At 41.7% G+C, this 115343-nt stretch carries 100 protein-coding genes and 4 tRNA genes (2 of these 104 only partly in view); 51 read left to right on the forward strand and 53 right to left on the reverse strand.

Annotated features, from left to right (window positions below):
- From DXX92_RS04350 to DXX92_RS04365, 4 genes are all read left to right on the forward strand, one after another.
- Positions 1-1554, forward strand: partial view of a tetratricopeptide repeat-containing diguanylate cyclase gene (locus DXX92_RS04350; protein ID WP_115999327.1) — the 3' portion only. The gene continues 495 nt to the left of window position 1, outside the view; only the last 1554 of its 2049 coding nucleotides appear in the window; its start codon lies off the left edge, out of view; it ends in the stop codon at positions 1552-1554.
- The gene (locus DXX92_RS04355) at positions 1545-2858 is read left to right on the forward strand and encodes a GGDEF domain-containing protein (RefSeq protein WP_115999328.1); all 1314 of its coding nucleotides are present in this window, start codon (positions 1545-1547) and stop codon (positions 2856-2858) included. The genes DXX92_RS04350 and DXX92_RS04355 overlap by 10 nt, the downstream gene beginning before the upstream one ends.
- A 222-nt stretch (positions 2859-3080) precedes the next feature.
- Positions 3081-5384 (forward strand): DNA topoisomerase IV subunit A, encoded by a 2304-nt coding sequence (gene parC / locus DXX92_RS04360; protein ID WP_115999329.1) that lies wholly within the window; start codon positions 3081-3083, stop codon positions 5382-5384.
- A gap of 204 nt (positions 5385-5588) precedes the next feature.
- Complete coding sequence (locus DXX92_RS04365) at positions 5589-7049, forward strand: MFS transporter (protein WP_115999330.1); 1461 nt, start codon at positions 5589-5591, stop codon at positions 7047-7049.
- 95 nt (positions 7050-7144) lie between these two features.
- Here DXX92_RS04365 and DXX92_RS04370 read toward each other — a convergent pair whose 3' ends face one another.
- The 3 genes from DXX92_RS04370 to DXX92_RS04380 form a co-directional block, all read right to left on the reverse strand.
- The gene (locus tag DXX92_RS04370; protein WP_245961395.1) at positions 7145-8281 is read right to left on the reverse strand and encodes an alkaline phosphatase D family protein; all 1137 of its coding nucleotides are present in this window, start codon (positions 8279-8281) and stop codon (positions 7145-7147) included.
- Positions 8282-8491: 210 nt separating this feature from the next.
- Positions 8492-10831 (reverse strand): TonB-dependent receptor domain-containing protein, encoded by a 2340-nt coding sequence (locus tag DXX92_RS04375; protein ID WP_115999331.1) that lies wholly within the window; start codon positions 10829-10831, stop codon positions 8492-8494.
- Positions 10832-11138: 307 nt separating this feature from the next.
- Positions 11139-12161 carry a LacI family DNA-binding transcriptional regulator gene (locus DXX92_RS04380; protein ID WP_115999332.1) on the reverse strand — a complete coding sequence of 341 codons (1023 nt, stop codon included), beginning with the start codon at positions 12159-12161 and terminating at the stop codon, positions 11139-11141.
- Positions 12162-12700: 539 nt separating this feature from the next.
- Here DXX92_RS04380 and DXX92_RS04385 point away from each other — a divergent pair.
- Complete coding sequence (locus tag DXX92_RS04385) at positions 12701-15277, forward strand: EAL domain-containing protein (RefSeq protein ID WP_181901688.1); 2577 nt, start codon at positions 12701-12703, stop codon at positions 15275-15277.
- Between the two features lie 63 nt (positions 15278-15340).
- Here the strand turns inward: DXX92_RS04385 and DXX92_RS04390 are convergent, their stop codons facing one another.
- Entirely contained in the window at positions 15341-16240 is a 900-nt protein-coding gene (locus DXX92_RS04390) for a helix-turn-helix transcriptional regulator (RefSeq protein ID WP_115999334.1), read from the reverse strand.
- Between the two features lie 233 nt (positions 16241-16473).
- On the opposite strand from DXX92_RS04390, the gene DXX92_RS04395 reads away from it, so the two are divergent.
- The 4 genes from DXX92_RS04395 to DXX92_RS04410 all read left to right on the forward strand — a co-directional run bounded on the left by DXX92_RS04395 (position 16474) and on the right by DXX92_RS04410 (position 19270).
- Positions 16474-17457 (forward strand): alpha/beta hydrolase, encoded by a 984-nt coding sequence (locus DXX92_RS04395; RefSeq protein ID WP_115999335.1) that lies wholly within the window; start codon positions 16474-16476, stop codon positions 17455-17457.
- A gap of 399 nt (positions 17458-17856) precedes the next feature.
- Entirely contained in the window at positions 17857-18471 is a 615-nt protein-coding gene (locus DXX92_RS04400; protein ID WP_220347623.1) for a nuclear transport factor 2 family protein, read from the forward strand.
- A gap of 208 nt (positions 18472-18679) precedes the next feature.
- Positions 18680-18919 carry a hypothetical protein gene (locus DXX92_RS19090; protein WP_115999336.1) on the forward strand — a complete coding sequence of 80 codons (240 nt, stop codon included), beginning with the start codon at positions 18680-18682 and terminating at the stop codon, positions 18917-18919.
- Between the two features lie 111 nt (positions 18920-19030).
- On the forward strand, positions 19031-19270 hold the full coding sequence (locus DXX92_RS04410) for a hypothetical protein (protein ID WP_115999337.1): 240 nt from the start codon (positions 19031-19033) through the stop codon (positions 19268-19270).
- 129 nt (positions 19271-19399) lie between these two features.
- On the opposite strand, the gene DXX92_RS04415 is transcribed toward DXX92_RS04410, so the two are convergent.
- The 9 genes from DXX92_RS04415 to DXX92_RS04450 all read right to left on the reverse strand — a co-directional run bounded on the left by DXX92_RS04415 (position 19400) and on the right by DXX92_RS04450 (position 28313).
- Positions 19400-20125 (reverse strand): YebC/PmpR family DNA-binding transcriptional regulator, encoded by a 726-nt coding sequence (locus DXX92_RS04415; protein ID WP_115999338.1) that lies wholly within the window; start codon positions 20123-20125, stop codon positions 19400-19402.
- Positions 20126-20363: 238 nt separating this feature from the next.
- Complete coding sequence (locus tag DXX92_RS19305; protein ID WP_281269067.1) at positions 20364-20489, reverse strand: hypothetical protein; 126 nt, start codon at positions 20487-20489, stop codon at positions 20364-20366.
- A gap of 75 nt (positions 20490-20564) precedes the next feature.
- Positions 20565-21155 (reverse strand): hypothetical protein, encoded by a 591-nt coding sequence (locus tag DXX92_RS04420; protein ID WP_115999339.1) that lies wholly within the window; start codon positions 21153-21155, stop codon positions 20565-20567.
- Positions 21156-21446: 291 nt separating this feature from the next.
- On the reverse strand, positions 21447-22319 hold the full coding sequence (locus tag DXX92_RS04425; protein WP_116002293.1) for a LysR family transcriptional regulator: 873 nt from the start codon (positions 22317-22319) through the stop codon (positions 21447-21449).
- 478 nt (positions 22320-22797) lie between these two features.
- The gene (locus DXX92_RS04430) at positions 22798-23058 is read right to left on the reverse strand and encodes a hypothetical protein (RefSeq protein ID WP_115999340.1); all 261 of its coding nucleotides are present in this window, start codon (positions 23056-23058) and stop codon (positions 22798-22800) included.
- Positions 23059-23241: 183 nt separating this feature from the next.
- Entirely contained in the window at positions 23242-25377 is a 2136-nt protein-coding gene (locus DXX92_RS04435) for a sensor domain-containing protein (protein WP_115999341.1), read from the reverse strand.
- 5 nt (positions 25378-25382) lie between these two features.
- Positions 25383-25874: a Rab family GTPase gene (locus DXX92_RS04440; RefSeq protein ID WP_115999342.1), complete on the reverse strand. Its 492-nt coding sequence runs from the start codon at positions 25872-25874 to the stop codon at positions 25383-25385.
- 7 nt (positions 25875-25881) lie between these two features.
- Positions 25882-27645 (reverse strand): OmpA family protein, encoded by a 1764-nt coding sequence (locus DXX92_RS04445; protein ID WP_115999343.1) that lies wholly within the window; start codon positions 27643-27645, stop codon positions 25882-25884.
- 26 nt (positions 27646-27671) lie between these two features.
- A complete protein-coding gene (locus tag DXX92_RS04450) occupies positions 27672-28313 on the reverse strand; it encodes a hypothetical protein (protein WP_115999344.1) in 642 nt (213 codons plus the stop codon).
- Positions 28314-28932: 619 nt separating this feature from the next.
- Between DXX92_RS04450 and DXX92_RS04455 the strand changes: the two genes are divergently transcribed.
- Positions 28933-33582 carry a hypothetical protein gene (locus DXX92_RS04455; protein ID WP_115999345.1) on the forward strand — a complete coding sequence of 1550 codons (4650 nt, stop codon included), beginning with the start codon at positions 28933-28935 and terminating at the stop codon, positions 33580-33582.
- Positions 33583-33757: 175 nt separating this feature from the next.
- On the opposite strand, the gene DXX92_RS04460 is transcribed toward DXX92_RS04455, so the two are convergent.
- Together DXX92_RS04460 and DXX92_RS04465 are read right to left on the reverse strand one after the other, a co-directional pair.
- A complete protein-coding gene (locus DXX92_RS04460) occupies positions 33758-35152 on the reverse strand; it encodes an MATE family efflux transporter (protein WP_245961396.1) in 1395 nt (464 codons plus the stop codon).
- A 141-nt stretch (positions 35153-35293) separates the two neighbouring features.
- Positions 35294-36283, reverse strand: coding sequence for a zinc-dependent alcohol dehydrogenase family protein (locus DXX92_RS04465; RefSeq protein WP_116002295.1), 990 nt, complete (start codon positions 36281-36283; stop codon positions 35294-35296).
- Positions 36284-36479: 196 nt separating this feature from the next.
- On the opposite strand from DXX92_RS04465, the gene DXX92_RS04470 reads away from it, so the two are divergent.
- Positions 36480-37388: a LysR family transcriptional regulator gene (locus DXX92_RS04470; RefSeq protein ID WP_115999346.1), complete on the forward strand. Its 909-nt coding sequence runs from the start codon at positions 36480-36482 to the stop codon at positions 37386-37388.
- Between the two features lie 84 nt (positions 37389-37472).
- On the opposite strand, the gene DXX92_RS04475 is transcribed toward DXX92_RS04470, so the two are convergent.
- Entirely contained in the window at positions 37473-38237 is a 765-nt protein-coding gene (locus tag DXX92_RS04475) for a helix-turn-helix transcriptional regulator (RefSeq protein WP_115999347.1), read from the reverse strand.
- Between the two features lie 509 nt (positions 38238-38746).
- Between DXX92_RS04475 and DXX92_RS04480 the strand changes: the two genes are divergently transcribed.
- The 3 genes from DXX92_RS04480 to DXX92_RS04490 all read left to right on the forward strand — a co-directional run bounded on the left by DXX92_RS04480 (position 38747) and on the right by DXX92_RS04490 (position 41266).
- Positions 38747-39655 carry a 2OG-Fe(II) oxygenase gene (locus DXX92_RS04480; protein ID WP_181901797.1) on the forward strand — a complete coding sequence of 303 codons (909 nt, stop codon included), beginning with the start codon at positions 38747-38749 and terminating at the stop codon, positions 39653-39655.
- Positions 39656-39893: 238 nt separating this feature from the next.
- Positions 39894-40403 carry an acyloxyacyl hydrolase gene (locus DXX92_RS04485; protein ID WP_115999349.1) on the forward strand — a complete coding sequence of 170 codons (510 nt, stop codon included), beginning with the start codon at positions 39894-39896 and terminating at the stop codon, positions 40401-40403.
- 320 nt (positions 40404-40723) lie between these two features.
- Positions 40724-41266, forward strand: a complete 543-nt coding sequence (locus DXX92_RS04490) for a nuclear transport factor 2 family protein (RefSeq protein ID WP_115999350.1) — start codon at positions 40724-40726, stop codon at positions 41264-41266.
- Between the two features lie 157 nt (positions 41267-41423).
- On the opposite strand, the gene DXX92_RS04495 is transcribed toward DXX92_RS04490, so the two are convergent.
- The 5 genes from DXX92_RS04495 to DXX92_RS04515 form a co-directional block, all read right to left on the reverse strand.
- Positions 41424-42269 (reverse strand): enoyl-CoA hydratase/isomerase family protein, encoded by an 846-nt coding sequence (locus DXX92_RS04495; RefSeq protein ID WP_115999351.1) that lies wholly within the window; start codon positions 42267-42269, stop codon positions 41424-41426.
- 200 nt (positions 42270-42469) lie between these two features.
- On the reverse strand, positions 42470-42784 hold the full coding sequence (locus DXX92_RS04500) for a DUF3325 domain-containing protein (RefSeq protein ID WP_115999352.1): 315 nt from the start codon (positions 42782-42784) through the stop codon (positions 42470-42472).
- A gap of 3 nt (positions 42785-42787) precedes the next feature.
- A complete protein-coding gene (locus DXX92_RS04505; RefSeq protein WP_115999353.1) occupies positions 42788-44464 on the reverse strand; it encodes a PepSY-associated TM helix domain-containing protein in 1677 nt (558 codons plus the stop codon).
- Position 44465: 1 nt separating this feature from the next.
- Complete coding sequence (locus DXX92_RS04510) at positions 44466-44945, reverse strand: hypothetical protein (RefSeq protein ID WP_115999354.1); 480 nt, start codon at positions 44943-44945, stop codon at positions 44466-44468.
- A 71-nt stretch (positions 44946-45016) separates the two neighbouring features.
- Positions 45017-47428, reverse strand: a complete 2412-nt coding sequence (locus DXX92_RS04515) for a TonB-dependent receptor (RefSeq protein ID WP_115999355.1) — start codon at positions 47426-47428, stop codon at positions 45017-45019.
- A gap of 459 nt (positions 47429-47887) precedes the next feature.
- Here DXX92_RS04515 and DXX92_RS04520 point away from each other — a divergent pair, with 459 nt between their 5' ends.
- Positions 47888-48805, forward strand: a complete 918-nt coding sequence (locus DXX92_RS04520; protein ID WP_116002296.1) for a LysR substrate-binding domain-containing protein — start codon at positions 47888-47890, stop codon at positions 48803-48805.
- Between the two features lie 94 nt (positions 48806-48899).
- Here the strand turns inward: DXX92_RS04520 and DXX92_RS04525 are convergent, their stop codons facing one another.
- Positions 48900-50468: an ATP-binding cassette domain-containing protein gene (locus DXX92_RS04525; RefSeq protein WP_115999356.1), complete on the reverse strand. Its 1569-nt coding sequence runs from the start codon at positions 50466-50468 to the stop codon at positions 48900-48902.
- Positions 50469-51001: 533 nt separating this feature from the next.
- On the reverse strand, positions 51002-51883 hold the full coding sequence (locus DXX92_RS04530) for a LysR family transcriptional regulator (protein ID WP_116002297.1): 882 nt from the start codon (positions 51881-51883) through the stop codon (positions 51002-51004).
- 125 nt (positions 51884-52008) lie between these two features.
- Here DXX92_RS04530 and DXX92_RS04535 point away from each other — a divergent pair, with 125 nt between their 5' ends.
- Together DXX92_RS04535 and DXX92_RS04540 are read left to right on the forward strand one after the other, a co-directional pair.
- Complete coding sequence (locus DXX92_RS04535; RefSeq protein WP_115999357.1) at positions 52009-52599, forward strand: LysE family translocator; 591 nt, start codon at positions 52009-52011, stop codon at positions 52597-52599.
- A gap of 28 nt (positions 52600-52627) precedes the next feature.
- On the forward strand, positions 52628-52960 hold the full coding sequence (locus tag DXX92_RS04540) for a tyrosine-type recombinase/integrase (protein ID WP_115999358.1): 333 nt from the start codon (positions 52628-52630) through the stop codon (positions 52958-52960).
- 43 nt (positions 52961-53003) lie between these two features.
- Here the strand turns inward: DXX92_RS04540 and DXX92_RS04545 are convergent, their stop codons facing one another.
- The 5 genes from DXX92_RS04545 to DXX92_RS04565 form a co-directional block, all read right to left on the reverse strand.
- Positions 53004-53759, reverse strand: a complete 756-nt coding sequence (locus DXX92_RS04545) for a hypothetical protein (RefSeq protein WP_115999359.1) — start codon at positions 53757-53759, stop codon at positions 53004-53006.
- Positions 53760-53771: 12 nt separating this feature from the next.
- On the reverse strand, positions 53772-54686 hold the full coding sequence (locus tag DXX92_RS04550) for an HAD family hydrolase (RefSeq protein ID WP_220347624.1): 915 nt from the start codon (positions 54684-54686) through the stop codon (positions 53772-53774).
- Between the two features lie 596 nt (positions 54687-55282).
- Positions 55283-56395, reverse strand: a complete 1113-nt coding sequence (locus DXX92_RS04555; RefSeq protein ID WP_115999360.1) for a DNA cytosine methyltransferase — start codon at positions 56393-56395, stop codon at positions 55283-55285.
- Complete coding sequence (locus tag DXX92_RS04560; RefSeq protein ID WP_115999361.1) at positions 56392-57513, reverse strand: DNA cytosine methyltransferase; 1122 nt, start codon at positions 57511-57513, stop codon at positions 56392-56394. Before DXX92_RS04560 ends, DXX92_RS04555 begins: the two co-directional genes overlap by 4 nt.
- 239 nt (positions 57514-57752) lie before the next feature.
- Positions 57753-59165 (reverse strand): restriction endonuclease, encoded by a 1413-nt coding sequence (locus DXX92_RS04565; protein WP_181901689.1) that lies wholly within the window; start codon positions 59163-59165, stop codon positions 57753-57755.
- A 427-nt stretch (positions 59166-59592) separates the two neighbouring features.
- Here DXX92_RS04565 and DXX92_RS19310 point away from each other — a divergent pair, with 427 nt between their 5' ends.
- Together DXX92_RS19310 and DXX92_RS04570 are read left to right on the forward strand one after the other, a co-directional pair.
- Complete coding sequence (locus tag DXX92_RS19310; protein WP_281269068.1) at positions 59593-59715, forward strand: hypothetical protein; 123 nt, start codon at positions 59593-59595, stop codon at positions 59713-59715.
- A gap of 76 nt (positions 59716-59791) precedes the next feature.
- Complete coding sequence (locus tag DXX92_RS04570; protein ID WP_115999363.1) at positions 59792-60325, forward strand: hypothetical protein; 534 nt, start codon at positions 59792-59794, stop codon at positions 60323-60325.
- A gap of 7 nt (positions 60326-60332) precedes the next feature.
- Here DXX92_RS04570 and DXX92_RS04575 read toward each other — a convergent pair whose 3' ends face one another.
- Positions 60333-60767, reverse strand: coding sequence for a DUF6641 family protein (locus DXX92_RS04575; RefSeq protein ID WP_115999364.1), 435 nt, complete (start codon positions 60765-60767; stop codon positions 60333-60335).
- Between the two features lie 126 nt (positions 60768-60893).
- On the opposite strand from DXX92_RS04575, the gene DXX92_RS04580 reads away from it, so the two are divergent.
- The 7 genes from DXX92_RS04580 to DXX92_RS04610 all read left to right on the forward strand — a co-directional run bounded on the left by DXX92_RS04580 (position 60894) and on the right by DXX92_RS04610 (position 67171).
- A complete protein-coding gene (locus DXX92_RS04580; protein WP_115999365.1) occupies positions 60894-61085 on the forward strand; it encodes a hypothetical protein in 192 nt (63 codons plus the stop codon).
- A 169-nt stretch (positions 61086-61254) separates the two neighbouring features.
- The gene (locus tag DXX92_RS04585) at positions 61255-62283 is read left to right on the forward strand and encodes a hypothetical protein (RefSeq protein WP_115999366.1); all 1029 of its coding nucleotides are present in this window, start codon (positions 61255-61257) and stop codon (positions 62281-62283) included.
- Positions 62284-62386: 103 nt separating this feature from the next.
- On the forward strand, positions 62387-63049 hold the full coding sequence (locus tag DXX92_RS04590; RefSeq protein ID WP_115999367.1) for a hypothetical protein: 663 nt from the start codon (positions 62387-62389) through the stop codon (positions 63047-63049).
- Positions 63050-63106: 57 nt separating this feature from the next.
- The gene (locus DXX92_RS04595; protein ID WP_115999368.1) at positions 63107-63706 is read left to right on the forward strand and encodes a hypothetical protein; all 600 of its coding nucleotides are present in this window, start codon (positions 63107-63109) and stop codon (positions 63704-63706) included.
- A 1-nt stretch (position 63707) separates the two neighbouring features.
- Positions 63708-64226, forward strand: coding sequence for a hypothetical protein (locus DXX92_RS04600; protein ID WP_115999369.1), 519 nt, complete (start codon positions 63708-63710; stop codon positions 64224-64226).
- A gap of 105 nt (positions 64227-64331) precedes the next feature.
- Complete coding sequence (locus DXX92_RS04605) at positions 64332-64682, forward strand: hypothetical protein (RefSeq protein WP_115999370.1); 351 nt, start codon at positions 64332-64334, stop codon at positions 64680-64682.
- Between the two features lie 11 nt (positions 64683-64693).
- Positions 64694-67171, forward strand: a complete 2478-nt coding sequence (locus DXX92_RS04610) for a primase-helicase family protein (RefSeq protein ID WP_115999371.1) — start codon at positions 64694-64696, stop codon at positions 67169-67171.
- Between the two features lie 255 nt (positions 67172-67426).
- Here the strand turns inward: DXX92_RS04610 and DXX92_RS04615 are convergent, their stop codons facing one another.
- A complete protein-coding gene (locus tag DXX92_RS04615; protein WP_115999372.1) occupies positions 67427-67618 on the reverse strand; it encodes a hypothetical protein in 192 nt (63 codons plus the stop codon).
- Between the two features lie 170 nt (positions 67619-67788).
- On the opposite strand from DXX92_RS04615, the gene DXX92_RS04620 reads away from it, so the two are divergent.
- The 4 genes from DXX92_RS04620 to DXX92_RS04640 all read left to right on the forward strand — a co-directional run bounded on the left by DXX92_RS04620 (position 67789) and on the right by DXX92_RS04640 (position 72964).
- Complete coding sequence (locus DXX92_RS04620) at positions 67789-68853, forward strand: tyrosine-type recombinase/integrase (protein ID WP_115999373.1); 1065 nt, start codon at positions 67789-67791, stop codon at positions 68851-68853.
- A 42-nt stretch (positions 68854-68895) separates the two neighbouring features.
- Positions 68896-69801, forward strand: coding sequence for a hypothetical protein (locus DXX92_RS04625; protein ID WP_115999374.1), 906 nt, complete (start codon positions 68896-68898; stop codon positions 69799-69801).
- Positions 69802-69811: 10 nt separating this feature from the next.
- A complete protein-coding gene (locus DXX92_RS04630) occupies positions 69812-70720 on the forward strand; it encodes a hypothetical protein (RefSeq protein ID WP_115999375.1) in 909 nt (302 codons plus the stop codon).
- Between the two features lie 1791 nt (positions 70721-72511).
- A complete protein-coding gene (locus tag DXX92_RS04640) occupies positions 72512-72964 on the forward strand; it encodes a hypothetical protein (protein ID WP_115999377.1) in 453 nt (150 codons plus the stop codon).
- 631 nt (positions 72965-73595) lie between these two features.
- Here the strand turns inward: DXX92_RS04640 and DXX92_RS04645 are convergent.
- From DXX92_RS04645 to DXX92_RS04655, 3 genes are all read right to left on the reverse strand, one after another.
- Positions 73596-74773 (reverse strand): IS3 family transposase gene (locus DXX92_RS04645; RefSeq protein WP_115999378.1). Its coding sequence is split into 2 segments (ribosomal slippage): positions 73596-74506 and positions 74506-74773, totalling 1179 coding nucleotides; the frame shifts between segments, so codons are not numbered across the junction.
- A 44-nt stretch (positions 74774-74817) separates the two neighbouring features.
- Positions 74818-75648 (reverse strand): type IV secretion system protein, encoded by an 831-nt coding sequence (locus DXX92_RS04650; protein WP_115999379.1) that lies wholly within the window; start codon positions 75646-75648, stop codon positions 74818-74820.
- A gap of 2 nt (positions 75649-75650) precedes the next feature.
- Positions 75651-76148: a hypothetical protein gene (locus DXX92_RS04655; RefSeq protein ID WP_115999380.1), complete on the reverse strand. Its 498-nt coding sequence runs from the start codon at positions 76146-76148 to the stop codon at positions 75651-75653.
- 268 nt (positions 76149-76416) lie between these two features.
- Between DXX92_RS04655 and DXX92_RS04660 the strand changes: the two genes are divergently transcribed.
- Positions 76417-76632 (forward strand): DUF4224 domain-containing protein, encoded by a 216-nt coding sequence (locus tag DXX92_RS04660; RefSeq protein ID WP_115999381.1) that lies wholly within the window; start codon positions 76417-76419, stop codon positions 76630-76632.
- 12 nt (positions 76633-76644) lie between these two features.
- A complete protein-coding gene (locus tag DXX92_RS04665) occupies positions 76645-77703 on the forward strand; it encodes a tyrosine-type recombinase/integrase (protein WP_115999382.1) in 1059 nt (352 codons plus the stop codon).
- 150 nt (positions 77704-77853) lie between these two features.
- Here DXX92_RS04665 and DXX92_RS04670 read toward each other — a convergent pair.
- The 8 genes from DXX92_RS04670 to mutY form a co-directional block, all read right to left on the reverse strand.
- Positions 77854-77929: transfer RNA gene (locus tag DXX92_RS04670), tRNA-Thr, on the reverse strand.
- An 87-nt stretch (positions 77930-78016) separates the two neighbouring features.
- Positions 78017-78092: transfer RNA gene (locus tag DXX92_RS04675), tRNA-Phe, on the reverse strand.
- A 76-nt stretch (positions 78093-78168) separates the two neighbouring features.
- Positions 78169-78244: transfer RNA gene (locus tag DXX92_RS04680), tRNA-Thr, on the reverse strand.
- An 87-nt stretch (positions 78245-78331) separates the two neighbouring features.
- A tRNA-Phe gene (locus DXX92_RS04685) sits at positions 78332-78407 on the reverse strand.
- 252 nt (positions 78408-78659) lie between these two features.
- Positions 78660-78950, reverse strand: a complete 291-nt coding sequence (locus DXX92_RS04690) for a TMEM165/GDT1 family protein (RefSeq protein ID WP_220347625.1) — start codon at positions 78948-78950, stop codon at positions 78660-78662.
- A 28-nt stretch (positions 78951-78978) separates the two neighbouring features.
- The gene (locus tag DXX92_RS04695) at positions 78979-79254 is read right to left on the reverse strand and encodes an oxidative damage protection protein (RefSeq protein WP_115999383.1); all 276 of its coding nucleotides are present in this window, start codon (positions 79252-79254) and stop codon (positions 78979-78981) included.
- Between the two features lie 143 nt (positions 79255-79397).
- Positions 79398-79991, reverse strand: a complete 594-nt coding sequence (locus DXX92_RS04700; RefSeq protein ID WP_115999384.1) for an HD domain-containing protein — start codon at positions 79989-79991, stop codon at positions 79398-79400.
- A 62-nt stretch (positions 79992-80053) separates the two neighbouring features.
- Complete coding sequence (gene mutY, locus DXX92_RS04705; protein ID WP_115999385.1) at positions 80054-81139, reverse strand: A/G-specific adenine glycosylase; 1086 nt, start codon at positions 81137-81139, stop codon at positions 80054-80056.
- Between the two features lie 186 nt (positions 81140-81325).
- Between mutY and DXX92_RS04710 the strand changes: the two genes are divergently transcribed.
- From DXX92_RS04710 to trmB, 3 genes are all read left to right on the forward strand, one after another.
- Positions 81326-81661: a 50S ribosome-binding protein YggL gene (locus DXX92_RS04710; protein WP_116002300.1), complete on the forward strand. Its 336-nt coding sequence runs from the start codon at positions 81326-81328 to the stop codon at positions 81659-81661.
- Positions 81662-81759: 98 nt separating this feature from the next.
- Positions 81760-82317 (forward strand): GNAT family N-acetyltransferase, encoded by a 558-nt coding sequence (locus tag DXX92_RS04715; protein ID WP_115999386.1) that lies wholly within the window; start codon positions 81760-81762, stop codon positions 82315-82317.
- A 103-nt stretch (positions 82318-82420) separates the two neighbouring features.
- Complete coding sequence (trmB, locus tag DXX92_RS04720; protein ID WP_115999387.1) at positions 82421-83143, forward strand: tRNA (guanosine(46)-N7)-methyltransferase TrmB; 723 nt, start codon at positions 82421-82423, stop codon at positions 83141-83143.
- A 90-nt stretch (positions 83144-83233) separates the two neighbouring features.
- Here the strand turns inward: trmB and DXX92_RS04725 are convergent, their stop codons facing one another.
- From DXX92_RS04725 to DXX92_RS04740, 4 genes are all read right to left on the reverse strand, one after another.
- Positions 83234-83635, reverse strand: coding sequence for a hypothetical protein (locus DXX92_RS04725; RefSeq protein ID WP_181901690.1), 402 nt, complete (start codon positions 83633-83635; stop codon positions 83234-83236).
- 90 nt (positions 83636-83725) lie between these two features.
- Positions 83726-84976 carry an NADH:flavin oxidoreductase/NADH oxidase family protein gene (locus DXX92_RS04730; protein ID WP_115999388.1) on the reverse strand — a complete coding sequence of 417 codons (1251 nt, stop codon included), beginning with the start codon at positions 84974-84976 and terminating at the stop codon, positions 83726-83728.
- 126 nt (positions 84977-85102) lie between these two features.
- Positions 85103-85582 carry a methylated-DNA--[protein]-cysteine S-methyltransferase gene (locus DXX92_RS04735; RefSeq protein WP_115999389.1) on the reverse strand — a complete coding sequence of 160 codons (480 nt, stop codon included), beginning with the start codon at positions 85580-85582 and terminating at the stop codon, positions 85103-85105.
- Positions 85583-85677: 95 nt separating this feature from the next.
- Complete coding sequence (locus DXX92_RS04740; protein ID WP_115999390.1) at positions 85678-87153, reverse strand: DNA-3-methyladenine glycosylase 2 family protein; 1476 nt, start codon at positions 87151-87153, stop codon at positions 85678-85680.
- A 338-nt stretch (positions 87154-87491) separates the two neighbouring features.
- Between DXX92_RS04740 and DXX92_RS04745 the strand changes: the two genes are divergently transcribed.
- The 4 genes from DXX92_RS04745 (at position 87492) to DXX92_RS04760 (ending at position 92280) form a co-directional block, all read left to right on the forward strand.
- Positions 87492-89078, forward strand: coding sequence for an ATP-binding protein (locus DXX92_RS04745; protein WP_181901691.1), 1587 nt, complete (start codon positions 87492-87494; stop codon positions 89076-89078).
- A gap of 163 nt (positions 89079-89241) precedes the next feature.
- Entirely contained in the window at positions 89242-89910 is a 669-nt protein-coding gene (locus tag DXX92_RS04750; protein WP_115999392.1) for a GntR family transcriptional regulator, read from the forward strand.
- A 287-nt stretch (positions 89911-90197) separates the two neighbouring features.
- Positions 90198-91754 (forward strand): SulP family inorganic anion transporter, encoded by a 1557-nt coding sequence (locus DXX92_RS04755; protein WP_115999393.1) that lies wholly within the window; start codon positions 90198-90200, stop codon positions 91752-91754.
- A 130-nt stretch (positions 91755-91884) separates the two neighbouring features.
- Entirely contained in the window at positions 91885-92280 is a 396-nt protein-coding gene (locus DXX92_RS04760; protein ID WP_115999394.1) for a DUF1289 domain-containing protein, read from the forward strand.
- A gap of 48 nt (positions 92281-92328) precedes the next feature.
- Here DXX92_RS04760 and ggt read toward each other — a convergent pair whose 3' ends face one another.
- From ggt to DXX92_RS04775, 3 genes are all read right to left on the reverse strand, one after another.
- Positions 92329-94131 (reverse strand): gamma-glutamyltransferase, encoded by a 1803-nt coding sequence (gene ggt / locus DXX92_RS04765; RefSeq protein ID WP_245961397.1) that lies wholly within the window; start codon positions 94129-94131, stop codon positions 92329-92331.
- A gap of 309 nt (positions 94132-94440) precedes the next feature.
- Positions 94441-94998, reverse strand: a complete 558-nt coding sequence (locus tag DXX92_RS04770; RefSeq protein ID WP_115999395.1) for a YceI family protein — start codon at positions 94996-94998, stop codon at positions 94441-94443.
- Between the two features lie 185 nt (positions 94999-95183).
- Positions 95184-95720: a cytochrome b gene (locus DXX92_RS04775; RefSeq protein WP_115999396.1), complete on the reverse strand. Its 537-nt coding sequence runs from the start codon at positions 95718-95720 to the stop codon at positions 95184-95186.
- 447 nt (positions 95721-96167) lie between these two features.
- Here DXX92_RS04775 and DXX92_RS04780 point away from each other — a divergent pair, with 447 nt between their 5' ends.
- Complete coding sequence (locus DXX92_RS04780; RefSeq protein ID WP_115999397.1) at positions 96168-97607, forward strand: NAD-dependent succinate-semialdehyde dehydrogenase; 1440 nt, start codon at positions 96168-96170, stop codon at positions 97605-97607.
- A gap of 169 nt (positions 97608-97776) precedes the next feature.
- Here the strand turns inward: DXX92_RS04780 and DXX92_RS04785 are convergent, their stop codons facing one another.
- Together DXX92_RS04785 and DXX92_RS04790 are read right to left on the reverse strand one after the other, a co-directional pair.
- Complete coding sequence (locus DXX92_RS04785; protein WP_115999398.1) at positions 97777-97995, reverse strand: EF-hand domain-containing protein; 219 nt, start codon at positions 97993-97995, stop codon at positions 97777-97779.
- A 215-nt stretch (positions 97996-98210) separates the two neighbouring features.
- Positions 98211-98654 (reverse strand): hypothetical protein, encoded by a 444-nt coding sequence (locus tag DXX92_RS04790; RefSeq protein ID WP_115999399.1) that lies wholly within the window; start codon positions 98652-98654, stop codon positions 98211-98213.
- A 297-nt stretch (positions 98655-98951) separates the two neighbouring features.
- On the opposite strand from DXX92_RS04790, the gene DXX92_RS04795 reads away from it, so the two are divergent.
- The 9 genes from DXX92_RS04795 to DXX92_RS04835 all read left to right on the forward strand — a co-directional run bounded on the left by DXX92_RS04795 (position 98952) and on the right by DXX92_RS04835 (position 108922).
- Positions 98952-100445 carry an alpha/beta hydrolase gene (locus tag DXX92_RS04795; RefSeq protein ID WP_245961398.1) on the forward strand — a complete coding sequence of 498 codons (1494 nt, stop codon included), beginning with the start codon at positions 98952-98954 and terminating at the stop codon, positions 100443-100445.
- 9 nt (positions 100446-100454) lie between these two features.
- Positions 100455-101192 (forward strand): ATP-binding cassette domain-containing protein, encoded by a 738-nt coding sequence (locus DXX92_RS04800; RefSeq protein WP_115999400.1) that lies wholly within the window; start codon positions 100455-100457, stop codon positions 101190-101192.
- On the forward strand, positions 101192-102367 hold the full coding sequence (locus tag DXX92_RS04805; RefSeq protein ID WP_115999401.1) for an ABC transporter permease: 1176 nt from the start codon (positions 101192-101194) through the stop codon (positions 102365-102367). Before DXX92_RS04800 ends, DXX92_RS04805 begins: the two co-directional genes overlap by 1 nt.
- Positions 102368-102541: 174 nt before the next feature.
- Positions 102542-103039 (forward strand): RNA polymerase sigma factor, encoded by a 498-nt coding sequence (locus tag DXX92_RS04810; protein ID WP_245961399.1) that lies wholly within the window; start codon positions 102542-102544, stop codon positions 103037-103039.
- Complete coding sequence (locus tag DXX92_RS04815) at positions 103039-103659, forward strand: hypothetical protein (RefSeq protein ID WP_115999402.1); 621 nt, start codon at positions 103039-103041, stop codon at positions 103657-103659. The genes DXX92_RS04810 and DXX92_RS04815 overlap by 1 nt, the downstream gene beginning before the upstream one ends.
- A 324-nt stretch (positions 103660-103983) precedes the next feature.
- Positions 103984-105240 carry a serine hydroxymethyltransferase gene (gene glyA / locus DXX92_RS04820; RefSeq protein WP_115999403.1) on the forward strand — a complete coding sequence of 419 codons (1257 nt, stop codon included), beginning with the start codon at positions 103984-103986 and terminating at the stop codon, positions 105238-105240.
- Between the two features lie 521 nt (positions 105241-105761).
- On the forward strand, positions 105762-106844 hold the full coding sequence (locus tag DXX92_RS04825) for a 3-deoxy-7-phosphoheptulonate synthase (RefSeq protein WP_115999404.1): 1083 nt from the start codon (positions 105762-105764) through the stop codon (positions 106842-106844).
- A 103-nt stretch (positions 106845-106947) separates the two neighbouring features.
- Positions 106948-108075, forward strand: coding sequence for a bifunctional chorismate mutase/prephenate dehydrogenase (tyrA, locus tag DXX92_RS04830; protein ID WP_115999405.1), 1128 nt, complete (start codon positions 106948-106950; stop codon positions 108073-108075).
- Positions 108076-108379: 304 nt separating this feature from the next.
- Positions 108380-108922, forward strand: coding sequence for a thioredoxin family protein (locus DXX92_RS04835; RefSeq protein ID WP_115999406.1), 543 nt, complete (start codon positions 108380-108382; stop codon positions 108920-108922).
- 103 nt (positions 108923-109025) lie between these two features.
- Here DXX92_RS04835 and DXX92_RS04840 read toward each other — a convergent pair whose 3' ends face one another.
- Together DXX92_RS04840 and DXX92_RS04845 are read right to left on the reverse strand one after the other, a co-directional pair.
- Positions 109026-109676 carry a hypothetical protein gene (locus DXX92_RS04840; RefSeq protein WP_115999407.1) on the reverse strand — a complete coding sequence of 217 codons (651 nt, stop codon included), beginning with the start codon at positions 109674-109676 and terminating at the stop codon, positions 109026-109028.
- A gap of 160 nt (positions 109677-109836) precedes the next feature.
- Positions 109837-110490: a hypothetical protein gene (locus DXX92_RS04845; RefSeq protein WP_115999408.1), complete on the reverse strand. Its 654-nt coding sequence runs from the start codon at positions 110488-110490 to the stop codon at positions 109837-109839.
- 322 nt (positions 110491-110812) lie between these two features.
- On the opposite strand from DXX92_RS04845, the gene DXX92_RS04850 reads away from it, so the two are divergent.
- Complete coding sequence (locus tag DXX92_RS04850) at positions 110813-111883, forward strand: efflux RND transporter periplasmic adaptor subunit (RefSeq protein WP_115999409.1); 1071 nt, start codon at positions 110813-110815, stop codon at positions 111881-111883.
- Positions 111883-114978 (forward strand): efflux RND transporter permease subunit, encoded by a 3096-nt coding sequence (locus DXX92_RS04855; protein ID WP_115999410.1) that lies wholly within the window; start codon positions 111883-111885, stop codon positions 114976-114978. Before DXX92_RS04850 ends, DXX92_RS04855 begins: the two co-directional genes overlap by 1 nt.
- 82 nt (positions 114979-115060) lie before the next feature.
- Here DXX92_RS04855 and pheA read toward each other — a convergent pair whose 3' ends face one another.
- On the reverse strand, positions 115061-115343 hold the 3' portion of the coding sequence (pheA, locus tag DXX92_RS04860; protein WP_115999411.1) for a prephenate dehydratase. The gene runs 893 nt beyond the window's last position; only the last 283 of its 1176 coding nucleotides appear in the window; the start codon falls outside the window, past its right edge; its stop codon occupies positions 115061-115063.

Below are 115343 nucleotides of genomic sequence, written 5' to 3' on the forward strand. Positions count from 1 at the left end.
GCTTATGATCTGGGCTATGCGCTTGAAACGTTGGGGAAGCCAGAGCAAGCGATGGAGCAATATTTAGCGGGCTTGGAAGTTGCGGAATCATTGGATGATCAAAAAGAAATAGCAAAGGGCTTGATCAATATCGGCGCTATCTATTACCAAACCGACAAACTCTCAGAAGCTATTATTGCTATAAACGATGCCGCCACGATTGCTGAACGCCTGTCGGATTTAGAGCTCAAAGGCTTGGTCTATAGTGAGCTGGGCATTTTGTACGACAACTTAAAAAAAGGCGAACAATCTCGCGAGTATTATCAATCTTCCTACCGCTACTACATGCAAGCAGAAAAACCGTTACTTGCTATCAACAACTTGCGCAATATCGCGGTTAGTTATTCTAGAGATGGTGATACAGACCAAGCAATAAAAACCTACCTGCGTTTACTCAACGAATTGGCACCACTCAACAACACAGAGATGTTATTTAGTGGTCATGTTGGCTTAGCAAATATTTATGTTAATAAGGAAATTAAGCAGTATGACCTCGCACTAGAGCATTTAGCCATTACGGAGTTATTGCTGGCTGATGTTGAGCATCACTATTTACCATTTCAGTTTCTTATCAATAAGTCGAACATTCTCAAGGAAATGGGGCAGTACGAGCAGGCATTAAGCACCATTGATGAAGCGTTTAAGCTGTTTTACAGTGACAATATAAACGCTGCGCCAATGGATGAGGCTGCACTGTTAGTACTTCGTTCAGAAACATACCGTTTAATGGGCGAATTTCAAAAAGCCTACAACACCTACCATCGAGTGTATGAACTTAATATGGCACACCTTGAGAGCAGTACCGCACAAGCGGAAGCTGAATTGCGCTTGCAGTATGAAAGCCAGCGTGTCGATATAGAGAAAAGCTTGCTTGAAAGCCGCCATCGACTTGAATCACTAGCGTTGGAAGACGTGAAAGAAACAGCGTATTACAAGCAGCTTTACATTTATGTCGCGGCACTATTAGCAATTGTTTTTGCGATTTTGCTTAACAACTTAATGAAAGGGCAGAAGCAATTAGTGAATGCATCGCGCACCGATGTATTAACTAAAGTGCTGAACAGAAGTCGGTTTATTGAGTTAGCGCTAAAAGGTTTGAAACGCGCAAAGAAACGACGTGAACCTGTCGCCTTCATGCTGATCGATTGTGACTTTTTTAAAACCATTAATGCGCAATATGGTCACCGAGTTGGCGATGAAGCATTGATACTGATTGGCCAAATAGGGCAAACCGTATTTGAACGCCCCAATATTTTTGCCCGCTACGGTGGCGAAGAGTTTGTTGTTTTGCTGCCTGGTGTCAACTTAACCGCAGCTAAAGAGCTAGCTGAAAGGTTTCGCCAAGCGGTTGTTGATGCGAATCCAAAGCTCAGTGTGGAGACTGAGTTAACCGTTAGTATTGGGGTCTCAACCACCGAAGCTGTGAACTCATACAAACTGCGTGATTTATTTGATTATGTTGATAATTCGCTGCACCACACTAAGCATCAAGGTCGGGAGCGGATATGCAGTTAATGCGCAGGCGGCTTCTTGGCTTTATACAAGGCACCAATGTCTTTTGGCGTTTTGTAATTTGGGCGTTCGCGTTAGCAGCTAAAGCCTTATCGAAAATGATTAAGCACGCCAGTTTGCTAAGTATGCCGTTAGCATTGACGCTTTTCGTTACGCCCATTTATTCCGTTGTCGCGTATGCTTTGCCAATTCCGCAAGAACAGGTGCTGGAAATGCCGGTTTCTGAACAAATATTGTCTTTAGTAGGTGCAGTTGAAGCAAAGCGCGTTGAAAATTCAGCTGAATTTAACTTACAGGCCGCAAACATTACCGCAAATAACGACGCTGAACGCTTGCTACTTCATTATTGCCGTGGGTTAGTGGCACTCCAAAATAAACAGTTTGATAACAGTGTTGACGCGCTAGAAAAAGCTAATAACTTGCTGGCAAAGTTACCTGAACAATTACAAGCTAGCGCACCATTTTATCACTATTATCAAGCATTATCTGATGCCTATGTTGGCTTGGGGAACTATCAGCAGGGTTATCATTATCGCCGTACCTATCTCATTAAATTTGCGGAAGAATTTGAACACACTGAGCAGTTACAGTTAGCGCAACTGGAAGAGCGATATCAAATTAAGCAGCGTGAACAGGTCAATTTGTTGCTCGCTGAGCAAAGTAAGCTAAAGCAAGCGGAAGTGGCGCGCATAGAACTTAAAAAACAAGAACAAGAACGTTACGCCATTATCCTAGTGTGCATTTGTATTGTTTTCTTGTTGATGATTTTTCGTCAATTGCAAATTCGCAAGAAACTAAAATGGCTTGCCAAAACAGACACCTTAACAGGCCTTAGTAATCGCGATCATTTATTCAAAGTTGCTCATCAACTGATTGAGCGAGCGCATAATAATCAGCAAGCGTTGAGTGCACTTGTGATTGATGTTGATCAACTTAAACGCATCAATAATGAGTTTGGCTATGGCGTCGGCGATGCTGTGCTTCAAGAAGTGGCTCGCTTGGGTCAAGAAGTGATGCGATCGCGTGACATTTTTGCTCATCTTGAGGCAGAAGAGTTTATTGCTGTGCTGCCTGAGGCCGATAATGTTTCGGCGCAAGCAATTGCCAATAATTTTGCTGCCAAAATATCAGCTAAGCCTTTACTTGTTGCCAATCATTCTATTGAGATTACGGTGTCGATTGGTATTGCCAGCTTGACCGAGCAAATTCGAGATGTGGATGCGTTAATAAAATCAGCAGACGATGCCATGTACCTTGCTAAGCGCTCTGGTAATGGTCAAGTGGCGAGTTTTAATCCAACTGAATAGATAAATGCACTATAATTCCTAATTAGCCAACTTTTCACACGCGAAACAGTTTTTTCTATGTTGAGAATCCGCTAAGCTAGCAAACATCATCATTTGGATCGTTTGATCCGCGAAATGACAACAATAAAAATTGCACACTAGGTTAAATGATGACCCTCGCCAACACTTCTTTGTAGGTCGATATTTAGCCCGTACAATCGTCTGTAGTTAGGAAAAAAATTCATGTCTGACACGCTCGAATATAGCCTTGAAGGGATCGAACAAGTCCCGCTTCGCAAATTTACTGAGGAAGCGTACCTCAACTATTCCATGTATGTCATTATGGATCGCGCCTTACCGCATATTGGCGATGGTTTAAAGCCAGTGCAACGCCGAATTGTTTATGCGATGTCAGAGCTTGGCTTATCAGCCGTAGCAAAATATAAAAAGTCAGCTCGTACCGTTGGTGACGTACTGGGTAAATTCCACCCGCATGGTGATTCTGCTTGTTACGAAGCCATGGTACTCATGGCACAGCCATTTTCTTATCGTTATCCGCTCGTTGATGGTCAAGGTAACTGGGGGGCGCCAGACGATCCTAAATCATTCGCGGCGATGCGTTACACCGAAGCTCGCTTGTCTAAGTTCAGTGAAGTGTTACTGTCAGAGCTTGGGCAAGGTACCGTTGACTGGGTACCTAATTTTGATGGCACCATGAAGGAGCCGAAAACGTTACCAGCTCGTCTGCCACATATCTTATTGAACGGTATTACGGGTATCGCGGTTGGTATGGCAACGGATATTCCACCGCACAACGTGCGTGAAATTGCCAATGCTTGTGTGCATTTAATCGAGCAGCCAAAAAGCGAATTAGCTGACGTACTAGAACATGTGCAAGGGCCTGATTATCCAACAGATGCGGAAATTATTACGCCAAAAGCGGATATTGAGAAGCTCTACCAAACGGGCCGTGGCAGCATCAAAATGCGGGCAGTTTATGAAGTAGAGCACGGTGAAATAGTGATTACCTCATTGCCGCATCAAGCCTCTGGCGCGAAAGTGTTAGAGCAGATTGCTAGTCAAATGCAGGCGAAAAAGCTGCCAATGGTGGTAGATTTACGTGATGAGTCAGATCATGAGAATCCGATCCGCTTAGTGGTTGTGCCACGCTCGAATCGCGTTGATACCGAACAGTTGATGCAACACTTGTTTGCCACTACAGATCTTGAGAAAAACTACCGTGTAAACCTGAATATGATTGGCTTGGATGGCAAGCCAGCAGTGAAAAACTTGCGCGACATTTTGGCTGAATGGTTAGAGTTTCGCCGTGAAACGACACGTAAACGTTTGCAGTACCGCTTAGACAAAGTGTTAGCGCGATTACACATTCTTGATGGTTTACTGGTTGCTTACCTTAACATCGATGAAGTAATTGAAATCATCCGCAATTACGACGAACCAAAGCAAGAGTTGATGTCGCGCTTTAATCTGTCGGAAATTCAAGCCAATGCCATATTAGAAATTAAACTTCGTCAGTTAGCTAAACTTGAAGAAATTAAAATTCGTGCCGAGCAAGATGAGTTAAACAAAGAGCGTGAAAAGCTAGAAAAAACGCTTGGCTCAAAGGCACGCATGAATACCTTATTGAAAAAAGAAATTCTTGCTGCCGCAGAGCTTTATGGTGATGAACGTCGCTCACAAATCGTAGAACGTGGCGAAGCCAAAGCCTTGTCTGAAAAAGACCTAGTGCCGAGCGAGCCTGTTACTGTTGTGGTTTCAGAAAAAGGCTGGGCGCGTTGCGCGAAAGGGCATGATATTGAACCAGCACAAATGAGTTATAAAGCGGGGGATAGCTACTTATGCTCGGCGAAAGGGCGCAGTAATCGTCCAGTCGTCTTTATTGATACCACAGGGCGAGCTTATGCAACCGATGCGCATGGCTTGCCAACGGCGCGTAGCCAAGGTGAACCGCTAACTGGGCGTTTTAATATCTCGGCAGGTGAAAATTTTACGCAAACCTTGATGGCCGATGATGACAGCCAATACTTACTGAGTTCTGATGCGGGGTATGGCTTTGTCGGTGCGTTTGGCGATATGGTCAGCCGCAATAAAAATGGTAAAGCGCTACTTAGCTTGCCAGCCAATGCAAAAGTGTTAACCCCATTGCCTATCTCCAATTTAGAGGAAAACTTGTGCTTAGCCATCACCAGCGAAGGCCGGATGTTGGTGTTCCCAGTAAAAGACTTACCAGTGCTGAGCAAAGGTAAGGGTAATAAAATCATTAACATTGCCTCGGCAAGAGCAAAAGCACGAGAAGAGTTTGTGACCTTAATGGCGGTTATTTTACCGAGTGATTCGGTAACTTTGCATGCGGGTCGTCGTAAACTAACGTTAAAAGCAACAGATATTGAGCATTACCGAGGTGAACGAGGTCGTCGCGGCAACAAGCTACCACGAGGTCTACAGCGTGTTGATCGCATTGAAGTGGAAACCTCGGTGACTGAAGTGCTTGCCGACGAAGAGCAAACGCCAAGCGAAGAAAGCTAGTTGATAAATATTGCATTAATCGCGTTGCTAGCACTCGACTAAGCTGAATACGTATGCAGTTAATTGCCGAGTATCAGAAAAGGCAGTTAGGATAACAGTACAATGAGCACACTTGCCTCGGCAGTGTGCTTTTTTTATAACTTCTAATGAATACTATTCACCACTGCAATTATAAAACGCTAAAACGCAGTCTGGGGGGGATAAATGAACAACACTAAACCAAACCTGAGCTTTTGGCAGATTTGGAATGTCAGCTTTGGCTTTCTTGGCGTGCAAATTGGTTTTGCCTTACAAAACGGCAACGTTAGCCGAATATTGTCGGACTTAGGTGCCGACCTTTCTTCACTTTCACTGTTCTGGCTAGCGGCCCCTATTATGGGGTTAATTGTTCAGCCAATTGTCGGCGCGGCGTCCGACAAAACCTGGAACGGCCTAGGTCGACGATTGCCCTTTATCTTAGGTGGTGCAATTGTGGCGGCGATGGCAATGGCCTTGCTGCCCAATGCTTCTATGGTGGTGGCCTTTATTCCACCGATGATTTTTGGTTTGTTTATCTTTGCCATTAAAGATGCCGCCTTTAATGTTACTTTCCAGCCGTTTCGCTCGCTGGTATCAGATATGGTGCCCGATGGTCAGCGTAACTTAGGTTATTCAGTACAAACCTTGCTGATTAATATTGGTGCGGTTGTTGGCTCGATATTACCTTTCTTTTTAACCAATGTGATTGGTTTAGATAATTTGTCAGCCCAAGGTGAAGTGGCGCCATCGGTTATTTGGTCATTTTACATTGGCGCGACCGTGCTTTTAGGGTCTGTACTTTGGACAGTATTCCGCACCAAAGAATATCCACCCGAACAATACTATGCGTTTAAAGAGATGGATGCCACAGCGGTCGCTAAAGAGCAACAAACACAGCGTAGCTTAGGCGAGCGTCTAGCGGGCTTTTGGGCGTTGTTCAAAGATATGCCGGTGATCATGAAACAGCTCGCGCTGGTGCAGTTTTTCTCTTGGTTTGCGCTATTTATTATGTGGACTTATACGCCCGCAGCGATTACGCAGCACACTTGGGGCGTTGCCATTGAATGGTTTGACCCAGCCTATATTGCTGCTGCCGGCGGTTTGCCAACCGATATCGCTAAAGCGAAAGGCTCTGCTGGTGATTGGGTTGGCATTTTGTACGCGGCACAAGCTTTATTTTCTGTTTTGTTTGCCATTGTGATGACTAAGCTCGCCAACACATTTGGTCGTAAACTTACTTACTCGTTAAGCTTAATCGCAGGTGGTTTAGGTTACTTAAGCTTTGTATTATTCCAAGACCCAACGCTAACTCATGTTGATTTGCTGATCACCGAGGTGGAAATTCCAAAAGGGGCATTAGGTTTAGTGTGGTCTATGGCGGGTGTTGGCATTGCGTGGGCGGCAATTTTAGCTATGCCTTATGCCATTCTAGCAGGCGCATTACCTGCGGATAAAACCGGTGTTTATATGGGAATATTTAACTTTACCATAGCGGCGCCACAAATTGTTTCAGGTATTGCCTCTGGTTGGATTTTAAGTCATGTATTCGACAACCAAGCGATTAACATTATTATGCTGGCCGGTGTTGCCATGTTCTTAGCGGCAGCGTCGGTTATTTTTGTGAAAGACACTGAAGCAAAAGCTTAGGCTTAATCGAGCCTAACACTGTTACTGAAAAGGAGCCATTAGGCTCCTTTTTTATGCAGTGCTTTTTGCTAGAAGATGCTTTCTGCTATAAAAGGTTAACGCGATTCGGTAAATGATAGCTTAGATAACTTTACTTGGTGCTGGCTAAACACTTGGCCGTCGACTTGTTTAAGGCCAAACGTTATCTCAGGATCTGTTTTATTCCAATCTATTTCGATAAAGCCGTAGTTGACATCGTGGGTGTATTGCCCTTGGCGATGTTTGTTCGGGCTTACATCTTTCCATTTCTCACTTAGCCCTGAGCTAGTTACTTCCCAAAGCGGGTACATGCCATGTTCGGTGACTTTTGATATTTCGCCCCAGTGCGTATCACCACTGACCATGATAACACCTGAAATTTTTTCCTGTTTAATGAAGTTGAGTAGCCTATCGCGGTCGCTTGGGAAGTTTGCCCATGACTCCCAACCCGTAAACTCGGGTAAAAGTTGAAGACTGGAAGCAATAATCTTAACGGTAGCAGGTTTCTTTAATTCAGATTCTAGCCACTGCCATTGACGCTCACCTAGCATGGAGGCTCCCTTAACTGGGCTAACCTCGTATGGCCCCATATTTTTCGGCATGCGCTTTGTTGCATAGCTAAACTTGCCTACTTGGTGCAGTTCATCTCGGTTCCAGCGTAAATCTGGCAAAATAATATGAACGGTTTTGCCATCTTCGCCATAAATATAGGAGGTATAAATGCCATCGCGGTGATAGCGTGGTGAGTTCTTTGGCTCTTGCCAAAAGTCCAACATAATTTTTCGAGACGCTTCTTTTTGTGGGTACTCTTTGCCTGCATCATTTTCGCCATAGTCATGATCATCCCAAATGGCGATTAATGGGGTAGTAGCCTTCAGCTTTTTAAATCCTGGGTGTTCACCTAAGGTGTTATATTTTTGCTGAAGCTCACTCATATCTTCGGTATCGCCATAAATATTGTCACCAAGAAAAACAAAAAGCTCAGGTTGATCGGCAACAATGGCATCGAGTATAGTCATGGGTTTGTATTGCTTGCCACAAGAGCCGAAATAAATTTTAGACAGGGGCTTGGCAGCTCGTGTTTTATTGTCGATTTCTGCTGTCTCTTTATCAACACTATCAGCAAATGCAATTGCGTTTGAGCTTACTGATAGAGAGGCAGCTAGTAGCGCTGTGGTTAAATTTTTAGTCATCAGTTGGCTGATATTTTTCATCTTATTTGCTCAAGATACGTCGGTAATTTGTGTGCCTGATTTTTCATTAACTCCATGATAATTATCATGAAGTTAATGGGGGCGGCAAATCATTAGCTAAATTTCTTGTTCGTTTGTATAAACCAAACTCAAACCAAGCCCAAAACAAAAACAAAAATCCGGCACGTTTAGCTAGTACCGGATTTATCTCTTGTGAAACTCTATTGGTAACTAGAATGCTGCTTTGATGTTTAATGCCGCTGTGCGTGGTGCACCAATCCAAGCAGCTTGGCCAGCAACACCACCTAAGTAGCTTTCATCGGTAATGTTGTTAATGGTTAAACGAACTTCCAGTGATTGAATCCCCTCAACTGGACGGTCAACGGTGACACCTGCGTAAACGTCAGACACTATGTAGTCGTCAATACGCTGTGTGTTAGCAGCATCTAGCCAACGCTTACCAACCCACTTAGTTGAAACACCAGCAAATTTCTCGTCGCGTAACCAGTCAAATGAAACAACCGCTAAGTCTTCAGCTGAGCCGAATACGGTATTACCCGTTGGGAAAGCCGAGGTACCTTCAACGTATTCTGAATCGTTAGAAGTATATGAAGTATACGCTGTCCATTCGTTTGAAATGTACCAAGTCAAAGACGCTTCAAAGCCAGTCGAGTCAATACCACCCACGTTAACATATGAACCGTTGTTGCCAATCAAGAAGTCAATGCCGTCTGGCGAATCAGGTGCAATGAATACCAAGCGGTTATCAAAGCTGATGTCGTAGTAGGTTAAGCTCGCTTCAATAGCATCTGAGCTGTAGCGAATACCTAAGTCGATGTTGTCAGCCGTTTCTGGCTCAATGTTGTCGAGTTGTGAAGCATCACGCTCAAGCACAGAATCTTTAATGGCGGCAAAGTTCTCAGCGTAACCCGCAAAGACTTCCAAACCATCAACCCCTGTATTTAATACAACACCTGCTGAAAGTAGGGTGTCGGAATCTGAGTCTACTTTTACCTTTGCCGCGCCGCGGTTGAAGTTATCGTCAGCCTCTAATTCAACGAGGAATTTTTTCGCGCCAACGCGCACCTTACCCCAGCCCATATCAAGTTCATCTTCCAGGTAGAACATCATGGTATCAACCGTGAAGCTTCGGTCGTATTGCACCCAGTAAGGGGTATGGTCAAACTGGAAGCTGGTTCGAGAGTCGATAATTTTGTGCCAATCACGAGACTCGTCACGCTCATAGTCTTCATACCAAAGACCACCACGTAAGGTGTTGTTGATATTGTCAAAGGTGCTGTAAAGGGCAAAATCACCATTAAAGCCAAAACGCTCTTTGTTGTAATGAGTATGTCGGTATGAGCCGACAGGAATTGCACTTCGCTCATAACAGGCAGGATCTGCTTCAGGACCTGAGCCACCGTAAGGTGCAAGAATTGAACTCACACAGCCTGCTGCCGGTGCTAAGCTATTACCGTTGGCATCAACAAAATAGATACGACCAAGTGGCGCTCCGCCCAATACCGTATTGCCTGAAACAAGCTCTGAATGGCCAGCATCGCCATCATTTTTTACATCGACTAGGTAAGGTGGCACCCAATCACCACGGCCTGAATTGTCGTGAAAGTAAACGTTGCCCGACACTTCAAAACTATCGGTTACGTAAGCGGCTTTTAAATACCCGAAAATGTTCTCGCGCAGTGTTGACCAGCCACGGCGGTACGTTTGGTCAACGTAAGGAATGCCTGTCCAGTCTTCTGTTAAGCCATCCCACTCTGGATTTTGTTCAAAACCGGCAAGGCTCACTCGTTGGTAATTGTCTTCATGTGTATCGTCATAAGAAACGTAAGCGGTTAAATCAATACCGTTAACGGCGCTGATGATTTTCGCAGCGTAATGATCGCGCTCGTTCTCAGCCGCTTGTTGGATCCAGTCGCTACTTTCTGTGCTAGATAAGCTAAACCAAGCGAAAGTGTCTTTGAATATTTCGCCAGTATCATAGCGAGCGAAGTACTTTTGACCGTCAAAATCTGCCAGCGTTAAACTGACCGTCGCTTTTTCTTCTTGCTCAGGATCTGAGGTCGTGAAGTTTAATGAACCACCTAGTGCTTCATGAGAGCGAGAGGCAATGTCCGCAGTACCTTGAGAAACTTGCACCACACCCAGGTTTTCAGTGTCAATGTAGCGATTGGCTTTCGCACCACCACCGTAGTTTGAGTTGCCGTTTGCGATACCATCAATGGTAATACCGATTTGTTGCTCGTCTAGGCTTAACTGGAAACCACGAATGGAAACAGTTGTTGACCAGTCGTCAGAACCAAAAGTGTCGCCCTCGTTGATTAATACGCCTGGTAAATTATCAATTACCGCTAAAGCGCTGGTCATTGCCGACTGCTGTTTGAACATTTCTTCTGGCGTTTCGTTGTTTGCATAAGAAACGCTTTTACCAACCACAGTGATTTCTTCAATCATTTGTTCTTCGTCTGTGTCAGTAGCCATAACGAACGGTGAGGCTAGTGCCATAGCAATTGCTGAAGCAAGTAATGACTTATTATTTGTGCGCGTAGACATGAGAGTCCTCGTTAGTATTTTATTTATTGGGCGTGACCAACATAAAAGCTGGAAAGCACCAGCTGCTATGTGTTGCACGCGTTGGTCTTAATGAACGAGGCAGCAGTCTACGAGTGGTTTATGACAAATCTGTTGAGCTTTATTGAACGTTCAATTAACAAACGGTTAACTTTCAATGACATAAGCTGAAATAACTCAACAGTAGTGAGCACGCGTGCGGGAATTCCTTAACGAACGTTAAACGGGGAGTGTTGATGAATTTTTGCAGCTAGTATTTGCTACTAACTTTTTCTATTAGCTTTTTTAGCTAGCTGCCACAGGACTTTCTAACGATTAAGTTTGTTGGCATTAAGGTGGTTTTTACCGGTTCGCCGTGAATTAACTTAATCAGGCTATCAACCAATAGCTCACCAGCAAGCTTAGTGTTTTGCTTGGCTGTTGTCAGTGATGGGAAGGTAAAGCTTGCCATTGGGATATCATCAAAACCAATCACAGCAACCTGCTCAGGAATTTGGTAGCCATTATCTTGCAAGGCTCGCATTGCACCAATGGCAATTAAGTCACTCGCCCCAAATATGGCATCAAATGGTTCACCACTTTCGATAAGTGCTAGTGCTGCTTTGTAACCTGAATCTTCGGTAGATATCGCGTCAATTTGACAGGCTTGATTGACACTAAGCTGGTTGTCGGTAAGTGCTTTGCAATGACCTTTGTAGCGATCAAAAAACTCTGGCGCATGGCTAGATGCTTCGCCCAAAAAGGCAAAGTGTTTGCGGCCATTCATGATCACATGTTCGGTTAGCTGATAGCCTCCGTGAAAGTTATCGCAACCAATCGAGACAATGGGTAGTGACTCTACTTCTGCACCCCAGCGAACAAAGCGGGTATCTTGCTCAATGAGCTGGATCAGCTTTTCTTCGTAATCAACAAAGTCGCCATAGCCTAGCAGAATTATGCCGTCGGCTTTGTTTGAGTCTTCAAACTCGGCGTGCCAGTCATCATTCATTTGCTGAAAAGAGACGAGCAGGTCGTAGCCCTTGTCTGAGCAAGCTTTGGTAATGCTACCCAACATTGACAAGAAAAATGGGTTTATTAAAGAATCATCATTAGTCGGATCTTCAAAAAGCAATAGCGCTAATGTGCTACTTTGCTGTGAACGCAGGTTACTGGCGTTTTTATCCACTTTGTAATTGAGCTCACGAGCGATCGCCTGCACTTTAAGGCGCGTTTCTTCGTTAACCAGTGGACTATTTCTTAATGCTCGCGAGACGGTTGACTGCGAGACACCTGCACGAAAAGCTATGTCAAAAGAAGTAGGTTTTGATTTCAAACTAAGGACCCAATGACAATCAATTGTAAAATATTAACGTTTACTGCTACTTAATACCAATTTGATTAATTATTTAGTCTCTCAGAATGGCATAAGCAGTATTAGAACAAACGAAATTTATGACGATATAGTTGTTCTACATCAAGTGAATTTTGTGCAGTTATCATGCTGCTTATGCATTCCCAAGGGCGAGTTTTAAAGGCTCATATACTGCGTTATGGCGTTTGCTTTTCCTTCAAAAAAAGGGGAATAACCATTCTCTACACGCCAAGCCTTGTCTATGAGCCTTTAAACTCTCGCTGAGTGATCAAATAATTATTCAATTTGGTATAAGTATAGATTTTATGTTTTAGCTAGTTTGTGTTTTTGTGAACTTAACTGTTGAGCAAGTTTTTATAGAAGCGCTTAAGTTATTGCAATTCATCACAAAATTTATACCTTGAGTCCCTAATCGTGTTTCTAGCCAGCAATTTTTGCTGTAAATCGTTATAATCTTAGGTTCATGCCTGAAAGTTTAATTAATAATGGTTGGCGGTAAGTTGTCTAAATCTATTTGGTTACGTTACTCATTTGTTTGTCTCCTCACCTTAGTTATTGCTGCGATTGGTTTCGCTGCCACGCAGCATTTAAGTAATTTGGATACGAGAGAGTTAGTGCGAACACAAGCCAATATTGAAGTGGCAACGAGTTACTATGTTGACGACAGCAATCAATTATCAGCTAACCAAGTGCGCGAACGCCAAGCAGATTTTGTTTCATCAGAGCCTAATGATATCCCTTTTGAACTGGGCGATAGCGCCTATTGGGTTAGGTTTTCACTAGCTAACCAGACATTAGATGGTGCTGCCTTGGTGTTGCATATCGACAATTCTATGTTGACAGAGCTGGCGGCATATCAATATTCAAGCGCAGTAAATTCGCCCTTAGCAGCGTTAAATCAAGGAACGTTAAGCGCCACAGCCTTCCCACATTTGAATATTAACCTTAGTGCCAAGCAAAACATTGAGTTACTACTTAAGTTAAAAGCAGGTGGCCCACCGAATATTCCGCTAGTTTGGCATCAAGCTGAACAGTTTAAGACTAAACAAGCACTAACTAGGGTGCTGTTTGGTGTCGTTATCGGTGTGCTTGCTGTGATTGCCCTTTATAACTTAGTGATTTTTAACGCCATTCGAGACAAGGTGTATTTAATTTATATCGGTTACTTGCTCGCTGCGTTTTTAGTCTTAGCCACGGTAAATGGATACGGCTACATACTGTTTAGCCCCGAGACCCAAGCGCTGCTCAATACACATTCGCTGTTCTTCCATTATTACTTACTGAGCTTTTTGGTGCTGTTTACCTTGTACTTTTTAAAGTTCAATGAAGACAAGGGCAAGCTTTTTAAAATTGGCCAAGTGAGTGTCTACTTGCTTATTGGTCTCAGTGTTATTGGCTTGTTTATACCGCATACAGAGAGAGCTATTATTTTTTTTAGCTTAGTACCTATATATTATGCGTATTCAATTTGTCTTGTCATACTCAAACTAAAGAGTGAGTTTTCATGGGCTCGATATTATGTTGTTTCATGGATTCCACTTTTAGTAGGAGCAGGAGCTCAACAACTAACTTTATTTGGCTATATTGACTATTCATTCACACTAGTTAACGCCTTTTTACTTGCTGTGCTGTGTGAAATCACCCTGATGTCGTTTGCGCTCGCCGAGCGTATGCGCCGTCATGAAGCTGAACGCATTGCCGAAATGAGCTACCACTCAGGCTCTGGAATACCGCGTAAAAATGTTTTTGAGCGCTCCTTGTATAAGTTAATGCAAGCACCTGATGCGCATTTGCATGTATTGGTGATTAAACCTGAGCATATTGAGCGTGTTGCTCTTTATGTTAATGATGCGATGAATACCGCTTTATTTAAGCGAATTTACGAAAAGCTCACGCCACTTTTTGCTTATAATGATGCAATTGAGCCAATAGGCATGAAAGGTGAGAAGATTGCCTTGGTCGCAGGCAATATGTTGGCAATTGTTGTTAACGAACAGAAAAACCAGCAAGCGTTAGACACCATTGTCTCTTCTATCAATACTTTGGTTGAAGAAGCTTACCGTATTGAAGCGCTGCAAATACCGCTGCAAGCGAATATCGGTGTGGCCAGCTACCCAGAACACGGTAACTTGCCATTCATCTTATTGAACAAAGCTCAAATGGCATTACCCGACGCAGAAAATTGCACCGGCAAGTGGGCAATATATGAAGAGTTTCAGTCAGATAACAGTGGCTATCGGTTGAAGCTTGCTGCTGAAATTAATGCTGCAATCGAGCAGGGGAGCTTTGAGCTCTATCATCAGCCGCAAGTGGATTTAAAAACCATGCGTGTTTGCGGTAGTGAGTGTTTAATTCGTTGGCATTACGATGGCGAGAACCTAAGCGAACACGGCTTTATTCCACCAACAGCGTTCATTCCCGTTGCCGAAGATATGGGCTTAATTAACAAACTAACCCGTTGGGTCATTAAGCAGGCCATTGCTCAGCACAGTGTATTGTTGGCACAGGGTTACAAGCATCACATGGTATCAATCAATATTAGTGGCAAAGATATTTGTGCAGAAGGTTTTTACGAATATGTTGCCGCTGAAATCGAAGCAGCTGAAATTGCCGCCAACAAGATAGTGTTTGAACTAACAGAATCGGCCACGATCACCAATAATGCCCAAGCGCTAGAGGCCATTGAATTACTAACCGAGCTTGGTGTTACCATTAGTATTGATGACTTTGGTACTGGCTATGCGTCGATGGCCTACGTTAGTGAATTGCCATTTAAAGAGCTAAAAGTTGATCGCCAATTTGTTCAGGACGTTGGCGATGATAAGAAGCGTAGAACCATTGCGGAAACGACGGTTCGAATGGCTAAAGGCTTAGGGCTTGAAGTGGTTGCTGAAGGGATTAATAGCCAAAAAGATGAAAACCTATTGAGGCAATTTGGTTGCGATATCGGTCAAGGGTACTTTTATGCGAAACCTATGGCTTTTGATGATTACCTAGAGTGGTTAACCGACGAAGTGAATGGGCGCTCCCCTGAGCCGCTTGAAGGCGAGTTTATCTCTAAGCATTCACTATCTTAACCTTAACTATCTTAACATAGGCTAGTTAAGGTTAACCCTTGGTTGGTCAAGGTTGATCAAGCACTAGTCGCTTTTATTAAACTGCCCAGGGGGCACCCCAAAATGGCTTTTAAACGTGCGGGTGAAATGCGCTTGATCATTAAACCCCAAAGCGCTGGCTATTTCCGCGATGCGGGCATTAGGTTGAGTGAGCATAGCTTTGGCCTTACTTAACCTTTCGTTCATTAAGTATTGATAGGGAGTTAATCCCGTAAACTTCTTAAATTCCCGAAGAAAATAGAATTTACTGCAATTAAGTAGCTCCGCTAGATCGCCCACGGTAACGGCTTCCCCAATATGTGTTTGAATATAACTGGTGACTTTGTCTACTTGTCGTTGCTCAAACTTCGAAATACGCTGCTGGCTATTCTGTAAATCAAAATAGTTAGAGTAGTGCTGAATATAGTGTGTGCTCAGTAGGGCTATCAATTGGTTGAGATAAACCTTACCGTTGCGCCCTTGAGCAGTAACCTCCAACAAAAACAGTTCAATAATACCTTTGATGGTTTCGTCGATAACATTGTAATTATTCAGAAAGCTAAGCTTTTTTGAGTCAATATTAAGCGGGCAACTATTGAGAAAAGTGGATGCTTCAACCGCCAGAATAACAAAATAACAAGGCTCTGATATATCGTGAGTAAAAGGCGTTTTTGGTGGGTTTATCCAGATATTGCCGGGCGTTGTTTTAAGCGTGATCTCATTGTGCTGGTCGCCGGCTTGCCAATGCAACTCTTCTTCCAGTGCCAGGGCAAAGTAGAAGTAAGGTGTGTACACATTTTGCGGATAAAAATGTGGAGAGCTGCCTTTTTCAAGAATAACGCCTTGCCAGCCAAGTGCCTCACTGGAAAGCTCGATATCTAGCACCTGCCCACAATCAGACAGCTGCTCATTAGTCGCTTGAAAAAACGCTAGCTTGGATTTCATCTTTGTTTTACTCAATCATTGCTCTTGTGAGTCAGAGCGCCTCTTAATATTGATCTTTCTAGCGCATTTATCACTTGTTTGTTGTTTCACGCTTATTAGAAGTAATTTGCAATTAATCGAGTTGCAATAAATTACAAAACCCTAAGCACGAATATTCAATATCCCTTACACACTCGTTTATACACTAGTGCTCAATTCCTAATTAAAGGAGCCCAAAGGAGCAAGAGAAGGTTATGTTCAAGCAAATACTACTTGGTCTGACAGCAGCGTTATCAATACATGCGAGTGCTGCGGCAATTAAGTCATCATCTATCAGTGAGGAAAATATTATGCAACAAATTCAATTAGAGACAAGTGTTGGCAAACTTGCTGCAAATCTATACTTGCCAAGTGGTCATCAAGAAAGCACTGAAAAGTTACCAGTGGTATTGGTTACTGGCGCTTGGACTACGGTCAAAGAACAAATGCCAGCTGTGTATGCCAAAGCTTTGGCAGAACAAGGGTATGCGGCATTAACCTTTGATTTTCGTGGTTGGGGTCAGTCAAGCGACAAGGTTAAGTACCTTGAAGATCCACAGCGTAAAATTGAAGATATTCAGGCCGTTATTAGTGCGCTTGCAAGCAAACAGAGCGAGCTGACACAACTGGATGTTGAGCGAATCGCAGGGGTAGGTATTTGTGCTTCGTCTGGTTATATGCTCGATGCCGCACTAGCAAATTCGAATGTTAAAACCGTTGCCGTTGTAGCGCCTTGGTTGCATGACAAAGCACTAGCAACAGCAATTTATGGAGGTGAGGAAAATGTTGCTAGCTTGTTGACTTTGGCAGAGCAGTCTGCTCAAAAAGAGCAGCCAGTTACCATTGAGGCGGCTAGTTTAACCAATCAAAGTGCTTTGATGTATCAAGCGCCATATTACACCGAAACTCACCGCGGCTTGATTCCCGCTTATGACAATTTATTTAATGTTGCTTCATGGCAAGGGTGGCTTAATTATGATGCACTTGCCACAGCAAGTGCCCAAAACAAACCTGTATTAATGGTTGCGTCAGAGGCGATGGCTTTACCTGCAGGTGCTAAGCAGTATTTAGAAAACGCTGGCGATAATGTGCAAGCGGTATGGTTTGACGGCATTAGCCAATTTGACTTTTATGACCAAGCGGATGCTGTTGACAAAGCTGTTGGTGCAATTGATAAGCACTTTAGTAAGTATTTGTAATTTTGAACTGATTAAAAAAATACTGGCCTGTGTAGGTGCTATACCAATTGAAATAAATACTTAATCATTCAGCGAGAATTAAAAGGTTCAGAGGCAAGGCATTGATTGCAGAGAATGGTGGTTCCCTTGTCAAAATCAATAACGCAGCATATGAACCTTTTAAACTCGCCCTTTGGGAGCGTGTCAGCGTCGCGATAACTGCGCCAAATTGATGAGATTTAGAATAACTATATCAACAAAAATTTGGTTTGTACTCCCACCGCTGACAGCGCTCTGAATTGAACAATTAATTAATTCAATTGGTATTTCCTTAAACGAAGCATAGGCCAAGCAAAACCTAACTCATGAAAGAAATCTGCGATGAATAAGTTATTGGCAATTCTAATACTATGGAGCGTAATGATGACAGCTCATTCAAACCAAGCAACACAAAGCCCTGAGCGTAAAGGCTCGGCAAATATTAGCCAAAATAGAACGCAACAGCTAACCCAAGATGAGGCAAAAATTAGAAGCACTATTTACAGCTTTTCGGCACTGGCTGATCAAAGTGCTTTTGAGTATTTAGGCGCACTATTCGCTCCAAAAGTGACTTTGGATTACACCGAGCTTTTTGGCGGCGAAGTGCAAATTGTGACTAATCAGGCATTAATGCAGCAGTGGGCGGGCTTTTTGCCTGGCTTCGACACCACTTTTCATGAGCTAAGCAATATGCGTGTTTCGCAGCTTGAAATCGCTGCTCATCAAAAAAGTGCACAGCAAAATAGTGAGCATCAAAAGAATGCACAGGTGAATGTCGATTTTACCGCCAGCCATTGGCTGGGGAAGTCATACTACTGGTCAATATCCGGTGAGTATCAGTTCACAGTGGCTAACTATAAGGGCCATTGGGTTATTCAGTCGGTAAAGCTTTTTGCGAAAAGTGAATCAGGTAGCAGGGAAGTGTTGGAAAAGGTGGCACCACTTGCAGCAGGGAAACTTGCAGCTAAGCGTCAGCGATTGATAACTATTCAATAAATTAACCACTGAGCCTATAAATGAACTAACCCAAAGACCGCATCAGTTTTAAATTCCTATTGCCACTAGTCATTGATGTCTAGTGGCTCATCATCTGGTAAAGCTTGCTAGCTAATTGTTTTTTTTAATAATTGCTTTTTTATTAAGGTGCTAGCTTTGTTATGATACAGATTAAAATGAGTGATATAACATACGCAAGGACGATGCTATGAGCCTATACAGTAATGAATATTTAGATAATCAAATCGAAAAAGAGAGTAAGTACCTTTGGAGTGCTGAAAGTATCTTTTTGGTGATTGTTTTGGTTGCATGCTTAATCAGAGAAGAGCTCACTTTTACTTTTGTATTATTACTTGTTGCGTTCAATTTTTTACACAGACGCTTGGCAATGTGTAACCGCCGCTTAGAGCTTTTAGAAGAGCGCCTAGCTCAGGCTCAATCAAACTAATCCAACCAAATACCATAAATTACATTACTATTTTCTGTTGGCTTGAGTAGCCAAGTATTTGAATATATGATGAAAGTTTGTACGTTACCAGGAATTAATAGGAGGTTATTTTTGGAGACTACGCGCGAAAAACGTACCATAAAGCAGTGGCTTTTGGGTGACTACTCATGGGGGTTAAAACTATCTTGGTCACTAGCGACTATTATGACAATAGTTGTATTGAGTGTGAGTGAAGTTGGTATCTCGCAGACATTAATGAATGGTGATCTTAACTTCGCTCTCTTACTTTATGCGTTAGGTTATTTATCTGATATTCGATATCGTTTATTTGAAGATGTGCGAAATGATTAATGAACTACCCAATTAGCTAATCGGCTAACTGGTTGTCATTTATCGCGAATTAAGTAAATAAAATGCCAGCTTCTTTTTATAGAAGCTGGCATTTTTTATCTCAGTTTTATTATGACAACTAAGTGCGAACTATCTTTTAACATCAGCATTGTGGTAGACGTGTTGTACATCTTCACAATCTTCTAGCATCGCAATAAATTTGTCGAAGTTAGCGATATCTTCTTCGCTAGTAACGTCGGTGTATGTTTGCGGAACCCAAGTGATTTCTTCAACTTCTAAATCAAATTCCGGCATGCTGTTGGCAAACTCCGTTTTGATTTTGAAGAATTCAGTGTGTGGCGCATAAACGGTGATAATGCCGTCTTCTAGCTCAACGTCAGTAACGTCAATATCAGCCATCATAAGGTTTTCTAGTACAGTTTCGTCGTCTTCACCTTTAAAGGCAAATACTGCTTGGTGATCAAACATATGAGACACGGTACCAGTTGAGCCAATTTTTGAATTGGTTTTAGTAAAGCATTGACGAACGTCTTTGATGGTGCGGTTACCGTTGTCAGTTAAACAATCGATAATAACCATGCAGTTGCCAGGACCAAAGCCTTCATAACGGGCTTCTGAATAGTCTTCACCGCCAGTACCTTTTGCTTTATCAATTGCTTTGTCGATAACGTGCGTTGGTACCTGATCTTTCTTTGCTTTATCAATTAAGCTTCGCAGTGCTAAGTTGCCGTCAGGGTCAACACCACCACTTTTGGCAACAGCGTAAATTGCTTTACCATATTTTGAATAAACTTTAGTTTTTTGACCGGCGGTTTTCGCCATAGACTCTTTTCGGTTTTGAAACGCTCTACCCATCTTATGTTTGCTTCTTATTTACAATGATCCAATGGCTAGATTTTAACAGCGAGTGCAGGGTTTTTGCTAGGGGCAGATGGCAATCTATCTATGATTTAAGTTAACGGGAATGCTTCAGCAAGCCATATAGTGAAATTTGGCCAGCGATAATGTAAAACGGGAAGAAATTAAGTGGCTACCAAATTCTAGTAACCACGGGTTATTGGATAAACTGCATAGGCTTACCTTAGTGTTGGCGTTATTGTAAAACTAGCTGTCGCTGTCGGTGATGATCCATTTGAGTAGTGCTAATAGTTAAACCACTACATACATTGATTAGCGGAATTTCAGGGGCGGTTGTTTTACCCACCAGTAATTTATTCATTATGAATCTCCATTACTTCTTATTTGTTACTGCGGTTTGTTATCATCATTTTTAATGGCTTAACAAGTGCCGTTATCACTCGCTCAGGCTCGCTGTTGTTTGAGTTTTGTAGTGCTTCACTTGATAGATGGCATTATTGCTCGCCGTACTTTGGTGATTAGTGGTGAAACTCATTTGTTTAAAGGTTAATAAATTACCTTTAACTATGGTGTTATTATCAACCAGCATGGCACTCGTAAAATCTTCATAAGCGCCTAAGCTGTCGTCAGCTAAATAGCGAACAATACCGCGATTGCTGTAGGCTAAAGACTTTAAATACTGCTTTTGGTGAGTAGGCCCGTTAACTTTGTCAATTTGCCTAATGGCATTGCTACAAGCGCTATCAGCTAGTGATAACTTGTTAAGCTTAATGTTCGCAACGCACATGCCCATTTCTTGATTGTAGCTAGAGGCAAGGTCTTTGGGCGCTGAGTTCAGCTTAGATAACCCTAGTTGATACTTACCTTCGACAATCTCGTCAGAGCCAATAGCATTCTTGACGACTGCCAGTTTGAGTCCGTTGAGTTTGGCTTCTGTTGCGACACTTTTCGCTGCTACCGCGACCGCGCTGGCAGTTGTGCCAAGCAGTAAAGCAAACATCGACATTTTACCCATGCGTGATTTCATGGTGCTCTCCTTATCTAAAGTTTGGTTTAGTGTTGTAAATTCATCACCACGCGGTGACGTTCTAACTTTAGAAAGTAGAGCGGTAGTCTGACAAACGATAAAAACGCACCTGTTAAGTGAATTAATTTCGCCTGTCGATGTTATACATCAAATACCTTTTTTGGAACGGCTAAATACGATGTGTGCTCAGTTATATCGAGTATATGGGAAACGTTAGAATTAACGCTTGAGCATTAAAGATCATATGCCATCTGACTAAAACCATGTTTACAATCGATGGCCCGCCTACAGCTAGTCAGCAAAGTTGTCTTTTACCCAGTTGGCAAAAGTTGTTAGCTCATCGGCACTTTCGATATGTTCATGCTGGATAAGAAAATACTTATCGTTGGTGACTAATTCACGATCAAATAGTTTTACTAACAACTGTTCACTAAACCATGCTTTACTGATCGGCATTGGCACTAGCGCTATTCCCATGCCTTGTTGGGCTGCACGAGCAACGCCGAACATGCTATCAAATTGAATAATTTGTTTCGGGTCAAAGTTGGGAACATCGTTTTTGTCTGCCCATTGGTGCCATGACCACGGGCGCGCTTGGTGCAAAATTAAAGGAACTGAGCTTAACGCGTCTTCGCCATGTGCCGCCCATTTTCGGTATAGCTTTTTGTTACAAGCTGGCACATATCGGATAGGAAACAATTCGTGTACCACACTGCCATTAGGTTTGCCGTTGGCTAATACAATCGACAAATCCGCTGTCGCAGGAGTTTGGCTTGCAGACTTCACTGTCTCCAACTGTAAATTAATGTCTGGATTAAGCTCCGCCCACTCACTTAACTTTGGGACAAATAGCTCGCTAGCGAAAAATTCTGGCAGGCTGATCGTTATCGTCTTGTTTTGTTGGCTATTAGTAAAATCAGCAATGGTTTGCTCTAAATTGGTGATTATTGGATAAACTGAGTTATAAAATTGCTTACCTGCACTGGTCAGTTCGATTGAGCGCGTTTGGCGCTTAAATAGTTGAGTACCGAGTTGATCTTCAAGTTGCTTAATTTGGTGACTAACCGCAGAAGGGGTTAGAAAAAGCTGAGATGCTGCATGCTTAAAGCTTAAACATTTGGCGGCGATACAGAAAGATCTGAGACCTCGAATTGGAGTTTGAATGCTCATGATGAAAAATAAAGCTACATAGAGTCCTTGCTAGAAAATCATCTTTAGCTAAGCAATACCTAGACCATGAGGTTTTTCTTATTAAAAACAGACGATTGTAGTAGGTGTGCTATTTTTTGGCGAGTCTTGCTGCGCTATAGCGATGCAGGCGAACCAAATTGGTGCGAATTGGGCAAAAAAAAGGGCACTAAAAAAGTGCCCTGACAAATAAAGTAAGTGTCTAATGGTTTAGAAATCGGGGGAGATTTCGAAAACGCTGTTAGAATAAATGCACTAAAGCAGGATGACAATTGAGAAGAAATCACTCGACGGGTTAAATTATTTCACTTATAACTTTTAAAAATAAATATCTTGAATGTTTGAATTGCAACTGATTGTTAAGCAACACATTTACTTGCTAGTTATTTAGTAATTATTTGCTATCTATTCGCCAATTCAGCGCTGCTAACCCGTTTAAAACCTTTTTGTCGACTTAGTTATAAGGTCGCAATGATAGCCCTGGAGAGGTATTAATTTCGCCTTGCTCGTCTACCGTTGCAACACTATTACCGCAGAGTAATACCGCTAAGGTGCCATGCTCTGAGCCTCGGGTAAAGGCGAAGTGATAACCATATTGAATTAAGCTATTCACTGAAAACTTTTGCGACATGGTCATATTACTCAGCAACTCACCTTCAGTTGCTCGGCTATGTCTGCGCTCTTCAGTGCTCAACTTTTTTGACCTAGATTCCATTCGGCCACCTCTTAATGAATTTAATCCTTTTAGTATAGTATTTAACCAGTTTGAGGTCGATAGTCGTCTAAAAAGTCGTAAATGAGTTCGGATTAGTTAGAGGCGTTCTGAAAGGGCTCAATACATCAAACCATAGGGTGCTTCGATACAGCAGTTAATTCTTAATTTTCAACCATTTTAATATCAAGTGGCTAAAGGCCTAGCTAGCTGCTGACAAAGTTTGTCAAAAGGAAGAGGTTGGCAAAATAAAAAGCCTTGAATAAAGTCGCAATGGTGAGCAAGCAAAAACTGTAACTGACTTTCTTGCTCTACGCCTTCTGCTACCACGGCTAGGTTGAGCTCATGTGCCATTGAAATAACCGCAGACACAATTGCTTTATCACTTTGATCTGTCGCTAAATCGATAACAAAAGAGCGATCAACTTTTAGGGTATTGATCGGCAAACGTTTAAGGTAGCTAAGAGAGCTGTAACCCGTACCGAAATCGTCGACCGAGAGTTTTACGCCGATTTTTCTCAGTTGCGTTAATTGCGCTAACACACTGTCGAAATTATAAATTAACAGGCCTTCTGTTACTTCAAGCTCTATGTTTTCAGGCGCAATGTTAAATGCGACAATAGTTTCTTCAATAAAGGTGGCTAAGTTACGGTCACTAAACTGGCGTGGCGATAAATTAACAGCTAGCGTCATTTGATGACCTTGATGGTGCAATTCACTAAGTGCTTGGCATGACTGCTCGAAAATCCACTTGCCTAAATGAATTATTAAGCCACTTTCTTCTGCTAGCGGAATAAAGCTGGCAGGGCTTACCAAACCTAATTCAGGATGATGCCAGCGAATCAGTACTTCTGCCTTAGTGATGGTTTTCGCCGGCATGGCATAAATTGGCTGAAAGTACAGCTCAAATTGGTTGTGCTCTAACGCTAAATCAATTTCCTTTTTGAGCGTTAACATGCGCTGCATATCAAGCTCCATTTCAGCATTGTAAAAGCTATAGGCTAACCCTTTGGTCTGCTTGGTGTGGTTCGTTGCGATATTGGCGCATTTGATCAGCCGTTCAACCGATTGACCATCACGTGGGTATGCGGCCGCGCCAATTTTTAAGGTTAAGCTGACTTGGTTAATTTTTTCGTGAATATGACTGGGTAAATGTAGGGTTGAGCGAATTAAGCGAGATAATATTTGCTCGCAATCATCATCACTCTCAATACCATAAAGTAGAATGCCAAATTCATCGCCGCCAATACGGGCAACGATATCACTATTTTTAATTGATGAGCGTAATTGCTCTGCAATAAACAACAGCACTTCATCACCAATACGATGCCCTAACTCATCGTTAACGACTCGAAAGTGTTCAATATCAATAAACAGCACATAACATGAATAGTTGCGAGCAATCGCTGTATCTAAGGCGTTCCAGAAAAATTGGCGGTTAGGTAGCTCGGTCAGATGGTCAATTAGCGTAAGCTTCTCGTTTTGCTCTTGCAGGTGTTTAAGTTGGCTAATGTCACTGATAATAAATATCCATTGGCACGCGGATGAGTTGCCATCACTGGCAGGAATCGCCGATACCATTAGCCATTTCATGGTAAATGGGGGTCTCATCCAGCACAGTTCGCCTTGCCAAGCTTGCTGTTTTAGCTGACTAAATTGGAACTCAGGGTATTGCTTTTCAATGAGTGTGAGCAAGGTGCTTATCGCCGTTTCACCCTGCGTTAAGCTATCAGGCTTAAATAACTGTCTTGTTGCCGGGTTGTCCATTAGGCACTTCATATCGCTGTCACAAATAAGAATCGCGGTATTGATCATTTGCACGACTTTAGACACAGATTGAATGAGTTGCGGGGCACTTTCAGGCGCTGCCACTAGCGCAGCTAGCCGCTCTTGAGCGTATTGGTGGTTAGCAACAATATTCTCGTTGGCAAGCACAAGTTCACGCGCTAGTTGCAGGGTTTTCTGTTTTTCATCAAATTCTGATGCAAGGTTCTTAATGATTAAGTATTGGCCAGCATCACAGTTGATTGCTTGGGCTTCGTAGTGCTTGGCTTGGCCATCGGCTTGAGGCTCAGTCCATATGCCGGAATTTAATTGAGCTTCCTGTTGTTGGTGCCAAAAGGATTTAGCGTCGCGAATAAAATCGTCAAGAAAAAGCGAGTTGCCAAGCATATGCAGTGACGTTGAACTTGCTGGCAAATTCGGTAGTAGCGCGGCAATCCAAGGCAGATCGTTGAATACTTTTGCAAACTGTCCACTACCCAAATATTTAAAAACAGCGCAATTGAGGGCTGTCAGGGCTTGTTTTAAGTCATGCTCCATCGGCTTTACCTTACTACTTCTTGTTCGGCAATTGAGCGAAACAGTTGTTCTACATTTTCACCCGTTTTGGCACTCGTGTTGATGACTTGAGCAAAGCCTGCGCTTTGTAGTTGTGCGTGTAAATCTTGTGATAGTTGGCCGTTTAAATCGGATTTATTGATGGCGAGATAAGCAGGTGCATCAGAGTAGTCTTTCGCCATTGATAACAAGGTAAGGGCATCAACTGCCGACTTAGGCCTGCTTTTATCGAGCACCACAATATAAGCGTTTGCCCCATTTAAATAGCGGGTATTAAAACCACAGAACCTGTCAGTGCCTTCAATATCCCAAATCAGTAACTGCACTTCACCTTGCTTGGTCACCACTTGATGTTTGTCAATTTTTACACCAATGGTCGTTAGGTATTTATCGGCAAAAATGCCATCAACAAAGTGCCGAACTAAACTGGTTTTTCCGACTGCAGAGGCGCCAATTAAACAGACTTTTTGACAATACATGAATACTTCACTCCTCACTGCTTGCCAAGGTGATACTTGAAACTAGCACTTTTCTGCTGGCATTGGATATTTGCGTTAGCGGTAACTCGCCAACGCCAATGGCAAATAAAAGGTCGCTAGGAACATTTCGCAAAATCAGGGCTGCTTTAACATTGCTTGCGCGCTGCTGGCTAAGCTCAAGATTAAGCGCTTTACTGCCAGTGCTGTCGCTGTAACCCGTAAGGATAATGCCCAGTTTAACGCCAAGAGAGTTACTCAATGTGTTAATGCTTGTGAGTTGTTTTGCCAGTTCGGATAACACTAGCTGCATTTCAGCGGTTAACTCTGCCGACTTGGTAGCAAAATCGATTGATGAAAGCGCTAAACTAGTGAGCATTTTATCAAGCATTAATCGCTGCTTTTCCTCGTTTTTTAAGGCGACTCCAGTAACCTGCACGTCATTTGTATCTATATTCGATAGACTTGGAAGTAGCTTTAATCTCTCCATCGAATTGGCAAAGGTAAACCTATCGATAGTGCCGTTGAGTTTTAGATTTTGATTTTCTATGACGTAGGTTAGTTGGGTATCAGCTAAAAGGTGAGCAACCTTTTGATTGATTAGCTCTGGTGCTAATGAAATAAACGGGGTTTCAATTAACATCAATTGCGCTGGATCATACTGCTTGCTAAGTAGCTTTTCACTGAGCGGATTTTGGCTGGCTAGGTGGCTGTTTAACCAATCTGAAAACTCAATCGCAGCAGGATCTCGCAAGTAATTGATATATAGCTTATCTTCGTGCCACTCAAGCTGTTGAACTACAACACCCGGAGGTACAGGTAGCGCTTCGATAGCTGTAACAAGGGTAGATTGTTGCCAAGTATTAAATGCTTTATTGCCAAAAACGAGGGTGGTTGCGATGAGCAAGGTTACCACTAACCAATGGGCTTTGCTGGAGGCTTGTTCTGGCTGTAGTTCAGCAATAACGCAAGATTCAAGTTCGGGTTTTACCTGTTCAAACGCAGAGGTATCACCTTTGAAACTAGCAAGTGCATCGGTAAAATTACCGTGAATAGTGTCTAGGGTTTGTTGGAGCAAATAGGTTAGTTCCTTTGGCACGGTGCCAGAGACTGCACCTGCTAATATTGCGTGTGGCGTGCAGGTGATAATAAGTGTGATATTTTCAGCGGCGATAGATTCCAGCACCACATCTTGCTGACTGTTGAATGAATCTGCCATAAAGTCATTGATGGCACTGAGCATGGCCGACATCAATACCGGATCATTACACTGGCTATTCTCGACTTGAGCATCACATAACAAAGTGCCGCTTGGTCGATGAATCAGCATAACGCTTTCCACGCGATAAACGAGTGATTGCTTTAGTACATAATCACTAAACTCAACACCTTGTCGCCATGCCTCAATTCGCCATCGTAACCCTTTGATGGTTAAGCTATGTTCAATCAAGTAATTGAGTTTGGCCAGAAAGCTATTAAAAAATACCGCGACAGATTTTCGAACCAGCCCCCCTAAAACGGGGTAGAGGGAATCAATAATGCTCGCCTTGTTGCTTTCGATGCTCTTACTTATCGCCTTTTCCATCAAAGGGGCAATGGTGGTTACTAAACTCGCATCAATCTTTTGCCTATCATCTAAGGCTTCTGTGATAACTTCTGTAACGATTGCGCGCGCTTCTTTGCGAACTGCCGCAGTAATGTGTTCGTTGTGCTCACCAAAGAGTAGGCTTTGCACGCTATGAATATCGTTTTCGCTTGTTCGCTTATCTTCCATGGCGAGAAAGTCCTGCTCGATTTTCGTTAACTGTCTTTCCCTTTAGCACTTGCTGTAGGGGTAGGCTTAGTTTTAGGCATAGCTTCGTTCGGGTTTTCGTTTGTCATTGGCGCGCTATCTAAGGCATTGAGCTGTGAAGCTGCCTCGTTGAGTATGTTGGCAAGTACAGAGCGATCAGCTTTGTCATGGGCAAGTTGGCTTGTTATGGACAGTAACTTGTCATTAAACTGTTCAGCCAATTGGGCTATTTCTTGAGATAACTGCTCATTGAACTGATGAGTGGCATTGGCCGCATTTTGCTTGATTTGCTCGCTTGTTTGCTGAGTTTGTTGCTCAAAATTAGACAAACGATCAGCGGTAGTATCGACAAAAGCTTGAATGTGATCTTGGCGTTCGTTATGCGCATGGTCGCTATCAAGTAGCTGATCATTAAGCAATTGAATCTGCCTCTCTGTTTCTTCGCGCAGGGTTTTAAGCTCTTGATTCACGTACAGGGTCAATTGTTCTATTTGGTTTGAAAGTGATTGTTCTATATTTGAAAAATGTGCTTTAAATTCACGTTTATCTTCACCAAATAAAATGTCTCTAAGTTGGCCTAGTTGGCCCAATTGATTAGCGATTTCAGGTGATTTTTGTTGGCCGTTCACGTCATGGGTTTGCTTTGCCATCGTTACCTCCGTTTACTTAAGCGCAATCCTTGAAATTATTTATCTAAAAACTGAACTGATTAACTCATTTTTACCATCAACTTTTCTGATGAAGTCTTAACTGGGTGGTTATTAACTAAAAGATATATCAGTGTTTTTTAAGTGTAGACCTAAATTTCAGATTCGGGGGGGCGTTGGCCTTCAAATAAGGTAAATTTATCCATAATTTAAGTAAGGTTTCTGTAGCTAAATGATGACACTAGGCAACTTGAACAGGGAGTCACTTTTTAACTGGTGAAAAATCAATGAGTAAGGTTAAACACCTGCGGTAATTACTGGTGCCACATTGAGCCTAGGCCATACAGCACCTACACTAAAGCTGAGCAAACAAGTTTGCTGCAAGTTACCCAGTTTCTAAAACAGCAGTATTGGACGGAGTCGTTTCGTTGTTTGAAGTTGTTGGGGAGCGTCTGCCAAATATTACAGGTATCTGTTACGAGTATCAGTTAGTGACATAAGGCAGCCCATTCAGAGTTTTTCTATCCATAAAGAATCCAGCAAGAGTGCTGGGTAACGTTGATTTTTATTGTCAGATTTTCAATCGTTAGTTTTCTATCTTCATTGATGAAAAGGACGTGTTATGGATATGTTAAGTGTTAACGGTCAATTAATCCCTTTAAGTTCAACCGATAGTGACTTGGCCTCAGGCTACCAAGGGCATTTTGTCAAAGTTTCTTATAGCCGTGAAATTGCCGGACAAGCGGTGTTTAGCAAAGACAGGATTGATGTTAGTGCCAATGGTGAGTTTCGTTTTTTTGTCCCGCCAGCAAACCTCGTAGTTGATGAAGCCGTCACCCTTGAAGTTTACGCCCCCAATGGCGAGTTACTCGCCAAGCTCTATGTGAGCCATGGCAGTTTAAACGCCGCTAATATCAATATGATCTCGGCTGACAATAGCCAGCCATTTGAAATTAAAGTGAATCCTAAACTCGTTTCAGTGGGGGATATTAGCCCTATTGCCGAGCAAGTCATCAAAGTAAAAGGGCGGGTGGTTGATGTTTCTGGTGCTGGTAAAAACGTTGGTTTGCAAGTGCTGATTTTTACCTCACAAGGCAGTGAAACCGCGTTTAGCATGGAATCTTTTACCGCTATCGCCGCCGCGAAAACCGATAAAAGCGGCTATTTTTATTGCTCCGTTGCCAATCAAGTAGCAAGCAGTGCCTACGGGGTAATTGCTGGTATGGAACAAGAGCCGATAGTTATTCCGCTTGATGAGAATCGCATCCCCGCTAATGTCATTTTAGTTGCTGATCTTTCCGCTTTAGATGATGAAAAAGGCTGCGGCTGTGATACGGAAGTGGAAAGTCAGCCAGATAATGCCGATCTGGTAAATTCCAGTGCATTTTCACAAGATGTGGGTGGCAAGTGTATCGACTTTACTGTGCCTAATCGTACGCTGGAAGAGTTTAGTTTTTACCAAACGGTGCGAACCACAGAGCCAGAAATTCGCGGTTTGACCATTACCGCCAGTGAAACCGATAAGGTCAGAAAGCAGTTAGAGCTTCATTCAGATCTTGCCTTTGGTGTCGTTGCAAAGCTTAAATCTTCATTTAGCTCAATGTCATTACTTAACTTTGCAGTGCAAGAAGATAGTGGTGCGGCTAAGCCTGCTCAGCCCATTAATGATAACGGTGGAGTAAAGATTGAAGGCGACAGCAAGGGCAACGGCGCTAAAGCAGAAATTGCCAACCAAATGGCGCAGCGGATATCGAAAATTCCGGCTTACACGCGCCGAAATTATGTGCTTAATTTGGATATTGGCCAGCGGGCGCCACTGGTGTTAAACAGTGTGGATATTACCGCGCCAGATATGCGCTTTGACTATCAAGATATTATCCAGCTGATTATTGCCCAGAATAAGCGCAAGCAAAAACTCAAAGAGCTGGAAATGAAATTGGCGGCTGCCTATTGCGGTAAAAATGGCGTACAGGAAGAGCAATCCTTCTGTGAAAAGTTAGCTGCCCACAATGCTATTGAAAGTGACAAAATAAATGCCCTACTGGCAGAGCTTGTGAAAAATGTGCAGCAAGTCAGGCTTGATGGCGACACCATGAGACACCTGCACAAAGTGCTGGTAGATATTGAAGCGCTTGCCAATGGCAATCAAGTGGATAGTAAGCAAATCAAACAAGTTGCTGCCCAGTTAGACAAAGTAATTGTACTGGTTGAAAAGCAAGCCACAGATACAGACAGTAAAGAAATTTTGCTAGCAAACTTGCGCCGAATGGCGGTTGAATTAGCCAATAACCTCAGTAATCAAAACCTGCCGTTCGAACCTTGCCCAATAAAGCCAGTGCGAGAAACCATGGGCATTATTTGCCTAATGCAAAAGTATCAAGAAATTCGCAATTTATTGGCGAATACTCGCATCTTATCGCTGCCAGAAATTCTTGAGATTAAAGAATATTATCAAGTGTTTGTCGATAGTATCGCGGGCTTTGTCCGCTTACTTGATGAGTACTACCATTTCTATAATTCTGGCGTTAGCTTTGGCATGGAGTTAATCGATCGTTACTTTTATGAAAACTACGAAGAAATTAAATCTACCCTGACGCATTTGCTGCGTGAAATTCAAACCAGCCAACGCTATGTATTGGCGTTAGAGCGTGCCTATATTCGCAATCACCCGGGACGTCAGGAATTGACGGTAGAAACTAGCATTGACTGGGACGAAACCCCCACCATTTATGAAAATACCACCATCGCCCATGGTCATATTCTGCATTTTAAACAGCAATGGAAAGCGGATGGCTATTCATTAGGGGACTTACTTTATAGCTTGCCATTGGCGCCATGTCAGGAAAAACGCATTTCGATTTTAGATTGGGACAGAACTGAGCAAGCGGGTCGCGATGAGTCGACCGTTGCGACCGAAAGTTTAACCGCCAATATTGAGCGCGATCGAGATATCACCGAAATTATGAGTGCCAACCTCAATGAAAATATGCAGGCATCATCGTCTAACCGCACTAAGTCTAGCTCTGGTGGCATTGGCGGTGGTATCGGCGGCTTTTTTAAAGGCATTGTCTTTGGCGTTGCCGGTGGTGTCGCCCATTCTGGCGCAAATTCCAGTTCAAGTGCCTCGCAGTCATCATCGCGAAACTTAGCTTCTAGCGCGCTAAATCGCTTGCAAGATAGCACCTCACAATCGGCATCAAGCCTGAGAAGTCAGCGTAATACTGTCGTCCAAACGGTTGGCCAACAAGAGGATGTGCGGGCGCAAACTGAGGTCGTGAAAAACAACAATCATTGCCATGCCATGACAGTGGAATATTTCGAAGTACTTAAACACTATGCAGTTGAGCAGAACTTGGTGGATGTGCAGGAATGTCTATTCGTCCCTATGCCAATGAGTCATTTTGATCATCAAAAGGTGCTGCGCTGGCGCCATACTTTACAGCGTTTTATGTATGGCCGAAAATTGTTAAAAGGCTTTGATGCCATCGAGCGTATTGAAACTAACTATGTTAATGCCGACTTGCCAACTGGCAGCCATGCCGACGAAGTAATCCAAGCGTTTTCTGGCTATATGACCATGTCGTTTGAGTTAGCACGGCCGTTCACCCCCGCCATCGACACCGCGCTAAAAATGGAAGAGTACGATCTAACCATCGACTTCCCTTGGTTTAACAAGAAAATGACCATCAGTTTAGAGCGCCCAGTACCACTGACGGATCAAGAAAAAGATGCGATTTTTGAAGAGCAGTACGTGCCTGATATTGTTCGTCAGTTTGTCGATACCTTGTCGGTTTATGCGGTGAGCGAGGTTGGCAGCCTGCAATTGCTCAATGTTGATTTAACCTTGCTGTCGACCTACCGCAAAGGTGTGCCATTGCGCATCGGCTTTGCCAGCGCTGGTACCGGAACAGTAACGCGTCGGCAAATTCAGCATTTGGTGGTGGCGGCCAGTACGTCAGTCAAATCAACATCAAAAATCATTCTGCGCTCTATGGATTTAGGCTATCAAACCAAATATATGCGAGATTACATCACCCGTAATAACCGTATTAATAATGATATTTTGTTTAACCAAGGGCCATTGGGGCCATTTGTACCGCCTTATATTGCTGAACTGCTGAATATGGGGCCAACTTCAGATGCCGCACAGCTTTATACGCCGCTTAATAATCGCGAATTATCGAATCCGCGCAAAGAAGATCAAGACGCCGCCAGTGCCTTAGTTCAGTTTTTAAATGAACATATGGAGCTGGCCCATAAGGTGATTTGGAGTAATATCGATGCCAGTCGCCTATTTGGTTTGCTTGATGGTTACCTTGCGCCAAATAGCAGTGGTCGTAGTGTCGCCAGTGTGGTGGAAAATAAAGTGATGGGCATTGTCGGCAATAACTTAGTGCTGAAAGTGATCCCTGGTGAACGGCTCGACCCAGTATTTCGCGGCGTACAAGATTTACTGGCTTATTATCAACCCACCACACCAATCGACCCATACCGCATTAGCGTACCAACCAAAGGTGTTTACGCTGAATCAGTGATGGGGCAATGCAATAGCTGTGAAACTATCGATGAAAGCCGTCATTGGCGCTTTGACGAAGTGCCTTGCTGTGGTGATGCACCTGAAATTGGTGCGCTCGATACCGGTAGCCGCCGCGCTGAGCCGGGTAATTTACAAGCGAAAGACTTGCCAGAAAACCTGATCAATATTCAAACGGCCGCTGCTGCACCTGCACCCACCAGCTTAGCAGATGCCTACAAACTGCTCGGCCAAGGAGATGTGTTTAGCGATATTACTGGCCTTGAAGGTACCCAGAAAAATGCGTTGGGTGCACTGAATACAACCGCAAAACAGGCTACCGATATGGCTTCTATTTCGAAAGACTTTGCCAGCTTGTCAGTGATGGCGAATCAAAAACGCGATGGGGCAAAACAAATCGATCAGATCAAAAAGCTGCATAAAGAAGGCTACTTAAACGATGCCGATGCGACAGAGCAAATTAAAGAAGTGCTTAAATCCTTTAATGCGGCAGCGAAAAATGTGACCCAAAGTAAAGATGAAGGCAAGGAGTCGGCTGCTGATAAAATAGCTAAGAAAGTGGTGGAAACAGGCTTAAATAAAGGCAACAAAGACGTTGAATATAAGAAAACTAAAGCTGATGGTGAAAGCGAGTCTATTAAAGTAACCAAGTGCGAGAAGAATGGGGGCAGTGGAAATAATACCGACGGTGATGGCAATAGCGGTGATAGTAATGGTGATGGAGGTAACAGTAACTAATTCTCGTTAAAAGCGACGGCTATTGTTATGCGAGTTTAATTTGAATCCCCCAAATACATCACTTATTGCTATCTTTATTGCTACTTTGGGCTAGCTCAATTTAGCAAGTTCATTTGTGCCAGTGATAAGTGACGTAATCTTAAGTCTCACAAACTTTGTATAGCCAGCTGTAATGTTATCGGCTATGCCCGCTTACCTGCGCTATTGGTTTACCTAATTGCTCCGCTGGCAAAGTCAGTTCTAAGTTATTAGAGCTAAGTTTATTTAGGTAATTGCTTAATACTTGCCACGCCATAAGGCCGCAAATAAGGTTACCTAAGCAAGCGCCGATAAATACGCCGGTTAAGCCATAAAGCTCAGCACCTAGCCATACCATTGGTAGGTAGCAAATAAATAATCGAACAATGGAAATTAGTAAGCCAGTTCGCGGCAGTCCAATGGCATTGCACACTGAGATGCTTATCATGCAAACACCGAGCGGGCCATAGCTAATTGGCACCATCATTAGGTATTGCTGAACAATAGCTTGTACCCCTTGCTCATGAGTGAGTACCTGTACAAATAGATCGGCGCTGAGCCAAATCAGCAACGCAAATGCACATTGAACAGTTACAACAAAGATTAGTGCGGTTTTTACCAGTGATTTGATATCGCGATAGTTCTTCTCACCTTTTAATCGACCGACCATTTGCGGTAGTGCCATGGTTAGCGCTAAGACCAGAATAATTAGAATATACTCTAAGCGATTCGCTAATCCCCAAGCGCCGATTGCTGAATTACCATAGCCAGCAATAATCATAGTGACAAATATTGCTGATAGCGGCGGTAAAAACTGGCTCAGCATCGCGGGCAGTGTTGTTTGCGTGATGGCTTTTACACCTTTTCGAATGACTTGAGTATTTACCGGCGACATTAAAAAATAGTTGGCGAGAATACTTCTAAAAATTACGATAAGGCCGACACCAAAAGCGATACAAGTCGCCCAAGCAGCACCAGCTAAATTCAGATCAAGGTAAAAGATCAGTACAGGGTCGAGTATTAAGTTGATAATGCTACTTAGCACCATCACTTTTCCGGGAATCAGTGCTTGGCCAAAAGAGCGGCAAATGCAGTAGCCTAAATGCAATAACGCGCCAAGCCAGCAGCTGAATAACCAAGGTAACCAGTAACTGCGTAGCAATGGATAAAGGGAGCTATCAGCGCCGAGTAGGCTGGCAATTGTTTCTTGATAGTACCAAAGCAGGGCACATACGATGGTGACCAGTACACTGCCTAGCCCCAAAACAATCGCTCCTAACTGGCGCGCATAGTTTGTTTTACCCGCGCCTAATGCCGCAGACGCACAAGCGGTTGTCGCAATACCTATCCCTACTTGCAAGCCAATAATCAGTTGATAAACAGGCAATGAATAACCAACCACCGCTAACGGCTGCTCACCTAGTTGACCAATAAATGCATTATCGATTAATTGATTACCCATAATCGCAAGCAAGCCCACTAGCATAGGCAGTGTTTGTTGCAGCAAGGCTTTAAATTGAGAAGAGGGCTGTGATATGCGAAACAAAATCATGGGCACCTAAGTACATAAAAGGTGTAGTACCGATTCAAATACTGAATAAAAAGGGAGAAAGAGAGCCGCTAATAGATAGGCTCTCTTTGTGTGTTGGTTTATTAGCGCTTATCTGCGTTTAACCATACATTTAGCCATACGTTAGACAGTAACCACCACTTTACCGATTGCTTGACCACTGGCTAAGCGATCGTGGGCTTTACCGACTTGTTCAAGGGTAAATTCTTCTTTGTCTACGATTGGTGTTAGCTTGCCTGCATCAGCAATTTCAGCCAATTTCGCTAAAATCTCACCGTGTTCTTCACGTTTGTGGTTATGTAGCATTGGAATTAACATAAAGACCACGTGCAATGATAAGCCTTTAAAGTGAGCTAGAGTAAGGTCTAACTCAACCATAGAAACGGTAGTGGCAACATTGGCATTTAATGCCGCTGCTTCAAACGAGTTAATCAGGTTACCTGCACCGACTGAATCGAACACGGCATCAAAACCAGCGCCGTTGGTGTATTTGCTAACATAGTCAGCAACGCTTTCAGTTTTATAGTTGATCGCGGTTGCGCCTAGCTTTTCAATCAGTGCTTGTTGCGATTGTTCGCCACCCGTTGCGTAGACATCACCACCGAAATAGTTGGCAAGCTGTACGGCAATATGACCAACACCACCAGCGCCGCCGTGCACTAATACTTTTTGACCTTGGCTAACACCAGCGCGAACTAAGCCTTCATAAGCGGTAATACCAACCAGTGGAATTGCTGCCGCTTCACGCATTGAAAGTGATTTTGGCTTGTGTGCGATAAGCTTAGCGTCGGCTAGCATAAATTCAGCTAATGCACCTTGTAGGTCGGCTAAACCGCCAGCACAACCATATACTTCATCACCAACAGCAAAGCCTGTTACACCTTCACCAACAGAGTCGATAATACCGGCAAAATCCATCCCTAATACACCAGGTAGTGCTGGCGATAATGGCGCTAAATCTTCACCCATTTGGCGAATCATAGTGTCAACGGTATTAACGCTGGTCGCTTTAACCTTTACCACAACGTGGCCAGCGGTTGCTTCAGGCTTTGCGAGCTCCGTCGCCGTAAATACATCACTACCGCCAAATTCGTTAATTACCATGGCCTTCATTTGGGTTGTCTTTGGTGCTGTCATTTTGTATTGCCTCTAGTCAGTGCTTCTGTTGTGAACAATGTCAGCCGCGAAGTGGCTGTTTCGATTAAGTGAGGAAATTATATTTGCAGAATCAAAACTTGATAATAGACTCTGCTATGCAATCTGTTTTAAGGTTTATTTAATAATTGGTGTTGATAGCGAGTGATGAATAATGAACAACGATCACCTCAGACTTTTTGTCCGTGTTGCCGCATTGCACAATATTAGTAAAGCAGGCAGTGAACTAAACCTTTCGCCACCTGTGGCAAGCATGCATATTAATAAGCTGGAAGAGTCGCTCGGGGTAAAGTTAATTCACCGCACGACCCGCAAAGTCTCGTTAACAGAAGAGGGACGCGAGTTCTTACCCCATGCGGAAGAAGTGCTTAACGCAGTTGATAGTGCTAAGGCATCGGTTGGTGCTGGCAGCTTTACTCCTCAAGGCACGATTCGTGTGACCGCGCCGTCATCCTTTGGGCGTATGCATATCGTGCCTGCGTTAAAAGCGTTTGTGAAAGCGCACCCTGAGCTGAAAGTCGATCTAAGGCAAAGTGATAGCATTGTTGATATGGTGGAGGGCGGTTTTGATATTGCCATTCGTAACGCTGCGTTGAATGATTCAACCTTAGTTGCCAGAAAGCTTGCCGCTGATAGACGCATTATTTGTGCATCGCCTGACTATATTGAAAAGTATGGTGAACCGAGCACGCCTGCCGATTTGCTCAATCACGAGTGTATTAACCTGATTGGTATCGACCACTGGGATTTTCAAACTCCCAATGGCATTGAAAAAATCAAAGTAAAGGGGGCGATTCGCATTGATAATGGCGAGTCGATTCGCGACGCCTGTATTGATGGTGCGGGATTGACCATTACCTCGATTTGGTGTGCCTATAAAGCACTAGCAAAAGGTGAGTTAGTACAAGTATTGAAAGACTACCCACTAAGCTCCGATACCGCCATTTGGGCGGTTTACCCAAGCTCTCGATTACTGGCACCTAAAGTACGCGCCTTTATTGACTTCTTTATTGAGTACTATGGTGAGGTACCTTACTGGGAACATACTGATAACCAAAACTAGCGATAAACATAGGCAAATAGATTAGGTATTTTGAGTACTCAAAGAAGTCTATTGGTATACATTCCAAACCAGTAAACGAGAAAACTAGGGCTTATAATTCTCATCGTCATGATCTAAGACCTTGGAAATAAAGTGTTTGAGATTTGCTTTTTGATAAGGCTCCATGTTCAAGCCAATGAAGGTTAAAGAAAATATTAATAAAAACATAGATATTAGAGCTGGTTTTTTAAGCAAATAAACAGCTCGTTTTAACTTGTCTTGGAGTTTAACTCCCCATGTTTTTAGCGAAAAGGAACGTTTAAACAGTTGCTTAATATAGTTAGCGGCGCCTTGTTGTTTATATAAGTCCCTAAACAGCCCAATCATTAGGCATAAAATCACTAGCGGTAAAAGCGCTATGGTCAGGTTAATAAGCAGCGTGATAGCTGCTGGCAAGTTTTCACTAAACAGCGCTAACCTCACGGAGTGAACCCAGTCAAGGTTAGGAAGTTTGGTAAAAAGCATAAATAGCATAACCAGACAAGCAGGTAGAAAAACGACCAGAGCAAGTTGAATCGCTTGGTCGCTTAGCTTAAATAAAGTTGGCTTAACTGGCTTATTAGGCGACACTTTATCTACATTTAAATCTGACGTTTCTAGATCAGTTTTAGCATCTACTTGAAGCGATTCTGGAGTCAATTCAAATACTGCTGCAAATGCTTTTACAGATTCAAGCGAAGCGGTACCGCTTTTTTCTATTCGTTGCACGGTTCTCAAGCTTAAGCCAGTCAACTCAGCTAATTCACTTTGACTCCAGGCACGCTTTTTTCTTTGTTCTTTTAATAATTTACTGCTTATCTTCATGTCCATAAATCGATACCTTGCAAGGATAGTTAAAGATATCATTCTGGCGCTTTTTACGCCTAGGAAAAACGTCACGGTAGTGTTATCAATGCGACATCAATATGACATTGATTGAAAAATAAGCGAGTTGAGCCGGCAATTTAAGCTTTTTTGTCAATGATTGGCTGGCGATTACCTTGATGCTTTATAAAAGCGCCTGCTTTCTTGTCTTGCCTCTAAAATAAGGCTCCCAAGCAAACCTCCATTTCAGCCGCTGATATTAACACTGGATTAGCTAAGAATTATTATTAACAAAAAACAAATACTGTCTTCTTATGCTGATTATTTATTCATTAACTGCAATGTAATAAATTTGCCGCCATCAATTTTTCACTTATTTTTTACGGCTTTCTCATGTTGAAGCCGTTGCAGCAATTACCTAACAGAAAGTGCTTAATAGCATTTGCTTTTAGGTAATCGATTTGGAGGCAGTAATGAATAACTCAGCAGTTTCTACAAAATTATCTACGTCGAGCATATCTACGTCGAGTTTAGCAAAGGCGAGGGCATTAGCATTGCCATCACGTGATGCCATGTTAGCACGAGCGCCTTCGGTACAAGCGTTTTGGGATGATAACCGCGAATTATTGGCGAGTGCTTGGCAGGAATGGGAGCAAAGTGAGCAAACCTTGCAGCCGCTTACCGAGCTACTACTTGATAGCAAACTACAAGCTGCAGTTGAACAAGCGTGGCAAAATCCAATCACCGAATCAGAGGTGAAAAATTTATGGCAAGAAGTGGCACCGGGTGTTTACACCACGCAATTTTTTGACCCAGAAAGACTTGCAGATTTGCGCGATTATCTGGCTAAAGCTGCGGATTCTGGCATTCCTGTTAGGCCGCCTTATGGTATCGCACTTAATCGCTTTGGCGCGATGTTGGATGAGCGTTCAGAAGGCTACTTGGCGGCCCCTAGTTTTCAAGCGTTTTACCAGACCTTGATGGATCGCTACATGCGCCCAGTTGCTCGGATGCTATTTCCTGATATTACCGGCTACGATACGCAAACCTTTGGTTTTTCAATTGATTATCAGACCGGCGTCGACACTTCGTTACGCCTGCATACTGACGCGTCAGCGGCTACATTAAATATCAATATGAACTTGCCGGGTGAGGAGTTTACTGGCTCTGAGGTAGATTTCTATGATCGTCAAACGGGTGCTATTAAACGCTTATCGTTTGCGCCTGGTACAGCCATGATTCATCGTGGCAGTGTTGCTCACGCTGCGCAGCCGATTACCTCTGGCGAGCGTTCAAACCTTGTTTTTTGGTTGTATGGCGACCGTATGCAGATACCGAGAAATATAACGCCAATTGAAGGCTTAACGGCAGCAGAGCGCTGGACAGTGCCAAATGCGGTCAAAGATACATTCGCACCGTTTTAACCGTGCTTTAGCTTAAAAAAACATTGTTAACACAAAGTTTACACTCAATAACGGTATTTTGATGATTAACTTATTATCCTTGCCAACATTGTTAATTCCTCGCTGTTTTGAGCAAAGCACTTAAGCACATTGGCACAGTAGTACTCAGCAAAAAGACGTAATTTCTAGTCTAGTAAATTAGTAGCTTCAGTAAATGAGTAGTTTAGTAAGAGTAGTTTAGTAAGAGTAGGGTGAATACATGAAAAATAGTAAACGTTTAACGCTTCCATCAATATTTCTTGCAGCGAGTATTATCAGCCCTGTAATGAGCCCTCTGAGCTTTGCCGATACGCTGACCGGCCAAACAGTAAGTATAGGTGTGTCTAACTGGGGAATATTCGACTCTACTACAACGGAAGCGTTCTTTGTTCAGTATGACTACCATACGCTTCCTACGATATATAACGTAAAACCAACATTTATGTTTATGTCGGATGTTGATGGCAACCAATATTATGCGGTTGGCGCTAATCGTTATTGGCAAGTGATGCCCAATGTTACCGCGGGGTTTGGCTTTTCTGCTGGGTATTTAAAGCATACTGAAGCGCTAGGCGACAATATTGAGTTTTACAGCCGTTTTATAGCTCGCTATCACTTTAATGAAGATCAAGCTGTTAAGTTCGAATTCGGCCATATTTCTAATGCGGGCTTTGGCGATATCAACCCTGGCTCTGAAAATGTGGCACTAAGTTATGAGTGGAGCTTTTAGGCTTAATACTTTTATCACAGTCATTGCTCAAGAAGGCAGATAGGCAACTATCTGCCTTTTTAGTTACAACTCAACTCCTTTAACCTGTATCTATCGCGTTTAGTAACTAACAAACCTCTTATTAATCAAATTCTTGATATAAGGTTACTCGAATGTTCAGCCTTAAGATTTATATGTTTTTCCTCAGTTGATTCAATGCCTATAGGCACTAAAAGGTAACTAGGGCATGTTTTTGTGCGTTCTTGTTTCTTAAGTTTCTTTTGTTTATGTTGGTATACATAAGTAACTATTAAGCTTAAATATCTAAAGAGGAAAAACTTATGTGGAAAGTAATAACATCACTAGCATTTGTTGTATTAACTAATGTGGCAACCGCCAACGCTGCGAAGCAACCTATTATTGACTTGGCATCTTTGCAAAAATCCAATTGGACAGCACAAGAACTTGAGAATGCAGAGGTGATCACGGATTTTGTGCAAAACTTAATGAACAACCACAATTTCGATTATGTTTTAGAGCGCTACAACGACAGCGCTTACACACAGCACAATCGTAACTTGCCGGATAAGGTCACTGGCCTAGTCAGCTTTTTACAAGAATTTGTTGAAGACTACCCAGACTATAGCTATGACGTGAAACACATCTATGTTGATGGTGACTATGTGATATTTCACTCGCATGCCACGCTGAAAAAAGAACATCGCGGTAATGATGAAAAAGGCATGAATATTATTGATACATGGCGTTTAGAGAACGGCAGAATTGTGGAGCATTGGGACTCAATTCAAGCGTTGGATGGTTTTATGCGATTTTACTCGTTAATTAGTGGCGGCAATATTCGCAATGAAAACGGTGTGTTTTAGTTGCCTTAGTTAGTTAAATCTGGGCTAGTAAAATCTGAGCTAGTTAAATCTGGATTAGCTTAATAATGCAGTTAGCCAAATAGTGCAGGGGGGATAACACAGCACTATTTGGCGTGTACTCTCAGTACTATTTAGCGAGCGCTTAGAGTACTATTAGCTAGTTAATATCTTGCACCTTCATCACTAACTCTTCCCAATTGCGTTGGTTTTCCATCTCATGCTCCAAGCCTTGCTCGTCGGCAATGGTAAAACGCTTAATTGCAGGAGTTTTACTGGTGGCTTGGTAAAGCCAGTAAGCTTCAGCTTTAAGCGCCTCATCAATAGGCTTGTCGATTGATTCATACACCATTTGCTTACACGCATTAATGGATTCGGCTGGGAATTTAGCGATGCGCTGCGCTAATTTATCGACATAAGGGCCAATTTCATCTGGCTCTAATGCCTTGTTAATAGTGCCATAGGCTTCAGCTTCATCAGCATCAAAATCGCGAGCGCTGAGGATAATTTCCAGTGCGCGACCTAATCCTGCTTGACGTGCCATACGTGAAGCACCGCCACCACACGGCAGAATGCCCATGCCTACTTCCATTTGCATAAACTTAAATTTACCGCGCGCGGCAAAACGCATATCTAGTGCCAGTGCCAGTTCATGACCGCCACCACGGGCGAAGCCTTCAAGCTTGGCAATCGTTGCCTGTGGTACTTTGCTAATGCGCTCACAAACTGATTGCAGGTCAAGTAGCTGGGCATCTTCTCGTGATACCGCTTCTTCTGACATATCCTTGAGCAGCTCAGTATCGTAGTGACAAACCCAAATTTCAGGGTTTGCGGATTGGAAAACAACCACTTTGGTGTCGCGGTCGCGCTCAAGTCGCATAGCTAGGCTGTTAAGATCCGCCAGCATTTCTTGGCCTTGCACGTTAACGGTACCAAAATCAAAAGTGACCGTTAAAATGCCATCTTGCTGATCTGTCGTGAATGTCTGAAAACCTTGATATTTCATAATAAACTCTCTAGTTAGTGGGTTCTTTAGTAACGCATAGCTTGGTTGACTTATCGCCAATCAAGCTGTGTTTCTATACTAGGATGTTTATTTAAAATTTATTATTGGTTACATAATGCAATCTGTTTTGCATTTTTTTTAATAATAGTTGGTGGCGAAAGTTTGCTTTTTCTTATCTCGCTTTTCTTACTCGTTTTCGACTAGTTTTTCGTTTGTTCTTTGTTTGTTTTTTGTTCGGCTTTTCGTTCCGTTTTTTGTTTAGCTATGGCACTCAGCAGCCAAGCTTGTAAAAAAATAACCAGTGCTAGTTGGCAAGTCCAAACTACATAGCTAATACCTTTTCGCTCTACCAGTGATATCGAAAGCGCCATTAACAGCCAACCACCCACTTTAAGTAGCTTTTCTTTATTTTCATGTAAGCGCCCGTCAAAGCATGCTTTGTAATGTTTTTGCATCGCTAACGATAGGCAAACAATGGCGAAGAGTAGGGCGATAACACTTAAAATATTAGTCATGCTTTATCTCCTTGCCTCTTTTAATGGTGGAAGTGATGGAGCTGAGGTGGATGATGGCTTGGCTATCGTTTTCTTCAGTGCCGTAAAAAAGTAACCACAAGTCAGCAGCAGCCAAAAGTTAATGGTGGCTTTGGCTAGGTCAAAGGAATGGTCAAAGGAGTTGTCAAAGGAATAGGCAAGGACGTTTTCCTTACTCAATGAAAACACACTCATTAGATTGGAGGAGCCCAGCTCAATCGCCAATAGGGTTGAGAAGGTAATGAAATTCAGCAGCAGTAAGCATTTTTTACCTTGCTTAACCGCCTGTAGCCAAGACAATAAAACCGCGACTAGCCAAGTGATAAAAAAAACTTTGGTATCAATACCTGACAAACTGCCTAACGAGTTAAAAGTACCCTTGGAGCTAGCAGCAAGTATTAATTTACTGCATAAAAAATACATGCCAACGGCAAGTGATAAGCCATAAAACATACCGTTATTCGTTTTTTCTACGAATACATAACTCGCCTTGGCTTGATTAACTTGATTCGCTTGAATAGCTTGCTTTCCTTGCTTTCCTTGCTTGGCTTGGCGTTTTTGCAGCCAAATCACCATACCTGTGGCAATGAGCACAGTTGCCATCATCCCTAAGATAAATAATGTCGCTCTAAGTGCAGGCGGCGCAAAGTGTGCTTCGTGCAAACCGTAAAAAATGCGCCTTACCATGCGCGGTGTTCGCTCTGCTTCAATCTCTGGCAGTAGCTCACCACTGCGCGCCAAAGCATAAGTTTCAGCTTTGTTCGATAACAGCTCATGTTTTGCTTTTGCAAAGACAAGCTGGGCGTTGTTATCCATAGGGTTACTGATAGTTAAGCCCTCAAGCGTGTACTTCGTTTCCCAGTGCTGGCCGAGTAATTCATTCAGTTGTGATTGATAGCTCTTAATTTCAATTGGCTCATCGGCAATTTGTTTGGCTGGCTGAAGCGGTTTGTGGCTTGTAGAAACCTGCTTATCGAGCGCGCGATAGCTATCGAAGTAATGGCCAATGGCAAACGGTTGATACATGCTGATGTAAATCAGCATCACGCTAGCGCAAATAACAAAGCAAAACGGAATGGTGACTACGCCAAGCATTGCGTGTAAGTCGATGGTGAATTTTTTCGGCTCGTTGCGACGAATGGTGAAAAAGTCTTTAAAAAATCGTCTATGCGTATAGATCCCAGTAAAGAGTGCAATTAGCATCGCCATTGCCGCAGCACCTGTTACGTAGCGACCGCCCCATTGCCTAAGTGATAGTGTGTAATGGAAGGTGCGAAAAAAGTTACCGCCTTGAATTTGTTGGCGATCGGTAAACTCCAGCGTAACAGGGTCAATCTCGCGCGAAACGCGTTTGGCTCTTTTGCCATTCGGCTCGGCATTAACCTCGCGATACGATACGCGATAGCCGCTGCCGCGTTCGTCGGGTAGGCTGATTTGCCAGCGTTTAGTGTTGGTTGCCTCGACGTGAAGTTTACTTAAGGCATTGTCGAGTAACACTTGTTGTGAATGAGGCGAGTGTTTGCCATTGGTCAGCCAGTGGGTAATTTCGTGATTGTAATAGCTAAGGGTGCCTGTGAGGAAGATTACAAATAGTAGCCAACCAGCTAGCAGGCCAACGTAAGTGTGCAGCCAAATCATTGATTTTCGAAAAGTCGTTTTCATCTTATTTACCTGCTGTAGCGCTAGCTGTTTTGGTATTAGTTGCTTTGGTGTTAGTTGCTTTGGGTTTAGTTAACGGCGCTATTGTTTTGGTTGGTGTTTGCACTGGTTTGGCTTTGTTCTCAGTGTTCGATGAGACGGTTTTTGGTGCCCCCGTGTTTGGTGACCCCGTGTTTGATGAGTTAGGACTCGACGAATTAGCTAACTCGCTAACAAAAGCAAAATGAATCGCTAAACACAGCACACCGCTAACCAGTAAACCTAGATATAAACGCTTGAGTGAGCTCACCGAAAAAGCACAAATAAACACCGCGAAAAACACCACATATGACCACATAGTTGCAGCATAAACGGCATCGGTGACTAAACTGCCAAGCAGCTTGATAAATAAGGGGACCATCGCCAAACTGCTGGCAACGGCCAATGCGTAAGCGCCAAGTGTGGCAGCGAGTAAGCGAAGTGTAATAGTGAGAGTATTTGACATAGTAAAAACTGAAAAAAGCCAGTGGCGAGCACTGGCTTTATGGTTTGTATAAACGTCGACTAAAACGAGAGTTAGAAGTTGTAGTCGAAGGTGACTTTCGCGTTGCGACCTTCACCCGGTAGACCACCTAAGAACATTGCTTTCGAGTAGTAGGTTTTGTCGAAAATGTTGTTTAGGTTAACTTTTACTTGCCAGTTTTTGTGTTCGTAACCGAATGCGGCATCCCAAACGCTGTAGCTACTTAGTGCCGATACGGGTAAGCCAAAGCCGGTTGAGTTAACACTGCGCTCATCTTCATAGGTTAAGCCTAGGCTGGCGTTTAACTCGCCCGGTAAACCGAATAATTGATCGCGGTAGTTAGTCCAAACACTGGCAAACTTTTCAGGAATACCTTTCACTGGGCCAGATACTGGCGTGCTGGTACCACGGTTACTGTTGCGAATTAACTCGGCATCTTGGTATGTCGCGTTAGCATTCATTGAGAAGGTTTCGCTAATCGCTAAGTTTAAGTCGAACTCAACACCACGCGTTTTGTCTTCGTCGTTGTAGAAGTACTGCGGCACGTCAATGTTAAATTCTGCATCGTTTGGATTGTCGTTAAACAATGGGTTGTTATAACGCAAGTTAATACGACGCGTGTCAAACCAAACCACAGAGCCGATTAACTCTTCGTTGAGCGCGGTAAAGCGCACACCTAAATCGATTGACTCAGATTCAGAATCGGGGCGGTTATCGGTTTCAGAACTCGAAATACTGCCTAAAATACTGTACGCCGTGCGACCTTTTGAGGCGTTAGCAAATACCGCAATTTCAGGCGTGATACGGTAGTTCAACCCTAGATTATAAGTGAAACCACTATCGTCTGTATCTGCTTCCTCGGTTGCCAGTGGTGAGCGATCTGTACCTTTGTGTTGGTAAGTTTGCTCTAGCTCCGTGTATGCACCACCAAAGCGACCCGTTAGGCTGTCAGTAAAGTAGATAACTTCCTGAATGCTAATGCCCGCAGCTTTTACGTTCTTGTCGTAGTTTGAGCGTAAAGATGGCGCGTAGTCATCAAACGAGCCTGTCGGCCAGTTAGGGTTTCTGATATCCAAAATGTAAGGCACAGCGTTTTCAGCTGAAGTACCATCAGCATCGTAGATTGACCATGATTTCACGCTCATATCGCGATCTTCATAGTTGGCACTGATCAAGTGCTCACCATCCATGCCTAACCACTGCCACTTGATTTGTAAGTCAGCAAAGTATTGTAGTGATTGCTCGTCTGAGTATTGGCGGCGGTATTCTTGACGACGCGCAGCGTATGGGTAAAGCACATCATCAATCACCAACGGAGCACGAGGGTTGGCATTGATTTCACCGCTACGATTCCAGTAAACATAGTTAAATGCACCGGTTTGACGAACAAATTGCGACTCGTAATCACGGTATTGTAGTTGTTGGATTAAACGAGTTTCGTCGTTAATTTGCCACTCAGACTTTAATTTAACGCGCAGCTCTTCACCTTTATTTGGTGACGATAATGGCGAGATAACCGCGCCGTTGCCTAAATCGAATGGCTGGAAGCCATCAGTTGCGACAATTGAGTCTGCCAATTGTTGACGTTGAGCGTCGCTTAACTGAATACCGAGTACACCGTCACCATCGGCATCGCTGTCGTTGACTAATGCCGTCCAATCGTTTGGATTACCGTTGATGCTGTCGTGGTTTAGAATTCTAACCGGATGACCAATTGAATCAATTTGTACGCTGTCATCAATATATGCGGCTGATAACGTTAGTGCGTGATTGTCGATGTTGTCTAACAAGAACGTAGAATACAGTTCGGTGCGTTCATCGCTTAAACCGCGGTAGCCGTCACTTTTTTCGTAGTTACCCACTAAACGGTAGGCTAAGTGATCTGTCACTGGGCCTGTTGCGTCAAGCATCACTTGTTGGCTGTCCCAGCTGCCAGCACTCGCGCGAAGGTGGTATGCCGCTTCACGCTGTGGCTTTTTCTCTACTAGGTTGATAATGCCGCCAGCAGCGCCAATACCGTAAAGCCCAGTTGCAGGGCCTTTTAACACTTCGATGCTCTCTACGTTTGTCATTGAGCGAGTAGGGTTGTAGCTGTTACCTAAACCACCACCAGCGTACATGCCGTCGTAAGTGTAACTAACGCCTAAACCGCGAATCACTAAGTTATCACCAATACCATAGTTGTTGCCTGCTTGGTTTAAGCCACTGATATTGTTTAGTATTTCTTGCAGGTCAGTTGCGCCTTGTTGATCGATAAGCTCTTTGCTTACCACCACAATTGCCGCTGGAATTTCGATTAAGTCCATATCTGACTTAGTTGCGGTACCAGAGTTTAGGATAAGCTCATTGTGCTGACCATATACGCTAATGCGTTCCATATCTTTGTCGGCTGGTGCTTCGGCATTGGCATTTGTGCCTAGTGCCATCATCGCGATTACTAATGGCGATAACTTAAAACGGTTCATGTGTTTTCCCATGTCTTGAATAGAGAGTTCAATTGAGTTTCTAATAAAGAGTTCAATCGTGTTTTTAGTATTTTTAGTGTTTTTCACATCTACTTAACGTGTCGCGAGCACTTATTAAGGCGGCTTAAACAAACATTTGAAGGAGACTTTGCGCTAGTACCTTCCTCTCACTTACAAGCGGCAGGGTGCTTTTTGATAAAACACAATTGCTTGTAAAAGCGTAGATGCTAATGATTCGTATCTACCTATTTAAGTTTTTAATAATCATTTAACTATTTGGTTAGTTGATTAAAAGAAGGAAGCTAAAAAGCCACTACTTAGCTTATTTCACTTGGCTAAAAGCTTTTGTGATGCGAGGTAGGAAAAATCGCGGGCATTATAGAAGTAAGCTTAAGCTTTAAATAGACAGTGATTCCTTATATCATTGTTAAGCTAAACTTAATTGTAATTACAAATGATATGAATTCTCAATTGCTTAATCGTCTAAAATTGATGGGTGTTTTTTGCCATGTGGTGGAAGCTGGCTCTATGCGTGAAGCAGCAGCTAAGTTGGGTATAAGCCCACCGGCGGTAAGCCAATTTATTAATCAGCTAGAAAGTGAGCTTGACGTAACTTTGCTGTATCGCTCTACTCGCCGTATCAATGTGTCAGAAGCCGGTGAAAAGTTTTACCTACAAAGCAAGAAAATGCTTGCCGCAGCTGAGCAAGCGGAAGAAGTGATTCACCAGAGCCGAAGCGCAATTAGTGGTGAGCTTCGCATTGCCTTACCTGTAGGCTTGGCGGCCAAACCCGCAGCACGCGCACTCGCTCCCTTGTTTAAAGAGCACAAGGAGTTAAAGCTATCGCTGATTGCCAGCGACGAAACGGTTGATCTGATTGATGAAGGTATTGATATTGTGATTGATTGCGGAGAGGCGAAAGACTCTAGCTATATTTATCACCAACTTGGTAAGGCGACTAAAGTTATCTGCGCTAGCCCCAAATATTTGCAGCAGTACGGTAACCCTGTCACGCCTCGAGAGTTGAGCGATCACACTTGGTTAGGACTAGGCGAAATTGAAGCGAAAGGGGTGTTGAATCAGGTAGTTTTACACCATGCTAAATCGGCTCCTGCTAGCTTTAAACCTGCCTTACGCTATGTGTTTAATGACCTTAATGCGTTAATCAGCCATGTACAGGAAGGGCTAGGTATTGCTCAGTTGCCTACTTTAGAAATTCAGCATTTGATTGATAACGGCGAGCTTGTGCCGTTACTACCTGATTGGCAGATCGAAAAACACAATGTTTACGCGCTTACTCGTGATAAAAAATATACCTATAAAGTACAAGCGGCATTGGCAGCATTAAAACACTATTTCGGCAATATTGAGAGCTAGTGCTTTTCTTATTGCCGAAAAGTATTTTGAGAGGGGAGGCACGATGTTGTTAAAAGCACAGTCAGCCTCATGCAGCAAAGCTTACAAATGGTGCTCATAATTGATATTCACAGTTAACCCCAGATTCTTTAGCAAAATCAAGGTCGTGGCTGATCAATATAAACCCGCCACGGTACTCGAATAAGGCTTTTGCTAGCAGTTGTTTTGATGCTAAATCGAGGTGGTTATCTGGCTCATCAAGCAGTAAAAAAGGTTGATAGACTTGATGGCTAATCACGAGCACTGCAAGCTTCATTTTTTCACCGCCGCTAAGTTGCTTACCCAAGCGATAGACCGCATCACGACGAAAGCCAATGCCAGCAAGTAAGGTTCTCGCATCAGTTTCTATCATGCCTTCGCACAGCGTCATCATGTTCGCTAGCATAGATAGCTCCTCTCGGATAACGCCAAAGTGTTGGTCTAGGTAGCACAGAGGCGTATTTACCATTAGCTCCCCTTGGCTTAACGCTATTTCTCCTAAAATAGCTTTGAATAGTGTCGACTTACCTGAGCCGTTATTGCCTTTGAGGTGAAGCTTTTTATTGGCAAAAACTTGTAAAGAAATAGGATGTATATTGCCGAAGGGCAATACGCCATCAATCACCGAAATGGCTTTTTTCGCATTACTTTGCTGACCTGCAATATACAGTTTTTGTCGGCTGACTTGTTCGTGTTTTTCGGTTAACTCCTGTGTTTGCGATTGCAATTGCTGTTGACGAGCTTGCTGATTTTTATTGCGACTAGCGTTACTTGCACTTGCTTTACCTTTTTTGAAGTCGAGCAGCATTTTTGACTGGCTGCCACCTTTTCTCAGGCGGTTTCCTTGCGCTGCTCGCTGCTCTGCTTTTTCTTGGTTTAACTGCGCTTGTGTTACAAGCTTTTTCTGCGCCTTGTTTAACTGCGCTAATTGTCGCTCAATGGCTAGCTGTTCCGTTTGCTTTTGCTTTGCATAAAAATCATAGTTGCCGCCATAAACACTTAATCCAGTGCTTGAAAGCTCCCAGATTTCAGTCATTTCACGCAGCAGTGCACGATCGTGGCTGATCAATAAAACGGTGCCCTCAAAGTGTTTAATCGCATTTATTAGCCATTGTTTGGCGCTTTCATCAAGGTGATTTGAAGGCTCATCAAGTATCAGCAATTGCACATCACTTTTAAATAACTGCCATAGCTGCAAAAGTGCTAGCTGACCGCCGCTAAGTTTTGCACACAGAAAATTAGGATCTTCTGGTAAGCCCAAAGTTGCAAGTTGTTCGTGGAGTAGGGCAGGTAAATGCCATTGCTCGCCAACTATTTCAAACCACTTATCATCACAATCGCCAGATTCAATGTTATTGAGCGCTGCGAGTATTTCGCTAACTCCCAAGTATTGGGCAATCGAGAGCTCACTGCCGAGTAATTCGCTCGCTTGTTGGCGATAAACCGCATATGAATTTGGTGGAGTAACTGTGCCTGTTGATGGCATTTGCTCACCGCTGATGATTGATGCGAATAGTGATTTGCCAACGCCATTTCTACCAACCAAACCAACTCGTCGCTGGGTTAACGAGCAAGATAAATTTTCAAAAAGAGTATCGCCTTTATCAAATTGATACGAGATATTGTAAGCCTGTAATGTGGGCATAACCTGCCTCCTAAATGATATCAGTTGAAATCAAAAGGGCAGACGGCTTAGCGAACAGCTTTTATTGCATAGCGATTTATGAAAAAAACTTATGCAGATAGTCACAGCGGTAAATTACTTGAAAGCTAAACGTAAAATTAGGCGTAAAAACTTATTCCTAAAACTAAGCTCTGACTTTCGTATTAGTTTTGCTGATTTATGTATTTAGGCTGAGTGAGCCTAGAGGTAACGAGTGCCGCTAGAATTGGTAAGTAAGCTACGCCGACTAACCCTGTAAATCCAAAAATAAAATGAAATATGGATAACAGACTTAGTTGTTCATGATGGCGTAAACTCCAAAAGGTAAGTTGGCGTTATGTTAACGTTTTGATTGTTTTTTAGTCAAGCACTGGTTGAGCCCGATGGTGGACTGTCAGGCGGTATTTGGGTGAGAAAGTTCACTATTAGTAACTAATCCCGAAGTTCGTATTGAATACTAACTCCCTATATCAATTCTATATGCCAATTTTATATTTCAAAAGCGAGCTGTCATGCTAAGTAAACCTCTCTAAAGTTGAGTTGTTGGCAGTGTCTTTAAGAGCTTCTATCAACTTTTTAGTCGCGCTATTTTTATTAATATTCTTCGGCCATAAGGCATATAGAGGTAAAGGTTGAACTTGCCATTCGGGGAGTACGTTAATGAGTTTTCCGTTATTGATATCGCTTTCAACTTGTGACTTTGCCAATACCGCTAAGCCATTGCCATAGAGGCAAAACTGGTAGATAGCTTCAACACTGTTCAATGTGATTTGGCTAGTAAATACGACTTCTTCTCTGCTGTTTCCTTTTAAAAATAGACGCTTCTTTGGTAGTTGAGATAATTTTAGCCAAGCCCACGTATTTAAGTCATCTGGGTTTTGAGCGGGTATGTGCTGTCGATAAAACGTCGGGGCGCATACTAGTACTCGTTCCAAAGAGCCTAAACTCGTTGATTTAAAATCATTATCTGCAACCTTACCCACTCTAATGGTGAGATCGGTGCGCTCATCAATAATGTCGCTGTTTGTATCTGAATAATTTAGTTCAAGTGTCACTTTCGGGTATTTAAGGGCAAATTGAGCAATTGCTTCGCTAATTGGTGATTTACTCAGAGCAGTTGGTAGCGACACTTTGACACTGCCCGATGGTTCTTTCTGTTTTTCCGACAATAAATCTATGCCTTTGTTTGCCGCTTCAAGCATCTTTTGAACTTGTTGGTAGAAAGCTTCACCTTCATTACTCAAGGTAAGCTTTCTTGTTGACCGATAAAGCAAGGCGCTACCCGTTTTTTGTTCTAGTTGGGATATGTGATAGCTGACCACAGATGGCGATAACGACAGTTTTTTTGCAGCTTCTCTAAATGAGCCACATTTCACAACTTCTGCAAAAATTGCCATGGCCTTTAATTCATTAATCAAAGCAATTGCTCCAAATTTTAGAATTATCAAATCAAATTAAAGCAACTAATAAAACTTTCGGCAATGAGCAAAAATAAAGAACTTACAATATAAGGGGGGTTGTTATGTCGATGCTAGTTTCTATGGCAGTATTTTCTTTATCAATGTCGATAAGTCCTGGGCCAGTAAACTTTGTTGCACTGGCAAGTGGGTTAAACTTTGGTTTTGTAAACTCATTAAAATTTGTTGTTGGGGCAACCGTTGGCTTTATTGCACTGCTGTTTTTGATCGGTATTGGCTTAGGGGCTGCAATTGAAGGCTTTCCACTGTTAATGGCGACTCTAAAGTATGTAGGGTGTGGTTACTTTATTTACATTGGGTACAGAGTATTCATCGATACAGGAAGTATCAGTGAAACAGACACTGGTTCTTCAATTCCTTCTTTTACTCAAGGCTGGTTGATGCAGTGGTTTAACCCCAAAGCATGGATGGCCTGTTTGGCGGGGTGCGCTGCTTTTGATGTTTACACTTCTGAGCTAAGGCTTTTTCAGTTTCTAATTATTTACTTTGTTATTTGTTTTATTGGCGTAGGGTGTTGGGCACTAATGGGGAAAAAGATTAAGTCTTGGCTTGTATCCGTTAGCCATATGCAACTCTTTAATAGAGTAATGGGCGTTACACTTTGTATTCTAGGGGTAGGGCTGTTAGTCGATTGATTGACTAAGTTTGATCAGCGATTGGGATATGTCAAATCGCGTGCATCATGTGTTAAAAAGAAGAAGTGAGCATAAGGTACATCAGAAATGGATATTCACCGATAAATCAGGAAATAACCCGCGTAAGCATTCAACCATTGCTATTCGACGTGCGATTGAGAATGCTGGTATTGAAGATTTTCGTGTACATGATTTTCGCCATACTTGTGCGAGTCGATTAGTGCAAAACGGTATGACGGTACAGGAAACTGCTCATATTTTAGGGCATACCAACATCGCAACAACAATGCGTTATGCACACCTTGAACAAAATAAAGTAGCAGAGAAAATGAAAGCGGTAATTGATCGCTTTAATGACTAAGTTACCTTGACCCAAGCGATAATTTATCAAAGTAGTGAAGAAATTAATTCTTCACCACTTTTTTTATTAGGATTAAATGACGGTCTAAATGCTCTTCGATATTTCTATTTAATTTCAATATTTCTTTTTGAATATCTTGAGTAGAACAACGCTCTTTTGGGCATTGATCCTGTTGTTGCGTTGATAGCTCTATAATGATTCTATTTAAGTCTTTAGTTTCCTTTATAAGTGAAATTATATGTTTGTCGGTGTCATGGGGCTTGGGGCGATTATCACCTTGTTGTGATATTGGTTGGTCATTACCTGTAAAAAAAGCGAGCGATATAGCAATAACAATAAGCGCTATTGAGACACCATTGTAGAAGATCTTAGCCTTAGTAGTGCTTCTTAGTTCCTTCCACCACAAAAACTTAATTGAGCTTGATTCACCTATCGCTTGAGTTAACCCTATTTCAGGAAGGTCTTTTTGAATTTCCTTTTCAATTGCTATTCCTTTTAGTACCGCTCCCTTAAGCAAAGGGTGGTACCAGTAAACGTCAACAAAAAATACCAAATTCCAAACAAAGAACGCTACAAAGGCGATTAGGCTGCCAACAGGAATGCTTGACTCAAGTAAAGTTACTTCATAGTTTGATTTTAAACTCACGCCTATAGCACTAATAAATGCTGAAATAATCAGTAAGCCAAAATTCCTTACTTTCATTTCTAGATCGTTAAAGTGTTTTTGCACATCAACTGTCGTTTTCCACGCTTCAACGTTAAGTTTGAGCTTTTCTAATTCTATTTCTTTTTCGTTCATTGTTTGAAAATATTAATTACGTTGAAAGTTTGTAAATGAAAATAATGAAAGCAACTCACTATATTGATTGATAGTGTAGCTAGGGGGAATATGATGGCTTTGTTCTTTAATTAGCTTTTCCCTTTTTACATCTTCATCAGTCCAATGTGTAACTGCTCTTAATAGGTTGTATTCTGTTGGGTTTTCGGAAAAATGAGCTGTGCCATACTTGGCAAATACATCGCTAACATTGGCCTGTTGCGCCATTTCAATATCTTTCATTTCACTGTCGCCAACATATATACAGTCGCCAGGTGTTGCTCCGATGTCTTTAATGATATCTAGCAATAATTTAGGGTTTGGCTTCAGCTCATCCTTAGGAGTAAATTTTTGCAGCATTTGATTAAATTCAAAATGTGTGTTCAATCCTTCTCCTTCTGGCAACTCGTGATCTGGAGGTGAATACAACACATCAATGTAGTTATCCAACCCTAACTTTTTGATTCTATATGATGTGTAAAAAGACTTTGATTCAGTATAAGCGACGATAAACACACCCAATTCTTTTAATGTTTTTAGGGTACTTTCAACTGTATCGTATAGCTTCAGTTTATTTTTGCGAGCTTTTCTAAAAGCATGAATAGCATCATTCATTTCTTCTTTTATTGTTTTTGAATCTCCATATAGAGCCTGAAGACAAGGGAGACTTTCTAATAAAAATGCATATTCAGCTGTACCGTGCAGCTGGTGAACAACTTTCATTTCTGATAAAAGTGTTGTTTCATCTACTCCTGATATTTTCTTTATTTGTTGAATCATCGCGGAGTTACTCGCATACCACACGCCAAACCAATCAAATAATGTATTATCCAGATCAGTGATTAAGACTGTTTTTTCCATAATAGTATTAAACTTTGGGAATTTATTTTTTGAGTTATTTGGCGTCATTCTACACGTTATATTGATTAAGTCGATTAAGGGATTTGAGTAAATTAGAGTCACTGATTTTACTAGTGCCAATACCCAGTTCGGAATTTTACACCAGCGGATAACTTACCCTAATTATCATAACACCACTAAAACTGTGGGGTAGGTAATACCCAATTAATTCCAAGTAACGGATGTAATCCTTTTTGCCCCGTAAAAATTACCTGAAATATAAGTTTATCTTGATGAATTTACCCTAATACCTAATTCGCCCTAATGGAGTTTATTCAAAATAGGTTGGATATTGCGCCTATCAGTAGCACGAAACAAATAACAAGCTGACGTATACACCACGAATAGTGCAGGGTAGAGAAAATATTGGTGTAAGTAAAAATGGATTGAGAATTTAACCAATCGATAAATACAAAAAAGCCCAGCTAGTGCTGGGCTTATCTGATAAATGGTGCCGACTGCCGGAGTCGAACTGGCGACCTACTGATTACAAGTTACCTACTTGGTTAACATGAAACCACTAGTTATACGTTTTAACTGGCTAATTTATGTTTAGAAATACAAAATTAGCCCTAGCGATTTCCTAGTTGATTACTAAAAAGATCCTACGCAATTTCAAGCTTCAATTGCGACTCACAGTCTAGCTTTTGCTTTTTGGAATAGCTATCTAAGGTAATATTAACTTCATGAGCTATAGCTTCAGCTAAGAGAGGTGAAACAGCATTACCTATTTGTCTCCATTGATTCTCTGTTGAGCCAGACAGCTGGTAGTCATCAGGGAACGTTTGAAGCCTTTTAACTTCATCAATAGTTAAAATTCTATTTCTCCAGTGCAAGGGACCCATATTATTCGATCTTCGAGCTTGAATTGTCCATGAAGGTAAATCAGGAGAAAGCTTTAGTAGAAAAGACCAGTATCTTGAACGCCATTTAAATTTAGGGTTCGGGTGGCCTCTTTTCTCTGTATAAAATAAATAGTTTTGTCCAGGCGGAATATCATAAAGTAAATCATGGTCTTTACCACCTGCAAAATGCCCGGGTAACTTTGCATCATTTTCAGGGCTATCTAAATCAGAAATAGCTTCTCCAGCTGTTTTCCATATAGGTAAGTGTTGATTGTCTTTATCAAACTTATCTGGATTTCTATGAGTTGGGCTAGGAAAATTAAATTCCGAATCTCCTTTTGTACCTACAATGATTATCCTTTCGCGTTTTTGTGGTACACCATAATCAGCCGCATTCAAAATTTGATATTTTACTTTATAACCCAGTTTATTTCCTGTTTCTAGCACATACTCAAGAGCTCCTTTTTGCCTCTTTGCAGCAAATGTATGTACATTTTCAAAAACAAACATTTTTGGTTTAAAGCACTCTACTACCCTAAAGTATTCTTTAACTGTTTGAAATGATGGATCATCGGTGCCATGCGTCATCTCTTTTCTATAAAAGCGAGATTTTGAGAATGCAGGACATGGTGGACCACCAAGAACTATATCTGCTTCATGTTCTTTTAAGTTTGTTTTAGATAAAAGGACTTCGTTAGTGACATTTTGTATTTCATCACAAATTATATTGTCAGATAAGTTATTTAACTTAAGAGTCTCGCACATAATAGGATTACTTTCGACACAAACCGCGTTATGAAAGCCTTTAGAGTGAAACCCTATATCTAATCCACCCCCGCCCGAAAATAGGCTAATAATAGTTCTTTTTTTCATGATTTTATCAAAACATCCATCACTGCTTTAGCCATTAAAGGTGGAACTGCATTACCAATTTGCCTCACTTTACTTCTTCTAGAGCCATAGAATTCATAGCCGTGTGGAAATGTTTGTAGAGCTGCCATTTCTACCGTTCGAAGTCTTCGATTATCCCAATGTAAAGGGCCTATCCAAGGGCCCGGACTAGCTGGAATTGTCCACGAAATTTTATCAGGATGTAATTTTAGTAAAAAATTCCAAAACTTAGTTTCTGCTTCAAAAACAGGGTTTTCGTAACCAGCCCAACTAGTTAAAGCTTTGTAATTCATTCCCGGAGGAATGTCAGGTAAATATTGACTCCAACGGCCATCCATTACCTCGCCTTCTTCAAAATACTCCGAAGAATCATATTGCCCAATAGCTTCTTTAGCTGTGGTTAGAGGTTTCAAATCTGATTCTTCGTCAGAAGAATGTGTAACTATCGGTTCCCCTAATTCCTTTGTTTTGTGACCAACCACAAATACGCGTTTTCTTTTTTGGGGAACACCAAATAATTCGCTGCTCAACCTAAACTCTCTAACTTTGTAGCCGCATTCGCTCATAAAGCTAATGAATTCATCTAGGTATTTCTTGTTTTTAGGGTGAGTAATACTTTGTACATTTTCAAACAAGAAACCTTTTGGAGAAATTTCATTGATTAATCGAGCATATTCCATGACTAAGCTGGTGCGTTCGTCTTCATCTACGTCGATGTTTTTTGTAGCTTTTGATAGTTCAACTTTAGCTAAAAACTGTTCTCCATTCTTGTCAGCTTGCTCTTTTCTTTGCTTTCTTCTGCGAAGAGACTCTTCACCTGACTTTGTCCAATATCTGTTTTTTGAAAAAGATTGACAAGGTGGTCCACCTATAACGAAGTCGACATCAAGTTGAGATATACCGCACTTTGAAAGAATATATTCACCTGTAAGTTCTGATACATCAGCCTTTAATATTGTAGCCTTTTGAGTAAATTGGTTTAGTTTTAAAGTTTCAATTGAGTCTGCGTCTGTATCAACACAACATACTACTTCGGCACCAGCCATAGAAGCACCAATATCAAGGCCACCAGCCCCCGAAAATAAACTTATTGTTTTCATTAAACCTCATGCATACATCACGTGTAGGTATCAAATACTGTTGATACTAGGGCGGCGATTTTAGCCGTCTATGATTTATTACACAATCATAGGTTTATAAGCCGAACCTACAGCATTGATATTTCTTAATATATATTTTAACTGTATATGTATACATATGTTATAGCGCTCGCTTAATTTATTCAACAAACTAATCAAATTTAGGGAAGTTACTTAAAATAATTCTCTCAGGGAGTGTATTAAATAATACTCTGGTTTCTTAACGAAGCAGCTTTCTCACTACTAACTAATAATTCTCTGACTAGTGCTGCTGTACCATTTAATTTATATAACTTTAAAAGTTCCCCATCTATGAGGTGTACTTGAAGGTTTGATTTTATCATTGTGGCCTCAGCGTACTGGACTGCTGCTTTAGTAAATTTCCCGCTTGTAACAATAATTACTCCATTGGCAGTATTTACTAATGCATTTCCCACTTCTTTAGCTACAGTAGAAACGTGAATAGGTGATTTTGGTGTATTTTTGCATTGAACAAGCCATTTGGAGTAGAAGATCCCTTGCTGTTCAAAAATAACGTCAACTTCTGCGCCTCCCGTATCTGAACTCATAGTTCTAAAGCTAGAAAACTTTAAACCCAAACTTTGACCTATTAAAATGGATAATTCTTCTAAAGCGATACCCTTTATATGAGTGTCTTCAGATTCAATTTCTTCAAATATTTGTGACAGGGGCTTCGTAACTCTCATATCAGTATTGAAATTATCGTTTTTGTTATCAAAATCTTTTGCTGTAAGCTCTGATAAATCCTGAGTTGGCTCAACACTTCCTGAATTTCCTCCACGACCTTCTGAAGTTCTATGAATTTTCAGAAAGCCAGCCTCTTCTAAAGGCTGTATTATGTTGGCTGCTATCTGATCCATTTTGGATATATAATCACCATAGTGGGCTTTTGAATCATTTACTAAAGATTTTACAGTGTATGAAGATTGCTCTTTAGTGCGGTCTTCTTCCCATAAATGCTTTAGAAAAATAAACTGCTCGTCCGATAATGCCCACAATGAACTCGTAAGACCGCTATTTCTACCTATTATATTGTGGAATCGCTCTTCAATAATTGAATCTGAATCATCCAAAATTTCACACCAATTAAGCCATGTGGCAAACTTGGTATGATCTGTTGTACTTTGTGATACATTTCTACCTGTTTTTGTCTGAATACCAAGAGAATTTAACTCATCTGCGAGAAGCTTTTTGTTTCTTGGGCTTACGCCACGGCTTTTAAGACGATCCATGGAAAGAAGTATTTCAGTACCACATAAGATATCCACTAGATGTTTCGCAAAAACATCTTTTGCCTTTTCAGGTTCGTTTAGGATTTGGTTTCCTAGAGCAGTTAACTCTATTTGCTCTTCTTTAACTAGTAAGTAATTCCTTAGCCCAATCAATACATTACCAGCTAATTTATTTTGCTGGATTAATCGTTCTTTTGGGTCTGTTCTAGTTTTAGCTTTTTCTAAAAAGTATTCGTCACGAACTTTGTCAATGAATTGTGATCTATCATTAGAAGTTTTTATGGCTTCTAAACAGAAGAATAAGTCAATTATATTAGGAGTGAACTCATTCGTAGAGGGAAGGTATTTCTGACTAGTCATCACTTTTTCTTTCCTTGTAAAGATTTTCGTCAGTATATCAAGGGTTAAGCACATATAATAGTTTGATAACAATATAAAGTCCTTTGTTATCATTACGTTGATTAAGGGTAATAAAGGGGAACAGTTATTTTTCAAATAACAACAAAATAGAGCCTACAGTTGCATTTATAGGTATTTATGAAAAGCTTAATCTAGGCAGTCTGATTCACAAGTAGCAACTTGGTTGCGTGAACAATGATTGGTATTATTTTGAAGCCCTAAAACTTCTCCTAACTATACCGAACAACTGATATGCAATCCGTTGCTACCCTATGAGAAACAAGCGATATAAAGCCATAAGCACTAAATTTGAAACTAAGACCCTATTTTTAACCGTGAATGCAGGTGAAATTTCGATAAATACCTAGATTAAATTTAAGGTATTAACATGACACTATCCGATATAAAACTCATAAAGCCAACACCGCCAATAAAAGCTAAAAAAACCATCAAACCAAAGAAACCAACTAAATTAAAAGTAATTATCAATACTAACGTTGATGGTGAATAACGTTTCACACTAGACATATAACTGTTACTAGGTAAAGTGGTTAATCTCGGTGAAGATAATTGATTAAGGATGATTTATGAGTGATTGGGAATTTCTTCATGATATGCAAAATGAAGGTTACAGTGCTGACCAGATAGCCGATGCAGCTGCTTGTGGTTACAACCCTTGGGAGTGGCAACCTTTTGATGAAGGCGATTTACCTACCGCTGATTTTGAAATTGACCCTGAAATCCAGTTTATTTTTGAAGATTTGGTAGAAAGCGCTCAGGCTTATCATGATTTGACAGGTCGTTATCTGCAAATATGGGGGGAATTAGGAGAACTTTACGCAGAAGTGAAATTTGGCATAAAGCGGCATAAGCCCCATGTACAAGGCTCTGATGGTAAAATTGGCAATGATTTTGTTGAAATAAAAACGATTTCGCCTGAAAAATCAGGTGAACAAGTTCAAGTTAAACGAGCTGGTAATTTTAATAAATTACTTGTAGTCAAAATTACCGATAACTTTGAGTTTGAAGGCAGAATTATTCGTAGAAAGAACCTAACAAAAGGTGAAGGTAAGCATGCTAAAGTTTCATGGTCGGCTCTTCCTGACGAAAACGAACGTTAGTATGGTGTCATTGCTTTTTAGGCCCTTTAACTTTAGCTAACTCAGCATCTAAAAAGCCTTGCTTAGTAGCATCGATAATCGTATCGATTACCGTTAATAGTTCATCTTTGCTACCAACATCAATCGTTGGTTTGGTCTTTTGAATTTCCAGTGATTTAGTGCCGTATTTGATTTCAAAATAATACTTGTCAGCTGATTGATAAAACCAAGGGCGAACACGTTTAGGGCGTTTTACTTTTCGCTTTTCACCAGATTCATCATCAGTAATGAATACTTCCTTATATGCAACGAAATCAGTGTTTTCTAGTAAGCACTGAACCATAGCGCGTTGCTCATTTAAACGAGTAATCAACTTATTGCGTTTTACTTCAATAGGGCTAAAAGCTTCAACTTTAGGTTTAGCGATAAAGCTTAATGCTTGTAGTGGATTGGTTTTAGTCATGGTAACTCCTAATTAACGTTATAGGGTTACCATCAAAGCAATTAACTCATAATACAACAGTTACTTTTGTTGGCTTTTTAACGTGTTGGTTGGAAGGTGTAACTACCTTACTTAGTGGACACTATCATGCTAACCACACAACAAATAAACGAACTTGCATTAATAATTTTAGATGCTGATATCGATGTTAAAAATCACAATGAAGTAGATGAATACATTGGTTTGGTACTCGAAAATATCGCAGGTTGTGAGTGTTTATCTGATGATGAATTTAGGGCAATTGTGCAGCAAATACGGGAAGTAATAGAAACGCTTTAAAACCATTAAATTAACTCCCCGCACCATAGCTGTAGCCAAATAATATTGGCACAGTTTTTTTCTCTTTATAGGATATCCAGATCCGCTAACTTTTTATTAAGCATCAGGTTACGACTTAGCGGTCAGTTAATGTAGAATCCGCGTATGGATCCCGCAGCACTGCAAATACATGAATTATCTGACATTAGTAGAAAAACCAGCTTTAGTTGAAAAGCTAATAAACCAATCTTCATCCCCCTACAAACAAGAACTAGCAGCAATTGTTCGTAAAGCTATTGCTTTACTAAAAGCCAGCAAACTTGATGAATCAGAAGATAACTTTAACGATATGCTAGAAATGTCATTTGATAGTGCTCTCAATAGCTCTATAGATGCAAATTTAGTTGAACTATCAACGACATCAGAACTACTTTCCGATGCCATGTTTGAAACAAAGGGGTTTACTCATACGCAAGCAGTATCTGATGTATTGTATGACAGCCTATCAGATCCATTAATTTTGACTTGTAATCTAATCCATTGGTGTTGTCAGCAGATAAACGACAACTTAACTGATATTCAGTACTTCCATAAAATCCAGCTAGTTTACTGCCAACTTAATTGGCTATTTGCTGCCAATATTTCACTACATTATGCAGAAGATAGATTCTTCACCGAAGATAAAAACAGAACCAAAGTAAAGCCATATAACGAATACGCTTATCGTGTTGTGCAAGCACTCCTTGATAAAGGCCATCAACTTGAAGAGCTTGCCGTAGTTAGCTCTGCATTAATCACTCAGCTGCAATACGTCTTAGATAAGTTCAACAATCAGGAAAAGCTAACAGAAGTAGAATTCTTAGCGTTTGATCGCCAGCCAATTCCTAAGCAAGCTGACAATACAAATCAATTAAGTTCAGAAGCGCTGAAGGATCGATTTGAAAGTAAATGGGACAACGATTTTGGTAGAGGTAAATGGCGATGGGAGCGAAAAAAGTCAGGTCAGTTTGTATTACTTACTGCCAAAAGTATCAGTTACTTTCTAGACAAAGAGCAGAACAAAGAGAAAAAGCTTTCCGCAGCACTACGTAACAAACTATCACTTAAATTGAAATCCGGGCCTCGCACTGATGCTGTATTAGCAGCAACCCGAAACATGCTAAGTAAAGCGTGGAATATGCATTACGACAGTGAGCAAAAAAAGTTTATTAAGAGTTAATTGCCGATAGGCGCCATCGACAAATGCCACTATTTTTAAGCTGAGATACCTTTACGCCATCGGTTAGCAATTCCGCCAACCGTCATGACTTAAGGGTTAAAAAATGATTAAAAATAACATAATTCACCAATCAATCGAACAACAACTAAAACTTGGCGTAGAAGACAAAGAAACATGCTACGAGCACACTTCTATTGCAAACTTATCTTCAAGCTTTGTCGCTCACAGAGAAGACTGGCAAGCAAAGTCATTTGCTGATTCTGCGCTAGGAGAAGTACCTGCACTAGCAGGATACCTTAAGAACAAAGCGCAGGTTATAGAGCTTCACCATCCTGATAAAAGCGTTGGTTGTTTAGGTACTATCGTTTTTGCTGAAGATGCCGCAACATACTTTGGCATTGATTATATCAATAACAATGATACATCACGATTTGAGACCTTTGCATTAGCTACAACCGACAGTTTTGGCGATTATTATCCTAATTATTGCCTTAATGCGTTACTGGCTTGCCAAATCGCTATTGAAGCATCAACAAAACTACCACTCACCTTAAAGCATGAAGTTACATGGCAGATCGAACGAGATCACGCATTTGTCTGGCAATTCATTAAGCAAGTAATTTGTTTACCTAATAATGAGCAGGATAGTGAACTGTTAGCGCAAATTAAGCCTGTCACATTAGCACTCATCAATAACAGTAAGTTTTATTGGCGTTACCTAGAAGACCATAAAGCGACTGACTTTAATTTCAACATTAGTAAGTAACCTAATTTCACTATGTGCGTGAGCTTTGCTTGCGCACTCAAAAAAGGAACATGATCAATGACGTTAAAATATTTACCGCCAGAAGGGGCGTTCGATTTTGCTGCTGTACTGTTTAATTTGTTTAGTGGTTTAAGAGGGTGGCATACAGACCAGATAGCACCTTTGCAAGATGAAGATGCATTGCAATGGAAGCTTAAAAAAGCACCGTTATCAGACGTGGTTAAAGGCTTACCTGAGTCACCGATAGTAATGGTTAATTATCTACATCACCCTCAAAGGAATTATTCACTGATTTTACGCGATAAAGATACACCGATGTTAGTCGATGTGCATAACAGGTTAGGTGAAGGAATAGATGGCAATTATGCAGAAATATCCGCTGTTGAAGGTAATGTTGGGTTTGATGTTGAACCAAGCGATACCGACTTATTGGTTGCAGGCATGATTGTATTTCTGCTTCATTCATCAAAGCTTTCAAATGAAGTTAAAGCAATGTTGGTTGAAGGTTATAACTGGGCCATTAGACCGATGAATGAATATGCTTTTATGTGGAGCATTGAAAACCATGTACCACTTGCTCGCCTATTTGAAGCGCATTTAATTTCTGATTTTGTATTTGAAGAGCAAGAAGCATTCGACACTGAAGGAGGTAAGTGACATGAGCGTCATTAATTTAGCAGGTTATATCATCAACCACGCGTTTAGCGCATCTGAACCTTTAGTCGCTGCAGATTTGTCGTTTAAGCCGTTTAAATGTCACGTTACAGAAGTGATTAAAGATCTAAAATCGATAGCAGATTTTGACGTATATGGTGTTGAATCTACCGTCGGTACATACACGTTCTACTTGATTTTTGACGAACGTAATACGCCTAAGTTTTTAGTGCGAGATAGGACTGACGATGATGAGTTATACGACTGCCAATACTTTGAAAGTTATCAGTTTACGAGCACTGACGATGCTTATGAGCACAGTAAAACATACTTTATGGCACTTGTTAGCTTATGTCAGCTTTCAAATAAGGTATCTACGAAGTTTAAGCAGTTGTTATTGTGTTTCCTAGCTGAGTACCAGAGCCTTCAAGAGTACCCATATCAGAACTTTTGGTTATACAACAGCTATTACCTTATAGAGCTTGTTGAACAACACAAGCTATCTGATTTCGATTTCAGTTAACCAACATTGCGGTATCACCTAAGTAATACCGCTTAATTCAACTAATAAAAATTTTGATGCGTGAAAACCGTAGGGGATTTTTGCGCTCAAAATTCGGAGTTTGCAATGCAATTTCAATATAAAGAAAACAAAGTACGCTCAGCGTGCAACGCTATTTTGCGTTATCTACATGTTCACAGCTATACGCGAATTCAGTTAGAACAGTTGCTTAAAACGACTGAAAATCATGCTGATTTAACTCAAGCTTTTCACACCATTTTATATCGCTTGTCACAGCAACTTACCGCTGATGCAAAAGGTACGTTTAACGAGCTTACCTGTATTCGTCAGATTGGCAAATTACAGCTTAATCAAGCGGTATATCTACCTACACCAGAAGCACTTATTGGTGCTGGGTATAACACACAAGAAATCAACCACCGAATTACTGGTAATGGCTATATCCGCCGCAAATAAGGAGAACTATCATGTTAAAAAATTTAATCGCGACTACATTCGAAAACGTTTTTGATACTGCTAAACAGGCTAATCAAATCGAGCTTACATTGTCTGAGTTATTTGAAAGGTACTTCAAAACACCAGATGTAAGGGAGAGAAAAGAAGGCGCAGCAATTTGCATGGCTGAATTCGCTTACAGCGAAGCTGATGGCGAGAACAGCGTTTCTCGCCAAGCAGCCAATGTTCTATTGGTATATGCGCTTTGTTTTGATTTTGATGGTGATGCTACTAAAGCTCAAATCGATTCAATGTTTGCACCTTACGAAAATATTAAACACACCACGTTCAGTCACGGTGAAACGGTTAGCCAAGATGATAATGGTGAGCCAGTGCTTAATGAACGATATCGTGTGATTGTGCAACTTAAAAAAGCCGTAGCGCCAGATATTATTAAAGCTAAGACACAAGCATTAACTAAACACTTTACGGGGATTGATGGTTGTTCATTCGATATTTCTAGGCCCTTTTACCTGTTTGCTACACATCCAGATCGAGTGAAATATGCTTATAGTGAATATAGCGAAGGTAAGCTCCTAGATTTAGATGATTTTGAATCAATCGAAGCAGTAGCAGCAAAAGGTCAACTGGCTAACACTAACAATGATAAGACTCACCAGCCGTTACCAGCATACTTACGTCATTTAATTAAGTACCACTTAATGTCGCTCGGTAAATCGCTAAAATACGGTGAATACTTTCGCTTATGTGGTGCCATGATAAATGCTGGTTTTTCGCTTACCGATTGGCTTGATGTTTCAAAGGCAGTCAAGGCGAGCAAGTCACCGATAGAAGCCAGAAAGCAGTGGCAGTATGCACAATCACTTAACGATATCTCGCCACACTTTTTAACTAAGCTATTACGTGAGCATGGTAAAAATATTGATATTGCTGGTGCCAGCAATTTGAGTTCGTCAAAAATTAAGTTAATCGAGCAAGAAATCGCATCGATTGAACAAAGTATTGCGTTTATTCAGCAACAAGAGTCGTTACCTGATAATGAAAAGGTAGCGCTGATTAAAGAAAAAGAGCAGCATAAAGCAGACAAAGTTAAAGCACTTAATGAAGCGAAAGACGATGCGGAAGCCAAAATTGAAGAGCTTATACTTGAGTTACTTAATCAACGTGATTTGTACTATGTGCAAGATGAAGATTTATTCTACGAATATAAGCGTGATACAGGGCAATGGCTGCATCACCGACCTAGCTCATTACCTCGAAGCAAAGCGTTCTTACAAACGAAAGGTGCGTTAAAACGCTTTTATGAAATTCTCGAACAAACTGGGCGCAACCTTCAAAATACGTCATTTTCGCCGCTAGAGTTACCTAACTACACTTTAAATCAGTTCCGTAAAGATCACTGGTTACAGCCACTAGAAGGTGATTACCATGAAGTATTCGATATTTTACTTAACTCGCTTGGTGATTTAAAAGAAGAAAATATACTGCATATCAAGCAGGTTATTGCGTGGAAGTATTTACACCCCTATGAGTATAAGCTGCCCGCATTAGCTAATTTTGGTGGTGGCGGTACGGGTAAAACTTTATTTGCTGATTTATTGCTAGCAACAATATTTGGTCAACATCAAGTGCACTCTGAAAAAGAAGATAGTAGTAAAGATTTTAACGGTTTGTACGAAGGTAAAATGGTGGTGTTGCGTGATGAATCTAGCTTCGATAATGTCGATATGGAAAAACTAAAGGCAGTATTGGGTAAACCCACGTTAAGCGTTAACCCTAAATTTGGTAAAGAAAAGGTCGTTTACAACGCTGCATTGCATATTGTCGCTGGTAATAATTCGTCAGGACCAATAAAGCTTTGTAGAAGCAAGTCAGATCGTCGTTTTTCGATTATAAAATCAAGCCGCTCGATCATCGAACATACGATGTTACACCGTAAAATGAGTCATAAAGACGCTGAAATTTGGTGGCATCAGCATGAGCACATTCTTAGTGATAAAGTTGAAGTTGCTAAGTGGCTTAACCATATTCTTGATACGGTAGTTGACTTACCTATGCGTCCTACAGCGTTGCATGGTCAGGATTATCATGATTTACTTAAAGCGCAAGCAGGGCCAGAAGATTGGTTGATAGAGCACGTGTTTGATGATGAACAGTTTAAGTTTATTAGCGGAGATGAATGCTTTGAGCTTTATACGCTTAGATGTGAGCAGGAAGGTGTTAAGCCGGCGTTTAATCGAAACTCATTTATCGCACATATAGATGATAAGTTAGTGCTCAGTCATGCGCACTTACATTTAGGGTATGGTCCAATTAAAGTAGAGTTTGCCCCTAGAGATAAAAGAACACGAACAGGTTGGTTAGCAGGTCATGTTGAAAAAAATGCGGTGAAAATTACCGATTGTCAGTATGTGGGTAAAGATCACGATAATAATAATCGAAAATTTATTATTGAACGCGAATGTGAGCCAGAGTTAGCTGAGTTTTAAGATTACTAGGATTGTACTGGGATTACTAAGTAATCCCGCTACAGCCCACGTAATTTGTGGTGATAATTAATAAAGGATTGGTAGATTATAGATTTTATAAATTTTTTATTTTAGTGATCGTCAATGTAGAACCGCAAACGCTGAACACGCAGCAGTATTGTAATCCAATAATCTGAATCGCAGGGAGTGGGTGATTGCAAATCGCCCACAGCCCTGTTAACTCGCACGAGTTAACACATAAGGCGGTATCATCAGCTATAACAAGCTGGTAAGTAAATCACCAAATCCCATCACAGCACCGTTAATTTGATAGGTAATATTATTACTTGGGTTATACCAACCAAGTGGTTCACCGTTTGGGTTTCTTATTTCAACACGATAGTTACTTAAATGATGGATAAACCCCTTCAAACTACCATCTGCGTTTTTTAATGTGGTTACTGCCATATCGATATTTTCTCAATTACTTTACGTAAAAATAGCATCAAACCAATTAGCAAATAGTGCAACGGATTAGTGTAAAAACTGGGTGTTAAATTCACGCGATTCGCTGTTGTCAGTAAGCGACTAACGGATGGATAGTAACGTCATATCAACGGATTTAACAGGACATTGTTATGACATTAATTAAACAGAAATCAGGTATTTTTCAGGTACGTTTTATGGTTGACGGTAAGACGTATCAAAAATCATCACAAACCAAAAATAAAGCCAAAGCACTACAAATTGAACGTCAATTTCGCCAAGAAGTGTTAGATAAAAAACTACTTGGTACTAAAGATACTATCGGCTTATATGACGCATTAGATAAATTTCAATCATCAAAGGTAGGTTTGAAATCTTACCTTGATATCAGTAATAAAATTCAAGGATTAAAAAATTACTTTGAAGATAAACCACTGAATAACGTCACTAGTGCTGATGTTGAACATTATATTTTAGTGCGTAAGCAAGAAGGTAAAGCTGCTCAAACCATTGAGCATAGCATTATCCAATTGCGTGGCTGTGTTGATTACATCAGCAGACTGGATTATCAAGTACCGATGATTCGTTTTCCAAAGATTAAAGTATCTAATCAGCGTATACGCGCATTAAGCCGTGATGAAGAAGTGCGATTATTAAACGAGTTACAACCTGATAATTTAAAGTATTACCGTAAATTAACGCCACACGTGGATAGAAAAGAGCTATTAAATCAACGACAAGATAACTTTGATTTAGTGGTTTTATTACTTGATACAGGGGCTAGATACAGCGAGATAGCACAACTCACTTGGCAACAAGTTGACCTTAAATCGAAAACGATATTATTACGCCGTTCAAAAACCAATAATGAAGCAATACTTCACTTATCAAAACGTGCCTATAACGTATTAGTATCACGGAGTAATAGTAAAGCTCATGCGAAGTGGGTATTCACTGATAAAAGCGGTGATAACCACCGTAAACATTCAACTATCGCTATTCGTAACGCTATTTCCAATGCTGGTATTGAAGACTTTCGAGTACATGATTTTCGCCATACCTGTGCTAGTCGATTAGTGCAAAATGGTATGACGGTTCAAGAAACCGCGCATATTTTAGGGCATAGCAATATCGCTACTACTATGCGCTATGCACACCTTGAAAAAACGCAAGTTGCAGAGAAGATGAAAGCAGTTATTGATCGGTTTAATGATTAGTTTGTTCTTGATATATTCTTTTTAAAACAAAAGGATGTATCAATGACTAAAATTCTTCGACATTTTACTGCTAATGATGAGCAGTTAGAGCCTTTCAATTTCAAGCGTGAACTTTCAATGGAATCTTACCTAGTAGAAAACGAAGGTGTATTGGGCTTAGATAATGATGTTTTTGCAAGTGATAGAATTGCAATTATTGAAGAGGAATTAACGTTAAAACAAGGACGTGCTAGTAAAGATACTGATGGCCGAATCGACATATTAGCCACTTATTCCGATGAATATATTGCTGTAATTGAACTAAAGCTAGGACAATTAGAAGATATTCACTTGGTTCAATTAGAAGATTACCTTAAGCAAAAACATCAAATCATTGAAGAATATCCTGACATTATAAGTCAGGAGGCATCGACAACTCCAAGCTGGATTGGTGTTTTAGTTGGTTCTTCGATATCTCCAGAGCTTGCTGCAAAAATTACTAATGGATATCTTACTTCCGATGGGATTCCAATTGCTGCATTAACGCTTCAGCGCTTTAGAAGTTCTAGAGGTAACGTTTATGTTACGACTGATACTTACTTTAAAAATAACTCTAATTCTAAAGATACAACAAAGTATCTTTTTGATGGTGAAGAGTACGGAAAAGGTCGATTAGTTTTAGCTGTGATTCAGCGTCACATAGAGCTAAATTCAGAGATATCTTATGCAGAGCTAGCTAAACAGTTTCCAAAGCGCTGCCAAGGCTCCAAAGGTGTTTTTACATCAGCAACTGAAGCTAATGAAATATACACTAGTACAGGTAGAAAAAGACATTTCATTGCACCTGAAGAGCTTATTGAATTATCCGATTCTACAATAGCTGTTTGTACTCAGTGGGGTGTAAAAAATATTGATAAGTTTATTTCAAGGGCAGTAGAGCTTGGTCATAAAATAATGGTTGCTAATTAAAGGGAAAACAATGAGCTTTTATATCATTGGTAGTAAGTATGGTAATGCAAAGCATGGTTATACAGATATTTACCCAGAGTTAATTAAAAAAGGTGTCGTAGCGGTAGGGTTTAACTTTAATGACGACTTAACAAATTATGTTGGCGCTTCTGAAAATGAAATATCTAATCACTTAAAAAGTAAATCTGCTTCATCGGATTCAATCTCTACATTAAAAAAATTTTTAAATTTAAAGGTAGGAGATGTAATCGCAGTTAAGCGTCATAGCTCCCCAAGAGGAAAGCAAGCTAGGCTTGTAATCGGTGCATTTGCTATCGTTTCGGGTATTAACTCTGTAGATTATAAACATTGCGATACGCTAGGTCATACTATATCCGTCGATTTTATCGATACTGATTTAAACATTGAGCTTCCGCTAGGTTACGGATTAACAGTTCATAAACTTAGTAATCAAAAACATATAGACATGATTTTTTCGCCAATTGTTGTTGAAAAACAGGATGATGGTGAAGTAACAACAAAGATTAAAAATACCGCTGAGTCGTTAGTATTACGCACCGCATCTTATATTCAGAGAAAGTTACACAATCGCATTCAAAATAATTTGGTGAAACAACTTGAATTAATCTATGAGCCTTCATCTATAAAGGTGGAAAAGAACTATGTTGATGTAATGGTTGAAACAAAAGATGAAATTATTCTGTATGAAGTGAAGTCATCAAGAACGCCAGATAATTGTATAAGAGAAGCTTTAGGTCAAATCCTTAAATATGGCTATCAATTGAAAAAAAATAGCTCTAAGCCTATAACGTATGTCATTGTTGGGCCAAGTGAAGTTAACAGTTCAGCGGATAGTTACTTCGGTTATATTCAAACTATTCTAAATGAAAAAGTTGAATACCTTTGTGTGCAACCTTGACCTTTTAGCACATAAAGCAGATAGATATTTGATAACCTAAGTATTAGAAATAAACTTAGTGATTAATAATACCAACAGTAGTTTGTAATAAATTCATCTGCTTTTTAGACCACATCAAAATTACCATACTTACCAACTGTTTTCACTGGTGCCAATACCCAGTTCGGAAATTTACACCAGCAGATAATTTACCCTATTCGTCAAAACGCCACTGAAAATGCGGGGTAGGTAATACCCCATTAAATCAGAGCAACGGATCACATCCTTTTTGCCATGCGAAAATTCGCGAGTAAATGATATTAATACCCTAATAACCAATTCGCCCTAATTGGGTTTATTCAATTTCGGTTGGATATTGTGCCTATGGGTAATGTCATTGGTTTATCAAAACTAACGTATAGCTCACTATAAATCCGGGGTAGGGGAGTTATTAGTGTTACTGGATTTGGTGTAAGAAATTAACCAATCAACAGAATCAAAAAAGCCCCAGCGAATGCTGAGGCTTATGATGAATGGTGCCGACTGCCGGAGTCGAACTGGCGACCTACTGATTACAAGTCTTACCTATAATGACCACTTAACTATTTGTTTCTAAAAAAATAGTTGTTATGTACACATCCTACAAAAAATCCGTTTTTGATAAAAAACGGAGACATTTCATTAATGTTTGAATTTCTAAAGGGCTAGAAACGAGAAAACCGAGCAAAGCTCGGTCTCGTGGAAAGCCTACCTAAATATTTAAGAGACTTCTAAATCTGTCTTTGGCGAGTTCAGATTATTCAATCAGCTTCATTCTTGCTGAGGGGCTCCCCTTTGTCAAGCAAAAGTCGATAAGTCTCAAATTCATAAGTTGGCTTTCCATTTAGCTCTGACTTTTATTTTTTTATATGTCCAATAAGCGTATTGAAATATGCGTGCTAGCCCTTAATCAACAGGGAGCGATCGTTTGTATGCTTTGGCCACAGTTCTGAAAATAGAAGTTAGATTGCTGGAGAACTGGGAAGCAACATAACCAATACCGGCAAACGCAAAACCGTACTAGAGAAGTGCTTAGCGCAACAGACCAAGAATGAGAACGCGAAGATAAAATCTCTCTAGTGGCTCGCAGCGTGGTTATATCCTTGTGTGAGGATTGCGAGCTAGTTAAAGCCACCCACATGGACTTTAACCCTTGTAGCGACTGTACCGTAACGACGGCTAGTTGGCTGAAGGTAATACGGCAACCTTTACGATATTTCGTAAGGGAAGCCGCCGCTTTGCCTTTTCACTTCCTTTCCCTTCACTCAAGCTAGCACAAAGCAAGGCTTAATATTCAAAGAGTTGTTTGTTTTGAATGATTAATTTTTAGATCTATATAAAAGATTATGATTTGTTGATTGTGAAATATGGAGAATTAATGTTTAAAACTTGTGGTCAAATCTTTGATTTGTCCATCATGTTTTGAATGTGAGCAGTGACCTATTTAGTATTTATAGCGCCTAAATCTATAGCTACATTTATATTGTTTATATCTTCAGTAATAGTATTGTTGTTTTTGATAATTTTAATAGCTTCGACAAATCATAACTTTAACGCAACTATTAAGTTATACAATGAAGTGAAGCAAGGTGAAGATGAAATATCATCGGAAAGTTTATTTCAACAACATACATCAAATTTTTTGCCAAAAGCACTTAACAAACGACCAACCACAACGATATTTTTTGCATTATTGATTATTGTAATCTTTTATATATGGCGTTTATTCATTTAAACTTGCTAATACGTTTCTAGATTTAGAGGGATATAAACATGAAAAAGTTAATAATATTGGGAGTTTTGATAAGTACCTCAGCTGTTGCTGATTCAATACCTTCAATTGATGAATTTGCTAAAAGCAAAGAGCTTCGCAACGAATATAAAAGTAAGTGTAGGGGATATTCTATCTTTGAAAAGGATAAGTTCCCTAAGGTGTGTTTTAATTGGTCTAAAGGTTCCGAAAAAGCAATTGTTAATGCGCCACCGCCAGATTTTTCAAGCATCAAGATTGAAAAGAAAAAAAGCCCTAATTTAACTACTGTTACAGATGATGTTGTTAGTTATTTGCAAGCTAAGTGCAAAATGAATAAAACCGAAGCTAAAGAAGCTGCCAAAAAGAGCTTTAGGACAACAACACTTGTTTCAACTTTTGATCGCTTTGGCGAGCAAAAGTATCAGGAAAAGCTTGCACAAGTAAAATGCTCTCATTTTAAGCCATTGTTTTAAAATAGTGATTCTCAAAACAGTCTACTTATTAACAACGTTAATATTTCTGCATTGTTAAATTGATACTGAATTAGTTATTAAGGGTTGCTTATGACATTTGAAGGTTTTATAACCGGCCTAATCATTGCTGGAGCATTTTTTCTTTTGACGTTTTTTTTATCTAGAAATATTGATAAGTAATTCCTAAGAGTTTACACGTGTAAACACGTAAATTTATTTCGTAACGTACGTTACAATAGCGTGAATTCATTTTGCATTAGTCATTTCTACTTTTGTAAATCCCTATATTTAGACAATAGTCTTTTATCAAATTAGCGTTTACACGTGTAAACGCCTCTTTTTCCATTTTAATGTTATTCTTTTTTTTGCAATTAAGAAGGCTAGCTATTGGCAGGTTTATACAGTCTCAGTTCTCATGCTATTTATAGGAATAAGTGCGGGGGTTGATTGATTGCAGGATACGCATTGTGTGTTACAATGCCCGCATATTCTATTCGCCTGTATTTAAAATCAACCCCCGTATATTAATGGAAGTGATAAATGGAGAAGGCTGCTAAAAAGAAAAAATCAAGAATAGATGTCTACTTAAGTGAAGATGTTCAATCAGCTTTTAAAAGTTATTTTGTAGTGGTCAACTTAAATTGGCCACGGTTTTGTATTCAAGCCAGTATCTTTTCTCTGACTCATTTGGGGTTAAACCAGCATTGTAGTGATGCGGCCTAACTGAGCTGTAATAACCAACAATATAATGTGTTATTTCAGCTCTAGCTTCAGTAAAGGAACGGTAACCCGTTGTGGGTATCCATTCTGTTTTTAAACTTCTAAAGAATCGCTCCATCGGGCTATTATCCCAACAATTACCACGGCGACTCATGCTTTGCTTTATCTGACAACGCCATAGCAATTGACGGTAGCTTCGGCTGGTGTAATGCGTCCCTTGGTCGCTATGGAACATCACACCTTTAGGCTTACCACGCATCTCATAAGCCATCATCAGTGCTTTGCTCGTCAATGCTGTATCAGGCGATAGTGACATTGCCCAACCAATCGGTTTTCTCGCAAATAAATCAATAACAACTGCTAAATAAGCCCAGCGATTGCCAACCCAGATATACGTAACATCACCGCACCAAACCTGATTCGGCTTAACCACATCAAACTGCTGATTGAGATGGTTAGGTGTCGCCACATGCTCTTGATTTGCTTTTCTATAACGGTGCTTCGGTAACTGGCAACTCACCAAGCCTAAACGTTTCATATAGCCTGTCGCCCTGAAACGTGAAATATCATAGCCACGGTCTATCGCTATCGTGGATATTGTACGAGAACCCGCTGAGCCATTACTTTCACGGTGGATTTGCTTAACGACAGCGATTTCTTTTAATTGCTTGCTATTCGGCTTCTTAGAGCGCTTATTCCAATACTTAAAGCTACTGCGATGAACATTAAATGTTTGGCAAATGGTGAATTCCGCATAGCTCTCTTTGAGTCGTTTAATTAGTTTAAATTGTTCATCGAGTCCGACATCAAGAGAGCGGTAGCCTTTTTTAGAATTTCCTTTTCTAATTCAATGCGTTTTATCTTTTTCTCAAGCTCTTTAATCTTACACTGCTCTGGTGTCATTGGGCTGGCTTTGCTGGTGATGCCTTTGCGTTCATTACGAAGCTGACGCACCCACTTATCCATTGTCGACTTACCAACGCTCATCGCTTCTGCTGCTTCTCGAACGGAATAACCTTGATCAACAACTAATTGAGCAGCTTCTAATCGAAATTCTGGTGTGAAATTACGTTTGCCTGTTCTTGTCATTTTGTCACCTAATCAATTTTATGAGGTGATGATACCACCTCTAACTAGGTGGCCAAATTTGTTATACCACTACAAGCTGACAAGGACATACCACCTGCGATAGATGCTGCCATTTCCTTAATGTTCTTTGCACCAATAACCATGATAAGAATTACTACCCATATAGGAGCTAACTCTGCCATACGATAATTTTTTGCTGTCTCCTCTAGTGTATCAAGACGGCTATCTAGCAAATTTCCGAATATGGCTAAGTAAGCAACAATCAGTAGGAATACCATTTGAAAGCTTATTAGCTGAACAAACCAACGCTCAAACCAACCTTTAGTCTTGTCGGATAAAAGACTAAGAAACATAAGAGGGCCGAAAGATAATAGGACGCCTGTTGTGATTTTCGCTATTAGATAGATGGCAAAAATAGTTACTCCGTATGTTAACGCTAGAGCGGTGTTAACACCTGACAACAATACCCCTACAACCATATTGTTAGCTTCATTGATTTTAGCGTTCAGTAGCATTACTTTGGTTGCTTGACTATCAAGTAACTGAGGAATGGATTCAAAGCTTGGGATAATAGTTTGAATCAAGGTCATAGGTGTTTCAGTAAAAACACCATGTACCCAGTAGGTGTAACCAAACGCATTTAATCCTAGAGAGAATATGACGAATAAGGTGAAAATATGTCGCATGAATTCTTTCATTGATATATCAACTACACCGCGCCACATTGCTAAACCTAGCATGACAACCCACAAGACAAATACAGGCTGAAAAAATTCATACCCTTGAGAAAATATGTTAGCAAGAGAGTTAGTAACAGCGTCATCAATATTGGTAACGATAGTCTCCTCTAGTCCTTCAAAATTTAAACTAACCACAACTATCCCTTACGCTTAGCTTCAAACGCTTCAAGGCTCTGCTTCTGAACTTGCATTAACTCCCTAGCGTTTCTATTTTTTTCTATTTGCTCTTTAGAATATTTATGGCTATTTAGTACGTTACCTGAAGCATCTTGTCGTAATGTTCCTGATGTAAGCTTTCTAGCCTTACTTAACACGTCCTTCCGCATAGCCCAATAAAAAGAGCTTTTTAACTCCTCGACAGAAGCTTCAATACCGTATTTTTTAAACAGAGCTACTTGCCTCTGCCACATTTGTTGGCAGCGCATACCGTTATCACCCATAAAGTCGATCATTTCTTTTTTACAATCATCTGGATATGGAAACGCATCGAGTATCAAAGCATTTTCTACTGATAGGTAGCTAGTTAACGGGTGTTCGGCTGCTACTGCCTTTCCGAAGTTAGTTAACATCGTTGGTAGCATATAAACAAACCACACACCTGCACCAATAACAAACGCCTTTAAAAACTTATCCATAACAACTCCTCTATATAGATCTAAGTAAATTTGAGTGAATCCGAGAGAATCACAGTTGAATTATGAAAGTAAAGCGTGATACAGTCAAATCTGTTTTGATAAAAAGGCTATATAAATCAAATAGATATATACCGTATTTGGTACTTTTTGAAAAATGATGGTAGGTGTAGAGTGCGACTACTTGGGAAAGGACTCCCGCTATTTGTAAAGACTGAATTAAAAGGCAAATGTTGCACGTGTTTAATTTGAGATAGTGTGAGGAGACGTTATGAGTAGTACGTTTTTATCAAAAGACGAAGTGGCAGATTTAACTGGTGTGAAGCGGAAAACAACGCAAATGGAGCAACTCGCCAAGCAAGGAATTAAATTTGTATTGGGTAGAGATGGCCACCCCAAAGTATTGCGAAAGTCTATTGAAGATAGATTAGGAGTGATAAAGCCCAAAAATACAGAGCAGGAGCCTATACTTTTTAACAAAGTATAGGGAGGCTAAATTATGGGTAGGCAGCGTTCAACAGGAAACATGCATCTTCCAAAAGGCATGATCTTCAACAAGAAGGGAAGCGTTTATTATTATCGAACTTCAGGGCAAAAAGATATAAGGCTTGGTAAAACTTTTACGGAGGCCTTTATTGCTTATGAAGAGCTTACAGGCGCTATCTGTTCCTTGATAACAATGAATGACGTTATAAATAGGTATTTGGTTGATGAGTCTCCTAAGAAGGTTTTATCAACGCAAAAAGAAGATCTGAGAATAGCTAAAAAGCTAAGAGCAGCAATAGGACATTTTCTTCCTTCCCAAGTGAAAGCAAAACATGCGGTTCAGTATCTTCATCATAGAGCAAAGGAAGGCTCTCCAGTAGGTGGTAATAGAGAATATTCATTGTGGTCAGCTATTATGACCGCTGCATTTAATTGGGGAATTATTGAAGAACAACCATTCCTAAAAGCTGGTATTAAAAAAAATCCAGAAAAGCCAAGAGACAGGTTAGTAACTGACGAAGAGGTCGCAGCGTTTTTAAAACACGTTCCTGAATGGCTAAATTTATACGTTCAACTTAAGTTAGCAACAGGGTTACGTCAACGAGATATGTTGCGCCTTGATAACACTCACTGGAATACTTTAGAAGGGTTGAGGGTAGGGACTTCGAAAACATCAGTTAGAATAAATTTTGAATCAACTCAACACTTATCTGACATTGTAAACGATATCAAAAGACTAAATGGTTACACATCTAAAGGAGCTACAAAGTTTAAGTGGCATTTTTTTACAAGTAGACTGAACAAGCCTTACACAGAAGGAGGGTTTGAGACTATGTGGAGAAGGTATATGAACGACGCAATATCTTCAGGTGACTTGAAAGAAAGGTTCCAAGAACGAGATTTAAGAGCCAAAGCTGCAACTCAGTGTGAATCGTTGGTACAGGCATTTGAATTATTAGGCCATAAGAACATTTCTACGACGAAAAAAATTTATAGAAGAGGGTACAGTAAGGTCACGCCGTTATCGCCTTATGATGAGTCGGGCAATGAACAAAACATTGAAAAAAAATAATTAAGTAGGCATTATCTGAAAAAGATCTTTAAAGGACTAAAGATTTAATTCGCTAAGGAATGTTATTAAAGCATATAGCGGATTTTTGTAGGAAACAGTGTGTTTTGTAGGAAAGAAAAAAGCCCCAGCATTGCTGAGGCTCTTTGTAAATGGTGCCGACTGCCGGAGTCGAACTGGCGACCTACTGATTACAAGTCAGTTGCTCTACCAACTGAGCTAAGTCGGCACACAAAACTGTGTGCGATAAACAAGAGTTTACCTTGGCACCGAATAATCGAAATTTAAATTAATAAATGTCCACTATTCAAAAGAGTGGTGCCCAGAGGCGGAATCGAACCACCGACACGGGGATTTTCAATCCCCTGCTCTACCGACTGAGCTATCTGGGCAATTTATTCGAAAAATTATCCGAATAATGTCTAACTTACTTAGACGTAGCAAATGCAATGCATTGGCTAGAAAGAATGGTGCCGACTGCCGGAGTCGAACTGGCGACCTACTGATTACAAGTCAGTTGCTCTACCAACTGAGCTAAGTCGGCACACAAAACTGTGTGCGATAAACATAAGTTTATCTTGGCACCGAAATATCGAAACTTATGATTGTAAATATTCGCTATTTCAAAATATGGTGCCCAGAGGCGGAATCGAACCACCGACACGGGGATTTTCAATCCCCTGCTCTACCGACTGAGCTATCTGGGCTTCGGTAATAAAATCTCTTTCTAACAGAAGGGGATTTTCAATGCTATTCCAAATGGCTCTACCGATTGAGCTATCTGGGCAAATTCTTCAAGCTACTTAAAAGTGCTATTTGAATCTTGTCTTTTTGGCCGTGCCTTGAAGACGGGCGCTATTAAACTTCTTTTGCTAATTCAGGTCAACTACTTTTTTTAAATAATTATTTGTTTGCTGGTTTTTTACACGTTGTCGCTATTTAGTGTACAAATATCGGAACTAAGCGCTGTAAATGGTCCAAATCCCGATAGTTATAAAGCCAACACCTGCAATGTAAGCCAATACTTTTTCACTTATATAAGCAGATAAAAATGTGCCTGCGATTACGCCAACGGCGGAAGCCACAATTAAGGCAGCTGACGCGGCGGCAAAAACCATCCACTTACTGATTTCTTTATCTGCTGCAAACAACATAGTGGCGAGCTGGGTTTTATCACCCAACTCTGCAATAAACACGGAAGCGAATATTGTGAAGAATACGCGCCAGTCGATACTAAAAAAACTGTCCATTACTTGGTTAACGTTCTTTAGTTAGCGACTAAGACTTGTTGACCGGTACGTAACCTTCAATTTCAGGCTCTTTACCTTCGAATAAGTAACCCACCATGGCTTGTTCTAGAAAAGCGCGATCATCAGGGTTCATCATGTTCATCTTTTTCTCGTTGATTAGCATGGTTTGTTTTTTCTGCCAGTTACCCCAAGCTTCTTTGCTAATGTTGTCGAATATACGCTTACCAATTTCACCAGGGTATAGTTGAAAGTCTAAACCTTCGGCTTCTTTTTGTAGGTTTTGGCAAAATACTGTTCTGCTCATGATTGTTCTCGTCTTAAAAAATTGGTTTTGATTATACGTATAAGTAGCCAGCTAGAAAATGGTCCAGCAATTCATTGTCGTGATTCTTTAATCAAGGATGCATTGATTAAAGGGGGCATTAGTTCAAAGATGCTTTAATTCAATTATTCTTCGAGCAACCAACCGTTAGCAGTGGCGATATCTATCTGCTCTAAAACATAAGCCCAAAGTTTAGGGGCTGAAGTTGCTAAATGCTTATTGCGATTGATAACTTGTTGCTTGTAAACCGTGTTCTGTGCCCAACTGCCACCATCGTTCTTCATGTTTTGAATAAGCGGTAAAATACGATCCATCGCTTTAGCAAAGCTAGCGTCAGGTGTTTCAGCTTGTTCAAACTCATGCCACAGCGCTGTGAAGTATTCTTTTTGCGTTTCAGGCAATAGGCCAAAAATACGATTGGCAGCAGCAATTTCTTTATCCGATTGCTCGTCGAGTATTGCTTTTTCATCAAAGGCAAAGGTATCGCCGGCATCAATTTCTACAATATCGTGCAGCAGCAACATCAGTGTTACGCGTGAGATGTCGATTTTACCTTCTGCATAGGGTGCTAGTACGTGTGCCGTTAGGGCGATGTGCCAACTGTGCTCGGCACTGTTTTCAAAGCGGTTATTGTCGGTTTTGATCAGGGCGCGGCGATAAACCGCTTTTAATTTATCTAACTCTAAAATGAAATCGAGTTGTTGAGATAGTGCTTCCATTACGGCTCCATTAATGAAATGTGGTGGCTAATTTGGGTAAAAGTGCTTAGCGTTAGCTAATGTTAAATAGCCTCTAATTCTTGTATTTCACCTAATATTTTTACGGTAGAAGCAGCAAAACCAAGTGCTGTTTCTTGTGAAATAGTTAGCCAAGTGTGTGTACTTGGTTCATTTACGGTGTTGCTTTGAGCGTGCTCACAGTCAACGAGTACGGGGGTTATATCTAAATGAAAGTGACTAAAGGTGTGTCTAAACTCAGTCAGCTTTGTTGTTTTAATACTCGTTAAGCCAAGCTTATCGAGCGTTGCTGGAATTTGGCTTTGGCAGTCGGTTTCTAAAAAGCACCAGAGGCCACCCCATATGCCTGACGGTGGTCTTTTTTCCAGTAGCACTTGCTCGCCAACTTTGGGAATAATCATCACGCATTGTTTAACTGGCGTTTCTTTCTTTGGCTTTTTTTGCGGAAAGTTCGCTTGTTCGCCAGTGGCATTGGCAAGGCAAACTTGCTCGACTGGGCAAATGTCACATTTAGGTTTGCTGCGTGTGCAAATGGTAGCGCCCATATCCATCATAGCTTGATTAAAAAACTGCACGCCATCAGCTGGCGTCAGCTTTTCGGCAATTGGCCAAAGAGTTCTTTCGTACTTAGCTTGGGCGTTGTGACCTTCTACTAAGTAACAGCGCGCTAAAACACGTTTCACGTTGCCGTCTAAAATAGGGTGGTGCTGACCAAGTGATAAACTCAGTATTGCTCCCGCTGTAGAGCGACCTATACCGGGTAAGGCGATCACCTGTTCAATCTCGGTTGGAAACTCACCGCCGTGCTGAGCGACTATTTGCTTGGCCGCTTTGTGTAAATTTCGCGCTCGCGCGTAGTAGCCAAGCCCCGTCCAGTGATGGAGTACATTGTCTTCATCTGCTTGCGCTAGTGCTTTCACGTCTGGAAAGCTCGCCATAAACCGTTCGTAATAGGGGATAACAGTGGCGACTTGAGTTTGTTGCAGCATAATCTCGGAAACCCAAACGCGATAGGGCGTTTTATTCTGCTGCCAAGGTAGATGCTTTCTACCCTCTTTGTGATACCAAGTAAGAATGTCGTTACCAAATGCTTTGGCTGACTGGGCGGATATAGTGATTTGATCTGTCATAGCGGCGACAGTGTAGCGAAAACTGACACTGGAAAAAAGCTGATAAAAAGGGTTAACAAAGGCTTACAACGCAAAGCATATAAAAGATCAGTAAAAAGTTGGTGCAAAACCTTGTCTGATGATACCTATTCACTCTATGCTCATGCCAGAAATTTTATTTACGCTTACTTTAATGGACATACAGAAATGAAAGCTGAAGCAAAAAATCGCAGCCGCCGATTAAGAAAAAAATTACGTGTTGATGAATTCCAAGAGCTAGGATTTGATGTTGCATGGCAATTAGCTGCTGACGCCAGCGAAGAGCAGGTTGATACGTTTGTCGATGACTTTATCGTGCAGGTGATTGAGCCTCGTGGTTTAGGTTTTGGCGGAGAAGGTGATACTTTGTGGCATGGTTTGATTTGCACAATGGATATTGGCAAGTGCACTGAAGAAGATCGCCAAGCAGTTGAAAGCTGGTTAAAAGACCAAGGTGCAGTAGCTGTTTCGGTATCTGCGCTTTACGATGTTTGGTGGGGATAGCTCCACCAAACCACGCTAACAATCGGTTTTAGCTTTAGTCTAAGCTTTTGTTTAGGCCACCGGAAAAGAGCTAGGAAAAAGCACAGGGAAGACTAAATTTGACACAAGCGTTACTTTCTCCTCATCAAATAACCGAACAACTGGCGCTGCTGCCATTAACCGCTGAAGACGCCTCACCGCTATTTACCCTTATCCAGAAAAATCGCGCTAACTTAGCCAAATATCTTTATTGGGTAAGTGATGTAACCGATGTTGCATCAACCGAACGCTATATTCTTGAGCGTGTGAATAGCGGCCTACCATCAGCTACTTGGCTGAAAATTCTTGATAATCAGCAAATCTGTGGTGTTTTCGGGATTAAATATATTGATGCTGACAAACAATTGGCAGAAGTGGGCTATTGGTTAAGCAGTGACAGCCAAGGAAGAGGCATTATTAGCCAAGTTATCCGTTACATGACTCATATACTCGCCAAACATAAAGTTCGCTATTTGAATATTGCGTGCTTAGAACAAAATGCAGCCAGTATACGTGTTGCTGAAAAGGCGGGTGGTCAGCTTGTGAGTGTTGAGCCTAAGTTCTTGAAGGTCAATGGCGATTGGCAAGCGTTACTGACCTTTCAAATCCCTCTGAAACATAAACACGCCCTTGTGTAGAGGCTAGTAGATATTACATTTTGGCTTCTAGCGACTCTTTCTTGAGTTTAAGCTGCTAACATAAGATAATACGCCGCCATTTTAACCGCTAAGATGATTTTCGATGACAGAAAGAACCCACAAAACCATTGAACAAGCAAAGCAGGAAGGTAAGTACATTCGTACGGTACGTAGCTTTGTTAAACGTGAAGGACGCTTAACTAAAGGTCAGGCGCACGCGTTGGATAACCACTGGCAAGACATGGGCTTAGATCATCAAGACGGTATGCTCGATTACGCCCAAATCTTTGGCAACGACAACCCAGTCGTGTTGGAAATTGGCTTTGGTATGGGCAAGTCATTGGTTGAAATGGCTAAGAACGCACCAGAACTAAATTACATTGGTGTTGAGGTTCATCGCCCAGGTGTTGGTGCTTGTATTGGACTAGCTGTAGAGCAAGAAGCCAATAACCTAAAAGTATACGAGCACGACGCGATTGAAATTTTAGCTGACTGTATTCCAGATAACAGCTTAACAACAGTACAGTTGTTTTTCCCTGATCCGTGGCACAAGAAAAAGCACCATAAGCGCCGCATTGTAAAACCTGAGTTTGTTGAAACTATTCGCCAAAAGCTAAAAGTTGGTGGCGTTTTCCATATGGCAACTGACTGGGAAAACTATGCAGAGTGTATGCTAGAAGATATGCAAAGTGCGCCAGGCTATGAAAACTTATCTGCAACTAATGACTATGTGCCTCGTCCAGATAATCGCCCGCTGACTAAGTTTGAAAACCGTGGTCAGCGTTTAGGCCATGGCGTTTGGGATATTCAGTTTAAGAAACTGTAATAATACCAAAGCACTTAAAACAAAAAGCAGAGCTATAAATTTAGCTCTGCTTTTTTATGAGTCTATTTTATTGGCACTAAATCCTAAGATTTAACGGGCTTCTTCCTCTTCATTAACTTCTATTACTTCACTGGTCAGTCGCTCGGTAAATTCTGCGAGCTTGTCTTGCTCAACGAAAAATAGATGCTGACTGTAGCGCTTGTTGCCGGTTCGCACTAACCAATCGTCATCAATAATTTGCCAATGAAGCGCCGCTTGTAATACTCGGCTAGGGTATTGTCCCCAATAAAATTGGCTGGCGTCGATATGGGCTTGATTATTGGGCGTGAGTTCACTGCGCTCTTCAATTAGCCTTTGTTCAAGGTGCGCTAATACTTTTGGTTTTAGCGATGTCATGATCTCGCGTTTAAAGCGATTAAAACTTTTGGCTCGGTAAAGTTGCCAAGCCATCCAAATAAGCAATATGGCTGCGGCTAATGCTAAAATTTCCACTGCAACTACTCTGTGTCAATCACTGCAAATAATATAGCGCGCATACTAGCAGTAAATTGCGAAAAACATAAGGCGTGGCCAGCTAGCCCCTTAAGACAACTCTTGTTGATATTGCTTGCGATAACGTTTGGTTAGCTTAGCTTTATTGAGCTGATCTTTAACAAGGCAGCACAGTGCCGACGGATATAGGTTCGGTTTCTTACCTTGGCCTAAACGTTTAAGCTGCTGTTTTACAATCGCCATCGTGGCTGCGCCGCTCAGCGTTTTATCATTCCAGTTAACCACGGGTAATGGGCTGACGTAATCCGGTTGCTTTTGCCACTTATTTGGCAGTTGTGGCGTCATCGCCAATGCGGTTGCCATGCCAATTAGCTGAATATTTTCAGCCAGTGCTTGCTCTGCAATGGCAAGGCGTTTAACGCCACCTGTCACCATAATCGGCATTGTAGCCTTAGCTGCTAGTTGGCTCGCAAATGATAAAAAATAAGCTTCTCGCGCAAGTGTTCTTTCATCTGCACTGCGACCCTGCATGGCAGGAGCTTCATAGCTTCCACCTGATACTTCGATAAAGTCCAGATTGTAGGGAGCCAACATTTCAAGCACTTGCTCAGCATCATCAATATCAAAACCGCCTCTTTGGAAATCGGCTGAGTTGAGTTTTACCGACACAATAAAATGCTCATCGACATTGGCTTTGATGAGTTTAACGGTTTCAACCAAAATACGGGCACGATTTTCAATGCTGCCGCCCCAACGATCGTTTCGCTTGTTGGTTAGTGGAGATAAGAATTGGCTGAGCAAGTAACCATGAGCCGCGTGAATTTCAACACCGTCAAAGCCAGCTTGTTGCGCACGCTGGGCGGTAATTGCAAAGCGGTTGATAACGTCTTGAATATCATCTTCGCTCATTGGTGTTGGTTTAGGGAACATATGACTGTGCTTACCCATGTCCATTGCGATGTCTGATGGTGAAATCGCTTTACCGCCTAAATTTTTGAAGACTTGTCTACCCGGGTGATTGATCTGCATTACCACTTTTGTATCGCCGTGTTTTGCCGCTTGTGCCCAAGTGCGAAAGGCAGTTAAGTCGGTTTCTGCTTCCAGCGCTACGCCACCAGGTCCAGTCATGGCAAGATGATCAACCATTACATTCCCCGTAATAATCATACCAACACCACCTTGTGCCCAAGTGCTATATAGGCGCATTAATTCAGTGCTCGGCAGTTGATTATCGGTCGCCATGTTCTCTTCCATCGCGGCTTTTACCAAACGGTTTTTCACTTGAATGCCACTGCTAAGCTCAAGCGGCGAATAGATTGGCGAAGTATTGGGAGATTTCATTTAGGTAGTTACGTTATTGTTATCATTATAGATTGCTAAATAATAACCAGTTTATGCAAAATGCCTAGCAGTTTTATGCTTTGAGCTAGATATTGGATCCCTATTTTAAAAGCTAGGGTTCAAAGGCTAAGGTTTAAAGTCAGCTTGTTCATGCATTAACAGTTTTGCTTTTAATGCCAAACCACCAGCGTAACCTGTTAGTTTTTTGTTAGCACCAATCACTCGATGGCAAGGAATAATCAACGCAATTGGATTTGCACCATTTGCTGTGCCAACTGCTCGCACCGCTTTTTCATTATTAATGCTTTTTGCTAACCAGCCGTAACTGACGGTTTTACCAAAAGGAATTTCTGTGAGTGCTTGCCATACCGTTTGTTGAAACGGAGTGCCTTGTGGGGCAAGTGCTAAATCAAATTGTGTTCTTTGCCCAGCAAAGTACTCGGTTAATTGTTGTGTAACTTCGCTAAATTGCTTATCGCTTTGCGTTGAGTTTTGGGCGAACTGTATCGGCGCAGCACCTTGCTGAAAGGCGAGTGCAGTGATGCCGTCATCATTGGCGGTGATTGCTATCTCACCTAGCGGTGAGTGGTAAATAGTGTGGTACATAGCGCTGATCCTGAGTTTAGTCGTTTTTGCTTTAGTAATTAGTTTCAGTAACTGGTTTTAGTCATTTTGTTAGTTATGTTTTTTAGTTATCCAGATTATTGCGCTTTGAGCGATAGCCAAAGGTATAAAGTTGCGTATGCTCGCCACGGTTGCCATTGCTCGGCGCGTGCCAATATCTGCTTCACATTGGGCTTATTATCTTCAACTGTAAGAGCCTTGATGACCCCAAGGTCACTGGCTGGAAAAGCATTTGGGTCACTTAAACCGCGCATTGCAAGGTAGTTTACTGTCCATGGACCAATACCTTTAAGCTCCACCAGTGTTTTGGTCAGCTCATCAAGCGATTGGTAATCGGTAAATAATGCTTCGTTTTGTTGATAAAACTCAACCCAGCGAATAAGTGTATCAATGCGAGACTGCGTCAATCCAAGCCCCGCGAAATCAGCCATTTTAAGATCACTAACCGATGGGAAGCACTTATTCAACTCGGGGTGGTTTATCGATAGTGGTTGCCCGTATTTTTCAGCAATACGACCCGCATAGGTAGTAGCTGCTTTAACCGAAATTTGTTGACCGAGAATAGCGCGAATAGAGAACTCGAAAATGTCCCAGCAGCCAGGCAGGCGAATCCCTGGATTTTGCTCAATTTGTTTTGCCAATAGCTGATCACAAGCCAGGTGTTGGTGAATTGCATCCATATCTGCGTCTAAATCAAATAACTTTCGCACTTTGGCAATCACTTGGTCGAGCACGGATAGATCATCAAGCGCGACAGTTAGTTTTAACGCATGCTTATCAGCAACATCTGTTACGCTTATCCAGCCAGCCACTTCGCCGAGTAAAATACTTCGCTGATAGGTGTGCGCGCCAACAATTTCGACACCAGGTAGTTGACGAAGCCTGAAAAATTCAAGCATGGCCTGCCAATCAAAAGGCGGGCGGTAACTGAGCAATACGGAAATTTCGCTACCTTGTAGCTTTTTGCTCAACCGATTGCGAACTTGTTGAGGCGTTTCTTGATAAGTAGCTTTTACTGCCTCGTTGAATCGTCGAATACTGGTAAAGCCAGCAGCAAAGCAGACATCAGCAATCGGTAAGTTAGTGCCCGTGAGCAGTTGTCGGGCCTTTAGTAGCTTTTGATGTTGGGCGTACTTACTCGGTGGCAAGCCAAAATGCTGTGAAAATAACCGCCTTGCTTGGCGCTCTGAAATGTCAAAACGTGTTGCCAGCTCGCTGAGTGATAATCCTTCTTCAATAGCATCTGCTAGCTGCTGAATTGCTGGGGCGAGCTTTTGTGCAGGCGCTAATTCTGGTAAACAGCGCTTACAGGGCATGTAGCCAGCGTTTTGCGCTTGCGCTGCGGTGTGAAAATAACGAACATTTTCCTCTTTGGGCGCGCGTGCAGGGCAAATGGGACGACAGAAAATGCCAGTAGTTAGCACTGCGGTATAAAATTTACCATCAAATCGGGCATCTTTGCTTAGTCGAGCCCGCTGACAAACATCTGGGTTGAGTTCAGATTCGCAGCTTAAGCTGTTGTCAGGTGAAGAAACATCGTCCAAGCGAAGCATAGTGATTTAGTCAGCAACTTGTGTTTCGTTCAGTGTATCAAAAAAACAAAATTGCACTGGCGGAAATCGGCCATCTATTCAGTATTAGCGTTCAACTTATTCTACGATTCAACGCCCGAATCTGGTTTACCTGTTGCGATATGTAAACAGGCTGGGTAATAGTTACACAGCTCATTATGTAGTTGTTGCTAAATTGTTAATTAATCGAGCAAAAGTCGGGATTTTATTGACAAGTTTTTCAAACTCGCTATAAAAGGTGTTTAATCTGTATGCTTTGCCGTGCCATTGAATAAAATACGTGCAAGCTGCGAGTCCTTTTTCGAGCGTATGGAATGCCAATGAGTGACATGTTTTACTATGACAATAGATTAAGTCGACGCGTACTCGGCTATATTCTACTGTGCAGTGTAATTTTGTCGCTAGTCTCTACCACCATTCAGCTTTATTCCGATTACAACGATTCCCTAGAGCGACTCGAACAACGCTTTAATAATATTGAAACCAGCTATATTCCCTCCATGGCGACGAGCTTGTGGGATTTTAATAAGTCGTTGATGGAGCAGCAAATCAAAGGTATTGCTGACCTGCCAGATATTTCTTACGTGAAAGTGATTACTGATTTAGGCAGTAGTTATGAAGTAGGGGATGAAGACGCAATAGTTAAAGAGCTATATCGCAACTATCAAATAAATTACGGTGAGAATGAAATTGGTGTTTTGGAAGTGTACGCCAATTATGAAGATATATATCAGCGCTTATGGCAAAAAGCGGGTGTTATTATCGCCACTGAAACCATTAAAATTTTTATTGTTACCTTCGTTATTATGTTGGTGGGACACTGGCTTGTTGCCCGCCATATCTATCGCATTACTGACTATGCACAGCAGCTTGCAACCGACAATTTAGACGTAAGCTTGACGTTGGATGGTCGACGCAAAAATAAAGATGAACTCGACATTCTAGTCGATGCAATCAACACCATGCGTCTGCGCATCAAGCAAGACATTGTTAAACTTGAAGAAGCAGAAAACGCTTTGCTTAGTTTAAATGGTGAATTGGAAGTTAAGGTGTTTGACCGCACTGCTAAGCTGCAAGAGAGTAATGCCCAGCTTCAGCAATCACTCGATGATTTAACCTTGGCAAAAGACCAATTAGTGCAGTCAGAAAAAATGGCATCACTTGGTCAACTGGTCGCAGGTGTGGCGCATGAGGTGAATACACCGCTCGGTATCTGCGTGACTTCAATTACTGCATTGAAAGAAAAAGTCGATGCATTGAAAAAGGCAGTTGATGATCAAGAGCTGACCAAGTCGCAATTGTCAGACACGTTAGATCTGTTAACGGAATACCAGCAGATTATTGAGCGTAGTTTGAATAAATCTGTTGAACTGATCCGTGGCTTTAAGTCTGTGGCGGTTGAACAACATACAGATCCTGAGCACAAAATTAATTTAGCGCAACATGTTAATGATGTGGTGAACACAGTGAAAACCATGTTTAAGCGCAAGAAATACAACATTCATATCGATTTAGATAAAGACTTTGAATTTGTGACTTTCCCCAGTGCTTGGAACCAAATTCTGACGAACTTTTTAATGAATTCCCATATTCATGGTTTTGAAGGGCGTGACGAGGGTGAAATTTCGATTAAATTCTCTGAGAACAACGGGTATCTCACCATGCTTTATCAAGACAACGGTCACGGCATTGATGCTGAATTAAAGAAAACTATTTTTGACCCATTCGTTACTACTAAACGTGGTCAAGGTGGTTCGGGGCTAGGCTTAAATATTGTGTTTAACTTAGTGCACTCTAAACTGGGCGGCACAATAACTTGCCCAGATGTAGACGCTGGATGTTGTTTCAAGGTTAAAGTGCCAGTTGAGTTTGTTGAAAAGGCCGTTTTTAAAGAATCTATGGCCTAAATTTCCGCTATGTCAGCTTCAAGGTTGTTCAAACTATCATTATTAATGACAGGTACAATTGTATACTAAGACATCGTTTACTAATACATAAACGCACCGTGCTCATTAACGACTTCACACTATTTTCCACACTAATAACAATAAATAAGAAAGGAAATCCAATATGGCAATCGTATACAAGACAAGGACGCAACTTGTAGTAGAGACCATTCGAGAAAAAATTCTAAGTGGTGAAATTACCGCTGGCCAGCCTTTGCGCCAAGCAGCGCTTGCCGAAGAACTAAATGTTAGCCGTATTCCGGTGCGCGAAGCCTTGTTGCAATTAGAAGCAGAAGGACTAGTCGCTTTTGAACCGCACAAAGGTGCAACGGCAACTGAATTAAACGTTGACCAAGTTGATGAGTTATTTGAACTTAGAGCAATGCTTGAAGCAGATTTACTCGCCGCATCGATTCCAAACTTGTCAGAAGAAGACTTGCGAGAAGCGAAAGTGTTATTGGACAAATTGGAAAACGCGTTAGGGAAAGAAAATGCTGCCAACACTTGGAGTCAACTTAATTCCGACTACCACAATTGCTTATATTCAGCGGCCGACAGACCACAAACCCAAGACTTAGTCGATACGTTAAATAAGAATGCTGATCGCTACATTCGTATGCACTTGCTATGGGCTGGGGGGATTTCCAAAGCTGAGTCTGAGCACAATGATATTTTGGGCTTATGCCAGGCGGGTAATGTGGAAGGTGCGGTTGCGGTATTGAAACAGCACATCTTGGGCTCTCGCGATGAAATCAAAGCGTTTTTACTCGCTCGAGAAAAAAGCAATAAGTAAAAAGTTTTAAATAACATTGCCTTGGCAGTTTTTATTAACGTATTTGTTGGTAATTACTAACTTGGGCTCTGATTGACATTTTTCATACAAATCTATAGTATTCTCGCCCTTAAAACGACCAGTAATTTAAGTTTTAACCGCCAATGCTTTATGGTTGCCCGCCAACCAGAATATGGCGATTTTGCTGGTTTTTGACTACTTTTGTTAGCCATAACTTAAGTGGTTATTGCAAGTCATAGCAAGCCATTGCTAATCACATTTTCACTAACTTTTTACACGAGAATACGATGTTTGAAATTCATGCGAGTAAGGTTTCAAGCCTGAAAAATGATGTTCTATCAGGTTTGACCGTGGCATTGGCATTGGTGCCAGAGGCAGTTGCATTTGCCTTTGTTGCTGGTGTTGAGCCGTTAGTCGGCCTTTATGCTGCCTTTATGGTGGGACTTATCACTTCAATTTTTGGTGGCCGCCCTGGTATGATTTCTGGGGCAACAGGTGCCATGGCAGTAGTGATGGTAAGTCTTGTTGCTTTGCATGGCGTGCAATACCTATTTGCGACCGTAGTGCTCACCGGTATACTGCAAATACTCGCTGGTATATTCAAACTTGGTAAGTTTATTCGCTTAGTGCCACACCCAGTGATGCTGGGCTTTGTTAACGGTTTGGCGATTGTTATTTTCCTTGCTCAACTTGGTCAGTTTAAAGTGGCAAACGAAGAAGGTATTTTCGTGTGGATGCAAGGCAATCAGTTGGCCACAATGGCGGGCTTAATTGCGTTAACAATGGCTATTATTCACTTCTTACCTAAGCTAACGAAAGCGGTGCCATCATCATTAGTCGCTATTATTGTGGTGACTTTATTGGCGCAAAGCCTAGATTTAGATGCTCGCACAGTTGTTGATTACGTTCGAGATATGACTAACGACCCAGCAGCAACAATTGCTGGTGGCTTACCGCAATTTGCGATTCCAGAAGTACCATTTACCTTTGAAACATTGCGAATTATCTTCCCATTTGCGTTAGTACTTGCCGCTATCGGCTTAATTGAATCACTACTAACGCTAACGCTTATTGACGAGCTAACAGGCACTCGTGGTCGTGGTAACAAAGAGTGTATCGCGCAAGGTGCATCAAATACTGTAAACGGCTTTTTCGGTGCCATGGGTGGTTGTGCCATGATTGGTCAATCAATGATTAATGTGAACTCTGGTGGTCGTGGCCGAGCTTCAGGTATCACTGCGGCACTTGGCTTGCTTGGTATTATCTTGTTTGCATCTAGCTTAATTGAACAAATTCCATTGGCAGCGCTAGTTGGTGTCATGTTTATTGTAGTCATTGGTACTTTCGAATGGTCAAGCTTCCGCATTATGCGTAAAGTACCAAAGGCTGATGCTTTTGTTATCGTGCTAGTATCTGGTGTTACGGTTGCTACTGACTTAGCCGTCGCAGTAATTGTTGGTGTTATTGTCTCAGCGTTAGTATTTGCTTGGGAGCATGCTAAACACGTAAATGTTAGACGCTCTGTTAACAACCAAGGTTCAACAGTATACGAAGTTAATGGCCCATTATTCTTCGGTTCTGTATCTAGCTTCCTTGATCAGTTTGATATGGAAAACGATTCAAACGACGTTATTGTTGAATTTAAAAACTCTCGTGTTGCTGACCACTCTGCGATTGAAGCGATTGATACTTTAGCCGAACGCTATATTGCTCGTGGTAAAACCATGCATTTAGTGCACTTAAGCTCAGAGTGTAAGCAGCTACTAGAAAAAGCAGGCGACTTGGTTGAAGTGAATGTGATTGAAGATCCTGATTATCACATTGCCACCGACAAACTTGCCTAATAAGTTGGTTGAGCGCTGACATAGTGCAGCGCTTTAGCTTGCTATACTTGCCTAAATACGAGATGTTAGGCAGGTATAGTGGCTTATTTGCTCCATTAAATTTTGCTACATCAAATAATGTAGAGAAAGTATGCAATTAGAGTTTTTTGACGTTCCTAGCCCTTGTATTGGTGTTTGCCAATCAGACGAAAAAGGGCACTGTTTGGGCTGTTTTCGCACTCGCGAAGAACGACAGCAGTGGATTACTTTATCTTCCGACGATAAGCAAAAAGTCATTAAGCGCTGTGTGCAACGTAAGAAACGCAAAGACAAAGCTAAGCTAACTCCAAGCAATCCATTGCAAAATAGTTCGGTAAAAAGCAGCTCAGTGCAAAACAGTTCCGCAGAGTCTTCTTCTCAGACATCACAAGAACAAGCTGAACAACAAATTATTCAACCATCCTTACTTGATCCAACACCCAAAAGCACAGCTAAAACTACCACTTCGTCAAACGATGAGATGGACTTTGGTGATTTTGAACTTTAGTTTTCAGCTTTACTAATCAGCTTTATCAGTCAGCTTTGCCATTCTGCTTTAATAGCCTTGCGCTTGTCCGTCTTTACGCATTTCGCTGGCACCATGGTAAACCCCAGTTTTAGGGTCTTTAAGAATCGCTTGATAGCCACCAAAAGGACCACTGGTGATATGTATTTTATGACCGCGCCTTTGTAACTCTTTGACTGTATTTGCTTTCACGCCACTTTCTAACTCAAGTACACCACCATCTTTCATTCGGCCTTCCCAAGTAGGCGATGTTGAACCTTTGTGGTGGAATCGAGCGGCATCACCAGCTTGCTGCACATTCATGCCAAAATCGACAATATTAGTCACCATTTGCACATGTCCTTGCGGTTGCATTGCACCGCCCATTAAGCCAAAGCTCATATAAGGTTTATTGTCTTTGGTAATGAATGCCGGAATTATCGTGTGGAAAGGACGTTTTGCTGGCGCGTAAACGTTTGGATGGCCTTTGGTCAGAGAGTATTGTGCGCCGCGGTTTTGGAAAATAAAGCCCAGACCATCAGCGACTAAGCCTGTGCCCATACCGCGATAGTTACTTTGAATTAAGCTCACCATCATGCCATTGGCATCGGCAACTGTTAGGTAAATTGTATCGCCTTCGATAAGTTTAGGATCGCCATGTTCAACTTGCGTGGCTGCGCTGTTTATGTTGATAAGCTTAGCTCTGGCTTTGCCATATTGCTTAGACAACAAGTAATCTAAATTTATGTTTTGGTAATCAGGATCTGCGTAGAATCTGGCGCGGTCTTCAAAGGCAAGCTTTTTCGCTTCGGTCATGACGTGCAGATAGTCTGCACTATTGTGTCCCATGGCTTTTAAATCAAAGTTTTCTAGTACGGTAAGCATTTGCAGCGCGGCAATACCTTGGCCATTGGGCGGTAACTCCCAAACATCATATCCACGATAATTGACAGAAACTGGTGTAACCCAAGTACTGTTGTGGCTGGCAAAGTCTTCATATCTTAGTGGGCCGCCTATGCGTTTAAAGTAGGCATCCATAGTTTTGGCTATTTCACCTTGATAAAAAGCGTCGCGCCCACCCTTAGCAATTTGTGACAGTGTGTTCGCTAAATCAGGGTTCTTGAATACTTGGCCTTCGACTGGTGCTTTGCCGTTAATTAAGAAGGTTGCTTGATAGTTAGCAATTTCTTCAATTTCACCCGCTTTATGTAGTTTTTCATAGCGTTTTTGATAGATGTCCATGTAGTAGGCGATAACTTCTGTAACGGGAAAGCCTTGCTTTGCATAAGTAATTGCTGGTGCTAGATTTTGCGCCATCGATAGCTTGCCAAATTTTTTGTGAAGTTCGAACCAAGCGTCAACGGTTCCGGGGACTGTCACTGGTGGCGTTCCCCAGTTTGGAATTTGCGAAACATCACCAATTTTCGCTTTTAACTGAGCGAGAGTTTGTCCTTTGGCTGACCGCCCTGAGCCATTTAATCCGTGTAGCTTTTCGGTTTTGGGGTCCCAGACAATCGCAAATAGATCGCCGCCGATACCGTTCCCCGTTGGCTCCATGAGCCCTATGGCTGCATTAGCAGCAATAGCCGCATCCATTGCGCTGCCGCCACCTTTTAATATGTCGATTGCTACTTGGCTGGCGAGTGGGTGAGAGGTTGCTGCCATACCATTCATCGCTAGAACTGGTGAGCGAGTAGCCCAAGGTGCGCCAACAACGCGGTCGCCTCTGCCGTCTTCCCGTAAAGTCACGGTTTTACCAGTTACATCATCGACGATAGTGCTGGCTTCAGTGGTAACAACCAAAGATAAAGCCATTGATACACTGAGAATTGAAGGAAAAGCGCAGATTTTCATGTTGAACTCCATATTTGGGCTTGTTGTTAATATAGCGTTTGTCGGCAATAAAGTTCAATTTATAGGCTATTCAAGATGTTATCACTATGATGGGCATGAGTTATTTAAAGGAACTATTTAAATGAATTGTGTGAAAGAATTATCTAGCGCTTTGCTAGGTTCTTATTAATCTTGAAGGTATAAGATCAAAAAAGCCTCACCAGTAGGTAAGGCTCTAGCATTTAGGTATTAGCATTTAGGTACTAGTACTTAGGCATTTTAATACTGGATATTTTAGTATCGTGTCACACAATACCCACTAAATAGTGGTTATTGACGGACACCTTCAATATGCAGGTCAAACATAATATTGCCAAAGTCCATTTTATAGCCGAAATCTTTCATCGCGATTTGGGTTGAACCTTCAAAACCTGCGCGGTAGCCACCCCAAGGATCTTTGCCTTCGCCAACTTTTACTGCATCAATCACAATTTCTTTGTCCATGCCCTGCAGAGTTAGGGTGCCGGTAATTTTGAGTTTGTCGTTACCCAAGTCTTCTACTTTAGTGCTAACAAACTCAGCTGTTGCAAACTTACTAACATCAAGGAAGTCGTCGTTGCGAATATGCTTGTCACGCTCAGCGTGGTTTGAATCGACGCTGCTAGTGTCGATTTTTAGCATAATTTTGCTGTCTGCAACTTTATTGGCGTCATAGCTAAAGTTACCTGAAAACTTGTTAAAGCGACCAGTAACATAGCTATAACCTAAATGACTGACTTTAAAGTTAATCGCGGCATGCGCGCCTTTAGTGTCGATCACATAGTCGGCTGCCATTGTTGGTAATGTAGTTGCTGCGCTCAATAGCGCTGCTAAAGCTAGTTTTTTCATGGAATTATTTCCTATTTACTTTTGTACGCTTGGTGGTGTGATCACTCGTTAATACATTTAATATCCGTGAGCTAACGCCAATAAGCAGGTTAGTTTTTTGCCCGCAACGATGTGATGTTTCACTGCTGCAAGGCAGGTAGTTTTCCAAGCAAAATTCTTCGATTAATTGCGTTTAGACATTGTCATCAAATCATTCGACGTAGCGTTTCATCTTTGTCGATGAAATGATGCTTTAATGCCGCCAATGCGTGTACGACAACTAATGCAATTAGTGTGTATGCCAAATATTCGTGTACTACGCCGGCGATGTCTTCTTGGTTTGCAAACAATTCACCCAGCGAGCCGACATTAAACCAAGTGAAAACTTCTATGGCTCTGCCGTCCGCTGTTGAGATCAAATAACCACTGGTCATTATTAAAATAAGCAGCAGATAAAGCAGGTAGTGCATGATAGTAGCTGCTTTTTGTAAACTTGCAGAGGAAGATTGAACGGCCTTTGGTGAAGGCGTTAAAAGTTTCCACAGCAAACGTAGAAAGGTCGCGATAAATAGCAAAATTCCGATACTTTTATGCCAATGTGGCGCGGTTTTGTACCATTGACTGTAATAGCTTAAATCAACCATCCAAAAGCCAACGGCAAATAAGCCAATGACCACAATACCACTTAACCAGTGAAAGGATTTGGAGACCATGCCGTATTGGCTTTCACTGTCTTTTAACATCTCGACTTTCCTCATTAACCTTTATTTCAATTAGTATTACATACCGCTGAATTTAAGCTCTCAGCGCCGTTCGCATTAAGATTTCAATTATTGGTGTTTATCTACAAACCGCAATTTGTACTAATTCACAATTTTGTGTTTGCTTGTATTCACCTTCACCTTCACCTTCGCAAGCGCGAAAGTTATACAACGCAAAGGACGAGCTAAATGACCTAAGTGCTAGCCATTTGATTACAGCTTAGCTGGCATCTTTGCATTTCTTTGCATTAGCCTTTAAAAAATTATTGCTCGATGCTTATCTTAAGGTATTGAAACGAGTCGTGGGATAGTCTCATTTGTATATTCTCTGTAAAGGTTGCTCGAATGTGATTCAAACTGGTGTCGGCTAATGACTAACGATAAAATAGCTAGTCTTTTCTTTTCTACTTATTCTGTTAAGAAGCTTCTATGGATAATCTTATTCGTCAATGTTCCTTTATTGCGGGGCAATGGCTGCCAAGTGAGCAATTGTTTCCAGTAACAAACCCAGCTAACAACCAAACGGTGATTGAAGTCTATGATGCTGGAGCTGCTGGTGCTGTGACGGCAGTTGAGGCAGCGTATTCGGCAATGCCGAGTTGGTCAAAAAAAACTGCGCAACAACGAGCAGATCTTATGCTTAGTTGGTTTGCTTTGATCATGGAACATCAAGATGAACTTGCCCGTTTATTGACGTTAGAGCAAGGTAAGCCGCTGGCAGAAGCAAAGGGAGAAGTTAGCTACGGTGCATCATTTCTGCAATGGTTTGCTGAAGAAGGTAAGCGAGTTTACGGTGATATTATTCCGCAAACCAACGACAGCCAACGTTTATTGGTGCTGAAGCAACCAGTAGGCGTGGTCACGGCGATCACACCTTGGAATTTTCCCAATGCAATGATCATGCGCAAGGCTGCAGCTGCACTAGCCGCAGGTTGCAGTTTTGTGGTTCGTCCTGATCCGCAAACACCACTTTCCGCATTGGCGCTGGCCGCGCTGGCGGAACAAGCGGGCATTCCTGCTGGTGTTTTCAATGTTATTGTGTCGGAGCAAGCGCAAGCAGTAGGCGAAGTGTTAACAACGCACCCCAAGGTAGCTAAGTTTACTTTTACCGGTTCAACCCAAGTGGGCAAATTGTTGATGAGCCAATGTAGCCAAGGGATCAAAAAGGTTTCTATGGAGCTTGGTGGTAATGCGCCGTTGATTGTTTTTGACGATGCCGATCTTGAATTAGCGGTGCAGGGCGCGATTCAATCTAAATATCGCAATGCTGGGCAAACTTGTATCTGTACTAACCGTATTTACGTGCACAATCGTATACGTGAGCAGTTTACTGAGCGCTATGTCGCAGCGGTAAAGCAACTGAAGCTAGGTGATGGGTTGCGTGAAGGCATCGACGTTGGTCCATTAATTTCAGAGAAAGCGGTTGATCGCATGCAAAGTCTTATCGATGACAGCTTAGCGATGGGCGCAACCTTGGTTACTGGTGGTCGTGGTGTATCAAAAAGTAACTTTTTCGAACCTACTGTACTCACTAACGTGACTGATGAAATGCCTGTGGCGGGAGAAGAAATATTTGGTCCTATATCGCCGATTATTGGTTTCGATGACGAGGCTGAGGTTATTAGCAGTGCTAATGCTGTTGAGGTTGGCTTAGCTGCTTACTTTTACAGTGAAAATATTCGTCGAATTTGGCGCGTCGCAGAACAGTTGGCATTCGGCATGGTCGGGATTAACGATACTGCGATCTCAAATGCGGTTGCGCCATTTGGTGGTATCAAGCAGTCAGGCTTTGGCCGTGAGGGTTCTAAATATGGATTGGATGACTACTTAGTGACTAAGTACTTATGCTTAGGAAGCTTGTCTGATTAGCTGTTTCAAAATATTGGATTGTTGATGATAAATGAGCGCTGAAACAGCCAAGGATGGTTTTTGAGTTTTTTATTACCTTGTTTAAGTACTCATCAAGATTTTTCGCGAGCAAATGATGACAGTTGAAGATGCAAAAAGCTGATAGTTAACGCAAAGATGAATTAGCCATTTATAAGGCTAATTCAATTACCATTTCGCGCAGCTCTTCTTTGGAGATTGCGTTGTCGTGGTTTTTATCAAAACGCTTAAAGATACTCTCACACATGCGAATACCTTTGTCTTGTAACAAACAGTCAATCAGTTCAACGAACTCGCTACGGTTAATCATGCCATCGCGATCTTCGTCAAATACTTCAAATAGCTCGTCTACCCATTGGTTAAGTTCCATAACACTCTCTTAATGCCAGGTAAAAACAGGATTAAAACTTTATCGCGTCTAGCGAGATAATGGAATGAATTATTTCAAATTTCTGATTGGTCGTAGCAGTAACCGAGCAAATCTATAGCAGTTAGACGCTAATTTGCTCGTTACTATCAATATTAGAGTGCCTTATCATGCTTATTGAAAGGGTAAGAATTAACTGCTGCTTAGCTTAGCTTAGCTTAGCCAAGGCATAACTGTTCTATTCTATTGATTAGCGCTGTTTGTTGCCGATAATTGCTATCAGTCAGCGTTGTAATTGGGTAAAAGTTCTCTGCTGTGAACACTGCCACTACACCCGCATTGCGATTACCTTTAAGCCCTTGATGAGTTTGTGTGCGAACTTCCTTGATATCGTCAAATGTTAGCAAGACACGGCGCTTGCCTCGCAATGAAAACTGGCTGATCAGCAATTTACGACTGGTGCTATCAAAGATAGACAATTTGAAATCAAGCACGAGTAAACAAATGGTCGGGACAAAGAAGCCCAGTAAAATAGCCGCAAGCGATAACTGCTGATGTAGTGTGGTAAATAAGGTCAGTGACACCACGGCGAGACATGCAATGGCTAGTTTGTAAGGATAGCTGGAAACAATCAGCAATTCACCTTTCTCAATAACTTTCACAAAACCTCTTTAACACCTGTTGTTAGGGGTTATAAGTTCAATTTTAGCTGATAATTTGGGTTAGTTTGATTTGGCTTTACTTCGAAAGCTCACACAGCCGTTGAATAACGTTTCGATTGGCTTGTCTTTAATTCACTAATTCCTTTTTTATTATTTTTTACAGTTGGCTGTAATAAATTTTAGAAAGAACAGACTAGTAGGCGTGTTAGTTCTTTCTGTTACTTCAGTCTGTTACTGATTGCGATTAAGTAGAGCCTTAATATTAAGTTTAGTATTAACAAGGGATTTAAAATAATAATGTGGAAATTAAAACGTAAAGTCGTTTGTTCAGCCCTATTAGCCTCTGGGCTGCTGACAAGCTCGATGATGACAAGCGCTGAGCAAACATCGTCAATATCTTCACAGTCAAACCTGTCTATCGAAAATTGTCATGTTGATGGCATAAAAGAGCAAATCAAATGTGGTACTTTGACTGTGCCAGAAAATTACCAATTGCCAGCAGGTCAACAAATTGACTTACATTTTACGGTGTTGCCAGCAATTGATAATTCAAATAACAAAATTCCCTTAATGTTTTTAGCAGGTGGGCCAGGGCAGGCGGCAACAGAGTTGGCTGCAATGTTACGCAATCGCTTTTATGAAGTGCGCAAAACGCATGACATTATTTTGGTTGACCAGCGTGGAACGGGTCAATCATCCCAACTTAAATGCGATGATGAAGCGTTTACCGCGCAAAGTGTTTATGAGTCACTGACGTTCGATTTCGAGGTGAGCGAAGTACAAGATTGTATCGCTGACTTTACTCAAGACCTGAGCCAATACAATTCAGAAAATGCGATTCGCGACTTTGATGCCGTGCGCGGCGCATTGGGGCATGACAAGATTAACGTTTATGGTGGTTCGTATGGCACGCGAGCTGCACTGATTTATATGCGCATGTTTCCCGAGAGCCTCAATAGCGTGGTGTTAGACAGTGTTGCCCCACTCGATATGCGCATTGGTTTATTTGGTCAAAGTGGTGCCCGTTCTTATGAATTATTATTAAACAATTGTCAGGCGGAAGAAAGCTGCCAAAAGGCTTTCCCAAATTTAGATCAAGACTACCAAAAAGTGTTTGCTGAGTTAGTGGCAAAGCCGGTTGAACTAAGCATTCCACATCCTCGCTTAGGCACTGCGACCAAGCTAATTATTGATGCTGATAAGTTCGTTTCAACGATTCAACAACAACTCTACAGCTTGACTGGGCGTAGCATGATGCCATTGGTAATCAATCAAGCGGCGCAAGGTAACTTTATGCCATTCGTTGGTGTGCTTGCCCAAGCAGATGAAAAACAGCCGCGTGGCTCTGTTTATACCAATTTGCTAATGAATATTGCCTGTAATGAAGATTTCCCTTTGATTGCTGAACAAGATTGGCAAGCCGATGCAAGCAATCAATTTGCTCGAAATATCAGTCATCGTGGTGTTCGATTAGTTTGCCCGTTATGGCCGAAATATCGTCCTGAAGCGAGCTTTTATGAGCCGGTTAACAGTGACATTCCAACCTTAATTTTGTCTGGCAACTTAGACCCTGTGACACCACCTGAAAACGGTGAGCGAGCGGATCAGATGTTAGCAAATAGTCGTCATATTGTTGCTGAGCATTTATCACACATTGTTGCGGTTAACGATTGTGGCGTTGGGCTAGTAGCTAAATTTATTGATGAGTTGGATTTAGAAGGCTTAGACGCGAGCTGTTTAGCTGAATTACCCGCAGAAACATTTATGACCAGTCTTAACGGCAATACTTAAGGAACGAGCATGATAAAAGTTGAAAATTTACATAAAACCTTTGGTAAAACCGTCAAGGCATTAGACGGTTTATCTTTTACTGCCAACGATGGCGAGATCACTGGCATTTTGGGGCCAAATGGCGCTGGTAAAACAACCTGCTTACGAACCCTTTACGGCTTGCTAAAAGCGGATGAGGGTATTGCCACTATTGATGGTATCAGTGCTTTAGAACAACCGATCTTAGCGCGCGCCCAGTTGGGGATATTTCCAGATAAATTTGGTTTGTATGAGCGCTTAACGGCTTATGAGCAAATTGACTATTTCGCCAGTATTCACGGTTTATCTGGCGGTAAAAAGAAAGCGTCAATCGAGCAAATCCTTAAAGATCTAGAAATGGAAGAGTTAGCACATCGTAAAACACAAGGTTTCTCGCAAGGTCAACGCATGAAAGTGACCTTGGCACAAGCGTTAGTGCATCAGCCAAAGAACTTTGTCTTGGATGAGCCAACTCGCGGCTTGGATGTGATGAGTACACGAATTCTTCGAGATTATTTACGTCGCTTTAAAGAGCAAGGACACTGCATTTTGTTCTCTTCGCATGTCATGCAAGAAGTTGCTGCGCTATGTGATCGCGTGGTTATTGTCGCTAATGGTCGATTGGCGGCAGAAGGCACACCAGAGGAGCTTTGTCAGTTAGCCGGAGAAAGCCAACTGGAAGAAGCTTTTGTGAAATTAATTGGTTCAGACGAAGGAGTGGCAGCCTAATGAGTGCAGGATTTAGCCAATTGAAGGCGCTTATCATCAAAGAGTTCAAAGAAGCGTTTCGTGACAAGCGCGCGATGATGGTGGCGTTTAGTATGTCGTTGTTAGCGCCAGTGATGATTATGGTGATGTCAAAAACCATGATCAAAGAAATGGTTGATAAACCACCTGTGTATGCAGAGTTTGTCGGTGCTGAATATGCCCCTAAACTTGTTAAAGATTTAGCGGATGAAAATATTTTACCGTTAGCTGAAGCCGAAGAAAGTGATCTGCGAATTTGGCAAGAGCGCGGTATTACCATCACCATTCCTGAAACTTATGGTCAGGACATGATTGAGGGTAAGATCATTAACGTCGTGCTTAATGCCGACTACAGTGACAAGCCAAGCTTAGCGCCGATTCGTCGTATTAAAGATGTGGTACGCGATCACGCCCGAGCGATTGGCTACAAACGTTTGATTATGCGCGGTGTTGATGTTCGTATTCTACAGCCACTTAATTTAGTGGAACAAGATCGCGCCCAGCCAAGCAGCAATGCCATGATGATTAGCATTATGTTGGGCTTGTACCTATTAATGGGCGCCTTTATGTCAGGCCTGTCGATTGCGATTGATTCAAGTGCGGGTGAGCGTGAGCGTAACGTTTTAGAAATGTTGCTATGTCAGCCGGTAAGTACCACCAAAATCGTACTGGCCAAGTTGTCTTGCTCTGCATCTATTTCGATTCTATCGATTATCTTAATGCTGGTCGTTACTTCAATCTCAATCGGCTTTGTGGACCTGTCAAAAATTGGCGCAACCTTTAGCATTGACCTTTACATGTTTGTTGCCTTGCTTGGCCTGTTAATTCCAATTTGTATTTTGGCGGCAGCGTTACAGCTATTCTTCTCGTTTCAAGCGAAAAGTTTTAAAGAGGCGCAATCAACCGTCACTATGCTGATTATGCTGCCAGCCTTTGTACCTTTTATTTTGATGTTTATTGACGATAGACCAATGTGGCTTGATTGGCTGCCAGTTGCCGGTCAATCCATCATCATGGAAGACTTGTTTAAAGGTTTGGTAATTAACTGGTCGGCATTTGCCTTTACCAGTGTCACCACAGTTGCATTATCTGCAGTGTTGGTAATGACATTGGCACAAAAGCTGAAATCAGAAAAAGTGGTCATGGCGCTTAGCTAAACCAGCCTTTATTTGGCTGATATAATCCAGCGTGGCTTAGAGATTTTTCATATGATACAGTTGGTTGCTAATAATGATTATTCAGTAATATCGAGTGCTGGCACACCTGAGAGTGCGTCAGTGTTACCTGATAGTCACATTTGCAGTACTAATCACTGTCCTAAGGAAAGTCTTTTGAGCCACCAGCAAACCTTCATGCAATGGATGGATTCGCATGAAAAAATGCTTAAACATATCATTATGGGCTTTGAGGCTAAGCCAGCAATTCAAGAAGAGCTCTTTCAGGAAATCGCGCTTAACATTTGGCAAGCCTTACCTAAATTTAAAGGCCAAGCATCGGTAAAAACCTTTGTCGCTAAAATTGCTCACAATATTTTAGCCACTCATGTAGCCAAAGCCGTTCGAACAGTAAAAGCCGATAGTGAACTTGATGACCAACCACTGACTGATGCTAGTTCAACTCCTTATCAATCTCTTGATAAAGCGCAAAGGCAGCAACGTCTTAGACAAGCCATTCGGCAGCTTAACTTTGAACAACAGCAAATTGTGACACTGGCGCTTGAAGGCATGAGCTATCAAGAAATGGCGGATATTTTGTCGATTAGCGTCAACTTAGTAGGCGTTCGTTTACAGCGCGCCAAAACGGCCTTGATGAAGTTGTTGGAGGCATAATGACAGATAAGCAGCTAACCGACGTTGAATTACACGAGATGCAAACTGGCGAGCCGAGTGTACTTGATGAACAGTGGTCAGAATTAGTTGACGATTGGCAATCACAGCCATACGAAAAAGTTGATATTACTCAACTGGTTAAACAATTGAAAAAGCGTACGCTAGCAGCAAAAACTGTACTCGGGCTTGATGTGTTGGCGACAATTTCATTGTTTGGAGCTCTTGTTTACTCGCTGAGCGAGCAAGTTATCGACTGGGCAACCGTTATTTATTTGAGCTTTGGCGCATTTGGGTCACTGGTTTATACCGTCATCGAGTTCAATATTCGTATTAAAACTTGGCGCATGGATGCCAGCGATCCCAAGCAGGCGTTTGAAAAAAATATCAGTGGTATTAAAGGGGCGATTCAATTTGCCAACCTTTGGCTAATTAGTTGCTTCGCCATATTGCCGATTGGTAACTGGTATATCTGGGAAATTTCCAAAACCAGTGAGAAACCGATTTGGCCAGCATATTTGTTTGCTAACTTGCTAATTGTCGTGATGTTAGTGGGTGCCTACCTTTACAAGCGCAAACGGGTTAAAGAGCTTAATGAGTTAAATGAAATAATAAATGGTTAAGTGTTTTTTATTTGATTTTAATTTTGTTTATTGCGGTCAAGGTTGAGTTAAATTCCTCTGGTTGCGCTTTAACCTCTTTTTTATTCTGTTTTCGTTCTCTTTTTTATTAGGTATAGTTAGCTAATCTCGTAGCGTAAAGTTTCGCTTAGAGGCGCAATATATTTCGCTTAGAATTACTGCATATAACCAAGTTGTTCCCTGCAAATATATTGGAATAAACGAGCGCACAAATTTCGCTGGTTTATCGTGTACAAATTACCCTAGTTCGGGCAGAATATTCTGCCTCAAAATCATTATCAACGTTATCACTTTAGAGGATAAAACATGCTGACTCGGGATATGAATATTGCTGATTTCGATGCGGAATTGTGGCAGTCAATGCAAGATGAAGTAGCACGCCAAGAAGCTCACATCGAATTAATTGCCTCAGAGAACTACACCAGCCCACGTGTACTTGAAGCGCAAGGTTCACAACTAACTAATAAGTATGCCGAAGGCTACCCAGGTAAGCGTTACTACGGTGGTTGTGAGCATGTTGATAAAGCAGAGCAATTAGCGATTGAGCGTGCTAAAGAATTATTTGGTGCAGATTACGCGAACGTGCAGCCACACGCTGGTTCACAAGCTAACGCTGCGGTATTCCAAGCATTAGTGACACCAGGCGCTAAAGTGTTAGGTATGAGCTTGGCTCACGGTGGTCACTTAACTCACGGCTCACACGTTAATTTCTCTGGTAAATTATACGAAGCAATTCAATACGGTTTACATCCAGAAACTGGTGATATCGATTACGAAGAAGTTGAGCGTTTAGCGCTTGAGCACAAGCCTGAGATGATCATCGGTGGTTTCTCAGCATTCTCTGGTGTTGTTGATTGGGCTCGCATGCGTGAGATCGCTGATAAAGTAGATGCTTACTTTATGGTCGATATGGCACATGTTGCCGGTCTTGTTGCTGCTGGCTTGTATCCAAACCCAGTACCACATGCCCATGTTGTTACAACAACTACTCACAAAACACTTGCGGGCCCGCGCGGTGGCTTGATTGTTTCTGGTTGTGGTGACGAAGACGTATACAAAAAACTAAACTCTGCGGTATTCCCAGGCGGCCAAGGCGGTCCATTAATGCACGTGATTGCTGCAAAAGCTGTAGCATTTAAAGAAGCATTACAGCCTGAGTTTAAAGCATACCAACAAGGTGTTTTAGATAACGCCAAAGCGATGGTATCTGTACTTCAAGAACGCGGTTACAAAGTTGTGTCAAATGGTACAGAAAACCACTTATTGTTGTTAGATCTTATCGATAAAGATATCACTGGTAAGGATGCTGACGCAGCCTTAGGTCGTGCACATATCACAGTAAATAAAAACTCTGTGCCAAACGATCCTCGCTCACCGTTTGTTACTTCTGGTTTACGTTTAGGTACACCAGCTATTACGCGCCGTGGTTTTGGTGTTGAAGAGACTAAGCAGTTAACGGGTTGGATTTGCGATATTTTAGATGATATTGAAAACGAAGACGTTAACACTAAAGTTCGTGAACAAGTTCAAGAAATTTGTTCACGCTTCCCTGTATATGCGTAAAGTATATACCTAAGCTCAATGAGTAAGGTATATGAGTAAGATATAGACAAAACGCGATACTAATTGCGTTAAAAACTTATTTGAAAAGGTCACTTCGGTGGCCTTTTTTATTGCCAAAAATTTTTGTTGCCTTTTTGTTGCCTAAAGTATGGTGCCAAATAAGAGGGTGTAATTATATGTGTACATTTGCTGAAAATAAAACTTTACAACTGTAACGGTGCTGGCTATCATGGCCTCAAATTAGCTTAGGCTAGCAGTAACTTAAACAGTGAAATTATTATTTCGTTGCGCAGTTCTTTGTAAGCCAAGACACTATTCAATTTGGTTTAAAGCCAAACAGACCAACTGAACATACTGAGCACTATTGAAATGTTAAAAAGTTATCGATATTACCGCTCTACCTCTTTTTGTAAGGTAAGCGTTTAAACACCAAAGCCCGCAATTTAGGCTTTTTAACGCGTCGCTTACTGACACCTTTACTCTATAATTTATTTTAATTAACGACTTCACTGGAAACGATTATGGGCACACAACCACATGTAAAGACCTTGAACGACATTCACGTTAATGCCGAAGAGGTATTGATCACACCTGAACAATTGCGCGACGAGCTGCCGCTAAGTGAAGAGGGGCGTGAATTTGTCAAAGCTTCGCGCCGTACCATTTCAAACATTATTCACAAGAAAGACCATCGCTTATTAGTGATCAGTGGTCCATGTTCAATTCACGACATTGAAGCGGCGAAAGAGTACGCCCGTAATTTAAAAGCAATGCATGACAAGTACCAAGACAGCTTGTTTGTTGTGATGCGTGTTTACTTTGAAAAGCCAAGAACAACTGTTGGCTGGAAAGGGTTAATTAACGACCCACATATGGATGGCTCATTTGATGTCGAAACTGGCCTACGCAAAGCTCGTGAGTTACTGCTCTACTTAACAGAGCTTGGCTTACCACTCGCAACAGAGGCGCTAGACCCAATTAGCCCACAATACCTAGCGGAGCTATTTAGCTGGTCAGCCATTGGTGCGCGTACTACCGAATCTCAAACTCACCGTGAAATGGCCAGTGGTTTATCTATGCCGATCGGCTTTAAAAATGGTACCAATGGTAGCTTAGATGTTGCCATAAATGCGATGCATTCAGCGGCGTCTTCACATCGTTTTATGGGCATTAACAAGCAAGGACAAGTGGCGCTTATCAAAACTTCTGGTAACCCAGATGGTCATGTGATTTTACGTGGTGGTAAGCAACCTAACTACGATTCAGTCAATGTTGCTTTATGTGAACAAGACTTAGTGAACCAAAAACTTGAACCAGCAATCGTAGTTGATTGTAGCCACGGTAATTCAAACAAAGACTACAGCCGCCAACCATTGGTTGCAGACAATGTAGTTAACCAAATTTGTGAAGGCAACAAGTCAATTATTGGTATTATGTTAGAAAGCCATATCAATGCTGGCAATCAAAGCGCAAACTTACCAAAAGATGAGCTGAAATACGGTGTGTCGGTCACTGATGCTTGTATTGATTTTGCAACAACAGAGGCGTTGTTTGCGCAAGCCGATGCTAAATTAGCCGGCGTGTTAAAAGCAAGAATTGCCTAGTAGGCATACTTGCTGTTGGCAAATTCTCATATCGCCCATGCGAAGGCTAGCACGAAAACAAACGAAACAAATACGAAAAAAATAAGTTAACAACGATAAGCATATGAAAGATATCACTGAAGCGCTGGCGCAATGCCGTGCCGAAATTGATCAACTAGATAGTGAGCTAGTCCAGTTATTGGCAAAACGCCGACAGGTGACTAGTCGGGTAGGTGCGCTAAAAAGTGAAGTTGGCATGCCAATTTATGCCCCAGATCGCGAAGCGAGTTTAATTGAGCAGCGTCGCAAGCAGGCCAGTGAGCAAGGCGTAAATCCTGATCTTGTGCAAGATATCTTGCGTCGAATTATGCAAGATTCCTATTCAAGCCAAGATGAAAGTGGCTATCGTTGTGTTAACCCTGATTGCGGTGAAGTGGTTGTTATTGGCGGTCAGGGCCAACTTGGACGTATCTTTGTTGATTTGTTTACTCGCTCTGGTTACACAGTACACATTATTGAAAAAGATGATTGGGATCACAGTGAAGCGATTCTAGCCAAAGCTAGCTTAGTGATTGTTGCTGTGCCAATTCGCTTTACGGCGATGATTATTAAACAATTAAAGCACTTGCCTTCGTCATGCATTTTGGCTGATGTGACTAGTGTTAAAGAGTCTCCTTTGTATGAAATGTTAAACGTGCATCAGGGACCTGTTCTTGGTTTGCACCCAATGTTTGGTCCTGATGTTGGCAGTTTGATCAAGCAAACCATTATTTCCTGTGAAGGTCGTGGCAGCGAACATTACCAATGGGTACTTGAACAATTTAAAGTGTGGGGCGCAACTATTTACCCTGTATCTGCAAATGAGCACGATCGTGCAATGGCAATGGTGCAAGTAATGCGTCACTTTTCCACAATTGCCTACGGTTACCATTTAATGACTGAAGGTGCTGATTTACAGCAACTTGTTGATATGAGCTCACCGATTTATCGCTTAGAGCTTATTATGGTGGGACGTTTGTTTGCGCAAAATCCAGAACTATACTCGGATATTATTTTCTCCAATAGCGACAACATTGCTATGATGAAGCGCTTTGCTTACCGTTTCTTAGAGTTGTTGGAAGACGTTGAAATGGGCGATAAAGAAGCTTTCGTCACAATGTTTGACCAAGTTTCAGCTTGGTTTGGTGATTACGCGAATATATTCTTAGCTGAAAGCAAAGGCATGTTAGCTAAAGCCAATGAGATAAAATAAGGTTACAATGGCGGCATAAGCTAGGGCGTGTTGGACTTTCAGGGTTGTTTTTGCAGCAGTCTGTTTGGGGTTTGTACAAGGCGGCACTTGTGCAGTGTAGTCATTCTCCATAAGCAAGTGCCAACACAGTAGAAAACTCAAACAGACGCTGCCCCTTTTGATTTATTAGATTGGGTTCATCTAAACGCTTCCTGCTCATTGTTGCTCGCTTTTTACATAGAACGACTATGCGACAAAGCGAGCGCCGCGATCAGAAAGCGTTTAGAATGAACAAAATTCAACCTCGAAAGTTCAACACGCCCTTATGACAATTAAAAAAATTATGCTGCCTTTCCATTCAAAATCATCACAATACTTAGTTGTAGGGCTAACCGTCAGTCTACTCGCTGCTTGTCAAACAACTGCTGATTCATCTTCTTCCATTAAAGCACAACAAAACCATCAAAAAGCCTATATTACCGGCGATGTTACCGAACAAACGCTGTTTAAAGACTACCCATACTTTGCCAAGGGTTACCAAAGTTATCAGCTTAGCCAGCAGCAAGTGGCGCTGGTAAAAAGCCTACCGAGCAACATTAGCTTAGATGTTTACTTTGGTGCTTGGTGCCATGATAGTCAGCGCGAAGTGCCACGCTTGCTAAAAGCGCTGAGTGTTAACCCAAACATAACAACCAAGTTAATCGCGCTGGATATTCGCAAACAAGAACCACAAGGGCGAGCGGCAGCTTCCGGCGTTAAATACACGCCAACTATTATTGTTAAACAAGATGGCGAGGAAGTCGGACGTATTATTGAGCGACCAAAAACAAACCTTGTTGCTGATATTCTGTCTTTTGTCCGTTTATAGCGGTTGTGAAAGTTAGCTAAGCAATAGTTTATTTATCAAACATAAAACAAAAGGCCAATCGTACGATTGGCCTTTTAGTCTGTATAACTATTTATTTGTTTAGTTAGAAAACAAACGCTAAGCCAACAGAAATTGATGTGTCGATATAAAGCGTATCGTCAAACTCTGCCGCGCAAATACTTTGTTCACAAAAGAAGTCGTCATCATCGTCGGTCAATGTGGCATAGGTTCTCAATTCGGTAACAAATGCTAATGTCGGCGAAAATTCGTAGCGGGTACCGATGGCTATTGTGGCTGACGGGTATAGCCCACTTTCATAATCGCTATCCATAAATGTACCGCCTAAACCTAGCGAGAAGGTGGTGACATAGTTTTGCTGACGAAATTGTGCAACACCGCTAAAGTGGGCGTAAAGCAGGGTTAGATCTTCCGTTGTGCCACCGATTTGGCTATCAAAGTCATGTTTCACATAATTGATCAACACTTGCCCTTGACCGTTTGGTGAATCTTGCCAAGAAAAAGCAATCCCCAAATGAGCGTCATCTGACATTGCGATATCACTACCGTCGGCAGCGCCAATGTCAGAGCCAAACATATAACCAACGTAAGGCGTTATTTCATTACCGTTAACGTCACCAGCGCGTTGCGCATTGGCGCTTAAACTAAAGCATGCAAGCAACAAACACATTAAACGAGCCGTGAAGCTAGTTTTGTCATTTTGTTGCCAGCGTGGCAGCCAGCTAAAACTATTCATACAAATCATCCTTTTTTAGTTTTTATGCTTTTATTTATAGGTGCTTTTTATCGTTACTTTTTATCGGCACTTATTATAGTTTTATTGAATTTATTGATCTTGCACTAAAGTAGTCAGCATTGCATTGCCTTAACAGGATTACAAGTCTTTAGGCGCGTAATTAATGACTTAGTAGCTGATTTTTTGTTTCTAAAGCAATGGCTTGTAGTACGTACGCGCCAACGATACTCATTTGCTGTTCACTCGTGAGATGCTCATTTTTCAGCGTCAGCTGTTGCGCAATCACTTCGTGGCTTGGCTCGCCGCTAGCGGTTAACGTGATAAATAATTTATCTAGCATTAACTTGTTGATGTTTAACTGGAACTCACTGCGACCCATTAGGCCCAATTGTTGCTCAAGCGCTGGCTTTACTAGCGTATCTAGCTGTGTTGTTAAATTGGCGAGTGCCTGCTGTGCATCTTGCTGAGGAAGTAAAACAGTCGCATCCCCAATTGTCATTTGGGTTACTTGTACAACGGCTTTCTTTAGACTGCGTTTTTCGTATTGCCAGCTAATGTTTGTTAGCTGTATCGCTAGCAACTCGTCGGTGTTTTCAATGGGTAATAGTAGTTTAACGCTGCCAATAAAGCCTGAATCTTCAGCGGTTTTCGTTGATAAATCGCTAAGTGAAAACTCACTCCCTTCTGGCAACTGCTGATTAATGGCAACTTGATATTCCGTTAAATATTGGTCCATTGACTGGCTGGCGGCATACCACATTAAGGCGCCGAGTGTTGCGAAAGCGGCAAAGGCAAGAGCAGCTAATTTATTCACGTTAACTTCTTATTTTTTAAGGTAAGAGGCTGGATTATATACCCAAACGAAATCGCTAGGCGAGTTAAAATAGGCCGGGGAGGACTAAGCATTTTAAATTTGTTGTGCCAAAACAAAACAAGCTGAAATAAGCGACTAATTAAACAGGTCTAGCATGGCAGCATTAATCGCAAAAGCCAACATGGCAGGGCATTAGTGCTAGTTCATCGAGGGGGAGTTAACGTTTTTTCGGTTAACGTCCTATATTTTCAGATGAATAACATCGTTGCCGAACTTGAACTCCGGTATATTTTCACGATTAAATTTTCATGCTTAAGTTGTTATGTCTAGCTCTATAAAAAGTCGTTTACCTTTTATTTTTATCTTTGGCTTACTTGCTGCGCTTATTATCACTATAAATTGGCCTGCAGAGCAGGGCGAGAAGAAAAGTCGTCAGCGCATTGTGCCAGTGAAAACTGCCGCCGCTCATACTGAAGAGTTTAAAGATGTGATTGAGGCTCTAGGTAATGCTCGTGCCAATGAGCAGGTGCTGATCACTTCAAATTATTCAGATATTGTCGAAGAAGTCTCATTTCAAGACGGTGAGATTGTAAAAAAAGGCGATATTTTAGTTCGCCTGAATAACCAAGAAGAGGCAGCGAAAGTAAGAGAGTTAGAAGCCAACCTAGCGGAGTCTGTTGCTCAGTTAAATCGCTTTCAAGACTTATTAACTAAAAGAGCAACATCGAAATCGCAAGTTGACCAGCAAGAAGCGCAAACCAAAGCGATAGCTGCTCAGCTGTTAAGTGCCCGTACAAAACTCAATGAACTGACTATCTCGGCACCTTTTGATGGCGTGCTAGGGTTTCGTGAAATCAGTGTTGGTGCGTTTGTGCAATCAGGCGACGTGATTACGTCACTTGACGACTTAAGTACGGTCAAAGTGGATTTCTCAGTACCTGAGCGTTTTTATACCACGATTGCGGTCGGGCAGGCGATTGAAGCAACGAACACTGCATACGACGATAAAGTCTTTATGGGTAAGATTGTCTCAGTTGATCCGCGTATTGATAATGCAACTCGCATGGTAAAAGTGCGCGCGGAAATCCCTAATTCTGATTATGCGCTACGCGCAGGTATGCTATTGAGCATTAACGTTGAACGTAGTGTTGAACAAGTACTGCAAGTGCCAGAAAGTGCCATTATTCCAATTGAAGACAACCACTACGTGTTTGTGGTTAATGATGGTAAAGCGATGCGTAAACAGGTGATTGTTGGCCGTCGTAAGCCGGGTATGGTGGAAATTAAAAGTGGTTTAGACGAAAACCAACCAGTCGTGGTTGAAGGGGCATTGAAACTCAGAGATGGAACACAAGTGAAGGTTCTTGAGCCGAAAGTACAGGAGCCATCATAGTGATTTTATCTGACTTATCAGTTAAACGTCCGGTCTTTGCCACGGTTGTCAATCTGCTTATTGTCACCTTCGGTGTTGTTGCGTTTTTTCTATTACCGCTGCGTGAATACCCTGATATTGACCCGCCAGTAGTTAGTATCAATACCTCATACCCCGGTGCATCAGCGGCGATCATTGAAACTAAAATTACTCAGCTCTTAGAAGATCGCATCAGTGGTGTTGAAGGGGTTAAAAATATTACCTCAACCAGTCGTGTTGGTCGTTCTAGCATTACCATTGAGTTTGAACTAGATCGCGATATTGATTCGGCGACCAACGATGTGCGCGATAGAATCTCACGCGCACTTCGCCAATTGCCAGAACAGGCAGATCCGCCAGAAGTGTTTAAATCTGACAGTGATGCCAACGTAATTGTTTGGTTTGTAATGCAAAGTGACACCATGAGTACCTTGCAACTTACTGACTATGCCGAGCGTTATATTGTTGACCGCTTTGCTGTGGTTGACGGTGTTGCGCAGGTGCGTGTGGGTGGCGGTCGCACCTATGCGATGAAAGTCTTTTTAGATCGCGTTGCTATGGCGGCACGCGGCGTCACGGTCGATGACATTGAAACCACATTACGTGCGCAAAATGTTGAATTACCGGCAGGTGAAATTGAGTCAGTTGACCGCGACTTTTCGATAAGAGTCGAGCGCAGTTATCGCTCAGAAACAGATTTTGCCCGCATGGTGGTTGCCAAAGGTAACAATGGTGAGCTGGTGCGTTTAGCGGATGTTGCTCGAGTTGAGGTGGCTGCTGAAGACGATGAAAACATGTTCCGCGGTAACGGTAAAAACATGGTCGGCCTTGGTATTATTAAGCAGTCGAAAGCAAATACCTTAGACGTGGTAAAAGCGGCGCGTGCTGAGATGGGAAAAATTCGCGAATCACTGCCAACAGGCACTACCATTCGCAACAGTTACGACTCATCAGTGTTTATTCAAGGCTCAATCGACGAAGTGTACAACACCTTGTTCATCGCCATGATGATGGTGATTTTGGTGATTTTCTTGTTCTTAGGCAATATTCGCGCAACCATCATTCCCGCGGTCACTGTACCTGTGGCGCTGATTGGCTCGATGATGGCGTTATCGGCGCTTGGCTTCTCCATCAACCTGTTGACTTTGCTCGCTTTGGTGTTAGCCATTGGTTTAGTAGTCGATGATGCAATTGTGGTCTTAGAGAACATTTATCGCCGTATCGAACAAGGACAAACGCCATTAATGGCGGCCTATGAAGGTGGGCGTGAAGTTGCCTTTGCTGTAGTGGCGACGACTTTAGTGTTAGTGGCTGTATTTGTGCCGTTGATCTTTATCTCCGGTAATATGGGTCGATTATTCACTGAGTTTGCCTTAGCGATTGCTGCCGCGGTTGTGTTTTCAAGTATCACAGCATTGTCGTTAACACCTATGCTGTGTTCAAAAATGCTAAAACACCGTGAGCGCAGTTCTTCGTTTGGTCAGTTGCTCGATAAAGGCTTTGCCCGATTAGAAGCCAGTTATGCCAATGCGTTAAAAAGCTCAATTCATCAGCCAGTGTTGTTAGTTGCCATTGTTATCGCTTCGCTATACGCCGTGTATAGCCTATTTCTGCAATTGCCTAACGAGTACACGCCAAAAGAAGACCGAGGCGATCTGTTTATTATTATGAACAGTGCCGAAGGGGCAAGCTACGAAAGTAATGTTAAGAACATGCAGCAGATTGAGAGTAAACTTTTAGCTTATCAAGAGCGTGGCGAATTAGACCGCGTGCTAGTGCGTGTGCCAGGGTTTGGTGGTTCAAGTGGTATTGCTATTGTTGGTTTACCTAAATGGGATGAACGTGCGTTTTCAACGGCTGAATTTGCGGGTCGAATGAATGGTGAATTGTCATCGGTAACCGATGTGCGAGCGTTTGCGATTATGCGCCAAGGTCTGCGCGGTTCCGGTAATAGTCAGCCAGTAGAGTTTGTGATCCAAGGAAACACCTACGAAGAGTTAGCGAAGTGGCGAGATATTGTTGTTGCCAGAGCGCAAGAAAATCCTAATTTACAAAGCGTGCAAAGTGATTACAAAGAAACTTTCCCTCAGTTGCTTGTGGAAATAGATCACAACCGTGCTTACGACTTAGGTGTACCAATTGGTGATATCGGTAAAACCCTTGAAACTATGTTGGGTCAACGCCGCGTTACTACATTTGTTGACCGTGGTGAAGAGTACGATGTTATCTTGGAAGGTGATGAAGCTGATTTTGCTAGCCCGACAGACATCAATAACGTATACGTGCGCTCGCGTGAAACTAATGAACTTATTCCGCTATCGAACTTAATTACGATTAGAGAAAATGCGACGTCATCGCGTTTAAATCGCTACAACCGCTTACGTAGTGTCACGATTACTGCCAACTTAGCTGACGGTTACTTACTCGGTGATGCGTTGGACTTCCTCAACCAAGTGGTACGAGATGAACTGCCGGATGAAGCGCAAGTGGATTACAAAGGTCAGTCATTGTTATTAAAAGAATCAGGCACCTCTATTCTGTTTATTTTCGCACTGGCTCTATTGATCACATACTTTGTACTGTCAGCACAATTTGAAAGCTTTGTTCATCCATTTGTTATTTTATTGACTGTACCCTTAGCGTTAGTGGGCGCACTAGCGGGGCTAGAATATATGGGCATGAGTCTGAATATCTACAGCCAAATTGGTATTGTTATGCTAATTGGTTTAGCGGCGAAAAACGGTATTCTAATTGTTGAATTTGCGAACCAGTTACGTGACAAAGGCGAAGCGTTTGAAACGGCATTAATTCACGCTTCTCAGCAGCGATTACGCCCTATCATAATGACCACTTTCACGACTGTGACTAGTGCGATTCCTTTAGTGATGGCACAAGGTCCGGGCCATGAAAGTCGCATGGTGATTGGGGTAGTGATTTTCGCTGGTGTATCGCTGGCCAGTATCTTCACTTTATTTGTTGTGCCTAGTGCATACTACTGGTTGTGCCGTAATACAGGCTCACCAGAAGCTATTGCCCATGAACTAGATAAGCTGCAACAACAAGAGCAGCAAGGCTAATTGACTCAGGCGCTAACAGAAAAACAAAAAGGCACGCTAATTAGCGTGCCTTTTTGTTAGGTGTTTTCTATATCAAATACGATTAGATTTCTGCAGCCGGTACGCTGGTTGGCGAAATATGTTCGATAGGGTAGCAGCCTAGCACTTTGATAAACTTAGTTAACTCAGTTAATTCACCGATAGCTTCTTGCATTGCCGCTGATTTAAGGTTGGCTTCCACATCAATATAAAACATTTCTTCCCATGGGCGACCTTGAATAGGGCGAGACTCTAATTTACACATGTTAATGCCTTTCTCTTTTAGCACTAACAAACACTCCACCAAGGCACCTGGTTTTTGACCTGTTGCCAGAATAAAGGTCGTT

The organism is Thalassotalea euphylliae, assembly GCF_003390395.1.
Lineage (GTDB): Bacteria > Pseudomonadota > Gammaproteobacteria > Enterobacterales > Alteromonadaceae > Thalassotalea_F > Thalassotalea_F euphylliae_C.

Bases quoted from the DNA above. Each gene is read 5' to 3' on its own strand.
- DXX92_RS04710 (WP_116002300.1), top strand. From the start codon at position 81,326: ATGAAAGCTGAAGCAAAAAATCGCAGCCGCCGATTAAGAAAAAAATTA.
- DXX92_RS04390 (WP_115999334.1), bottom strand. From the start codon at position 16,240: ATGAAATCCAAGCTAGCGTTTTTTCAAGCGACTAATGAGCAGCTGTCT.
- DXX92_RS04605 (WP_115999370.1), top strand. From the start codon at position 64,332: ATGCAATTTCAATATAAAGAAAACAAAGTACGCTCAGCGTGCAACGCT.
- DXX92_RS04780 (WP_115999397.1), top strand. From the start codon at position 96,168: ATGGATAATCTTATTCGTCAATGTTCCTTTATTGCGGGGCAATGGCTG.
- DXX92_RS04510 (WP_115999354.1), bottom strand. From the start codon at position 44,945: ATGTCAAATACTCTCACTATTACACTTCGCTTACTCGCTGCCACACTT.
- DXX92_RS04535 (WP_115999357.1), top strand. From the start codon at position 52,009: ATGTCGATGCTAGTTTCTATGGCAGTATTTTCTTTATCAATGTCGATA.
- DXX92_RS04835 (WP_115999406.1), top strand. From the start codon at position 108,380: ATGACAATTAAAAAAATTATGCTGCCTTTCCATTCAAAATCATCACAA.
- DXX92_RS04570 (WP_115999363.1), top strand. From the start codon at position 59,792: ATGAGTGATTGGGAATTTCTTCATGATATGCAAAATGAAGGTTACAGT.
- DXX92_RS04595 (WP_115999368.1), top strand. From the start codon at position 63,107: ATGACGTTAAAATATTTACCGCCAGAAGGGGCGTTCGATTTTGCTGCT.
- DXX92_RS04395 (WP_115999335.1), top strand. From the start codon at position 16,474: ATGTTCAAGCAAATACTACTTGGTCTGACAGCAGCGTTATCAATACAT.
- DXX92_RS04485 (WP_115999349.1), top strand. From the start codon at position 39,894: ATGAAAAATAGTAAACGTTTAACGCTTCCATCAATATTTCTTGCAGCG.
- DXX92_RS04505 (WP_115999353.1), bottom strand. From the start codon at position 44,464: ATGAAAACGACTTTTCGAAAATCAATGATTTGGCTGCACACTTACGTT.
- DXX92_RS04575 (WP_115999364.1), bottom strand. From the start codon at position 60,767: ATGACTAAAACCAATCCACTACAAGCATTAAGCTTTATCGCTAAACCT.
- DXX92_RS04735 (WP_115999389.1), bottom strand. From the start codon at position 85,582: ATGTACCACACTATTTACCACTCACCGCTAGGTGAGATAGCAATCACC.
- DXX92_RS19090 (WP_115999336.1), top strand. From the start codon at position 18,680: ATGAGCCTATACAGTAATGAATATTTAGATAATCAAATCGAAAAAGAG.
- DXX92_RS04695 (WP_115999383.1), bottom strand. From the start codon at position 79,254: ATGAGCAGAACAGTATTTTGCCAAAACCTACAAAAAGAAGCCGAAGGT.
- DXX92_RS04580 (WP_115999365.1), top strand. From the start codon at position 60,894: ATGCTAACCACACAACAAATAAACGAACTTGCATTAATAATTTTAGAT.
- DXX92_RS04795 (WP_245961398.1), top strand. From the start codon at position 98,952: ATGTGGAAATTAAAACGTAAAGTCGTTTGTTCAGCCCTATTAGCCTCT.
- DXX92_RS04420 (WP_115999339.1), bottom strand. From the start codon at position 21,155: ATGAAATCACGCATGGGTAAAATGTCGATGTTTGCTTTACTGCTTGGC.
- DXX92_RS04460 (WP_245961396.1), bottom strand. From the start codon at position 35,152: ATGATTTTGTTTCGCATATCACAGCCCTCTTCTCAATTTAAAGCCTTG.
- DXX92_RS04840 (WP_115999407.1), bottom strand. From the start codon at position 109,676: ATGAATAGTTTTAGCTGGCTGCCACGCTGGCAACAAAATGACAAAACT.
- DXX92_RS04745 (WP_181901691.1), top strand. From the start codon at position 87,492: ATGAGTGACATGTTTTACTATGACAATAGATTAAGTCGACGCGTACTC.
- parC (WP_115999329.1), top strand. From the start codon at position 3,081: ATGTCTGACACGCTCGAATATAGCCTTGAAGGGATCGAACAAGTCCCG.
- DXX92_RS04600 (WP_115999369.1), top strand. From the start codon at position 63,708: ATGAGCGTCATTAATTTAGCAGGTTATATCATCAACCACGCGTTTAGC.
- DXX92_RS04760 (WP_115999394.1), top strand. From the start codon at position 91,885: ATGCAATTAGAGTTTTTTGACGTTCCTAGCCCTTGTATTGGTGTTTGC.
- DXX92_RS04445 (WP_115999343.1), bottom strand. From the start codon at position 27,645: ATGGAAGATAAGCGAACAAGCGAAAACGATATTCATAGCGTGCAAAGC.
- DXX92_RS04630 (WP_115999375.1), top strand. From the start codon at position 69,812: ATGAGCTTTTATATCATTGGTAGTAAGTATGGTAATGCAAAGCATGGT.
- DXX92_RS04665 (WP_115999382.1), top strand. From the start codon at position 76,645: ATGGGTAGGCAGCGTTCAACAGGAAACATGCATCTTCCAAAAGGCATG.
- DXX92_RS04770 (WP_115999395.1), bottom strand. From the start codon at position 94,998: ATGAAAAAACTAGCTTTAGCAGCGCTATTGAGCGCAGCAACTACATTA.
- DXX92_RS19310 (WP_281269068.1), top strand. From the start codon at position 59,593: ATGACACTATCCGATATAAAACTCATAAAGCCAACACCGCCAATAAAA.
- tyrA (WP_115999405.1), top strand. From the start codon at position 106,948: ATGAAAGATATCACTGAAGCGCTGGCGCAATGCCGTGCCGAAATTGAT.
- trmB (WP_115999387.1), top strand. From the start codon at position 82,421: ATGACAGAAAGAACCCACAAAACCATTGAACAAGCAAAGCAGGAAGGT.
- ggt (WP_245961397.1), bottom strand. From the start codon at position 94,131: ATGAAAATCTGCGCTTTTCCTTCAATTCTCAGTGTATCAATGGCTTTA.
- DXX92_RS04540 (WP_115999358.1), top strand. From the start codon at position 52,628: ATGTCAAATCGCGTGCATCATGTGTTAAAAAGAAGAAGTGAGCATAAG.
- DXX92_RS04800 (WP_115999400.1), top strand. From the start codon at position 100,455: ATGATAAAAGTTGAAAATTTACATAAAACCTTTGGTAAAACCGTCAAG.
- DXX92_RS04450 (WP_115999344.1), bottom strand. From the start codon at position 28,313: ATGGCAAAGCAAACCCATGACGTGAACGGCCAACAAAAATCACCTGAA.
- DXX92_RS04440 (WP_115999342.1), bottom strand. From the start codon at position 25,874: ATGTATTGTCAAAAAGTCTGTTTAATTGGCGCCTCTGCAGTCGGAAAA.
- DXX92_RS04430 (WP_115999340.1), bottom strand. From the start codon at position 23,058: ATGGAATCTAGGTCAAAAAAGTTGAGCACTGAAGAGCGCAGACATAGC.
- DXX92_RS04355 (WP_115999328.1), top strand. From the start codon at position 1,545: ATGCAGTTAATGCGCAGGCGGCTTCTTGGCTTTATACAAGGCACCAAT.
- DXX92_RS04475 (WP_115999347.1), bottom strand. From the start codon at position 38,237: ATGGACATGAAGATAAGCAGTAAATTATTAAAAGAACAAAGAAAAAAG.
- DXX92_RS04620 (WP_115999373.1), top strand. From the start codon at position 67,789: ATGACATTAATTAAACAGAAATCAGGTATTTTTCAGGTACGTTTTATG.
- DXX92_RS04640 (WP_115999377.1), top strand. From the start codon at position 72,512: ATGAAAAAGTTAATAATATTGGGAGTTTTGATAAGTACCTCAGCTGTT.
- DXX92_RS04590 (WP_115999367.1), top strand. From the start codon at position 62,387: ATGATTAAAAATAACATAATTCACCAATCAATCGAACAACAACTAAAA.
- DXX92_RS04785 (WP_115999398.1), bottom strand. From the start codon at position 97,995: ATGGAACTTAACCAATGGGTAGACGAGCTATTTGAAGTATTTGACGAA.
- DXX92_RS04700 (WP_115999384.1), bottom strand. From the start codon at position 79,991: ATGGAAGCACTATCTCAACAACTCGATTTCATTTTAGAGTTAGATAAA.
- DXX92_RS04470 (WP_115999346.1), top strand. From the start codon at position 36,480: ATGAACAACGATCACCTCAGACTTTTTGTCCGTGTTGCCGCATTGCAC.
- DXX92_RS04850 (WP_115999409.1), top strand. From the start codon at position 110,813: ATGTCTAGCTCTATAAAAAGTCGTTTACCTTTTATTTTTATCTTTGGC.
- DXX92_RS19305 (WP_281269067.1), bottom strand. From the start codon at position 20,489: ATGAATAAATTACTGGTGGGTAAAACAACCGCCCCTGAAATTCCGCTA.
- DXX92_RS04435 (WP_115999341.1), bottom strand. From the start codon at position 25,377: ATGGAGCATGACTTAAAACAAGCCCTGACAGCCCTCAATTGCGCTGTT.
- DXX92_RS04655 (WP_115999380.1), bottom strand. From the start codon at position 76,148: ATGGATAAGTTTTTAAAGGCGTTTGTTATTGGTGCAGGTGTGTGGTTT.
- DXX92_RS04825 (WP_115999404.1), top strand. From the start codon at position 105,762: ATGGGCACACAACCACATGTAAAGACCTTGAACGACATTCACGTTAAT.
- DXX92_RS04455 (WP_115999345.1), top strand. From the start codon at position 28,933: ATGGATATGTTAAGTGTTAACGGTCAATTAATCCCTTTAAGTTCAACC.
- DXX92_RS04755 (WP_115999393.1), top strand. From the start codon at position 90,198: ATGTTTGAAATTCATGCGAGTAAGGTTTCAAGCCTGAAAAATGATGTT.
- DXX92_RS04375 (WP_115999331.1), bottom strand. From the start codon at position 10,831: ATGTCTACGCGCACAAATAATAAGTCATTACTTGCTTCAGCAATTGCT.
- DXX92_RS04690 (WP_220347625.1), bottom strand. From the start codon at position 78,950: ATGGACAGTTTTTTTAGTATCGACTGGCGCGTATTCTTCACAATATTC.
- DXX92_RS04585 (WP_115999366.1), top strand. From the start codon at position 61,255: ATGAATTATCTGACATTAGTAGAAAAACCAGCTTTAGTTGAAAAGCTA.
- DXX92_RS04465 (WP_116002295.1), bottom strand. From the start codon at position 36,283: ATGAAGGCCATGGTAATTAACGAATTTGGCGGTAGTGATGTATTTACG.
- DXX92_RS04565 (WP_181901689.1), bottom strand. From the start codon at position 59,165: ATGACTAGTCAGAAATACCTTCCCTCTACGAATGAGTTCACTCCTAAT.
- DXX92_RS04805 (WP_115999401.1), top strand. From the start codon at position 101,192: ATGAGTGCAGGATTTAGCCAATTGAAGGCGCTTATCATCAAAGAGTTC.
- DXX92_RS04610 (WP_115999371.1), top strand. From the start codon at position 64,694: ATGTTAAAAAATTTAATCGCGACTACATTCGAAAACGTTTTTGATACT.
- DXX92_RS04750 (WP_115999392.1), top strand. From the start codon at position 89,242: ATGGCAATCGTATACAAGACAAGGACGCAACTTGTAGTAGAGACCATT.
- DXX92_RS04740 (WP_115999390.1), bottom strand. From the start codon at position 87,153: ATGCTTCGCTTGGACGATGTTTCTTCACCTGACAACAGCTTAAGCTGC.
- DXX92_RS04500 (WP_115999352.1), bottom strand. From the start codon at position 42,784: ATGACTAATATTTTAAGTGTTATCGCCCTACTCTTCGCCATTGTTTGC.
- DXX92_RS04365 (WP_115999330.1), top strand. From the start codon at position 5,589: ATGAACAACACTAAACCAAACCTGAGCTTTTGGCAGATTTGGAATGTC.
- DXX92_RS04550 (WP_220347624.1), bottom strand. From the start codon at position 54,686: ATGACGCCAAATAACTCAAAAAATAAATTCCCAAAGTTTAATACTATT.
- DXX92_RS04515 (WP_115999355.1), bottom strand. From the start codon at position 47,428: ATGAACCGTTTTAAGTTATCGCCATTAGTAATCGCGATGATGGCACTA.
- DXX92_RS04495 (WP_115999351.1), bottom strand. From the start codon at position 42,269: ATGAAATATCAAGGTTTTCAGACATTCACGACAGATCAGCAAGATGGC.
- DXX92_RS04560 (WP_115999361.1), bottom strand. From the start codon at position 57,513: ATGAAAACAATAAGTTTATTTTCGGGGGCTGGTGGCCTTGATATTGGT.
- DXX92_RS04625 (WP_115999374.1), top strand. From the start codon at position 68,896: ATGACTAAAATTCTTCGACATTTTACTGCTAATGATGAGCAGTTAGAG.
- DXX92_RS04370 (WP_245961395.1), bottom strand. From the start codon at position 8,281: ATGAAAAATATCAGCCAACTGATGACTAAAAATTTAACCACAGCGCTA.
- DXX92_RS04815 (WP_115999402.1), top strand. From the start codon at position 103,039: ATGACAGATAAGCAGCTAACCGACGTTGAATTACACGAGATGCAAACT.
- DXX92_RS04660 (WP_115999381.1), top strand. From the start codon at position 76,417: ATGAGTAGTACGTTTTTATCAAAAGACGAAGTGGCAGATTTAACTGGT.
- DXX92_RS04415 (WP_115999338.1), bottom strand. From the start codon at position 20,125: ATGGGTAGAGCGTTTCAAAACCGAAAAGAGTCTATGGCGAAAACCGCC.
- mutY (WP_115999385.1), bottom strand. From the start codon at position 81,139: ATGACAGATCAAATCACTATATCCGCCCAGTCAGCCAAAGCATTTGGT.
- DXX92_RS04615 (WP_115999372.1), bottom strand. From the start codon at position 67,618: ATGGCAGTAACCACATTAAAAAACGCAGATGGTAGTTTGAAGGGGTTT.
- DXX92_RS04555 (WP_115999360.1), bottom strand. From the start codon at position 56,395: ATGAAAAAAAGAACTATTATTAGCCTATTTTCGGGCGGGGGTGGATTA.
- DXX92_RS04520 (WP_116002296.1), top strand. From the start codon at position 47,888: ATGAATTCTCAATTGCTTAATCGTCTAAAATTGATGGGTGTTTTTTGC.
- DXX92_RS04775 (WP_115999396.1), bottom strand. From the start codon at position 95,720: ATGTTAAAAGACAGTGAAAGCCAATACGGCATGGTCTCCAAATCCTTT.
- DXX92_RS04545 (WP_115999359.1), bottom strand. From the start codon at position 53,759: ATGAACGAAAAAGAAATAGAATTAGAAAAGCTCAAACTTAACGTTGAA.
- DXX92_RS04490 (WP_115999350.1), top strand. From the start codon at position 40,724: ATGTGGAAAGTAATAACATCACTAGCATTTGTTGTATTAACTAATGTG.
- DXX92_RS04530 (WP_116002297.1), bottom strand. From the start codon at position 51,883: ATGGCAATTTTTGCAGAAGTTGTGAAATGTGGCTCATTTAGAGAAGCT.
- DXX92_RS04400 (WP_220347623.1), top strand. From the start codon at position 17,857: ATGATGACAGCTCATTCAAACCAAGCAACACAAAGCCCTGAGCGTAAA.
- DXX92_RS04525 (WP_115999356.1), bottom strand. From the start codon at position 50,468: ATGCCCACATTACAGGCTTACAATATCTCGTATCAATTTGATAAAGGC.
- DXX92_RS04730 (WP_115999388.1), bottom strand. From the start codon at position 84,976: ATGAAATCTCCCAATACTTCGCCAATCTATTCGCCGCTTGAGCTTAGC.
- glyA (WP_115999403.1), top strand. From the start codon at position 103,984: ATGCTGACTCGGGATATGAATATTGCTGATTTCGATGCGGAATTGTGG.